The sequence below is a fragment of the Mycobacterium sp. IDR2000157661 genome (assembly GCF_022317005.1).
GTDB lineage: Bacteria > Actinomycetota > Actinomycetes > Mycobacteriales > Mycobacteriaceae > Mycobacterium.
Map to the genome: position 1 here is coordinate 4,779,165 of NZ_CP081006.1, position 113,434 is coordinate 4,892,598.

General features: G+C 68.6%; 116 protein-coding genes, 2 tRNA genes and 1 pseudogene (2 of these 119 only partly in view). 45 read left to right on the forward strand and 74 right to left on the reverse strand.

Going from position 1 to position 113,434, the window contains the following annotated elements:
- The 15 genes from ftsY to K3G64_RS24565 form a co-directional block, all read right to left on the reverse strand.
- Positions 1-1,056: the 5' portion of a signal recognition particle-docking protein FtsY gene (ftsY, locus tag K3G64_RS24495; protein WP_370647036.1), read on the reverse strand. The gene continues 318 nt to the left of window position 1, outside the view; only the first 1,056 of its 1,374 coding nucleotides appear in the window; its start codon is at positions 1,054-1,056; its stop codon lies off the left edge, out of view.
- A gap of 53 nt (positions 1,057-1,109) precedes the next feature.
- On the reverse strand, positions 1,110-4,700 hold the full coding sequence (smc, locus tag K3G64_RS24500) for a chromosome segregation protein SMC (RefSeq protein WP_238888121.1): 3,591 nt from the start codon (positions 4,698-4,700) through the stop codon (positions 1,110-1,112).
- Positions 4,701-4,726: 26 nt separating this feature from the next.
- Complete coding sequence (locus tag K3G64_RS24505) at positions 4,727-5,011, reverse strand: acylphosphatase (protein ID WP_238888123.1); 285 nt, start codon at positions 5,009-5,011, stop codon at positions 4,727-4,729.
- On the reverse strand, positions 4,995-5,411 hold the full coding sequence (locus K3G64_RS24510; protein WP_238888125.1) for an OsmC family protein: 417 nt from the start codon (positions 5,409-5,411) through the stop codon (positions 4,995-4,997). The genes K3G64_RS24505 and K3G64_RS24510 overlap by 17 nt, the downstream gene beginning before the upstream one ends.
- An 85-nt stretch (positions 5,412-5,496) precedes the next feature.
- On the reverse strand, positions 5,497-6,351 hold the full coding sequence (mutM, locus tag K3G64_RS24515; RefSeq protein ID WP_238888126.1) for a bifunctional DNA-formamidopyrimidine glycosylase/DNA-(apurinic or apyrimidinic site) lyase: 855 nt from the start codon (positions 6,349-6,351) through the stop codon (positions 5,497-5,499).
- The gene (gene rnc / locus K3G64_RS24520; protein WP_238950984.1) at positions 6,344-6,991 is read right to left on the reverse strand and encodes a ribonuclease III; all 648 of its coding nucleotides are present in this window, start codon (positions 6,989-6,991) and stop codon (positions 6,344-6,346) included. The genes mutM and rnc overlap by 8 nt, the downstream gene beginning before the upstream one ends.
- A 46-nt stretch (positions 6,992-7,037) precedes the next feature.
- The gene (locus K3G64_RS24525; protein WP_238888128.1) at positions 7,038-7,613 is read right to left on the reverse strand and encodes a YceD family protein; all 576 of its coding nucleotides are present in this window, start codon (positions 7,611-7,613) and stop codon (positions 7,038-7,040) included.
- A gap of 32 nt (positions 7,614-7,645) precedes the next feature.
- Entirely contained in the window at positions 7,646-8,383 is a 738-nt protein-coding gene (gene sepIVA / locus K3G64_RS24530) for a cell division protein SepIVA (RefSeq protein WP_238888136.1), read from the reverse strand.
- A 168-nt stretch (positions 8,384-8,551) separates the two neighbouring features.
- Positions 8,552-9,118 (reverse strand): hemerythrin domain-containing protein, encoded by a 567-nt coding sequence (locus K3G64_RS24535; protein WP_238888138.1) that lies wholly within the window; start codon positions 9,116-9,118, stop codon positions 8,552-8,554.
- An 84-nt stretch (positions 9,119-9,202) separates the two neighbouring features.
- Entirely contained in the window at positions 9,203-9,682 is a 480-nt protein-coding gene (gene coaD / locus K3G64_RS24540) for a pantetheine-phosphate adenylyltransferase (RefSeq protein WP_238888140.1), read from the reverse strand.
- A 14-nt stretch (positions 9,683-9,696) separates the two neighbouring features.
- Complete coding sequence (gene rsmD / locus K3G64_RS24545; protein ID WP_238950986.1) at positions 9,697-10,272, reverse strand: 16S rRNA (guanine(966)-N(2))-methyltransferase RsmD; 576 nt, start codon at positions 10,270-10,272, stop codon at positions 9,697-9,699.
- The gene (locus tag K3G64_RS24550) at positions 10,269-13,715 is read right to left on the reverse strand and encodes a pyruvate carboxylase (RefSeq protein ID WP_238888142.1); all 3,447 of its coding nucleotides are present in this window, start codon (positions 13,713-13,715) and stop codon (positions 10,269-10,271) included. The genes rsmD and K3G64_RS24550 overlap by 4 nt, the downstream gene beginning before the upstream one ends.
- Positions 13,716-13,758: 43 nt before the next feature.
- Complete coding sequence (locus K3G64_RS24555) at positions 13,759-14,391, reverse strand: vitamin K epoxide reductase family protein (RefSeq protein ID WP_238888143.1); 633 nt, start codon at positions 14,389-14,391, stop codon at positions 13,759-13,761.
- Positions 14,388-15,173, reverse strand: a complete 786-nt coding sequence (locus K3G64_RS24560; protein WP_238888144.1) for a DsbA family protein — start codon at positions 15,171-15,173, stop codon at positions 14,388-14,390. Before K3G64_RS24560 ends, K3G64_RS24555 begins: the two co-directional genes overlap by 4 nt.
- A 31-nt stretch (positions 15,174-15,204) precedes the next feature.
- Entirely contained in the window at positions 15,205-16,296 is a 1,092-nt protein-coding gene (locus K3G64_RS24565) for an alpha/beta hydrolase (RefSeq protein ID WP_238888145.1), read from the reverse strand.
- Between K3G64_RS24565 and K3G64_RS24570 the strand changes: the two genes are divergently transcribed.
- Positions 16,295-17,134: an aldo/keto reductase gene (locus tag K3G64_RS24570; protein ID WP_238888147.1), complete on the forward strand. Its 840-nt coding sequence runs from the start codon at positions 16,295-16,297 to the stop codon at positions 17,132-17,134. The two genes, K3G64_RS24565 and K3G64_RS24570, sit on opposite strands and share 2 nt — an antisense overlap.
- Before the next feature lie 5 nt (positions 17,135-17,139).
- Positions 17,140-17,979, forward strand: a complete 840-nt coding sequence (locus K3G64_RS24575; RefSeq protein ID WP_238888148.1) for an aldo/keto reductase — start codon at positions 17,140-17,142, stop codon at positions 17,977-17,979.
- Between the two features lie 84 nt (positions 17,980-18,063).
- Here K3G64_RS24575 and K3G64_RS24580 read toward each other — a convergent pair whose 3' ends face one another.
- From K3G64_RS24580 to K3G64_RS24590, 3 genes are read right to left on the reverse strand one after another with little or no spacing between them, the layout of a single operon-like run.
- The gene (locus tag K3G64_RS24580) at positions 18,064-18,771 is read right to left on the reverse strand and encodes an HNH endonuclease family protein (protein ID WP_238888150.1); all 708 of its coding nucleotides are present in this window, start codon (positions 18,769-18,771) and stop codon (positions 18,064-18,066) included.
- A complete protein-coding gene (recG, locus tag K3G64_RS24585) occupies positions 18,768-20,984 on the reverse strand; it encodes an ATP-dependent DNA helicase RecG (RefSeq protein ID WP_238888151.1) in 2,217 nt (738 codons plus the stop codon). Before recG ends, K3G64_RS24580 begins: the two co-directional genes overlap by 4 nt.
- Before the next feature lie 2 nt (positions 20,985-20,986).
- Positions 20,987-22,621, reverse strand: coding sequence for a DAK2 domain-containing protein (locus K3G64_RS24590; RefSeq protein ID WP_238888153.1), 1,635 nt, complete (start codon positions 22,619-22,621; stop codon positions 20,987-20,989).
- 230 nt (positions 22,622-22,851) lie between these two features.
- On the opposite strand from K3G64_RS24590, the gene rpmB reads away from it, so the two are divergent.
- The 3 genes from rpmB to K3G64_RS24605 all read left to right on the forward strand — a co-directional run bounded on the left by rpmB (position 22,852) and on the right by K3G64_RS24605 (position 23,778).
- Positions 22,852-23,046, forward strand: a complete 195-nt coding sequence (gene rpmB / locus K3G64_RS24595) for a 50S ribosomal protein L28 (protein ID WP_238888155.1) — start codon at positions 22,852-22,854, stop codon at positions 23,044-23,046.
- Positions 23,047-23,138: 92 nt separating this feature from the next.
- Positions 23,139-23,378: a hypothetical protein gene (locus K3G64_RS24600; protein ID WP_238888157.1), complete on the forward strand. Its 240-nt coding sequence runs from the start codon at positions 23,139-23,141 to the stop codon at positions 23,376-23,378.
- A gap of 91 nt (positions 23,379-23,469) precedes the next feature.
- Entirely contained in the window at positions 23,470-23,778 is a 309-nt protein-coding gene (locus K3G64_RS24605; RefSeq protein ID WP_238888166.1) for a hypothetical protein, read from the forward strand.
- Positions 23,779-23,788: 10 nt separating this feature from the next.
- Here K3G64_RS24605 and K3G64_RS24610 read toward each other — a convergent pair whose 3' ends face one another.
- Together K3G64_RS24610 and K3G64_RS24615 are read right to left on the reverse strand one after the other, a co-directional pair.
- Positions 23,789-24,472: a uracil-DNA glycosylase gene (locus K3G64_RS24610; protein WP_238888175.1), complete on the reverse strand. Its 684-nt coding sequence runs from the start codon at positions 24,470-24,472 to the stop codon at positions 23,789-23,791.
- Positions 24,473-24,487: 15 nt separating this feature from the next.
- Positions 24,488-25,447 carry a thiamine-phosphate kinase gene (locus K3G64_RS24615; RefSeq protein WP_238888176.1) on the reverse strand — a complete coding sequence of 320 codons (960 nt, stop codon included), beginning with the start codon at positions 25,445-25,447 and terminating at the stop codon, positions 24,488-24,490.
- A gap of 129 nt (positions 25,448-25,576) precedes the next feature.
- Between K3G64_RS24615 and K3G64_RS24620 the strand changes: the two genes are divergently transcribed.
- Together K3G64_RS24620 and K3G64_RS24625 are read left to right on the forward strand one after the other, a co-directional pair.
- The gene (locus tag K3G64_RS24620; RefSeq protein ID WP_238888178.1) at positions 25,577-25,819 is read left to right on the forward strand and encodes an Lrp/AsnC family transcriptional regulator; all 243 of its coding nucleotides are present in this window, start codon (positions 25,577-25,579) and stop codon (positions 25,817-25,819) included.
- Between the two features lie 9 nt (positions 25,820-25,828).
- Positions 25,829-26,368 carry a DUF3515 domain-containing protein gene (locus K3G64_RS24625; RefSeq protein ID WP_238888180.1) on the forward strand — a complete coding sequence of 180 codons (540 nt, stop codon included), beginning with the start codon at positions 25,829-25,831 and terminating at the stop codon, positions 26,366-26,368.
- A 9-nt stretch (positions 26,369-26,377) separates the two neighbouring features.
- Here K3G64_RS24625 and K3G64_RS24630 read toward each other — a convergent pair whose 3' ends face one another.
- The 3 genes from K3G64_RS24630 to K3G64_RS24640 are packed head-to-tail and all read right to left on the reverse strand — an operon-like array spanning position 26,378 to position 29,606.
- Positions 26,378-27,502, reverse strand: coding sequence for a D-alanine--D-alanine ligase family protein (locus K3G64_RS24630; protein WP_238888182.1), 1,125 nt, complete (start codon positions 27,500-27,502; stop codon positions 26,378-26,380).
- Positions 27,503-27,514: 12 nt separating this feature from the next.
- Positions 27,515-28,621: a cystathionine gamma-lyase gene (locus tag K3G64_RS24635; RefSeq protein ID WP_238888184.1), complete on the reverse strand. Its 1,107-nt coding sequence runs from the start codon at positions 28,619-28,621 to the stop codon at positions 27,515-27,517.
- A gap of 4 nt (positions 28,622-28,625) precedes the next feature.
- Positions 28,626-29,606: an NAD(P)H-dependent glycerol-3-phosphate dehydrogenase gene (locus K3G64_RS24640; RefSeq protein WP_238950988.1), complete on the reverse strand. Its 981-nt coding sequence runs from the start codon at positions 29,604-29,606 to the stop codon at positions 28,626-28,628.
- 85 nt (positions 29,607-29,691) lie between these two features.
- Between K3G64_RS24640 and cofC the strand changes: the two genes are divergently transcribed.
- Genes cofC through K3G64_RS24655 form a run of 3 tightly spaced genes read left to right on the forward strand, consistent with a single transcriptional unit; the run spans position 29,692 to position 33,542 of the window.
- Complete coding sequence (gene cofC, locus K3G64_RS24645) at positions 29,692-30,336, forward strand: 2-phospho-L-lactate guanylyltransferase (protein WP_238888185.1); 645 nt, start codon at positions 29,692-29,694, stop codon at positions 30,334-30,336.
- A 53-nt stretch (positions 30,337-30,389) separates the two neighbouring features.
- Positions 30,390-32,579: an RNA degradosome polyphosphate kinase gene (locus K3G64_RS24650; RefSeq protein WP_238888187.1), complete on the forward strand. Its 2,190-nt coding sequence runs from the start codon at positions 30,390-30,392 to the stop codon at positions 32,577-32,579.
- Positions 32,580-32,618: 39 nt separating this feature from the next.
- Positions 32,619-33,542 (forward strand): NUDIX hydrolase, encoded by a 924-nt coding sequence (locus tag K3G64_RS24655; protein WP_238888189.1) that lies wholly within the window; start codon positions 32,619-32,621, stop codon positions 33,540-33,542.
- A 224-nt stretch (positions 33,543-33,766) separates the two neighbouring features.
- Here the strand turns inward: K3G64_RS24655 and K3G64_RS24660 are convergent, their stop codons facing one another.
- The 3 genes from K3G64_RS24660 to leuC all read right to left on the reverse strand — a co-directional run bounded on the left by K3G64_RS24660 (position 33,767) and on the right by leuC (position 36,641).
- Positions 33,767-34,399: an HU family DNA-binding protein gene (locus K3G64_RS24660; RefSeq protein ID WP_238888190.1), complete on the reverse strand. Its 633-nt coding sequence runs from the start codon at positions 34,397-34,399 to the stop codon at positions 33,767-33,769.
- A 192-nt stretch (positions 34,400-34,591) separates the two neighbouring features.
- Positions 34,592-35,185, reverse strand: a complete 594-nt coding sequence (gene leuD / locus K3G64_RS24665; RefSeq protein WP_238888192.1) for a 3-isopropylmalate dehydratase small subunit — start codon at positions 35,183-35,185, stop codon at positions 34,592-34,594.
- Between the two features lie 10 nt (positions 35,186-35,195).
- Positions 35,196-36,641 (reverse strand): 3-isopropylmalate dehydratase large subunit, encoded by a 1,446-nt coding sequence (gene leuC / locus K3G64_RS24670; protein WP_238888193.1) that lies wholly within the window; start codon positions 36,639-36,641, stop codon positions 35,196-35,198.
- 38 nt (positions 36,642-36,679) lie between these two features.
- Between leuC and K3G64_RS24675 the strand changes: the two are divergent.
- Positions 36,680-37,369, forward strand: a pseudogene (locus K3G64_RS24675) (IclR family transcriptional regulator); the annotation flags it as partial.
- 23 nt (positions 37,370-37,392) lie between these two features.
- On the opposite strand, the gene K3G64_RS24680 reads toward K3G64_RS24675, so the two are convergent.
- From K3G64_RS24680 to K3G64_RS24695, 4 genes are all read right to left on the reverse strand, one after another.
- A tRNA-Glu gene (locus K3G64_RS24680) sits at positions 37,393-37,468 on the reverse strand.
- 62 nt (positions 37,469-37,530) lie between these two features.
- Positions 37,531-37,605: transfer RNA gene (locus K3G64_RS24685), tRNA-Gln, on the reverse strand.
- A gap of 114 nt (positions 37,606-37,719) precedes the next feature.
- A complete protein-coding gene (gene gltX / locus K3G64_RS24690; protein ID WP_238888194.1) occupies positions 37,720-39,198 on the reverse strand; it encodes a glutamate--tRNA ligase in 1,479 nt (492 codons plus the stop codon).
- Complete coding sequence (locus K3G64_RS24695) at positions 39,198-40,010, reverse strand: fumarylacetoacetate hydrolase family protein (RefSeq protein ID WP_238888196.1); 813 nt, start codon at positions 40,008-40,010, stop codon at positions 39,198-39,200. Before K3G64_RS24695 ends, gltX begins: the two co-directional genes overlap by 1 nt.
- Before the next feature lie 115 nt (positions 40,011-40,125).
- On the opposite strand from K3G64_RS24695, the gene K3G64_RS24700 reads away from it, so the two are divergent.
- Complete coding sequence (locus K3G64_RS24700; protein ID WP_238888197.1) at positions 40,126-41,307, forward strand: MFS transporter; 1,182 nt, start codon at positions 40,126-40,128, stop codon at positions 41,305-41,307.
- A gap of 21 nt (positions 41,308-41,328) precedes the next feature.
- Here K3G64_RS24700 and K3G64_RS24705 read toward each other — a convergent pair whose 3' ends face one another.
- Positions 41,329-42,339, reverse strand: coding sequence for a 3-isopropylmalate dehydrogenase (locus K3G64_RS24705; RefSeq protein WP_238888199.1), 1,011 nt, complete (start codon positions 42,337-42,339; stop codon positions 41,329-41,331).
- Positions 42,336-43,922 (reverse strand): phosphoglycerate dehydrogenase, encoded by a 1,587-nt coding sequence (serA, locus tag K3G64_RS24710; RefSeq protein WP_238888201.1) that lies wholly within the window; start codon positions 43,920-43,922, stop codon positions 42,336-42,338. Before serA ends, K3G64_RS24705 begins: the two co-directional genes overlap by 4 nt.
- A gap of 54 nt (positions 43,923-43,976) precedes the next feature.
- Between serA and K3G64_RS24715 the strand changes: the two genes are divergently transcribed.
- The 11 genes from K3G64_RS24715 (at position 43,977) to K3G64_RS24765 (ending at position 52,338) form a co-directional block, all read left to right on the forward strand.
- The gene (locus tag K3G64_RS24715) at positions 43,977-45,407 is read left to right on the forward strand and encodes a phytoene desaturase family protein (RefSeq protein WP_238950989.1); all 1,431 of its coding nucleotides are present in this window, start codon (positions 43,977-43,979) and stop codon (positions 45,405-45,407) included.
- Positions 45,408-45,532: 125 nt separating this feature from the next.
- Complete coding sequence (locus K3G64_RS24720) at positions 45,533-46,672, forward strand: polyprenyl synthetase family protein (RefSeq protein WP_370647037.1); 1,140 nt, start codon at positions 45,533-45,535, stop codon at positions 46,670-46,672.
- On the forward strand, positions 46,672-48,189 hold the full coding sequence (gene crtI, locus K3G64_RS24725; protein ID WP_238888203.1) for a phytoene desaturase family protein: 1,518 nt from the start codon (positions 46,672-46,674) through the stop codon (positions 48,187-48,189). Before K3G64_RS24720 ends, crtI begins: the two co-directional genes overlap by 1 nt.
- The gene (locus tag K3G64_RS24730; RefSeq protein WP_238888206.1) at positions 48,186-49,133 is read left to right on the forward strand and encodes a phytoene/squalene synthase family protein; all 948 of its coding nucleotides are present in this window, start codon (positions 48,186-48,188) and stop codon (positions 49,131-49,133) included. Before crtI ends, K3G64_RS24730 begins: the two co-directional genes overlap by 4 nt.
- A 2-nt stretch (positions 49,134-49,135) precedes the next feature.
- On the forward strand, positions 49,136-49,483 hold the full coding sequence (locus K3G64_RS24735) for a lycopene cyclase domain-containing protein (protein ID WP_238888207.1): 348 nt from the start codon (positions 49,136-49,138) through the stop codon (positions 49,481-49,483).
- Complete coding sequence (locus K3G64_RS24740; RefSeq protein WP_238888208.1) at positions 49,480-49,809, forward strand: lycopene cyclase domain-containing protein; 330 nt, start codon at positions 49,480-49,482, stop codon at positions 49,807-49,809. The genes K3G64_RS24735 and K3G64_RS24740 overlap by 4 nt, the downstream gene beginning before the upstream one ends.
- Entirely contained in the window at positions 49,806-50,537 is a 732-nt protein-coding gene (locus K3G64_RS24745; protein WP_238888209.1) for a class I SAM-dependent methyltransferase, read from the forward strand. The genes K3G64_RS24740 and K3G64_RS24745 overlap by 4 nt, the downstream gene beginning before the upstream one ends.
- Positions 50,534-50,743 (forward strand): hypothetical protein, encoded by a 210-nt coding sequence (locus K3G64_RS24750; RefSeq protein ID WP_238888210.1) that lies wholly within the window; start codon positions 50,534-50,536, stop codon positions 50,741-50,743. Before K3G64_RS24745 ends, K3G64_RS24750 begins: the two co-directional genes overlap by 4 nt.
- Positions 50,743-51,750: a DUF5914 domain-containing protein gene (locus tag K3G64_RS24755; protein ID WP_238888211.1), complete on the forward strand. Its 1,008-nt coding sequence runs from the start codon at positions 50,743-50,745 to the stop codon at positions 51,748-51,750. The genes K3G64_RS24750 and K3G64_RS24755 overlap by 1 nt, the downstream gene beginning before the upstream one ends.
- 38 nt (positions 51,751-51,788) lie before the next feature.
- Entirely contained in the window at positions 51,789-51,998 is a 210-nt protein-coding gene (locus tag K3G64_RS24760) for a DUF2945 domain-containing protein (RefSeq protein ID WP_238888212.1), read from the forward strand.
- Between the two features lie 4 nt (positions 51,999-52,002).
- Positions 52,003-52,338, forward strand: coding sequence for a DUF3140 domain-containing protein (locus K3G64_RS24765; RefSeq protein ID WP_238888213.1), 336 nt, complete (start codon positions 52,003-52,005; stop codon positions 52,336-52,338).
- Here K3G64_RS24765 and idi read toward each other — a convergent pair.
- Complete coding sequence (gene idi, locus K3G64_RS24770; protein WP_238888214.1) at positions 52,307-52,873, reverse strand: isopentenyl-diphosphate Delta-isomerase; 567 nt, start codon at positions 52,871-52,873, stop codon at positions 52,307-52,309. The genes K3G64_RS24765 and idi overlap by 32 nt on opposite strands.
- Before the next feature lie 78 nt (positions 52,874-52,951).
- The gene (locus K3G64_RS24775; RefSeq protein WP_238888215.1) at positions 52,952-53,812 is read right to left on the reverse strand and encodes a MerR family transcriptional regulator; all 861 of its coding nucleotides are present in this window, start codon (positions 53,810-53,812) and stop codon (positions 52,952-52,954) included.
- Between the two features lie 111 nt (positions 53,813-53,923).
- Here K3G64_RS24775 and K3G64_RS24780 point away from each other — a divergent pair, with 111 nt between their 5' ends.
- Positions 53,924-54,346, forward strand: coding sequence for a hypothetical protein (locus K3G64_RS24780; protein ID WP_238888216.1), 423 nt, complete (start codon positions 53,924-53,926; stop codon positions 54,344-54,346).
- 673 nt (positions 54,347-55,019) lie between these two features.
- Here the strand turns inward: K3G64_RS24780 and ilvC are convergent.
- The 3 genes from ilvC to K3G64_RS24795 are packed head-to-tail and all read right to left on the reverse strand — an operon-like array spanning position 55,020 to position 58,477.
- Positions 55,020-56,021 carry a ketol-acid reductoisomerase gene (ilvC, locus tag K3G64_RS24785; RefSeq protein WP_238950994.1) on the reverse strand — a complete coding sequence of 334 codons (1,002 nt, stop codon included), beginning with the start codon at positions 56,019-56,021 and terminating at the stop codon, positions 55,020-55,022.
- A 49-nt stretch (positions 56,022-56,070) separates the two neighbouring features.
- Entirely contained in the window at positions 56,071-56,577 is a 507-nt protein-coding gene (ilvN, locus tag K3G64_RS24790; protein ID WP_238888217.1) for an acetolactate synthase small subunit, read from the reverse strand.
- Positions 56,578-56,608: 31 nt separating this feature from the next.
- Positions 56,609-58,477 carry an acetolactate synthase large subunit gene (locus tag K3G64_RS24795; RefSeq protein ID WP_238888218.1) on the reverse strand — a complete coding sequence of 623 codons (1,869 nt, stop codon included), beginning with the start codon at positions 58,475-58,477 and terminating at the stop codon, positions 56,609-56,611.
- A 349-nt stretch (positions 58,478-58,826) separates the two neighbouring features.
- On the opposite strand from K3G64_RS24795, the gene K3G64_RS24800 reads away from it, so the two are divergent.
- A complete protein-coding gene (locus K3G64_RS24800) occupies positions 58,827-59,174 on the forward strand; it encodes a PH domain-containing protein (protein ID WP_238950996.1) in 348 nt (115 codons plus the stop codon).
- Here the strand turns inward: K3G64_RS24800 and K3G64_RS24805 are convergent.
- Positions 59,171-59,998, reverse strand: coding sequence for a DoxX family membrane protein (locus K3G64_RS24805; protein WP_238888219.1), 828 nt, complete (start codon positions 59,996-59,998; stop codon positions 59,171-59,173). The two genes, K3G64_RS24800 and K3G64_RS24805, sit on opposite strands and share 4 nt — an antisense overlap.
- A gap of 136 nt (positions 59,999-60,134) precedes the next feature.
- Here K3G64_RS24805 and K3G64_RS24810 point away from each other — a divergent pair, with 136 nt between their 5' ends.
- Positions 60,135-61,256, forward strand: a complete 1,122-nt coding sequence (locus K3G64_RS24810) for a PQQ-dependent sugar dehydrogenase (protein WP_238888220.1) — start codon at positions 60,135-60,137, stop codon at positions 61,254-61,256.
- Between the two features lie 19 nt (positions 61,257-61,275).
- Here the strand turns inward: K3G64_RS24810 and K3G64_RS24815 are convergent, their stop codons facing one another.
- Both K3G64_RS24815 and K3G64_RS24820 read right to left on the reverse strand, forming a co-directional pair.
- Entirely contained in the window at positions 61,276-61,593 is a 318-nt protein-coding gene (locus K3G64_RS24815; RefSeq protein ID WP_238888221.1) for a DMT family transporter, read from the reverse strand.
- Between the two features lie 2 nt (positions 61,594-61,595).
- The gene (locus K3G64_RS24820; protein WP_238888222.1) at positions 61,596-62,336 is read right to left on the reverse strand and encodes an SDR family oxidoreductase; all 741 of its coding nucleotides are present in this window, start codon (positions 62,334-62,336) and stop codon (positions 61,596-61,598) included.
- 97 nt (positions 62,337-62,433) lie between these two features.
- Between K3G64_RS24820 and K3G64_RS24825 the strand changes: the two genes are divergently transcribed.
- Positions 62,434-63,039, forward strand: a complete 606-nt coding sequence (locus tag K3G64_RS24825) for a TetR/AcrR family transcriptional regulator (RefSeq protein WP_238888223.1) — start codon at positions 62,434-62,436, stop codon at positions 63,037-63,039.
- Between the two features lie 2 nt (positions 63,040-63,041).
- Here the strand turns inward: K3G64_RS24825 and gatB are convergent, their stop codons facing one another.
- The 4 genes from gatB to gatC all read right to left on the reverse strand — a co-directional run bounded on the left by gatB (position 63,042) and on the right by gatC (position 67,530).
- Positions 63,042-64,553, reverse strand: a complete 1,512-nt coding sequence (gene gatB, locus K3G64_RS24830; RefSeq protein WP_238888224.1) for an Asp-tRNA(Asn)/Glu-tRNA(Gln) amidotransferase subunit GatB — start codon at positions 64,551-64,553, stop codon at positions 63,042-63,044.
- A gap of 86 nt (positions 64,554-64,639) precedes the next feature.
- Positions 64,640-65,671, reverse strand: coding sequence for an ATP-dependent 6-phosphofructokinase (locus K3G64_RS24835; protein WP_238888225.1), 1,032 nt, complete (start codon positions 65,669-65,671; stop codon positions 64,640-64,642).
- Positions 65,672-65,749: 78 nt separating this feature from the next.
- Positions 65,750-67,234, reverse strand: a complete 1,485-nt coding sequence (gatA, locus tag K3G64_RS24840) for an Asp-tRNA(Asn)/Glu-tRNA(Gln) amidotransferase subunit GatA (RefSeq protein WP_238888226.1) — start codon at positions 67,232-67,234, stop codon at positions 65,750-65,752.
- The gene (gene gatC / locus K3G64_RS24845) at positions 67,231-67,530 is read right to left on the reverse strand and encodes an Asp-tRNA(Asn)/Glu-tRNA(Gln) amidotransferase subunit GatC (RefSeq protein ID WP_238888227.1); all 300 of its coding nucleotides are present in this window, start codon (positions 67,528-67,530) and stop codon (positions 67,231-67,233) included. The genes gatA and gatC overlap by 4 nt, the downstream gene beginning before the upstream one ends.
- Before the next feature lie 70 nt (positions 67,531-67,600).
- Between gatC and K3G64_RS24850 the strand changes: the two genes are divergently transcribed.
- The 6 genes from K3G64_RS24850 (at position 67,601) to K3G64_RS24875 (ending at position 71,943) form a co-directional block, all read left to right on the forward strand.
- On the forward strand, positions 67,601-68,260 hold the full coding sequence (locus K3G64_RS24850) for an amino acid-binding protein (protein WP_238888228.1): 660 nt from the start codon (positions 67,601-67,603) through the stop codon (positions 68,258-68,260).
- A gap of 76 nt (positions 68,261-68,336) precedes the next feature.
- The gene (locus tag K3G64_RS24855; RefSeq protein WP_238888229.1) at positions 68,337-68,948 is read left to right on the forward strand and encodes a DUF4178 domain-containing protein; all 612 of its coding nucleotides are present in this window, start codon (positions 68,337-68,339) and stop codon (positions 68,946-68,948) included.
- A 10-nt stretch (positions 68,949-68,958) separates the two neighbouring features.
- Positions 68,959-69,453, forward strand: coding sequence for a DUF2617 family protein (locus K3G64_RS24860; protein WP_238888230.1), 495 nt, complete (start codon positions 68,959-68,961; stop codon positions 69,451-69,453).
- The gene (locus tag K3G64_RS24865; protein ID WP_238888231.1) at positions 69,450-69,881 is read left to right on the forward strand and encodes a DUF4247 domain-containing protein; all 432 of its coding nucleotides are present in this window, start codon (positions 69,450-69,452) and stop codon (positions 69,879-69,881) included. The genes K3G64_RS24860 and K3G64_RS24865 overlap by 4 nt, the downstream gene beginning before the upstream one ends.
- Before the next feature lie 26 nt (positions 69,882-69,907).
- Positions 69,908-70,366 carry a DUF350 domain-containing protein gene (locus K3G64_RS24870; RefSeq protein ID WP_238888232.1) on the forward strand — a complete coding sequence of 153 codons (459 nt, stop codon included), beginning with the start codon at positions 69,908-69,910 and terminating at the stop codon, positions 70,364-70,366.
- Positions 70,363-71,943: a polyamine aminopropyltransferase gene (locus K3G64_RS24875; protein ID WP_238888233.1), complete on the forward strand. Its 1,581-nt coding sequence runs from the start codon at positions 70,363-70,365 to the stop codon at positions 71,941-71,943. Before K3G64_RS24870 ends, K3G64_RS24875 begins: the two co-directional genes overlap by 4 nt.
- 1 nt (position 71,944) lies before the next feature.
- Here K3G64_RS24875 and K3G64_RS24880 read toward each other — a convergent pair whose 3' ends face one another.
- The gene (locus K3G64_RS24880) at positions 71,945-72,199 is read right to left on the reverse strand and encodes a hypothetical protein (protein ID WP_238888234.1); all 255 of its coding nucleotides are present in this window, start codon (positions 72,197-72,199) and stop codon (positions 71,945-71,947) included.
- A gap of 61 nt (positions 72,200-72,260) precedes the next feature.
- Positions 72,261-74,333, reverse strand: coding sequence for an NAD-dependent DNA ligase LigA (ligA, locus tag K3G64_RS24885; protein WP_238950998.1), 2,073 nt, complete (start codon positions 74,331-74,333; stop codon positions 72,261-72,263).
- Positions 74,334-74,421: 88 nt separating this feature from the next.
- On the opposite strand from ligA, the gene K3G64_RS24890 reads away from it, so the two are divergent.
- Positions 74,422-74,826, forward strand: a complete 405-nt coding sequence (locus tag K3G64_RS24890) for an MmcQ/YjbR family DNA-binding protein (protein ID WP_238888235.1) — start codon at positions 74,422-74,424, stop codon at positions 74,824-74,826.
- A gap of 38 nt (positions 74,827-74,864) precedes the next feature.
- Positions 74,865-76,484, forward strand: coding sequence for a 4-coumarate--CoA ligase family protein (locus K3G64_RS24895; RefSeq protein ID WP_238888236.1), 1,620 nt, complete (start codon positions 74,865-74,867; stop codon positions 76,482-76,484).
- Here K3G64_RS24895 and K3G64_RS24900 read toward each other — a convergent pair.
- The 4 genes from K3G64_RS24900 to K3G64_RS24915 all read right to left on the reverse strand — a co-directional run bounded on the left by K3G64_RS24900 (position 76,470) and on the right by K3G64_RS24915 (position 79,304).
- Positions 76,470-77,258, reverse strand: a complete 789-nt coding sequence (locus K3G64_RS24900; RefSeq protein WP_238888237.1) for a hypothetical protein — start codon at positions 77,256-77,258, stop codon at positions 76,470-76,472. The two genes, K3G64_RS24895 and K3G64_RS24900, sit on opposite strands and share 15 nt — an antisense overlap.
- Before the next feature lie 99 nt (positions 77,259-77,357).
- Positions 77,358-77,711: an ArsR/SmtB family transcription factor gene (locus K3G64_RS24905; RefSeq protein ID WP_238888238.1), complete on the reverse strand. Its 354-nt coding sequence runs from the start codon at positions 77,709-77,711 to the stop codon at positions 77,358-77,360.
- Positions 77,708-78,202 (reverse strand): SRPBCC family protein, encoded by a 495-nt coding sequence (locus K3G64_RS24910; protein WP_238888239.1) that lies wholly within the window; start codon positions 78,200-78,202, stop codon positions 77,708-77,710. The genes K3G64_RS24905 and K3G64_RS24910 overlap by 4 nt, the downstream gene beginning before the upstream one ends.
- Positions 78,203-78,293: 91 nt before the next feature.
- Positions 78,294-79,304, reverse strand: a complete 1,011-nt coding sequence (locus tag K3G64_RS24915; RefSeq protein WP_238888240.1) for a methionine synthase — start codon at positions 79,302-79,304, stop codon at positions 78,294-78,296.
- A 59-nt stretch (positions 79,305-79,363) separates the two neighbouring features.
- Here K3G64_RS24915 and K3G64_RS24920 point away from each other — a divergent pair, with 59 nt between their 5' ends.
- The gene (locus tag K3G64_RS24920) at positions 79,364-80,008 is read left to right on the forward strand and encodes a sensor domain-containing protein (RefSeq protein ID WP_238888241.1); all 645 of its coding nucleotides are present in this window, start codon (positions 79,364-79,366) and stop codon (positions 80,006-80,008) included.
- Here the strand turns inward: K3G64_RS24920 and mnmA are convergent.
- The 6 genes from mnmA to K3G64_RS24950 form a co-directional block, all read right to left on the reverse strand.
- Positions 80,005-81,072 carry a tRNA 2-thiouridine(34) synthase MnmA gene (gene mnmA / locus K3G64_RS24925; protein ID WP_238888242.1) on the reverse strand — a complete coding sequence of 356 codons (1,068 nt, stop codon included), beginning with the start codon at positions 81,070-81,072 and terminating at the stop codon, positions 80,005-80,007. The two genes, K3G64_RS24920 and mnmA, sit on opposite strands and share 4 nt — an antisense overlap.
- 25 nt (positions 81,073-81,097) lie before the next feature.
- A complete protein-coding gene (locus tag K3G64_RS24930) occupies positions 81,098-82,342 on the reverse strand; it encodes a cysteine desulfurase family protein (RefSeq protein ID WP_238888243.1) in 1,245 nt (414 codons plus the stop codon).
- Between the two features lie 44 nt (positions 82,343-82,386).
- A complete protein-coding gene (locus K3G64_RS24935) occupies positions 82,387-83,217 on the reverse strand; it encodes a lysophospholipid acyltransferase family protein (RefSeq protein ID WP_238888244.1) in 831 nt (276 codons plus the stop codon).
- Entirely contained in the window at positions 83,214-84,071 is an 858-nt protein-coding gene (locus K3G64_RS24940; RefSeq protein ID WP_238888245.1) for a GNAT family N-acetyltransferase, read from the reverse strand. Before K3G64_RS24940 ends, K3G64_RS24935 begins: the two co-directional genes overlap by 4 nt.
- Positions 84,072-84,210: 139 nt before the next feature.
- Positions 84,211-85,167 (reverse strand): electron transfer flavoprotein subunit alpha/FixB family protein, encoded by a 957-nt coding sequence (locus K3G64_RS24945; protein ID WP_238888246.1) that lies wholly within the window; start codon positions 85,165-85,167, stop codon positions 84,211-84,213.
- A 44-nt stretch (positions 85,168-85,211) separates the two neighbouring features.
- On the reverse strand, positions 85,212-86,003 hold the full coding sequence (locus K3G64_RS24950; protein WP_238888247.1) for an electron transfer flavoprotein subunit beta/FixA family protein: 792 nt from the start codon (positions 86,001-86,003) through the stop codon (positions 85,212-85,214).
- Between the two features lie 196 nt (positions 86,004-86,199).
- Here K3G64_RS24950 and K3G64_RS24955 point away from each other — a divergent pair, with 196 nt between their 5' ends.
- The 3 genes from K3G64_RS24955 (at position 86,200) to K3G64_RS24965 (ending at position 89,832) form a co-directional block, all read left to right on the forward strand.
- Positions 86,200-86,976: a class I SAM-dependent methyltransferase gene (locus K3G64_RS24955; protein ID WP_238888248.1), complete on the forward strand. Its 777-nt coding sequence runs from the start codon at positions 86,200-86,202 to the stop codon at positions 86,974-86,976.
- Positions 86,973-88,496 (forward strand): 1,4-alpha-glucan branching protein domain-containing protein, encoded by a 1,524-nt coding sequence (locus K3G64_RS24960; RefSeq protein WP_238888249.1) that lies wholly within the window; start codon positions 86,973-86,975, stop codon positions 88,494-88,496. Before K3G64_RS24955 ends, K3G64_RS24960 begins: the two co-directional genes overlap by 4 nt.
- A 94-nt stretch (positions 88,497-88,590) precedes the next feature.
- Complete coding sequence (locus tag K3G64_RS24965; RefSeq protein ID WP_238888250.1) at positions 88,591-89,832, forward strand: glycosyltransferase family 4 protein; 1,242 nt, start codon at positions 88,591-88,593, stop codon at positions 89,830-89,832.
- Positions 89,833-89,841: 9 nt separating this feature from the next.
- Here the strand turns inward: K3G64_RS24965 and K3G64_RS24970 are convergent, their stop codons facing one another.
- Positions 89,842-90,579, reverse strand: a complete 738-nt coding sequence (locus tag K3G64_RS24970; protein WP_238888251.1) for an acyltransferase — start codon at positions 90,577-90,579, stop codon at positions 89,842-89,844.
- A gap of 83 nt (positions 90,580-90,662) precedes the next feature.
- Here K3G64_RS24970 and K3G64_RS24975 point away from each other — a divergent pair, with 83 nt between their 5' ends.
- A complete protein-coding gene (locus K3G64_RS24975) occupies positions 90,663-91,958 on the forward strand; it encodes an outer membrane protein assembly factor BamB family protein (protein ID WP_238888252.1) in 1,296 nt (431 codons plus the stop codon).
- On the opposite strand, the gene K3G64_RS24980 is transcribed toward K3G64_RS24975, so the two are convergent.
- From K3G64_RS24980 to K3G64_RS25015, 8 genes are all read right to left on the reverse strand, one after another.
- A complete protein-coding gene (locus tag K3G64_RS24980) occupies positions 91,955-92,842 on the reverse strand; it encodes an NmrA family NAD(P)-binding protein (RefSeq protein ID WP_238888253.1) in 888 nt (295 codons plus the stop codon). The two genes, K3G64_RS24975 and K3G64_RS24980, sit on opposite strands and share 4 nt — an antisense overlap.
- 15 nt (positions 92,843-92,857) lie before the next feature.
- Positions 92,858-93,553, reverse strand: a complete 696-nt coding sequence (locus K3G64_RS24985) for an esterase (RefSeq protein ID WP_238888254.1) — start codon at positions 93,551-93,553, stop codon at positions 92,858-92,860.
- 98 nt (positions 93,554-93,651) lie between these two features.
- Positions 93,652-94,821 (reverse strand): class I SAM-dependent methyltransferase, encoded by a 1,170-nt coding sequence (locus K3G64_RS24990; protein WP_441338862.1) that lies wholly within the window; start codon positions 94,819-94,821, stop codon positions 93,652-93,654.
- Positions 94,818-95,819 carry a class I SAM-dependent methyltransferase gene (locus K3G64_RS24995; protein WP_238888255.1) on the reverse strand — a complete coding sequence of 334 codons (1,002 nt, stop codon included), beginning with the start codon at positions 95,817-95,819 and terminating at the stop codon, positions 94,818-94,820. The genes K3G64_RS24990 and K3G64_RS24995 overlap by 4 nt, the downstream gene beginning before the upstream one ends.
- Before the next feature lie 11 nt (positions 95,820-95,830).
- The gene (locus tag K3G64_RS25000; RefSeq protein ID WP_238888256.1) at positions 95,831-96,478 is read right to left on the reverse strand and encodes an enoyl-CoA hydratase; all 648 of its coding nucleotides are present in this window, start codon (positions 96,476-96,478) and stop codon (positions 95,831-95,833) included.
- Entirely contained in the window at positions 96,475-97,278 is an 804-nt protein-coding gene (locus tag K3G64_RS25005) for an NUDIX hydrolase (RefSeq protein ID WP_238951001.1), read from the reverse strand. Before K3G64_RS25005 ends, K3G64_RS25000 begins: the two co-directional genes overlap by 4 nt.
- Positions 97,279-97,328: 50 nt before the next feature.
- A complete protein-coding gene (locus K3G64_RS25010) occupies positions 97,329-98,195 on the reverse strand; it encodes an ABC transporter ATP-binding protein (RefSeq protein WP_238888257.1) in 867 nt (288 codons plus the stop codon).
- A 60-nt stretch (positions 98,196-98,255) separates the two neighbouring features.
- The gene (locus K3G64_RS25015; RefSeq protein WP_238888258.1) at positions 98,256-98,411 is read right to left on the reverse strand and encodes a hypothetical protein; all 156 of its coding nucleotides are present in this window, start codon (positions 98,409-98,411) and stop codon (positions 98,256-98,258) included.
- Positions 98,412-98,474: 63 nt separating this feature from the next.
- Here K3G64_RS25015 and yczR point away from each other — a divergent pair, with 63 nt between their 5' ends.
- A complete protein-coding gene (yczR, locus tag K3G64_RS25020) occupies positions 98,475-99,917 on the forward strand; it encodes a MocR-like transcription factor YczR (RefSeq protein ID WP_238888259.1) in 1,443 nt (480 codons plus the stop codon).
- 10 nt (positions 99,918-99,927) lie between these two features.
- Here yczR and serB read toward each other — a convergent pair whose 3' ends face one another.
- Complete coding sequence (gene serB, locus K3G64_RS25025; protein WP_238951003.1) at positions 99,928-101,166, reverse strand: phosphoserine phosphatase SerB; 1,239 nt, start codon at positions 101,164-101,166, stop codon at positions 99,928-99,930.
- A gap of 65 nt (positions 101,167-101,231) precedes the next feature.
- Complete coding sequence (gene ctaD, locus K3G64_RS25030; protein WP_238888260.1) at positions 101,232-102,983, reverse strand: aa3-type cytochrome oxidase subunit I; 1,752 nt, start codon at positions 102,981-102,983, stop codon at positions 101,232-101,234.
- A gap of 158 nt (positions 102,984-103,141) precedes the next feature.
- Between ctaD and K3G64_RS25035 the strand changes: the two genes are divergently transcribed.
- The 3 genes from K3G64_RS25035 (at position 103,142) to K3G64_RS25045 (ending at position 105,716) form a co-directional block, all read left to right on the forward strand.
- Positions 103,142-104,245, forward strand: coding sequence for an iron-siderophore ABC transporter substrate-binding protein (locus tag K3G64_RS25035; RefSeq protein WP_370647040.1), 1,104 nt, complete (start codon positions 103,142-103,144; stop codon positions 104,243-104,245).
- Positions 104,246-104,273: 28 nt separating this feature from the next.
- Entirely contained in the window at positions 104,274-104,549 is a 276-nt protein-coding gene (locus K3G64_RS25040; protein ID WP_238888261.1) for a YciI family protein, read from the forward strand.
- A 117-nt stretch (positions 104,550-104,666) separates the two neighbouring features.
- A complete protein-coding gene (locus tag K3G64_RS25045) occupies positions 104,667-105,716 on the forward strand; it encodes an NAD(P)-dependent alcohol dehydrogenase (RefSeq protein ID WP_238888262.1) in 1,050 nt (349 codons plus the stop codon).
- A 3-nt stretch (positions 105,717-105,719) separates the two neighbouring features.
- On the opposite strand, the gene K3G64_RS25050 is transcribed toward K3G64_RS25045, so the two are convergent.
- The 7 genes from K3G64_RS25050 to K3G64_RS25080 form a co-directional block, all read right to left on the reverse strand.
- On the reverse strand, positions 105,720-106,172 hold the full coding sequence (locus K3G64_RS25050; protein ID WP_238888263.1) for a hypothetical protein: 453 nt from the start codon (positions 106,170-106,172) through the stop codon (positions 105,720-105,722).
- Between the two features lie 42 nt (positions 106,173-106,214).
- Positions 106,215-107,177, reverse strand: a complete 963-nt coding sequence (locus tag K3G64_RS25055; RefSeq protein ID WP_238888264.1) for a DMT family transporter — start codon at positions 107,175-107,177, stop codon at positions 106,215-106,217.
- On the reverse strand, positions 107,174-108,142 hold the full coding sequence (locus K3G64_RS25060) for a tripartite tricarboxylate transporter substrate binding protein (protein ID WP_238888265.1): 969 nt from the start codon (positions 108,140-108,142) through the stop codon (positions 107,174-107,176). Before K3G64_RS25060 ends, K3G64_RS25055 begins: the two co-directional genes overlap by 4 nt.
- Before the next feature lie 16 nt (positions 108,143-108,158).
- Positions 108,159-109,001, reverse strand: coding sequence for an SDR family oxidoreductase (locus K3G64_RS25065; protein ID WP_238951006.1), 843 nt, complete (start codon positions 108,999-109,001; stop codon positions 108,159-108,161).
- Positions 109,002-109,165: 164 nt separating this feature from the next.
- The gene (gene nrdF, locus K3G64_RS25070; RefSeq protein WP_370647257.1) at positions 109,166-110,128 is read right to left on the reverse strand and encodes a class 1b ribonucleoside-diphosphate reductase subunit beta; all 963 of its coding nucleotides are present in this window, start codon (positions 110,126-110,128) and stop codon (positions 109,166-109,168) included.
- Between the two features lie 191 nt (positions 110,129-110,319).
- Positions 110,320-111,876 (reverse strand): flavin-containing monooxygenase, encoded by a 1,557-nt coding sequence (locus K3G64_RS25075; RefSeq protein ID WP_238888267.1) that lies wholly within the window; start codon positions 111,874-111,876, stop codon positions 110,320-110,322.
- 100 nt (positions 111,877-111,976) lie between these two features.
- Complete coding sequence (locus K3G64_RS25080; RefSeq protein WP_238888268.1) at positions 111,977-112,717, reverse strand: TetR/AcrR family transcriptional regulator; 741 nt, start codon at positions 112,715-112,717, stop codon at positions 111,977-111,979.
- Positions 112,718-112,869: 152 nt separating this feature from the next.
- Here K3G64_RS25080 and K3G64_RS25085 point away from each other — a divergent pair, with 152 nt between their 5' ends.
- Positions 112,870-113,434, forward strand: partial view of an NAD(P)/FAD-dependent oxidoreductase gene (locus tag K3G64_RS25085; RefSeq protein WP_238888269.1) — the beginning only. The gene runs 620 nt beyond the window's last position; 565 of the gene's 1,185 nt are visible here — the first part of the coding sequence; the start codon lies at positions 112,870-112,872; its stop codon lies off the right edge, out of view.

The window sequence follows — 113,434 nt, forward strand, 5'->3', positions numbered from 1 at the left end:
CAGGCGGCCGGCGGTGTCGATGCAGACGACGTCGGCGCCGTCCTCGATGCCCTTGTCGACGGCGTCGAACGCCACGGAGGCGGGGTCGGCGCCCTCGGCGCCGCGGACCACCTGCGCGCCGACGCGCGATGCCCAGGACTGCAACTGGTCGGCCGCGGCCGCGCGGAACGTGTCGGCCGCACCCAGCACGACGCGACGACCGTCGGCGACCAGCACACGGGCCAGCTTGCCGACGGTCGTGGTCTTTCCGGTGCCGTTGACGCCCACGACGAGCAGCACCGAGGGCTTGTCGGCGTGCGGCAGCGCTTTGATGGAACGGTCGAGTTCGGGGTGCAGTTCGGCGATGAGCACCTCGCGCAGGACCGCTCGGGCGTCGGCCTCCGAGCGCACGTTGCGGCTGGCCATGCGCTCACGCAGGGCCGCGATCACAGACGCGGTGACCACGGGACCCAGGTCGGCGATGAGCAGGGTGTCCTCGACCTCTTCCCAGGACGACTCGTCGAGGTCGCCGCCACCGAGTAGCCCCAGCATGCTGCGACCGAGCGTGGTCTGCGACTTGGCCAGCCGGCCCCGCAACCGCTCGAGCCTGCCTTCGGTCGGCGCGATCTCGTCGATCGCGAGTGCGGCCGGTTCCTCGACGGCCGGCTCCGCGGGCACGGGTGCTTCGGCGGGTGCCGGCGGCTGGACGACCGGCGGTTCCTCGACGACCGGCGGCTCCTCGACTACCGGCGGCTCCTGGACCGGCGGCTCCGGCAGGCGCACATCGGCGATCGGGCGCTTCGGCGCGTCGCGGGGCACGGTGGCGTCATCTCCGACCGCAGGCAGGCCGCTGGTGTCGATTCGGTCGGCAGGCGGGGCAGGCGCCGACTGCGTGAACGTGATGCCTGACGAGGCCGTATAGCCCCCCGACCGGTCGATGGGCTTGGTGGTGTCCGGCTTGGCCAGGCTGATGCGACGGCGGCGGTAGCGCAGCAGGCCGACGACAAGAGCGACTAACAGCAGAACGGCGATGACCGCGATCGCGATCCAGAGACCTAACGGGAGGGCTTCCAACACCGCGCCATTGTCTCAAGTTGGGTATGCGGCGACGCCCGCCCCCGTACGGGGCGCTAGTTCGCGGCGCTGCCGACGAGTTCCTGACCGCGCATGCGCTGGCTGATCACCGCCGTGATGCCGTCGTCGCGCATGGTCACGCCGTACAGCGCGTCGGCCACCTCCATCGTCGGCTTCTGATGGGTGATGACGATCAGCTGGGACCGCTCACGCAACTGCTCGAACAGGCTGATCAACCGGCGCAGGTTCACGTCGTCCAGCGCGGCCTCGACCTCGTCCATGACGTAGAACGGTGACGGGCGTGCCCGGAAGATCGCCACCAGCATCGCCACGGCGGTCAGCGACTTCTCGCCACCGGACAGCAGGGAGAGCCTCTTGATCTTCTTGCCCGGCGGCCGCGCCTCGACCTCGATGCCGGTGGTCAGCATGTCCTCGGGATTGGTCAGCAGCAGGCGGCCCTCGCCCCCGGGGAACAGCGTCGAAAACACTTGGGTGAACTCGCGTTCCACGTCGGTGTAGGCCTCGGTGAACACCTGAAGGATGCGGGCGTCGACATCGTCGATGACATCGAGTAGGTCCTTGCGCGCTGCCTTGACGTCCTCGAGCTGCGTCGACAGGAAGTTGTAGCGCTCCTCCAGCGCGGCGAACTCCTCGAGCGCCAGCGGATTGACCCGGCCCAGTTCGTTGAGCTCGCGCTCGGCCTTCTTGGCGCGGCGTTCCTGGGTAGGCCGGTCGAACGGCATCGGCACGGGCGCGGTGACCTGCTCGCCGCGTTCCCGCGCCTGGTCGTACTCGGCCATCTCGAGTTCCGTCGGCGGCAGCGGCACATCGGGGCCGTACTCGGCGACCAGGTCGGCGGTGGCCATGCCGAACTGTTCGAGGATGTGCTCTTCGAGTTGCTCGATGCGCAGCGCGGCCTGGGCTTTGGCGACCTCGTCCTTGTGCAGCGCATCGGTGAGGCCGTTGATCCTCGCGGTCAGCTCGTTGACCTCCTCGCGGGTCTCGGTCAGCGCTGCGGCGCGGTGCCGGCGTTCGGCTGCGAGCTGGTCGCCGATCCGGGATGCCACCGCGACTACGGCGCTCAACCGTTGCGCAACAACCCGTCCCGACTCCGCGACCGAGGCGGCGACAGCGGCGGCGAGCACGCGCGCCTCCCTGGCACGCTGAGCGCGCAGCCTCGCCTCACGCTCGGCGGTTGCCGCCCGGCGCAGTGAATCAGCCCGTCCGCGAACGGCATTCGCGCGCTCCTCAGCGGTGCGCACCGTCAACCGGGCCTCCACCTCGGCGGCCCGCGCCACCTCCGCGGCGGCAGTGGTTTCCTGCCGGTTGACCGGCTCGGCTTCGAAAGTCGGCTCCTGCTGCGCGTTGTGGAGCCGCTGCTCGAGCTCGGCCAGCTCGGTGACGGTGCGCGTGCGGTTGTCCTCCAGCTCGTCGCGCTGCCGGATCAACCGCTGCCACTCGTCGTCGGCGGCGCGCGCGTCCTGACCCAGGCGGCCCAGCTGCTCGTAGATCGCCGAGATCGCCGCGTCGGACTCGTTGAGCGCCGCGAGCGCCTGCTCGGCGGCGTCCTGACGGCTCGCCTGTTCAGCCTGCGCACCGGCCAGCGCGGCAGCCAGCTCGCTGACCTGCTTCTCGGCATCGACCAGCTCGGTGCGGGCCTTCTCGACCTCGGAAGCGATCTCCAGCGTGCTCGGCTTGCGGTCCGATCCGCCGCTGACCCACCCCGCGCCGACCAGGTCGCCGTCGGTGGTGACCGCGCGAAGCCGCGGTCGGGCGGCGACGAGATCCAGCGCGGCGTCCAGGTCCGGCACCACGACGACGTCGGCCAGCATCGCCGATACCGCTCCCTGCAGACGCGGCGGCGCATCCACCATGTCGACCGCCCAGGTCGCACCGGCCGGCAGCTGGGCCGACGGCGGCTGCGCTTCACCGGGCCAGTCGCTGAGCACGATCGCCGCTCGCCCGCCGTCGGACTCCTTCAAGGCAGCGACCGCGGCGCGGGCCGCCCCCGAGTTCTCCGCGGCGACGGCGTCGGCGGCGGCACCCAGCACCGCGGCGACCGCCACCTCGTAGCCGTCGCGCACCCTCAGCAGGTTCGCGACCGAGCCGAGAAGTCCTGCGCCGCTGTGGTTCTTCTGCAACCAGGAAGCGCCGTCCCTGCGGTCCAGGCCGACCGACAGCGCCTCGATGCGTGCGCGCAGCGACGCCACCTGGCGTTCGGCTCCGCGCTCGGCGGCCTGCAGTTCGGCGACCCGTTCGTCGGCCAACCGCAGGGCGGTGACGGTGCGGTCGTGGTGCTCGTCGAGGCCCACCTCACCGGCGTCGAGTTCACCGACCCGCCCCTGCACGGTCTCGAATTCGGCCTGGGTGTGCTGCGCCCGCGCGGCAGCCTCGTCGATACCGCCGGTGACCCGGGCGACGGTCTCGTCGATCGACTCGACCCGGGTGCGCATGGTGTCGACCTGTCCGGCGAGTCGGGCCAGGCCCTCGCGCCGATCTGCCTCCGCGCGCGCGGCGGCCAGGTGCGCCCGCTCGGCTTCGGCGGCGAGGCGCTCGCATTCGGTCAGCTCGGCGCGGGCAGCTTCCAGCTTGGTGCGGGAATCGGCCAGCTCGTCGAGCAGTTGACGTTCCTGCTCGGCGACCTCGCCGGCCTGCGCCTCCAGGGCATCGGGATCCGGACCGGTCGAGGCCTCGGGCTCGCCGTCGAGATGCTGGGCGCGCTCGCTGGCGATGCGCACGGTGGCACCTACGCGCTCGGCGAGCGCCGACAGCGCGAACCACCGTTGCTGGGCGGCATCGGCTCGTTCGCTCAACGTTTCGACGGCGGCCTCGTGCGCGGCCAACTCCACCGTCTTGGCCTCCAGCCGCGCCGCCACCTCGTCGTGCTCACGGCGCAGCGTCGTCTCGGCGTGGTTGGTGTTGTCGAATTCGGATCTGCGCCTTACCAAGTCGTCGGCGGCCAGCCGCAGCCGGGCATCGCGCAGATCGGCCTGGATGGTCTGGGCGCGCCGCGCCATCTCCGCCTGCCGGCCCAGCGGCTTGAGCTGGCGGCGCAACTCGGTGGTCAGATCGGTGAGCCGGGCCAGGTTGGCCGACATCGAATCGAGCTTGCGGACGGCCTTCTCTTTGCGCTTGCGGTGCTTGAGGACGCCTGCGGCCTCCTCGATGAACGCGCGCCGGTCCTCGGGCCGCGACTCGAGGATCTCCGACAGCTTGCCCTGTCCGACGATGACGTGCATCTCGCGGCCGATGCCGGAGTCGGAGAGGAGTTCCTGAATGTCCATCAATCGGCAACTGCTGCCGTTGATCTCGTACTCGCTGCCGCCGTCGCGGAACATCCGGCGGGTGATCGACACCTCGGAGTAGTCGATGGGCAACGAGCCGTCGGAGTTGTCGATGGTGACGGTGACCTCGGCGCGACCCAACGGCGGGCGCGATGACGTGCCTGCGAAGATGACGTCCTCCATCTTGCCGCCGCGCAGGCTCTTGGCACCCTGCTCGCCCATCACCCAGATGAGCGCGTCGACGACATTGGACTTACCGGAACCGTTGGGCCCGACCACGCAGGTGATGCCCGGCTCGAAGCGCAGCGTCGTCGGCGAAGCAAACGACTTGAAGCCCTTCAGGGTCAGGCTCTTGAGGTGCACGAGGTGCCACACTACCGTCGCGCAGGCTAACGCTCGGTGAACCCTTGTAGCGAGTCGCCGGGTTGGCTGAAGTCGGCGACGACCTTGTCGACGCGGCCGGGAGTGTCGCCGCTTTGCAGCAGGTCAAGCAGCTGCTGACAGCTTCGCCTCGGACCCTGTGCGACGACCTGCACACGCCCGTCGGCCTTGTTCGCGGCGTAGCCCGTCAGCCCCAGTTCGAGTGCGCGTGAGCGCGTCCACCAGCGGAAGCCGACGCCCTGGACGTGACCGTGCACCCAGGCCGTCAGTCGTACCTCAGCTAACTCCTGCATCAGAAACCTCAAACGTCACTTCTGCCCCGGACTTCAGTGTGCGTCCGACAGTGCACACCTTGTCCACTGCTCGTTCGACCACGGTCAGCACCCGCGCCGCCTCCTCCTCGGACAGCCCGGACAGGTCGAGGTGCATCCGCTCCTCGAGCAGCGGATAGCGCTCCTGTTCGCGGTCGGGCGGACCGGATACCCGGATCGTCGTCCGGTAATCCTCGCCGAGGCGCCGCTGCAGGGGTATGTCGCTGGCCATGCCGCTGCAGGCCGCGAGTGCGATCTTCATCAACTCGCCCGGCGTGAACACACCCTCGATGTCCTCGCTTCCGACGAGCACCTCGGCGCCCCGCGAGCTACGCCCCGTGTAGCGGCGCTGTGCGGTTCGCTCCACCCACAGTTCGGTCATGTCGTGGTCCCTTCCCGCCGAAATAGCATTCCTGGTCGTGATCTGCGCCGATCGGCAACCAGGAATGCTATTTCGCACCTAGCGCTCACCGCCGCACCCTCGGTCGGGCTTGACATCTGGGGCAGTAGAACGACGAGCGGTTCATGAATTTCTCCCGTCGCATCACCGCGCCGCAGCGCCGGCACGGCTCACCTTCGCGGCCGTAGGCGTCCAGCGACCGGTCGAAGTAGCCGGACTCGCCGTTGACGTTGACATACAACGAGTCGAATGAGGTGCCGCCCTGCCCGAGCGCCTCCGCCATCACCTCCGCAGCGGCGTCGAGTAACTCGGCCAGCTTCGACCGGGTCAGCGACGACGCCAGGCGGGCACCGTTGACACGAGCGCGCCACAGCGCCTCGTCGGCGTAGATGTTGCCGATGCCCGACACCACCGTCTGATCCAGCAACTGGCGTTTGATCTCGGAGTGCTTGCGCCGCAACACCATTACGACGCCATCGCGATTGAACAACGGGTCGAGCGGGTCGCGGGCAAGATGTGCGACCGGCAGCGGCACCTCGCTGCCGTCGGCGGTCACCAGGTCGGCGAGCATCCAGCCGCCGAAAGTGCGTTGGTCGACGAAGCTCAGCGCGGTTCCGTCGTCGAGCAGAGCGGCGATGCGCAGATGATCCTGCATCGGCAGTTCGCCCAGCAGCATCTGCCCGCTCATGCCGAGATGCACCACCACTGCGGAGCCGTCATCCAGGGTCAGCCACAGGTACTTCCCGCGGCGGCCGGTGCCGACGATGCGGGCGCCCAGCAACCGCGCGGTCAAATCGGCGGCGCCGGCTTCGTGCCTGCGCACCGCCCGCGGATGGTGCACCCGAACAGCGGTGATCGTCTTGTCGACGACGTGCGCGTGCAGTCCCCGGCGTACGACCTCGACCTCGGGAAGCTCAGGCATCTACCTCGGCTTCGGCCAGCGCGTTCCACGCCGCCGCGGCCGCCTTGAGTTCGGCTTCCTTCTTCGTCCGGCCGACACCGCGGCCGTATTGGACGTCGGTGACCAGGACCGTCGCGGTGAACTCCTTGTCATGGTCCGGTCCGGTCGAGGACACGATGTAGGACGGTGCGCCCAGCCCGCGCGACGCTGTCAGTTCCTGCAGGCTGCTCTTCCAGTCCAGCCCGGCGCCCAGCGTGGGTGCGGTGTCGAGCAGCCTGCCGAACAACCGTAGTATCACATCCCGCGCGACCGTGATGCCGTGCTCGATATAGATTGCGCCCAACAGGGATTCGACGCCGTCCGCCAGGATGCTGGCCTTGTCGGCGCCGCCGGAGTTCTCCTCGCCCTTGCCCAGCAACAGGTGCGCCCCGAGCCCGCCGTCGGACAATTGACGGCCGACGTCGGCCAGCGCCTGGGTGTTGACGATGCTGGCGCGCAGCTTGGCCAGATCACCCTCGGACCGGTCTGGATGGCGGTTGTACAGCTCCTCGGTGACCGTCAGCCCGAGCACCGCGTCGCCGAGGAACTCCAGCCGCTCGTTGGTGGGCAGGCCACCGTTCTCATACGAGTAGCTGCGGTGTGTCAGCGCCATCGTGAGCATGTCGTCGGACAGGTGCACGCCCAGCGCCGCCAGCAGCGCCGCCCGGTCACTCACTTGCGTCCTCGTCGAACACGTTCGCGAGCTTGGCCCACCTCGGGTCGATCTGCTCGTGGTGGTGGCCGGGTTCGGCGGTGGCCAACGCGACACCGCAGTGCGGACACAGGCCCGCGCAGTCCGGTCCGCACAGCGGGGCGAACGGCAGCGCCAGCCCGACCGCGTCGATGATGGGCTGTTCCAGGTTGACGGCGTCATCCTCGACGCGCCCCAACTCGTCGGCGTCGGTGGTCTCGTCGGTCGCGCTGTCCGGGTAGGCGAACAACTCGGTCAGCTCGATGTCGACCGCCCCGGTAACCGGGGTCAGGCAGCGCGCGCACTCTCCCGACGTCGGCGCCGAGACGGTGCCGGTGACCAGCACTCCCTCCGATACCGACTCGAGCCGCAGATCCAGCGCCAACGGCGCGCCCTCATCAATACCGATCAGATCAAGCCCGATGCGCGACGGGTTCGGCACGGACTCCGAGACGGTCATCATCGAACCGGGCCTGCGCCCGAGCCGGGCGATGTTGATCACGAGCGGCGATTGTGACGCGCGGTGGCCCGTCGTTTTCGCATGCGTCGCCATAGACGTCAATCCTACGGCGACGGCCCAGGTCGCTAGCGAGCCGCGTAGTCGTGCGTTCCCGCGGCGGTGCGCAACTGGTGACGGCCCCGTCCCACCGACCGCAGCGTGCCGTTGAGGAAGTCCTCGAACTCGGCCAGCTTGCTGTCGACGTAGATGTCGCATTCTCCGCGCAGCCGGTCGGCCTCGGCGTGGGCCGAATCGATCAGACGCGTGGCCTCGTTCGTCGCGGTCTGCACGATCTCGGTCTGCGACACCAGCCGCTGCTGTTCCTTGATGCCTTCCTGCACGGCCTTCTCGTAGGCGAGGTTGCCGCTCTCGATGAGCCGGTCGGCCTCGGTCTTGGCCCGTCCGGTGCTGGCTTCGTACTCGCGCTTGGCGGTCGCGGCGATCCGGCCGGCCTCCTCCCGGGCCTCGCCGACCATCCGCTCGCTGTGCTGACGCGCCTCGGCGACCATGCGGTCGGCCTGGGCCTTGGCGTCGGCGAGCAGGCGGTCGGCCTCAGCGCGGGCGTGGTTGAGCAGGGAGTCGGCTTCGGCGGTGGCCGTCGACACCATGGAATCGGAGTGTTCCTTGGCTTCCCGCAGCAACCCGTCGCGGGCGTCGAGGACGTCCTGGGCGTCGTCGAGGTCACCGGGAATGGCGTCCTTGATGTCGTCGACCAGCTCGAGCACATCGCCGCGAGGCACCACGCAGCCAGCCGTCATCGGCACGCCGCGGGCTTCTTCCACAATCGCGCTCAGTTCATCGAGCGCCTCAAAGACTCGGTACACGGCAACACCCTCCAGGCGTAGTTGGCGGTTACTAGTGTGCCTGGTGTTGCCTCTGTGACTCGGCTTCCGGCTCGGTGTGTCGCGACTCAGTGATCTTGCTGTGCCGCGGCTTCCCCAGGCTGCAACTCCGGTCTGAATTGCTCGCCGCACATTATGTCAGGCGCCTAGTTATCTGAGCGCCCCGCCGATAACGTCCCGTGCGCGGTCGAGCATCGATGCGAACGGGCCCACGGCGAAGTTGAGCTTGGCCGACTCGACACCGGGGTGCGGACGCGTCGGCGCGATGGCCTCGGCCGCCTGGACCGCCTTGGCCATCCGCCCGAGGTCGTCGGAGTCGAGCTTGGCCTGCAGCTTGTTGAACTCCTCGGCTTCCTCGGCCTCGGCGTGCTGGATCACCGCGTCGCGGAACGTGGTCAGCTCATCGATGAACTCCTTGGAGCCGACGTCCATGTTCTCCAGCTTCGACAACTGCTCCTTGGCGTCGTGCTCCTCCTTGAGGCGCGCGTCGACCACCTCGTCGCCGTCACCGATCTCGTTGCGGGCGCGCGGATGGACCACCATCTCCTCGGCGGTCTCGTGTACCGCAAGCAGTTGGCGAAGGTTGACGAACGCCTTCTCGCGGGCCTCGTCGCTCGACGCCGACAGCACCTCGTCGAACATGTCCTTGATCAGGTTGTGCTGGTCCTTGAGGAATCGGACGACGTCGTCGGTGGACTGGACGAATGTCTCGACCATGGCAGAAACCTCCTGCGAATTCCGGGTTGGTGGGGGCGCGAAGGGGCTGTGCGCCACCTACGGCCTACCCGGCACGCGGTGAAATTAACCTTGCCGCAGCTTGTTGCTGAGCCGCGCGTTGACGGCCGCGGGCAGTAGCTCGGACACGTCTCCGCCAAGCGTGGCGACTTCCTTGGCCAGCGACGAGGACACGAACGAATAGCGCGGCGTGGTCGCGACGAAGAAGGTGTCGACGCCGGCGATGTGCTTGTTCATCTGGGCCATCTGCAGTTCGTATTCGAAGTCGGTGCCCGTGCGCAGACCCTTGACGATCGCGGTCAGCCCCCGGGCCTTCGCGAAGTCGACGACCAGTCCCTGGCCGGACTCCACCCGAAGGTTCATCAGATGCGCGGTCGACTCCTCGATCATCGCGATGCGCTCGTCGGGATCGAACATGCCCTTCTTGCTCGGGTTGATCAGCACCGCGACGACCACCTCGTCGAACTGCGCAGCCGCGCGCTCGAACACGTCGATGTGGCCGAGAGTCACCGGGTCGAAGGATCCCGGGCATACCGCGCCGCTCATGAGCGACGAGGCTATCAGGACTGTTCGGACACCTCAGCCAGCTCCAGGCGGGTGTCGCCGTAGGTGCGCGACGGCCACACCCGCCAGCCCCGCGGCCACTCCAGCGCCGCGCCGGACGCCGGCCGTTCGACGACCACCAGCGTGCCCTCGGCGGTCCAGCCACCCGCCGCCAAAGCGTCCAGCATCACGGCGATCTCAGCGGATCGGACGTCATAGGGCGGGTCGGCGAACACCACGTCCACGGGGCGAGGGGCGCCACTCGACAGCACCGCGGCCACGGTTCCGCGCCGCACGGTCGCGCCGGCGGCACCCAGCGCAGCGATGTTGTCGGCGATGACGCTCGCCGCACGCGCGTCGGCCTCAACGAACTCCGCCGACTCCGCCCCCCGTGACAGCGCCTCCAGGCCCAGCGCGCCCGAACCCGCGTACAGGTCGAGCACCGCTGTTCCCGCGAAGTCGATCCGAGCGGCCAGCACGTTGAACAGCGACTCGCGAACCCGGTCGGTGGTAGGGCGGGTTCCACGGCCAGAGCGACTCTGCGGCACCGTGATTCGTCGGCCCCCGAAGGCGCCGGCGACGATGCGGGTCAGGTTGATCCCCCGGTCGTCGCCTGCGCTTCGCGCGTGGCCCCATCGCCCCTGCCCGCCGAACCGACCACCACCAGCAGGTCGCCGCCTTCGACCTGGGCCGTCTCCGAGACCGCCACCCTGACGACCTTGCCGGCCTTTGGCGCGGTGATGGCAGCCTCCATCTTCATCGCCTCGATGGTGGCGATGGTCTGGCCGGCCTCCACCGTCTCGTCGGCGGCGACGTTGACGGTGACCACGCCCGCGAACGGCGCGGCGACGTGATCGGGGTTGGCGCGATCGGCCTTCTCGGCGGTCGGGATGTCGGCGGCGACGCTGCGGTCACGCACCACCACCGGCCGAAGTTGTCCGTTGAGGATGCACATCACCGTGCGCATGCCCCGCTCGTCGGGGTCGGAGATCGCTTCCAGGCCGATGAGCAACTCGACGCCACGTTCCAACTGCACCTTGTGCTCCTCGCCGTGGCGAAGCCCGTAGAAGAACTGATTGGCCGACAGGCTCGACGTGTCGCCGAAGAGTTCGCGGTGCGCCTCGAAATCCTTTGTCGGGCCAGGGAACAGCAGACGGTTGAGGGCCGCCTGGCGTTTCGGGCCCGCCTGTGCCAACATCGCCTCGTCGTCGGCGCTGAGCTCCTGCTCCGGCTTGGCCGGGGCGCGGCCGGCCAGCGCCTTGGTGCGCAACGGCTCCGGCCAGCCGCCCGGCGGGTCGCCGAGTTCCCCGCGCAGGAACCCGATCACCGAGTCGGGGATGTCGAACCGCGAAGGGTCGGCGGCGAATTCGTCGGCGCTGACGCCGGCGCCGACGAGGGCGAGCGCGAGGTCGCCGACCACCTTGCTCGACGGTGTCACCTTCACCAGCCGGCCCAGCACGCGGTCCGCCGCGGCGTAGCTGGCCTCGATCTCCTCGAAGCGATCCCCGAGTCCGAGTGCGATGGCCTGCTGGCGCAGGTTAGACAACTGACCGCCGGGGATCTCATGGCGGTACACCCGGCCGGTGGGCGCGGGTAGTCCACTCTCGAAGGGCGCGTAGACCTTTCGCAGTGCCTCCCAGAACGGCTCGAGCTCGCACACCGCGTCCAGAGACAACCCCGTGTCGTACTCGGTGTGGGCGGTGGCCGCCACGATCGAGCTCAGCGCCGGCTGACTGGTGGTGCCCGCCAGCGGCGCGGAGGCCCCGTCCACGGCAGCAGCGCCCGCCTGCCAGGCGGCGAGGTACGTTGCCAGCTGCCCGCCGGGGGTGTCGTGGGTGTGCACGTGCACCGGCAGGTCGAAGCGGCTGCGTAGCGCGGTGATCAGCTGGTGCGCGGCCTGCGGGCGGAGCAACCCGGCCATGTCCTTGATCGCGAGTATGTGCGCCCCCGCCTCGACGATCTGATCGGCGAGCTTGAGGTAGTAGTCGAGTGTGTAGAGGTTCTCGGCGGGATCGGACAGGTCACCGGTGTAGCTCATCGCGACTTCGGCGATCGCCGTGCCGGTTTCGCGCACCGCGTCGATGGCCGGGCGCATGGACTCGACGTTGTTGAGCGCATCGAAGATGCGGTAGATATCAATTCCAGTTGCCGTGGCTTCCTGGACGAATGCCTGCGTCACCGTCTCGGGGTAGGGCGTGTAACCCACGGTGTTGCGACCCCGCAGCAGCATCTGCAGGCAGATGTTCGGTACCGCCTCGCGCAGTGCGGCCAGTCGCTCCCACGGGTCTTCCTTCAGGAAGCGAAGGGCCACATCGTAAGTCGCGCCGCCCCAGCACTCGATGGACAGCAACTGCGGCGTCATCCTCGCGATGTAGGGCGCGACCATGAGCAGCCCGGTGGTGCGCACCCTGGTGGCCAGCAGCGACTGGTGGGCGTCGCGGAACGTTGTGTCGGTCACGCCCACCGATCGGCTGTCGCGCAGCCAGCGCGCGAAGCCCTCGGGTCCCAGTTCGGCCAGGCGCTGCTTGCTGCCTGCCGGCGGCGCCGCCTCGATGTCGATCTGCGGCAGCTTGTCCTGCGGGTACACCGTCGACGTGCGCGGGCCGTGCGGTTGGTTGACGGTGACCTCGGCCAGGTAGTTGAGGATCTTGGTGCCGCGGTCGGCGGGCGTGCGCGCGGTCAGCAGGTAAGGCCGCTGGTCGATGAACGACGTGGTGACCCGCCCCGCGCGGAAGTCCGGGTCGTTGACCACCGCCTGCAGGAATGGGATGTTGGTCGACACCCCGCGGATGCGGAACTCCGCCAGCGCCCGGCGCGCCCTGGCCACCGCGGCGCTGAAGTCGCGTCCCCGACAGGTCAGCTTGACCAGCATCGAGTCGAAGTGGGCGCTGATCTCGGCGCCGAGCACGGTGCCGCCGTCCAACCGGATGCCCGCGCCGCCCGGCGACCGGTATCCGGTGATGCGGCCGGTGTCGGGCCGGAACCCGTTGGCGGGGTCCTCGGTGGTGATCCGGCACTGCATTGCAAAACCGCGCGGCGCCGACAAGCCGTCTTGGCTCAGCCCCAGGCTGTCCAGTGTCTCGCCGTCGGCGATGCGCAGTTGCGACGACACCAGGTCGACGTCGGTGATCTCCTCGGTGACGGTGTGCTCTACCTGGATGCGTGGGTTGCACTCGATGAACACGTGGTCGCCGCGTTCGTCGAGCAGGAACTCCACGGTGCCCGCATAGCTGTAGTCGATCTGGCGGGCGAAGGCAACGGCGTCGGCGCAGATCCGTTGGCGCAGTTCTTCGCTCAGATTCGGCGCGGGCGCGAGCTCGATGACCTTCTGATGGCGACGCTGCACGCTGCAGTCGCGTTCGAACAGGTGCATGACGTTGCCGCGGGTGTCGGCGAGGATCTGCACCTCGATGTGACGCGGGTTGACGACGGCCTGCTCGAGGTAGAGCGTCGCGTCGCCGAAGGCCGACTCCGCCTCGCGCGACGCGGCCTCGATGGCGTCGGGCAGCGCACCGACGTCGGCGACGTGCCGCATCCCGCGTCCGCCGCCGCCCGACACCGCCTTGACGAACAGCGGGAACTGCATGTTCTCGGCGGACGCCATCAACTCGTCGGCCGAGGCCGAGGGCGCCGACGAGTCCAGCACCGGCAGCCCCGCGGCGCGCGCCGCGGCGATCGCCCTCGCTTTGTTGCCGGTCAGCTCGAGTACGTCGGTACCGGGCCCGACGAAGGTGATTCCCGCATCAGCACAGGCCGCGGCCAAGGCGGGATTCTCGGACAGGAAGCCGTAGCCGGGGTACACCGCGTCGGCCCCGGCGTGCTGGGCGACGCGGATGATCTCGTCGACCGAGAGATACGCCCGCACGGGATGGCCCGTCTCCCCGATCTGATACGACTCGTCGGCCTTGAGTCGATGCAGCGAGTTGCGGTCCTCGTAGGCGTAGACCGCGACGGTGTCGATCCCCATTTCGTAGGCGGCACGAAATGCCCGGATCGCGATCTCGCCGCGGTTGGCGACCAGGACTTTAGAAATCACGGGCGATCACGCAGGTACTGTATCGCCCGCCGGATGGGTGTCCCTAGATCAGCGTTGACCAGTAGTTCCAGAACCGGACGAGGATCAACAGCAGCACCGCAGTGAACCAGAGCGCCACCAGCGACCACCGCCAGGCGTACAGCCCGCGAACGAGAGTGCCGCCGTGCTGGGGCTGCAACGCCACCGTCGCGGTGACCACGAGCAGCGGGACCGTCACGGCCCACACCACCATGCAGTAGGGGCACAGCGCGCCGATGTCGTAGAGGCTCTGGTAGATGAGCCAGTGCACGAACACCGTGCCGAGCAGGGTGCCCACGGCGAGACCGCCCCAGTACCACCGCGGCAGCTGCACCCGCGCCACCGCGAGCACGCCGGTGACCAGCACGACGGTGAAGGAGACGATGCCGATCAGCGAGTTGGGGAAGCCGAACACCGATGCCTGCGGGGTGACCATCACCGATCCGCACGACAACACCGGGTTGATGCTGCACGTCGGGACGTAGTCGGGATTGATCAGCAGTTCGATCTTCTCGACCGTCAGCATCGCGGCCGCGGCCAGGCCCAGTACGCCGGCGATCAGCACCCAGACCGCGCTGGGCCGCCCGACCGCCAGAGCCGTCGGCTCCTGGGCCGCGGGTTGGCTGGGCGCGGCGGCGCCGGGCGCGGTCACGGTCATGGCGCGGGCGCAGTGGGCGGCGGCGTCGGGTCGGGGTTGGCCGGCGGGGCACCCGCGTCGAGCGCGGGCACCTGGCCGACGATCTCCTCGACCTTGGCGATCAGTGCGTCGGGGGTGGAGGGGTCGTAGTCCTCGCCGTTGATGCGGACGGTCGGCGTCGAGTTCACATCGGTGGCCTTGGCCAGGCCCTTGACCATGTCGTCGTAGCGACCGTTGTTGATGCACTCCGGCACGTCGCCGGCCACGCCGGCCTGGCGCGCGATCTCGATGAGCCGCGCCTCGTCGGGGTACGGGCCGACGCCCTCCGCAGGCTGCTGCGCGTACAGCGCGGCATGGAAGCGCCGGAACGCCTCCTTGTCCGCCTCGGCGACGCAGTAGGCCGCGTTCGCGGCACGCGTCGAATACCCCTGTCCAGCGCGGTCGAGGATGGAGACCATGTAGTAGTCGGCGGCTACCGCACCGCTGTCGATGAGCTTGTTGATCGTGGGTCCGAACGTCTTCTCGAAGTTGCCGCACGCAGGACACAGGAAGTCCTCGTAGAGCGAGAGCACCGCCTTGGGCTCGGAGGAACCCTCCTCGGTGATGAGGTCACTCGACGTCACCCGGATCGCTTGGGCCTCGCCTTCGGCGGGCTTGTCCTCTTTGGTCACCAGGATGTACGACACCAAGGCGACAGCGAAGATCACCACGACTGCGGTCAAGCCGATGCGGATCGCAAGATTGCGCTTGCGGTCGGCGGCGTTGAGGTCGTAGCGCGGAGTCTTCTTTGGTTTCGATGCCACGGGTAAAGCGTACCGGCGACGTCCTGACCGGTTACGGACCGCCGCTGAGATGGGCGCGCATCGCCGAGATCACCTCGGCCATCGCGGTGGTGCTGTCCCCGCCGAACGGGAAGAAGTTCGCGAAACCATGGATCAGCGACCCGAACTCGCGGTGGTCGACCGCCACGCCCGCCGCCCGCATTGCGTCGGCGTACTCCCTGCCCTCGTCGCGCAGCGGGTCGAAGCCGGCGGTGACCACCAGCGCAGGCGGCAAGCCCGACAGGTCGTCGGACAGCAGCGGGGACACCCGTGGGTCGTCGGGCCCGATCTCTCCACTGAGGTACTTGCCGCGGAACCAGTCCAGGTCGTCGCGGGTCAGGAAGTAGCCGTCGGCGAACAGCGTCTGCGACCGCGTCTCGTCGCGGTAGTTGGTGACCGGGTACAGCAGCACTTGCAGCGCAGGCGCCGGCCCCCCGCTTCGCGCCCGGTGCGCGACGAGCGTCGCCTGGTTGCCGCCCGCGCTGTCACCGCCCACCGCTACCCGATCGGGGTCCGCGCCCAGTTCGGCGGCGTGCTCGTGGGCCCACCGGAAGGCGGCGTAGGCGTCGTCGGTGCCCGCGGGTGCCGGATGCTCGGGAGCCAGCCGGTAGTCGACCGACAACACGTGCATGCGCCCGCGCCGGCAGATCTCCCGGCACAGATCGTCGTGGGTCTCGATGCTGCCGATGACCTGGCCGCCACCGTGGAAGAAGACCAGCAGCGGGCCGTGGCCCACTACGGGCCGGTAGTGACGCGCGCGGATGTCGCCGGCGGGCCCGGGTATCGACAGATCGGTCACCGCATCGACCGGGATGTACTTCTTGAAACCGGCGGCGAGCGCCTCGAGCTGACCCCGCGCCGCGGCCACGTCGTCGCCGTTGACCAGGCCGTCGATCCCGGTCATGCGCTGGCCGGTGAGCATCAGCTGCAGGGTCGTGTCCAGTGTGTTGCCGTCGATGGTGACCGAGCGGCCGCCGGCCAGCAGCCGCTTGACGGGCTTGGGGATGTGGGGCAGCGCGCGCAGGGTGAGTCCCGCGGCGGCGTTGACGACGACGTCCCTGCGACTCGGGCTCCACGAGACCTGTGCTGGCAGACTCTGGGTCATGGCATCTCCCTCGATCACGCTCAACGACGACAATTCGATCCCCCAGGTGGGGCTCGGCGTCTGGCAGACGCCGCCCGAGGAGACCGAGCGCGCGGTGGCGACGGCCCTGAGCGCCGGTTACCGCCATATCGACACGGCCGCAGCGTACGGCAACGAGCGCGAGGTCGGCGCCGCGTTGAGGAACGCCGCCGACTCCAGCCTCGCCCGCGACGAGGTCTACATCACCACCAAGCTGTGGAACGCCGATCAGGGCTATGACAGCACGCTGACCGCGTTCGACAAGAGCATGCAGCGGTTGGGGCTGGAACGCCTCGACCTCTATCTCATTCACTGGCCGATGCCGGCGACCAACAAGTTCATCGAAACGTTCAAGGCCTTTGCACACCTACGCGACCAGGGCCGCATCCGCTCGATCGGCGTGAGCAACTTCGAGCCCGAGCACCTGCGGATGGTGGTCGACGCCACCGGCATCGTCCCGTCGGTCAACCAGATCGAGCTGCATCCACTGCTGCAACAGGAGGAACTGCGCGAGGTGCACGCTCAACTCGGCATCGCAACCGAGGCCTGGAGCCCGCTGGGTCAGGGTTCCCTGCTGTCGAACGACACAGTGACGTCGGTTGCCGATGCCCACGGCAAAACGCCCGCACAGGTGTTGATTAGGTGGCATATCCAACTCGGCAATATAGTCATCCCGAAGTCGGTGACCCCCGAACGAATTGTGAGCAACTTCGACGTGTTCGATTTCGAACTGAGCGAGCAGGACATGGCGTCCGTCTCGTCGCTCGGTGACGGCACGCGCATGGGACCCGACCCCCGGAAATTCGAGTTCACAGGGTAGGTGACATGACCTCCGCGGCTGGCATACCAACCGTCACGCTCAACGACGACCACTCCATCCCGGCGCTCGGGCTCGGGGTCGGCGAACTGTCGGACGCCGAGACCGAAGAGGCGGTGTCGGCCGCGTTGGCGGCCGGCTACCGGCTCATCGACACCGCCGCCGCCTATGGCAACGAGGAGGCTGTCGGCCGCGCCATCAAGGCCTCCGGCGTGCCGCGCGACGACATCTTCGTCACCACCAAGCTCAACATCCCGGATCTGGGTTTCCAGGCGTCACAAGACGCCCTCAAGGCCAGCCTGCAGCGGCTCGGCCTCGACTACGTCGACCTCTACCTCATCCACTGGCCCGGCGGCGACCACGGCAAGTACGTCGACAGCTGGGGCGGGTTGATGAAGCGCAAAGAGGTCGGCGAGACCAAGTCGATCGGCGTGTGCAACTTCAACGCCGAGCATCTGTCGAACGTCATCGACCTGTCGTTCTTCACACCCGCGGTGAACCAGATCGAGCTGCACCCGCTGCTCAACCAAGCCGAGTTGCGCGAAGTCAACGCCGGCTACGGCATCGTCACCCAGGCGTACGGCCCCCTGGGCGTCGGGCGACTGCTGGACAACCCGACCGTTACGGCGGTCGCCGAAGCCCATGGCAGAACGCCGGCGCAGGTGCTGATCCGGTGGAACCTGCAACTGGGCAACGCGGTGATCGCCCGTTCGAAGTCCCCCGAGCGACTCCAGTCCAATCTCCAGGTGTTCGACTTCGAGCTCTCCGACGACCAGATGGCCTCACTCAACGGACTCGATGAGGGCACCCGATTTCGCCCGGACCCCGAAACGTACACGGGCGGCTGAGCTTTCGTGGCCGACTGTGTGGGGGTCGTCGACGGTTTCCGGCCGGTTTGGCGACACAATCCCCCACACTCGGCGCCGTGAGCCCTACCCGGTCGGGCAGGTAGACGCGGCATTCCGCAAAGCCGGCACCGAGGGGGCGTCCACGGGCAGGCGGTAGCCCCGCAACACCTCGATGAACTGGATCGCGTACTGGCAATGGAACGCGGCGTTGGGCGGCATCCACACCGCGGGCTCCGCATCGCCCTTGTCCTGGTTGACCTCTCCCTGCACCGCCAGCAGGTTCGCGGGATCGTTGGCGAACCGCACCCGCATCTCGTCGGTCCAGTTTCGGGCGCCCTGGTCCCAGGCGTACGCCAGCGGCACGATGTGCTCGATCTGCACGGCCGCTCCGGTCTGGGCGCCGCGGGTGAACGGGATGGTGAGGTTGGTGTACGGATCGTGCAGGGTTCCGGTGGCCACCGCCCGCGGACACCGACTGATGGACACGTACGTCTTGTCGACGAGATCGCGGTCGAGGATGTCGTTTCGGGTGTCACAGCCGTTGTGTCCACCCGGCGCGGTGGTGTCATCGGTCCAGCTGTCTCCGAACGCAGCCCGCCGGTAGTCGTACCCTCGGATGCGCATCGGCACGACGGCGACGCCGGCGAGCACATCGACTCCGGGTGCGACGGTGGGGATGTCGGCGCCTGCGATGAACTCCGACCGCTCGCCCGCCGATGTGACGGTCTGGACGGCCACCACCACCGCGATGACGACGACCGCGGCCAGCCAGAGCAGATGCTTGCGGTTCATGCCTTGTCCAGGAACTCGACCCGGTCGGAGTCGACGAACGGCGCCGCCAACACTGCCATGCCCGCATTGATGGGATCGTGCTCGTAAAGCGATTCGCAGAGCTCTCGCGCGGCCAGGATGACGTCGAGATGCTCGGACAGCGACAGGAAGCGCAGCGTGAAGGCGCGACCAGACTGGTTGAGGCCCAACACATCCCCCTCCTGGCGCTCCTTGAGGTCGAGATCGGCGAGCTTGAACCCGTCGAGGGTCGACGCCACCGCGGTCAACCTCGCACCGGCCCTTGACTCCTGCGGCAGCCTGGTGACCAGCAGGCACAGGCTGGGATGCTGACCGCGGCCGATGCGACCGCGCAACTGATGCAGCTGACTGATACCGAACCGGTCGGCGTCCATCACCAGCATCACGGTCGCGTTGGGGACGTCGACGCCGACCTCGATCACCGTGGTGCATACCAGCACGTCGATTTCCCGCGCGCGGAAAGCCGCCATCACCGCGTCTTTCTCGTCAGCGGGCAGCCGACCGTGCATCAGACCCAGGCGCAGGCCCGACAGCGGACCCCGGCTGAGCCGGTCGAACAGCTCGACGACGGTGACCGGCGGAGGCCCACCCGTCTTCTTGTCGTCATCGGAAGCCTTGTCGTTCTCGTCGATGCGCGATGCGACGACATAGGCCTGCCGGCCTTCTCGCACTTCTTCGGTGATGCGCTGCCATGCCCGGTCCAACCACGACCGCTTCTCGTTGACGAAGACGGCGTTGGTGGCGATCGGCTGACGGCCGCGCGGCAGTTCGCGCAGCGTGGAGGTTTCCAGGTCGCCGTAGTATGTGAGCGCGACCGTGCGTGGTATCGGCGTGGCGGTCATCACCAACAGATGCGGTGTGACACCCTCGGGCGCCTTGCTGCGCAAGCGATCTCGTTGCTCCACGCCGAAGCGGTGTTGCTCGTCGACGACGACCATGCCGAGACGGTGGAACTCCACGGCATCCTGCAGCAGCGCGTGCGTGCCGATGACGATGCCGGCTTCTCCGCCGGCCACCTCGTCGCGCACCGCCCGTTTCTGCTGCGCCGACATCGATCCGGTCAGCAGGGCGACCCGGGTGGCTCCGTCGACCCCCTCCAGTTGACCGGCCATGGCCAACGGCCCGAGGACGTCGCGAATCGACCGGGCATGCTGGGCAGCCAGGACTTCGGTGGGCGCGAGCAGCGCGCACTGATACCCCGCGTCGACCATCTGCAGCATCGCGAACACCGAAACGATGGTCTTGCCCGAACCCACCTCACCCTGCAGCATGCGGTTCATCGGCCGCGGCGCGGACAGTTCGGCGGAGATGACATCGAGGACCTCGTGCTGACCCGAGGTCAACTCGAACGGCAACCGCTCGCGCAGCGCCCCCACCAGGCCGTCGTCGCGACGCTGTGCGATCGGTCCGGACTCGCTTAGCTCACTGTGCCGCCGACCCACCAACGCCCACTGCATTCCGATCGCTTCGTCGAAGGTCAGCCGGGCGATCGCCGCGTCTCGTTCGGCGGCCCGCTCGGCGGTGTGGACGGTTCGCAGCGCCGTGTCTTCGTCGATCAGGTGATGCTGCCGCAGAAAGGTTTCCGGTAGTGGCTCGGGAATCGGGTCGAGCACGTCGAGCACCTGGCGCACGCAGGCGTAGATGTCCCAGCTCTGCACCCTCTTGTTGGCGGCATAGATGGGAAAGAACTCCCGCTCGAACGCCGTGAGCAGGTCGGCCCCGGTCGCTCCGGATGCCTGCGCGATGGTCTTCAGCGACTTCGAGCCCTCGACCTTCCCGCTGTCGTGAAGGACCAGAAACGCCGGATGGGTCAGCTGCATCGTGCCCTTGAAGTAGCCGACCTCCCCGGAGAGCATCACCTTGACGCCCTCTCGCAGCGACTTCTTCAGATACTTCGGGTTGAAGAACGTCGCGGTGACCTTGGGCCGCCGGTCCCGCAGCGTGACGACCAGAAACTCGCGCGAGGGTTGGCGTTTCGTCCATCTGGCCTCCGCCTTGGCGATGGTGTCGATGAACGTGACGTGCTCGCCTTCGGCGAGGCGGTCGCCCTCGTCGGCGACGGTCATCTCGTCGCTGTATTTGCGGGGAAAATAGCGCAGCAGGTCGTTGACAGTGAGAATGCCGAAGTCTTCGGCCAGTGGGTCCGCGGCCTTCTTGCCGAGCACATAGTCGAGACGGTCGGTCAGCACTGCCACGTCTACTCCACCCCGATCAGCAGCGAGTCACCGCGGTGGCCGGTGTGATAGGTCACCAACTCCGTGGCCAGGTGCCGCCGGTGGACATGGTCCTGCAGCGCCGCCGCGACGCCGTCCTCGACCCCCTCGCCGGTCAGCACGGTCACCAGTTCGCCGCCTGCGGCCAGCAGCAGGTCGATCAAACCGGCGGCCGCAGCGACGATGTCGTCACCGACGATCAGCACCTCGTCACCCGAGATGCCGAGGCCGTCACCCGGTTTGCAGGTCCCGGCCCAGGTGAGCGCCTCTTCGGTGGCGACCCGCACCGAGCCGTGCCGGGCCGCGGCCGCGGCCCTGGCCATCGTGTACGCGTCGTCGACGGCCTGTCGCTCACCGTCGTGAACCGCCAGCGCCGCCAACCCCTGGACCATCGACGCAGCGGGCACCGGCACCACGTCGATGCCCCACGCGCCGGCGGCGGTGCATCCGGCCACCAGCTCCTCGGCGGCGACGTACCCGTTCGGCAGCACCATCACCTGCGCGGCTCCCGCGGTGACCAGTGCATGCAGCAGCTGTTTGGCGCTCACGGGAGCGTCCGGGCTGAGCCGCAGCACATGTGCGCCCTCGCCCGCGAACAGCTCGTCGGCACCAGCACCGTCGACCACAGCAAGCACTGCGCGATCGCGCGCCCATCCCCCGGCCGGCCGGTTCGCCGCGGTGCCCGTCAATGCGGTGACCTGGATCCGGCTCGGTGTGCCGAAGGCGAGCCCCACCTCCACCGCCGCGCCGGCGTCGTCGGCATGGACGTGAACCGAGTACTGCCCGGCCCCGTCCGCGGCCGCGGCGATCGCAACCGATTCGCCCAGCCGGTCGAGCTCGGTGCGCAGCGTCTCCACGCCGGCCGCGTCGCAGCCGGTCAACAGGTACATCACCTCGAACTGTGGCGCCGCCGCCGACGCGGCTCGCCCGCCCGTCTCGGGCAGGCGCGCCGGGGTGTACTCCGGCCGGCGCGGCGCGTGCCCGATCAGCGTGGTGCTCATCGCGTCCAGCAGTACCAGCAGCCCGCGGCCACCTGCGTCCACCACGCCGGCCTCGGCGAGCGCGTCGAGCTGATCGGTTGTCCGGTCGAGAGCGCAGGCCGCGGACTCGGCGCCTGCGTGCAGCACGTCGACCAGCTCGGCACCGTCGGCCGCGGCGTGCTCGGCGGCCGACGCCGCCTCCTGCAGCACGGTGACGATGGTGCCGGGAACGGCCTCGCCCATCGAGGTCACCACGAGGCCCACGGCGTGGCGGAGCGCGGCGGCGAACAGCGGACCGTCGACGTCGGCGAGCACTGTGCGGTCAGCGGCGACTTCGGCGGTGACGTCGGCCAGAGCCCGCAGGATCTGGGACAGGATGACCCCGGAGTTGCCGCGCGCGCCCTGCAGCGCCCCGCGGGCGAGCGCGGCGGCCACCGCCACGACGTCATCGCCGGCCGAGGCCGCATCGGCCTGCGCCCACGCCGAACGCATGGTGAACAGCATGTTGGTGCCGGTATCGGCGTCGGCGACCGGAAAGACGTTGAGGCGGTTGATCTCGTCGGTGTGGGTGATGAGGTCACCGACTGCGGTGTGCGCCCAGTCGCGCAACGCAGAGGCGTCCAGCCGTCGAGCCGACATGCCTGACCTCCAACAACTACGCGCTCGGCAAGCCGCCGTGCGCGCCAGCTTAGCCAGTGCAGCCGACAGCGACCCCCGGGACCATTGGCACTGTGGACAGCGTCTTGCGGCCACGTGTGCGTTTTTGGCGATCGTCGCCGCTGCCGGTATCCTGGTCAGGTTGTCGGTCGAGCCGCGCCCCCGTCGCTGCGGACGGCCCACCCCCGAACTGATCTGAGGAGTTGGAGCATATGGCTGCCGTGTGCGATATCTGCGGGAAGGCACCCGGCTTCGGTAAGTCGGTGTCGCACTCCCATCGCCGGACCAGCCGCCGGTGGGACCCCAACATCCAGAGCGTGCGCGCCGTGACCCGCCCCGGCGGCAACAAGCAGCGCATGAACGTCTGCACCTCGTGCATCAAGGCCGGCAAGGTCGGCCGCGGCTGATTGATCGCCCGTCGGTCGTATAGGCGCGCTGCGCGCGGGTACCTCGTCCCGCGACCGGGCAATTGTCCCGGCGGAGAGGACAGGTTGTATTCATGAGGTATTCCGCATTGCTGCGTCCGGTGTTGATCGGGGTGTCCGGGGTTCTGGCCACCGGGTTCCTGGTCGCTTGCGGCGACGATGAAGCCGGCACCACTGAGACAACCACGACAGAGACGACGCAAACCACCGACAACGAGGGCACCATCACGGTTCCGTCGCCCGACGTCGACATCCCGGAGCCGACTGTTCCCGATGTCGAGGTGCCCGAGGTGACGGTCAGTCCCGCACCCTGATCTTGCAGCGGCCGGTCGGCGCGTCGTTTCGCAGCAGGCGCGGTCGGGTAACGCACGGGTCACGACGACATGCGCCGCTTCCCGATCCACCGTGCTCGCGCTGTCGACCGGCCTGGCCGCGGGTTGGGTTCTCGTCGGCTGCGGCAATGACGACGCGGCCGACGAGGACACCACCACGACGACGACAGTGACCACGACCGAGGTGACCACGTCGGTGGAGACGACGGTCGAGACCAGCGCGCCGGCCGCCACCGCACCACCGCCGGGCACGACCGAGGGTGAGGCCACCGTTGAGGTCCCGGCGCCCGACGTGCCGTCGCCGCCGCCAATCCCCTCACCCCCGCCGATTCCGTCGCCGCCGCCGATACCGTCTCCGCCACCGATCCCCGGCGTGGGATAGCTTGCTACGACTACGGGAGACGCCAGTCGATCGGCTCGGCGCCCATCTTCTCGAGCAGCCCGTTCGCCCGGCTGAACGGCCGTGATCCGAAGAACCCGCGAGACGCCGACAGCGGCGACGGGTGCGGCGACTCGATCGCCACGCACTCCCCGCCGTCGAGCATGGGTTTGAGCGTCGAGGCGTCGCGCCCCCACAGCACCGCGACCAACGGCTGCCGCCTGGCGACCAGCGCCCGGATCGCGCACTCGGTGACGGCTTCCCAACCCTTGCCGCGATGCGACGCCGGATTGCCGGGGCGCACGGTGAGCACCCTGTTGAGCAGCATCACGCCGCGCTCGGCCCACGGGGTGAGGTCACCGGTCGTCGGCACCGGATGCCCCAGATCGGACCCGTACTCCTTGAAGATGTTCTCCAGGCTCCGCGGCAAGGGGCGCACCTCGGGCGCCACCGAAAAGCTCAGACCGACGGCGTGACCCGGCGTCGGATAGGGATCCTGACCGACAATGAGCACACGTACCCGATCCAATGGAAATGTGAAGGCGCGCAAGACGTTCTGACCGGCGGGCAGGTAGCCGTTGCCGGCGGCGAGTTCCCCGCGCAGGAACTCCCCCATCTGGGCGACCTGATCGGCCACCGGCTGCAGCGCACGTGCCCAACCCTCGTCGACAAGTTCGTGCAACGGCCGTGCAGTCATGGTTGGCCACCCTAGCTAGTCGAACGACTGCCAGCCGGGATCGCCCTGCCAAACCGCGCCGTCGAACAGCACTTCCGGCGCCCCGTCGAGGATCCGCCCGATCGCACGCCAGCCGACGGGCAGCCGACCGGGGAAGGTGGCGACCAGCGAGTGGTCCTCACCACCGCCGAGCACCCAGTCCCACGGGTCGGCGCCGAGGGTGGCCGCCGCGTCGGCGACGGCGTCGCGGTCGCCGGTGAGCGCCGCACCCGACAGGTCGATGCGGACACCGGACGCCTCGGCGATGTGGCCGAGGTCGGCGAGCAGACCGTCGGACACATCGGTCATCGCCGTAGCGCCGGCGTCGGCGGCGACGAGGCCCTGACCGTACGGGGGCTCAGGCACGAGATGACGGCGACGCAGTCCGTCGAAACCGCCGATGCCCTTGCACCACAACGCATATCCGGCGGCGGATCGGCCCGGCTCCCCTACCATGGCGACGGTGTCACCCGGCCGTGCGCCGTTGCGCCGCACCGGATCACGGCCGCCCAGGTCGCCGAGCGCGGTCACCGAGATCACCCATTGTGGCGCGCTGACCAGATCGCCGCCGACGATTCCCGCACCGACGGTTTCGGCTTCGTGCCACATGCCGTCGGCCAATTCGGTGGCCTGCGCTGCGGCCGTATTCGCAGGCGCACCGAAGGCGACGACGAAGGCGGTGGTGCGTGCGCCCATCGCCTCGATGTCGGCGGCATTCTGCGCAATCGCCTTGCGGCCCACGTCGAATGGTGTCGACCAGTCCAACCGGAAATGCCGATCTGCGACCAGCATGTCGGTCGACACCACGGTCCTGCCGTCGGCGGCGTACACCACGGCGGCATCGTCCCCCGGCCCCAACGCGACGGCGGCCGGCTGGCTGCGGCGCGCGACCAGGCGGTCGATCACCCCGAATTCGCCCACCTGCGCCAGGGTCTCGAGCTCGTCGTCGGTCGCCATCGTCACCTCCTGTCGCACGCGTCGGCAGGCGCAGTGCCGCGCGCACGAGTGGCCTGAACACCGGCCGGACCTGCGGTACGTTAACCCCCTACGGCGAGGAGTCTATGCACCGGTAGGGAGGATCAACGCGTGGTCGAGGCTTTCATGCTGATCCAGACGGAAGTGGGCCGGGCCGAGGTCATCGCCGCACAACTCGCCGCACTGCCGGGGGTGCTGTCGGCGGATTACGTGACGGGACCCTACGACGTGGTGGTTCGCATCGGCGCTGACTCGATCGAGGATCTGACCGCCGCGGTCGTCCCGACCGTGCAACAGGTGACCGGCATCACCCGTACGCTGACCTGCCCGATCGCCAACGGAGCGCATCCCTAGAGTTGTCCCGTGCAGACCGACTCCGGCGACAGCCCGCCGCGGGCGGTGCTCATCGCCGCGGTCGTGGTGGCGGTCGGCGCGCTCGTCGGGGTCCTGGCGTTCGCGGTGCTGCGCCAACCGGGTCCGTCGGCGGTGCCACTCACCGCGGTGCCGGCCCCGCAAGCCGAGAGTGCCGAGTGCGACGCCCTGGTCGCCGCCCTGCCCGAGGATGTCGGTGATGCGACACGTGTGCCGATCCTCGACCCCGCCCCACCGGGTACGGCGGCGTGGCGGGCCGACGACGGCGGCGAACCCATCGTGCTGCGCTGCGGGCTGGACCGGCCTGCCGAGTTCGTCGTGGGGGCTGCACTGCAATCGGTGGACCGTGTGCAGTGGTTCCGGATCGCCGAACCCGGTGGCTCCCGCAGCACCTGGTACGCGGTCGATCGCCCGGTATACGTTGCGCTGACCCTGCCGCCGAACTCCGGACCCACTCCTATCCAGAAGGTTTCCGCCGCGATCGAGGAGGTCTTGCCCGGCGAGCCGATCGACCCGGCGCCGGTCGGATGAGCCGCCTCGCTACCGCAGGCCGGTGCCTCGCTGCAGGGCGGTCTCGACCATCGTGGCCAGCAGGGTCGGGTAGTCCAGGCCGCTGGCCGCCCACATCCGTGGGTACATCGAGATCGTGGTGAAGCCGGGCATGGTGTTGATCTCGTTGATCACCGGACCGTCGTCGGTGAGGAAGAAGTCGACGCGGGCCAGGCCCTGGCAGTCGATGGCGGTGAAGGCGCGGATCGCCAGGCTCCGCACTGCATCGGCGATGTCGTCGTCCACCTTGGCGGGCACATCGAGTTCGGCGGCGTCCTCGAGATACTTCGTCGCGAAGTCATAGAACCCGTCTTCGCGGCCGCGGATCCCGGCCACGCGGATCTCGCCGACCGTGCTGGCTTCGATCCTGCCGTCGGGAAACTCCAGGACACCGCACTCGAGTTCCCGGCCCGGGACTGCGGCCTCGACGATCACCTTCGGGTCGTGCCTGCGCGCCTGCTCGATGGCCATCGGCAGCTGGTCCCACGCGGTGACCCTGCTGACCCCGATCGAGGAGCCGCCCCGCGCGGGTTTGACGAACACCGGTAGTCCCAGGCGCTCGCGGGCCGCAGGATCCAGGGTGTCCTGGCGCGGCCGCAACACCGCATGCGCACCGATCGGCAACCCGGCGGCGGCGAGCAGCTTCTTGGTGAACTCCTTGTCCATGCCGGCAGCGCTGGCCAGCACCCCGGCCCCGACGTAGGGCACGCCGGCCAGTTCAAGCAGGCCCTGGATGGTGCCGTCCTCGCCGTACGGTCCGTGCAGCACGGGAAAAACCACGTCCACCGACGCGAGCAGATCACCGGCGCCCCGGTCGAGCGACAGGAGCTGGCCGCGGCGGGTCGGGTCGGCGGCCAGGGCGAGTTCGGTGCCCGAAGCCGAGGTCACCTCCGGCAACCGGCCGTCGGTGATCGCCAGCGTTTCGGGCTGTGCGTTGGTCAGCATCCAGGACCCGTCGGGTGTGATGCCCACCGCGACGACATCGAACCGCTGCGGATCGAGGTTGCGCAGAATGCTGCCTGCCGAAACACAGGAGATCGCGTGTTCGGAGCTGCGTCCGCCGTATACGACGGCGACCCGGACGCGATCCGGGCCTGGGCCATGGCGGACGGTCACAGTCTGGAGAGGCTACCGTCCGAGCGCCTGCTCGACGTCGGCGATCAGGTCATCGGTGTCCTCGATGCCCAGCGAGATGCGTGCGAAGCCGTCGCCGACCGGGTCGCCCCAGCGGGCGCGGCGGTCCACTGAGCTGTGGATACCCCCGAAACTCGTCGATGCGATGAGCAGTGCGCTGCGCTCGACCAGCGCATGTACGGCGGCCGCGTCCTCGAACTCGACGGCGACCAACCCGCCGAAGCGCTTCATCTGCGCGCACGCGACGGGATACGACGGGTCGTCGGGTAGGCCGGGATACCGCACGGTCTGCACCGAGGAGTGGGACTGCAGGGCCACCGCGAGCGCGGCGGCGTTGTGGCATTGCCGTTCGAACCGCAGTCCCGCGGTGCCGAGGCTGCGCAGCACCAGCCAGGCTTCGAAGGCGCCGAGTATCGCGCCGGCCAACAGCCGCTCGCGGGCCACCGCCGCCATCAGCTCGGGATGACTGCCTGCCGCATAGCCGGCGATCACGTCGCTGTGCCCCGACAGCGCCTTGGTGGCGCTCGCGACCACCACGTCGGCACCCAACGACAGGGGCTGCTGACCCAAGGGAGTGGCGGTGGTGTTGTCCACGACCAGCGTCGCGCCCCGGCTGCGGCACTGCATCGCCAGCCGGTGGACATCGACGACGTCGAGGCCCGGGTTGGCCGGGCTTTCGGCGAGCACAACATCTGCGTCGGCCGAGACGGCGATCATGTCCTCGGTGTTCGCCGTGACAACCGTCACCCCTTGCGGCGCAAGGTATTCCGTCGCGTAGCACCGGATCTGGTAGTAGCCGTCGGCCGGCACCACCAACTTGACGCCGGGCTTGGCCAGCACGCGCAGGACCGACGTGACGGCGGCCATGCCCGACCCGAACACCAAGGCTGTCGCTGCGCCCTCGAGTTCGGCCAGCGCCGCCTCGAGGCGGCGCCACGTCGGATTGGAACTACGGCCGTAACTGTCCAGCGGGTCCGCCTCGTCGGATGACAGATGGTAGGTGGCCGCGGGGACCGGCGGGGAGGCCACCGGCTCTCCCGGAACCGGTTCGGCGCCAACGGCGTTGACGCTACGCGTGGAATCGCCGTACTGACCGTTCACGGTTTCACTCCGGCTTGGTGGTGCGCCCGAGCAACAGCGCGACCGCCTCGTCGACCGAGAGCCCCTTGTGGCACACCCGTACCACAGCGTCGGTGAGCGGCATCTCCACGTCGTAACTGTCGGCCAGTGCCAGCACCGCCTCACACGACTCCACACCCTCGGCCACGTGTCCGCCCGCCGCCTGCATCGCCGATTCCATGGTGCCGCCCTTGCCGAGCCGTTCGCCGAACGCGCGGTTGCGCGAATGCGGCGAGGTGCACGTCGCGATCAGGTCACCGACTCCTGCCAGCCCGGCGAGCGTGGCGGGCTTGGCACCCAGCGCGATTCCCAGCCGCATGACCTCGGCCAGTCCCCTGGTGATGATGGCGGCGGCGGTGTTCTCACCCAGGCCGACGCCCGCCGCCATCCCCGACGCCAGAGCGATGACGTTCTTGCATGCGCCACCGACCTCGGCTCCGATCACATCGGCGTTGGTGTACGGCCGGAAGTAGCCCGTCGACAATGCGCGCTGCAGTGCCACGGCCCGGCCCGAGTCGCTGCAGGCCACCACCGTCGCCGCCGGTTGTTCCTTCACGATCTCACTGGCCAGGTTCGGACCTGTCACCACCGCAACGCGCGCCGGATCAACACCGGTGACCTGGACGATCACCTGACTCATCCGCATCAGGGTGTCGAGCTCGATGCCCTTGGCCAGGCTCACGAGCGTCACGTCGTCGCCGAAATACGGTGACCACTGTTGCAGGTTGGTGCGCAGCGTCTGCGCCGGCACAGCCAACAGCACGGTGCACGCACCGGCCAGCGCCTTGCCGGCATCGCTGGTGGCGTGAATGGACTCGGGCAGTTCGATGTCGCCGAGGTACCCGGAGTTGCGGCGGGTGTCGTTGATCTCGTCGGCCAGTTCGGGGCGGCGAGTCCACAGGGTCACCTCGTTGCCCGCATCGGCAAGGACCTTGGCCAGCGCCGTACCCCATGCACCGGCTCCCATCACCGCCGCCTCGACCACGCCTCAACCCTAGCGTGAGGGTGCCGGGCAGACTGCGCACGTGAGAGCGAATGACAGGATGACGCTCATGAGCAGGTCAGGCGGAGCCGACATCGGCCTGGTGATCGCCGTCAAACGACTGGCCGCCGCCAAGACCAGGCTGGCGCCCGTCTTCTCGTCAACGGACCGCGTGAAGGTGGTGCTGGCGATGCTCGTCGACACCATCGCCGCCGCCGCCGCAGTACAGTCCCTGCACACGATCACCGTCGTCACCCCCGACGGCGCCGCCGCCGATGCCGCAGCCGAGCTCGGCGCCCGGATACTCACCGACCCGACTCCCGACGGCCACCGTGACCCGCTGAACAACGCGATCGCCGTCGCAGAGGCCGATATCCGGTCCGAAACCGCGAATATCGTTGTGCTGCAAGGTGATCTGCCCGCGCTTAGACCGGTTGAGCTCGCGGCGGCCATCGACGCCGCGCGGGCGTACCCACGCAGCTTCGTCAGTGACCGGCACGGCACGGGGACCTCGGCGCTGCTGGCGTTCGGGGTGCCGCTGGACCCTCGATTCGGCGCTGATTCCGCCAGGCGTCATCGCAACTCCGGAGCCGTCGAGTTGACCGGTGAGTGGCCCGGCCTGCGCTGTGACATCGACACGCCTGCGGATCTGTCGGTAGCTCAAGGGCTGGGCGTGGGGACGGCGACGGCACAGGCGATCGCGGGTACCGGATGAACAGTCGGTCGTGCGCTGGCCCCAGCACCGGCCGATAGGGAATCATCGGGAGAATGACGGAAGCCGAAACGCAGATTCGTGACAGCGACACCGAGTCGGCGGCGGTGACCGTCCGGCCGGTCGCGCCGGAGTCGGGTGATTCGGCGCCGGAGGCGCCGCCGGCGGCCACCGCACCGGAGGTCGAGAATGCGCTGCCCGATGACCGCTACCTCAACCGAGAGCTGAGTTGGCTCGACTTCAACGCACGCGTGCTCGCGCTGGCCGCCGATCCGTCACTGCCCCTGCTGGAGCGGGCGAAGTTCCTCGCGATCTTCGCCTCGAACCTCGACGAGTTCTACATGGTGCGGGTCGCGGGTTTGAAGCGGCGCGACGAGATGGGGTTGTCGGTGCGTTCCGCCGACGGGCTCTCGCCGCGTGAACAGCTGCGCCGTATCAACGAGCGCACCCAGCAGATCGCCCACCGGCACGCCCACGAGTTCCTGGACTCGGTGCGCCCGGCGCTGGCCGATGAGGGCATCGTGATCGTCACGTGGGCCGAGCTCGACGACATCGAACGCACCCGGCTGTCGACGTACTTTCACGAGCAGGTGTTCCCGGTGCTGACGCCGCTGGCCGTCGATCCGGCACACCCGTTCCCGTTCGTCAGTGGTCTGAGCTTGAACCTGGCCATCACCGTCAAACATCCCGACGACGGCGGCCAGCATTTCGCGCGGATCAAGGTGCCCGACAACGTCGAGCGGTTCGTCGAACTCGCTGCCCGCGACGGCGACTCGAACACCGTGCGGTTCCTGCCGATGGAGGAACTGATCGCCGCCTTCCTGCCGGTGCTGTTCCCCGGTCTCGAGATCGTCGAGCATCATGCGTTCCGAATCACGCGCAACGCCGACTTCGAGGTCGAGGAAGACCGAGACGAGGATCTGCTGCAGGCGCTGGAGCGGGAACTGGCCCGGCGCCGATTCGGTTCGCCGGTGCGCCTCGAGGTCTCCGACGACATGACCGACAGCATGCTGGAGTTGCTGCTGCGCGAACTCGACGTCGCCCCCGGCGACGTCATCGAAGTGCCGGGCCTGCTGGATCTATCGTCGTTGTGGCAGATCTACGCCCTGGACCGCCCGGCGCTCAAGGACCGTCCGTTCGTGCCCGCGACACCGCAGGCGTTTGGGGAACGGGAGACGCCGAAGAGCATCTTCTCCACCCTGCGAGACGGGGACGTGCTGGTCCACCACCCCTACGACTCGTTCTCCACGACGGTCCAGCGCTTCATCGAGCAGGCGGCCGCCGACCCCAACGTCTTGGCGATAAAGCAGACGCTGTACCGCACGTCGGGCGACTCGCCGATCGTCAATGCCCTCATCGACGCCGCGGCCGCGGGCAAGCAGGTGGTGGCGCTGGTCGAGATCAAGGCGCGCTTCGACGAACAGGCCAACATCCAATGGGCGCGGGCACTGGAGCGGGCGGGCGTCCACGTGGTGTACGGACTCATCGGCCTCAAGACCCACTGCAAGACGTGCCTGGTGGTGCGCCGCGAAGGCTCGCTCATCCGGCGGTACTGCCACATCGGAACGGGCAACTACAACCCGAAGACCGCACGGTTGTACGAAGACATCGGCCTACTGACGGCCGCTCCGGACATCGGCGCGGACCTGACGGATCTGTTCAACTCGCTGACGGGCTATTCGCGCAAGGATTCCTATCGCAACCTGTTGGTCGCCCCGCACGGTGTGCGCAGAGGCATCATCGAGCGCATCGAGCGCGAGATCGCGGCCACCCACGACGGTGCCGAGGGCCGGATCCGATTGAAGGCCAACGCCTTGGTCGACGAACAGGTCATCGATGCGCTGTACCGCGCGTCGCAGGCCGGGGTACGAGTGGAGGTGGTGGTGCGCGGGATCTGCGCCCTGCGACCCCAGGCCCCCGGCTTCTCCGACAACGTCGTGGTGCGCTCGATCCTGGGCCGGTTCCTGGAGCACTCGCGCATTATTCACTTCCGCGCCATCGACGAGTTCTGGATCGGCAGCGCCGACATGATGCATCGTAATCTCGACCGACGGGTCGAAGTCATGGCCGAAGTGAAGGATTCGAGGCTGAAGTCGCAACTGCATGAAATGTTCGAGTCCGCGATGGATCCCGCCACCCGATGCTGGGAGTTGGGTGTGGACGGCAAGTGGATCGCCTCCCCGCAGGAAGGCCACACGGTGTGCGATCACCAGGTTTCGATGATGGATCGACACCGGCAACCGTGACGACGGGGCGGCCCCGGCGAATCATCTGCAGGAGTGAAGGTGCCGAGTAGTTCCAAGTCGCGTTCGGCGAAGGGCGCCGTTCTCGCCGCCGGCGCCGTGCTGTGGCGGCCGAACGGGGATCCGGATGATCCGCAGATCGCCCTGATTCACCGGCCACGCTACGACGACTGGTCGCTGCCCAAGGGCAAGGTCGACCCCGGCGAGACCGAGCCCGTCGCGGCCGTGCGAGAAGTGCGCGAGGAGACCGGCTACACCGCCCATCTCGGTCGGCGACTGACATCCGTGAGCTACCCGGTCGAGCAGGGCATCAAGACAGTCCGCTACTGGGCGGCGCGCCGGGTGCGCGGCGAGTTCACACCCAACGACGAGGTCGACGAACTGAAGTGGTTGCCGGTCAGTGAGGCGATGAACCAGCTCGGGTACAAGGACGATCGAAAGATTCTGCGCCGCTTCATGAAGAACCCTATCGACACCAAGACGGTGCTGATCGTCCGGCACGGAACGGCAGGCAGCAAGTCCCGGTACAAGGGCGACGACCGGCTGCGCCCCCTGGACAAGAAGGGACGCGCACAGGCCGAATCGTTGGTCGCGGTGTTGCTCGCTTACGGCGCCGACACTCTCTACTCCGCCGACCGGGTCCGCTGCGTCTCGACACTCGAGCCGTTGGCCGAGGAACTCGGGACCACCATTCAGCAGGAGCCGCTGCTGACCGAGGAGGGCTACGCCGACAACCGTAAGGCGGCCCGGCAGCGGTTCCTGGAAATCGCGGCCTGCTCGGGCACACCCGTGATCTCCACGCAGGGCAAGGTGATTCCCGACCTCATCGAGTGGTGGTGTGAACGCGACGGCGTGCGCCCGGACAAGTCCCGCAACCGCAAGGGCAGCACCTGGGTGATGTCACTGCACGATGGGCGGCTGGTGGCCGCCGACCACATCGGCAGTCCGCTGGCCACCAAGAAGTGACACGGCGGGGGACCGCCGGCCGGTCGCAGGACGCGCGACGAGGTGCCGTGACCCCCGACAAGTAGAGCACCAGGATCCGCACGCGGCGATCTGAGTCCCCGGTGATGTGCACCGGAAGCCGCAGGAGTCAACCCGTCTCGACTGACGGACGCCGACGCGAGCGCCCCGGAGACAGACGGATACGCCGCGGGTCACGATGACCCACGGCGTGTCCGTGGTGGAGACTACTTGCGGCCGCGCTTGGCGGGCGACTTGCGCGCCGGCGCCTTCTTGGCGGTCTTCTTCGCCGCCGTGCGCTTGGTCGCGGCCTTCTTGGCCGGGGCCTTCTTCGCGGCGGCCTTCTTGGCCGGGGCCTTCTTCGCCGCCGTCTTCTTGGCGGCGGCCTTCTTGGCCGGGGCCTTCTTCGCCGCGCTCTTCTTGGCGGCTGACTTCTTGGCCGGGGACTTCTTGGCCGCGGCCTTCTTGGCCGGGGACTTCTTGGCCGCGCTCTTCTTGGCCGGGGACTTCTTCGCAGCCTTGCGGGCGGTGCCGCCCGCGGTCGCGCCTCGTTTCACTGCTGGTCCTTCCGCCGGGAGGCGCTGTGCGCCTGAGACAACCGCTTTGAATTGTGCGCCGGGCCGGAAGGCCGGCACAGAGGTGGGCTTGACTCGTACGGTCTCGCCGGTGCGCGGGTTACGCGCGACGCGGGCGGCGCGGCGGCGCTGTTCGAAAACGCCGAAGCCGGTGATGGTGACGCTGTCACCCTTGTGGACCGCGCGCACGATGGTGTCGACGACGTTCTCCACCGCGTCGGTAGCCGTCCGACGATCCGTCTTGAGCTTCGTCGTGAGTACGTCGATCAGCTCTGCTTTGTTCATGCAAAACCTCCGGATACCAGTGGTCCGCTTTGGACCGACTAGAGGACACGGTAAACCCATTCCCCATTGATTTCCAAGAGCCACGCGCAATTTCAAGCGGTGCTGGCGAACTTTCTTGCCCCCCTTAGCCTCCTGAGGGTGCCCCGGAGAACCGGGTTCAGTGGCGGTGATTTCGGCTCGCCGGGCCGTTTGTCACGCCGGCAGAGTACGCGGCTTCCAGCTCGGCCGAGTCGCCTCATAGGCCTTGATCTCATCGCATTTCCGCAGCGTAAGACCTATATCGTCGAGGCCCTCGAGCAGTCGCCAGGCCGTGTAGTCGTCAATTCTGAACGGCACCATGACCGTTCCGGCGGTGACCGTGCGATCTTGAAGATTCACAGTGATTTCCAGACCCGGCTGCTGCTCGATGAGCTTCCATAAAATTTCGACATCATCTTGAGAGATTTCTGCCGCCAGTAGTCCCGCCTTGCCCGCGTTGCCGCGGAAGATGTCGGCGAAGCGGGAAGAGATGACGACCCGAAACCCGTAATCCATGAGCGCCCACACAGCGTGCTCGCGTGAGGACCCGGTGCCGAAATCGGGACCGGCCACCAACACCGATCCCCTGTCGTATGGCGAAAGGTTCAATACGAAAGACGGATCCGCCCGCCACGCGGCGAACAAGCCGTCTTCGAAACCCGTTCGGGTGACCCGCTTCAGATACACCGCGGGAATGATCTGGTCGGTGTCGACATTGGAGCGCCTCAGCGGAACCCCGACGCCGGTGTGCGAATGGAAGGCCTGCATGCTTCTCCTTCTAGTCAGCTAGGTCTGCCGGTGAGGACAGCGTGCCCAGGATTGCCGTGGCGGCGGCGACTGCGGGCGACACCAGATGTGTGCGCCCACCCTTGCCCTGCCTGCCCTCGAAATTGCGGTTCGACGTCGAAGCGCAGCGTTGACCCGGCGACAGCTGATCGGGGTTCATGCCAAGACACATCGAGCAACCAGCCTGTCGCCACTCCGCTCCGGCCGCGGTGAAGATCTCACCGAGACCCTCGGATTCGGCCTGCGCCCGCACCCGCATCGAGCCGGGCACGATGAGCATGCGCACACCGTCGGCGACCGTGCGCCCGCGCAGGACGTCGGCCACCACTCGCAGGTCCTCGATCCGGCCGTTGGTGCACGAGCCGACGAACACCGTATCGACGGCAACGTCACGCATCGCGGTACCCGGCCGAAGGTCCATATACGCCAACGCCTTTTCGGCGGCCTGACGCTCAGCGTCGTCGAACATCAACTCCGGATCCGGCACCGACTCCGACAGCGGCACCCCCTGCCCCGGGTTCGTACCCCAAGTGACGAAGGGGCTCAACGTCGCGGCATCGAGGTAAACCTCGGTGTCGAATTCGGCGCCCTCATCGGTGCGCAAGCTGCGCCACGCCGCCACCGCCTGATCCCACTGGTCCCCCTTCGGCGCATGCGGACGGCCCCGCAGATATTCGAATGTGGTGTCGTCGGGCGCCACCATCCCGGCCCGCGCCCCCGCCTCGATGCTCATGTTGCAGATCGTCATGCGACCCTCCATCGACAGCGATTCGATGGCGCTACCGCGATATTCGATGACGTGTCCCTGTCCGCCACCGGTGCCGATCTTCGCGATCACCGCGAGGATGATGTCCTTTGCACTGACACCGGGCGGGAGCTCGCCGTCGACGTTGACCGCCATCGTCTTGAACGGAGAAAGCGGCAGCGTCTGGGTGGCCAGCACGTGCTCGACCTCCGACGTGCCGATGCCCATGGCCAGCGCACCGAACGCGCCGTGCGTGGAGGTGTGGCTGTCGCCGCACACCACCGTCATTCCGGGCTGCGTCAGCCCCAGCTGCGGCCCGATGATGTGCACGATGCCCTGTTCTGCGTCGCCCATCGGATGCAACCGGATCCCGAACTCCTCGCAGTTGCGCCGCAGGGTCTCCACCTGAGTGCGCGACACCGGGTCGGCGATCGGCTTGTCGATGTCGACCGTCGGCACGTTGTGGTCCTCGGTGGCGATCGTCAGATCGGGCCTGCGCACCGGGCGCTCCGCCAGGCGCAGACCGTCGAACGCCTGCGGACTGGTGACCTCGTGTACGAGGTGCAGATCGATGTAGATGAGGTCCGGCCCGCGCGCGGCGCCCTCCCCGGCGCCGAGGACGACGACGTGGTCGGCCCACACCTTCTCGGCCATGGTGCGCGGCTTGTCGACGCGGTCAGGATCGGTGGACATCGTGGCTATCTCACAATCTGGGACGCTAGTATCTCCTTGTGAGACAGGATAGCGGCATCGGCGTTCTCGACAAAGCCGTGTGTGTGCTGCACGCGGTCGGCGAGGCCCCATGTGGCCTCGCCGAACTGTGCGAGCGCACCGGCCTACCGCGCGCCACCGCGCATCGCCTCGCCGCGGGACTGGAGACGCACCGGCTGCTCAGCCGCGACGGCGACGGTCGCTGGCGACTGGGACCGGCACTGACCGAATTGGCCGGACAGGTCAACGATCCGCTCCTGGCCGCCGGCGCGGCGGTGCTGCCCCGACTGCGCGAGATCACCGGTGAAAGCGTTCAGCTATACCGCAGGGAGGGCACCTGGCGGATCTGCGTGGCCGCGCTGGAACCCCCTGCCGGGCTTCGCGATACGGTGCCCGTCGGGGCGCGGCTGCCCATGACGGCCGGATCGGGGGCCAAGGTGCTGCTCGCCTACGCCGACGCGGCTACCCAGCAGGCGGTGCTGCCCGCGGCGAAGTTCACCGACCGGACACTGGCCGAGGTGCGCAAGCGGGGGTGGGCGCAGAGCGCGGGCGAACGAGAGCCCGGGGTGGCCAGCGTGTCGGCTCCGGTGCGCGACGGCCGAGGGTCGGTGACCGCCGCGGTGTCGGTGTCGGGACCGATCGACCGGATGGGCCGCAGGCCGGGCGCGCGGTGGGCGGCTGATCTGCTGGCTGCCGCAGAGGCGCTGACCCCGTCGGCTGTGAGATGTCGGTGTGGTACCCCCGATGGGATTCGAACCCACGCTACCGCCGTGAGAGGGCGGCGTCCTAGGCCGCTAGACGACGGGGGCTAGAACATTTTCCGGATCGCCAGCATAGCTCAGCGGCCAATGTCGGCCTAATCACGCTGGATTGGCTGGGGTACCAGGACTCGAACCTAGAATGGCTGAACCAGAATCAGCTGTGTTGCCAATTACACCATACCCCATTGGCTGCCTATAACCGCTGGTCATAGGCGTTTTCGGCGATTTCCCACGGTCCGGGGCGTCCGTCGCGTGTGGAATCGGGCCGACGTGCAGACTACCAAAGATTCGCGGGCGGCTTATCGCGCCTCCAGTGCTGCCGCGGCGTGCTCGCGGCCGGCGCGCAGGCGGTGAAGGCTACGGTCGCGCCCCAGCAGCTCGAGCGACTCGAACAACGGCGGGCTGACCGTCGCCCCGGTCGCGGCGACGCGGATGGGCCCGAAAGCCTTGCGGGGTTTGAGCCCCAGATCCTCCAGCAGCGCGGGTTTCAGCGCGGCCTCGATCGCCTCGGTCGTCCACTCCCCGACCGACTGCAGAGCACTCAGCGCCGCGTCGAGCACCGCGACGGCCTCGGTGCGCAATTCCTTGGCCGCCGACTTCTCGTCGAGGGCGAACTCGTCGTCGTTGAGGAACTTCAGCAGGTCCCACGCGTCACCGAGCACCACGATGCGGGTCTGCACCAGTCGAGCCGCCTCGGCGAACCGCGAGTCGTCCAGGCCGGTTTCGTGTCCACGGGTCGCGAAGTAGTCCCTCAGCCGGGCGGCGAAGTCCTGCTCGCTCAGTAGTCGGATGTGCTCGGCGTTGAGCGCATCGGCCTTCTTCTGGTCGAACCGCGCCGGGTTGGAATTGACATCGACGACGTCGAAGGCGGCGACCATCTCCTCGATGCTGAACACATCGCGGTCCTCGGCGATACCCCAACCGAGCAGTGCCAGATAGTTCAGCAGTCCTTCGGGGATGAAGCCGCGATCGCGGTGGACGAAGAGGTTCGACTGCGGATCGCGCTTGGACAGCTTCTTGTTGCCTTCGCCGAGAACGCTCGGTAGATGGGCGAACTGAGGCACACGCTCGGCCACGCCGATGCGGATCAGAGCCTGATACAGCGCGATCTGGCGCGGGGTCGACGAGAGCAGGTCCTCACCGCGCAGCACGTGGGTGATGTTCATCAGCGAGTCGTCGACGGGGTTGACCAAGGTGTACAACGGTTCACCGTTGCCACGCGTCAACGCGAAGTCGGGCACCGTTCCGGCGGGGAACGTCGTATCCCCGCGCACCAGGTCCCGCCAGCCGATCTCGGTGTCGGGCATCTTGAGCCGGACGACGGCGTTCCTGCCCTCGGCGCGCAAGGCCGCCCGCTGCTCGTCGGTCAGACTGCGGTCGAAGTTGTCGTAACCCAGTTTGGGGTTGCGACCCGCGGCCAAGTGCCGGGCCTCGACTTCCTCGGGGGTGGAGAAGGATTCGTAGGCATCGCCGGATTCGAGCAGTTGGGCGATCGCGTCGCGGTACCGCTCGAGCCGCTGCGATTGTCGGTACGGCCCATAGGGGCCACCGACCTCCGGCCCCTCATCCCAGTCGAGTCCCAGCCAGCGCAGTGCGTCGAGCAGGGCCAGGTAGCTTTCCTCCGAGTCGCGCGCCGAGTCGGTGTCCTCGATGCGGAACACGAATGTGCCCCCGGTGTGGCGGGCGTAGGCCCAGTTGAACAGCGCGGTGCGGATCAGCCCGACGTGCGGGGTTCCGGTCGGCGACGGGCAGAACCGGACCCGAACGGGTGGTGTCATCACTTCCCCTTGCGCACAACGGGATTGGTCAGCGTACCGATACCCTCGACGGTGATGCTGACGATGTCGGAGTCCTCGATCGGGCCGACGCCCTCGGGCGTACCAGTCAGGATCAGATCGCCAGGTAGCAGCGTCATCACCCGCGAGATCCACTCCACGATCGCGCCGACATCGTGGATCATCATCGAGGTGCGGCTGTTCTGCTTGACCGAACCGTTGACCTCCGTGCGAATCTCGAGGTCCGACGGGTCGACGTCGGTGACGATCCACGGCCCGATCGGACAGAACGTGTCATGGCCCTTGGCGCGGGTCCACTGCCCGTCCTTCCTCTGCTGGTCGCGTGCGGACACGTCGTTGCCGATGGTGTAACCGAGGATGTTCTCCGCGGCACGCGCCGCAGGCACGTCCTTGCAGGGCCGACCGATCACGACCGCCAGCTCGCCCTCGAAGTGCACCGGGTCGGCGTCGGCGGGCAGCTGGATCGGCACCTGCGGACCGACGATCGCGGTGTTGGGCTTCATGAAGATGATCGGGTCGTCGAACGTCCCGCTGACGGTCTCATCGCTCCTCGCGTGCGGGGCCATCTCCTGAATGTGGGCCGCATAGTTCTTGCCGACACACACCACCTTGCTGGCCAGGATCGGCGCGAGCAGGCGCACATCGGCCAGCGGCCACTGGCGGCCGGTGAACTGCGGGTTGCCGAACGGGTGCTCGGCGATCTCGCGGGCGACTGCGTCGGTCGGCGCGTCGACGGGACCCTCGATGCCGACGAACGCGACCCCGTCGGGACTGGCGATTCGGCCAAGGCGCATGCCGCCAGCCTAGTGGGCACCACCGCCGAGGCCACGGGCCGCTCCCCGCGTGCATCCGTCTCATATCGTGGAATCAATATTCAGCATGCTGAGATGTCTGTGTCACCATCGTCGGGTGAGCGTGGAAACGGTCAGCACCGCGCGGCGCTGGTCACTGCTCGGCATCGCCCTGGCCGCGACCACGAGCGCGAACGTGTTCATCAGCGGGGTGGCGTTTCTCATCCCCACTCTGCAGACCGAACGCGGTCTGGATCTCGCAGCGGCCGGCCTGCTGTCGTCGATGCCGAGCTTCGGCCTGGTCATCACGCTGATCGCCTGGGGATATGTGGTGGACCGAGTCGGCGAGCGCTTCGTGCTGGCAATCGGCTCGGCGCTGATCGCCGCGGCGGCCTTCGGGGCTGCGGTGGTCGACTCGCTGGTCGAGGTGGGCGCGTTTCTCCTGCTGGGTGGAATGGCGGCCGCCAGCAGCAATTCGGCGAGCGGCCGTCTGGTCGTCGGGTGGTTCCCGCCCGCCAAGCGCGGGCTGGTGATGGGTATCCGGCAGACCGCCACACCGTTGGGAGTTGCGTTCGGGGCGTTGGTGATTCCACGGCTGGCCGAAAGCCACGGCGTGTCGGCGGCCTTGCTGTTCCCCGCGGTGGTCTGCGCGCTGTCGGCGTTGGTGTGCGCCGTTGCGGTCATCGATCCGCCACGTGTCCCGCGCGCGCGGGCATCGGCCGCGCACCTGGCCAATCCGTATCGAGGATCGGCCGTACTGAGCCGAATTCACGCCGTGTCGGTGCTGCTGGTGGTGCCGCAGGCGGTGGTGTGGACGTTCACCCTGGTGTGGTTGATGACCGAGCACCGATGGTCCGCGGCGTCGGCGGGCATCCTGGTCACCGTCGCCCAGCTGCTCGGCGCCGGCGGCCGCATCGCTGCCGGATACTGGTCCGACCGGCTCGGGCAGCGACTGCGGCCCATCCGCCACATCGCACTGGCCGCCGCCGCCTCGATGGCACTGCTGGCGTTGACGGACTGGCTGGACACACCGGCCAGCGTCGCGTTGATGGTGATCGCGTCGGTGATCACGGTGTCCGACAACGGCTTGGCCTTCACCGCGATCGCCGAGATCGCCGGGCCCTACTGGAGCGGACGCGCGCTGGGCACCCAGAACACCAGCCAGCACCTGGCCGCCGCCCTCAGCGCACCGCTGTTCGGCGCGTTGATCGGCGTCGGCGGATATCCCGTGGCATTCGCGGTATGCGCGCTGTTCCCTTTGCTGGCCGTGCCGGTCGTGCCCACCGACAGGTCCGGCTGACACTCGGCGGGCAGGACCGGGCTACAGACAGTTCGCGATCCGGTCGCCGACCTCGGTGGTCGACCGCTTCTCGACACCGGCGGTGGCCAGATGCTGCTCGACGGCCTTGTCGACGCGCACGGCCGCTTCCGTTTCGCCGACGTGGGACAGCAGCAGCGCCACGGACATGATCGCCGCGGTCGGGTCGGCGATGCCCTGCCCCGCGATGTCGGGTGCGCTGCCGTGCACGGGTTCGAACATCGACGGGTTGGTCCGCGTCGCGTCGATGTTGCCGCTCGCCGCCAGTCCGATCCCGCCGCACACAGCGGCCGCCAGGTCGGTCACGATGTCGCCGAACAGGTTGTCGGTCACTATCACATCGAACCGGCCCGGGTCGGTGACGAGATGGATGGTGGCCGCGTCGACGTGTTGGTAGGCGACCTCGACGTCGGGGTAGTCGGTGGCCACATCCTGCACTGTGCGCCACCACAGCCCGCCCGCGAACGTCAGCACGTTGTTCTTGTGCACCAGTGTCAGATGCCTACGACGCTGCTGCGCACGCGCGAACGCGTCCTCGACGACGCGACGCACACCGAAGGCGGTATTGACACTGACCTCGGTGGCGATTTCGTGTGGCGTGCCGACCCGAATGGCGCCGCCGGTGCCGGTGTAGGGGCCCTCGGTGCCTTCGCGGACGACGACGAAGTCGATGTCGGGATCGCCGGCCAGTGGGCTGTGCACACCCGGGTAGAGGCGGGCGGGCCGCAGGTTGATGTGGTGGTCGAGCTCGAACCGGGTCCGCAGCAGCAGACCGCGCTCGAGCACGCCGCTGGGCACCGACGGGTCGCCGATAGCACCGAGCAGGATCGCATCGTGGGCACGCAGTTCATCGAGCACCGAGTCGGGCAAGACCTCGCCGGTCGCGTGGTAGCGGCGGGCGCCGAGGTCGTAGGGCGTCTTCTCGACGCCTGGCAGTACCGCATCGAGCACCTTGACGGCTTCGCCGACGACCTCCGGGCCGATGCCGTCGCCGGCGATGATCGCCAGTCTCACGACAGGTCCACCACCTCGAGCAGCTTGGCCCCGACGGCGTCGGCGATCGCGACGCGCACGTCGGCCGGCACGTCACGGTCGATCCGCATCATGATCGTGGCGCCCGGTCCCTCAGCGTCCTCGCTGAGCTGAGCGGCGTGGATGTTGATGTCCGCAGACCCGAGCAACGTACCGATCTTGCCCAGCGTGCCCGGCGCGTCGACGTAGCTGATGATCAGGTAGACGCCCTCGGCGCGCAGATCGAAATTGCGCCCGTTGATCTGGACCACCTTCTCGACTTGCTGCGGCCCGGACAGCGTGCCCGCGACATTGGTCACCGAGCCGTCCTCGGCAACCGCGCGCACGTCGACGACGCTGCGGTGGTTCGGGCTCTCCGACGCGGTGGTGATCTCGGCGGCCAGGCCGCGCTCGGCGGCCAGCGTCGGCGCGTTGACGAAGGTCACCTGTTGGTCGGTCATGGTCGAGAACAGACCGCGCAGCGCTGAGAGTTCAAGGATCCCAACGTCTTCGGAAGCCAGTTCGCCACAGACCCGAACCGTCAGCGATGCGGTGGGCTCGGTCGCCAGCACGCCGACGAGCAGGCCGAGCTTGCGCACCAGGTCCAACCACGGTGCGACCTCCTCGCCGACGACCCCGCCGCCGACGTTGACGGCGTCGGGAACGAACTCGCCGGCCAGCGCGAGCCGCACGCTCGCCGCGACGTCGGTGCCCGCCCTGTCCTGCGCCTCGCCGGTCGACGCACCGAGGTGCGGCGTCACCACGACCTGGGGAAGGTCGAACAGTGGGCTCTCGGTCGTCGGCTCGGTGGCGAACACGTCGATGCCCGCGGCGCGGACGTGGCCGGAGTGGACGGCTTCGGCGAGCGCCTCCTCGTCGATCAGCCCGCCGCGGGCGGCGTTGACGATGATGACGCCGGGCCTGGTCTTGGCCAACGCCTCCTTGCCGATCAGCCCGGCGGTCTCGGGCGTCTTGGGCAGGTGCACGGAGATGAAGTCGGCCCGGCCCAGCAGCTCGTCGAGGGTCAGCAGCTCGATGCCCAACTGGGCGGCGCGGGCGTGCGACACGTAGGGGTCGTAAGCCACCACATGGGTACCGAACGCGGCGAGCCGCTGGGCGACCAGCTGGCCGATGCGGCCCAGTCCGACCACACCGACGGTTTTGCCGTAGATCTCGGTGCCCGAGAACGACGAGCGCTTCCAGGTGCGCGCCCGCAGCGAGGCGTCGGCGGCCGGAATCTCACGGGCGGCGGCCAGCAGCAGAGCCAGCGCGTGCTCGGCGGCACTGTGGATGTTGGACGTGGGGGCGTTGACCACCAGCACCCCGCGCGCGGTGGCTGCGTCCACATCGACGTTGTCGAGCCCAACCCCGGCGCGCGCCACGATCTTGAGCTTGGGCGCCGCGGCCAGCACTTCGGCGTCGACGGTCGTGGCCGAGCGCACCAGCAATGCGTCGGCCTCGCCGACGGCGGCCAGCAGCTTTTGCCGGTCGGGTCCCTCTACCCAGCGGACTTCCACCTGGTCACCCAGGGCGGCGACGGTCGACTCGGCCAGTTTGTCGGCGATCAGAACAACGGGCAGGCTCACGCGGTCAGCCTAATGGGCTTGTAACTAGGGTTGGCGGGTGGGAGAAACGTGAGCGTGGATGTCACCGTGGTCGGCAGCGGACCCAATGGTCTGGCGGCCGCCGTCATCTGCGCCCGCGCCGGTTTGTCGGTCCAGGTCTTCGAGGCTCAGCCCACCCTTGGTGGCGGCGCCAGGACGCTACCGGACCCCGAATACGCCGACATCTCCCACGACGTGTGTTCGGCGGTGCACCCGCTCGCCCTGGCCTCCCCGTTCCTCGCGCAGTTCGACCTGCCCGCCCGGGGTGTGACGCTCGCCGTTCCGGAGGTGTCCTATGCCAACCCGTTGCCGGGTGGGCGCGCCGCGGTCGGCTATCACGACATCGAGCGCACAGCCGCCGAACTGCAACCCGGAGATTCCTGGCGGCGCCTGCTCGGTCCGCTGGTGGACAACGACGACGCGGTGCTCGGCCTGCTGCTCGGCGACAAGCGGTCGGTGCCCACGAATCCGATCGCCGCCGTCCAGGTGGGCCTCCGACTGCTCGAGCAGGGCACGCCCGCGTGGCGCGCGCTGGCCGGGGACGATGCCCGCGCCTTGTTCACCGGCGTTGCCGCACATGTGATTTCGCAGATGCCGTCGCTGGTGTCCGCCGGAGCCGGACTGATGCTGAGCACACTGGCCCACACCGTCGGCTGGCCCATCCCGGTCGGCGGCAGCCAGTCCATCGCCGATGCGCTGGCCGCCGACCTTCGCGCACACGGCGGCACCATCACCACCGGTCACGAAGTCACCGAACCGCCGACGGGTGTCGTGTTCTTCGACACGGCGCCGACCGCATTGCTGAAGATCTACCGCGATGCGGTGCCGTCGGGGTATGCCAGGGCACTGCGGCGCTACCGGTTCGGCCCTGGCGTGGCGAAGGTCGACTTCGTTCTCTCCGAGGAGATTCCGTGGTCGGATGACCGACTGGCGCAGGCGCCGACCCTGCACATGGGCGGCACGCGAGAGCAGATGGCGCATGCCGAACGGGAAGCCGCCGCCGGCAGGCATCCCGAATGGCCGATGGTTCTCGCGGCGCTGCCACACCTGGTCGATCCGAGCCGCATCGACACCGCGGGCCGGCGCCCGCTGTGGACCTACGCACACGTGCCGTCCGGCTCGACCGTCGACCAGACCGAGCAGGTGGCGACGATCTTCGAACGGTTCGCTCCCGGTTTCCGCGACATCGTCGTGGCGGCGCGGTCGGTGCCCGCGTCGCGGCTCGCCAAGCACAACTCCAACCTCGTCGGCGGGGACATCGGCGTCGGCGGGAACACGCTGCTGCACGCGCTGGCCGGACCGACCCCGCGGCTCAACCCGTGGAGCACACCGATCCCCAGGGCGTATCTGTGCTCGTCAGCGACGCCGCCGGGCGGCGGCGTGCACGGGATGTCGGGATACTTCGCCGCCCGAACGGCCCTGCGCCGCGAGTTCGGCATCACGGAGCTGCCCGCCCTCGGACCGTGATCGTCACCGGCCCGTCACATTTCGATGCATTTTCGATGCGTTGATGCGGTAGAACTGGGATATGGCCCGGTTGGCCCACGTCCGATCGGGGTACTTCGTGGTCGCAGAGTTAAAGGGGGCGCGTGTTGAGCGGAATCAATGGACACGCGCGCGTCTCCACGCTGGCGGTGTCGTCGCTCGCCGCCCCGCACAAGGGCCTGCTCACGACGTCTTTCCCGACCTGGCGCGGTTCCCTTCGACGGGCCGTGCTGAGCTCCCTCGGCGAGTTCGTCAGCACGCGCTGCGCCGACGACCTCAGCGCAGCCGGCGTCGACGTCGCCGGTGACGTGCTGATGGCGTTCGTCGACGGCGGCAAGTGCGTGCGCTCGACCTTCGCCTACCTCGGCTGGTTGTGCGGGGCCGACGACGACCATGGCGCGCTGCGGGCGGCGGCGAGTTTCGAACTGTTGCACGCGTTCGCCTTGCTGCAAGATGACGTAATGGATGGGTCGGTGTTACGCCGAGGCCGCCCCGCGGCCCACGTCATATTCGCCCAGTGGCACCGCGACCGCGTGATGTCGGGCTCGGCGGACCGCTTCGGCGAGGCGGCTGCGGTGCTCCTCGGCGACCTCTGCCTGGTGTGGGCACAGCAGATGATGCGGGAAAGCGGCCTCGACAACCCGGCACTGTCGAGGGCGTGGCCGCGTTACGACGCGATGCGGACCGAACTCGCGGTCGGCCAGTTCGCCGACCTGGTCAACGACGCCGCCGGGTTCCCCAAGTGGGACCAGGTCCTCGATGTGCTGCGGCGCAAGTCGGGCAACTACACCGTGCGCAGGCCGCTGGAGATAGGGGCGGCCATGTCCGGATGCGCGCCGGGTGTGTTGGCGCCGCTGAGCCGGTACGGCGAGGCGGTCGGTGAGGCGTTCCAGCTGCGCGACGACGTGCTGGGGATCTTCGGTGCACCGGAGGTCACCGGCAAGCCGACCGGCAGCGACCTGTCCGAGCACAAGGCGACGAGCGTCGTGGTGGCGGCCTACCGGCTCGCCAACGCCACGCTGCGCCGACAGCTGACCCAACTGATGAGCACACCGGACCTCGATTCGGCCGACATCGCCCAGTGGCGGTCGCTGATCGTGGCCACCGGTGCCGTGGAATGGATCGAGGAACTGATCGAGTCACGCCTTAACCAAGCACTCGAGTCCATCGACAGTGCAGCACTGGACTCGCCGATTCGCACCGCACTGGCCGACATGGCCGCCGCCTGCACGGAGCGGGCGGCCTGATGCGCACAGTCGGGGGCAACACCGACCACGTGGTCGTGGTGGGCGCCGGGCTCGCCGGACTGTCGGCGGCTCTGCAACTCGCCGGCCGCGGCCGTGCGGTCACCGTCGTCGAACGGGGCGAACACCCCGGTGGGCGCGTGGGCCGCGCCGACATCGGCGGTTATCGCCTGGATACCGGTCCCACCGTGCTCACGATGCCCGACATCATCGACGACGCATTCGCCGCCGTCGGCGAGACCACCGCGGACCGGCTGGAACTCATCAACGTCGAACCGGCGTATCGGGCATCGTTCGCCGACGGCAGCGGCCTGCACGTGCACAGTGACCCCGACGCGATGGCCGCCGAGATCGAGCGCTTCGCCGGCGCCGGACAGGCCGACGGTTATCGGCGCCTTCGCAACTGGCTGACCAAGCTGTACCAGGTCGAGTTCGACGGGTTCATCGCGTCGAACTTCGACTCGCCGCTGGCGCTGGTGACCCCACAACTGGCCCGCCTGACCGCCATCGGCGGGTTCCGGCGGTGGGACCGGATGGTGCGCCGCTTCATCACTGACGAACGCCTACAGCGGGTGTTCACCTTCCAGGCGCTCTACGCCGGTGTCCCGCCACACCGCGCGCTGGCCGTCTACGCCGTCATCGCCTACATGGACACCATCGCCGGCGTGTACTTCCCGCGCGGCGGTATGCGCGCCCTGCCGGATGGGCTCGCGGCGGCGGCAGCTGACGCGGGAGTCGAATTCCGTTACAACTCAGCGGTTTCCACACTCGAGCGCTCCGGCGACCGGGTGACGGCCGTGTGCACCGAGGCCGGTGACCGGATACCGGCCGATGCGGTTGTGCTGACGACAGAACTGCCCGACACCTACCGGTTGCTCGAACGCACACCGCGGCGACTCCTTCGGCTACGGCCCGCACCGTCGGCGGTGGTTGCGCACGTAGGCTGCCGCGCTGTCGAGTCCGGCGACGCGGGCAGCGACCATCACACCATCGTCTTCGGCGACTCTTGGCGGCAGACGTTCACCGACATCATCGACGACGGCCGGTTGATGACCGACCCGTCACTGTTGGTGACACGACCCACCGCCGGTGATCGGAGCCTGGCGCCTGCCGGCCGCGATCTGCTCTACGTGCTGGCACCGGCACCCAATCTCGATGTCGGCCACGTGGATTGGGCATCCATGCGGAACACCTACGTGAAACAGATGATCGATACCGTGACGGCCAGGCTGCCGCAACTGGGCCGGGACGCCGAGGTGCTGCACGTGGTGGACCCTGCGGAGTGGGCGCGTCAGGGCATGGCCGCGGGCACGCCGTTCGCGTTGGCGCACACCTTCGGCCAGACCGGGCCGTTCCGTCCCGCCAACACGGTGCGCGGCGTCGCCAACGTCGTACTGGCGGGCTCGTCGACCGTTCCCGGAGTCGGCGTGCCCACCGCGATCCTCTCCGGACGGCTGGCCGCCGACCGGATCACCGGCTCGCCGGCCAGGCGGGCCCGGACCCAGGTGGTGCCAACATGATCGGTTCTGAGCTCGATGCCGCGGGCGTCCACGACCCGACCCTGCGCGAGGCGTACCGGCGGTGTCGCTCCATCAACGCCGAGCACGGCAAGACCTTCTTTCTGGCCACCCGGCTGCTCGCGCCCGAGCAGCGGCCCGCCGTGCACGCCTTGTACGGCTTCGCCAGGCGCGCCGACGACATTCTCGACGACTTCGATCCGGTCATCCCGATGAGCGAGCGTGCGGACCGGCTGCAGCGGCTCGCGACCCAACTGTTCAACCGCCTGGTGCAGGGCACCCCCGACGACGACGACCCGTCACTGACGGCCGTCGTGCACTGCGCCCGCCGATACGGGATTCCCTGGGAGCTGTTCGACGATTTCCTCGGCTCCATGCGGATGGACCTGTCGGTCACCGACTACCCCGACCGCGCCGCGCTGGACCGGTACATGTACGGCTCGGCCGAGGTGATCGGGTTGCAGCTGCTGCCCGTGCTGGGCACCGTCGGACCTCGTGAGGAGGCCGCGCCGTATGCCGCGGCGCTGGGAAAGGCGTTCCAGCTCACCAACTTCCTGCGCGACATCGACGAGGACCTGCAGCGCGGACGGGTCTATCTACCTGCCGACGAGTTGGCCGCGCACGGCGTCGACCGCGAACTGCTGATGTGGTGCCATGAGAACCATCGCACCGACGCCAAGGTCCGGCGCGCGCTCGTCGAGCAGCACGCCGTCAACAGGCGTGTGTACGACTACGCCCGAGACGGGATCTCGCTGCTGCGCCCGCGGTCCCGGCCGTGTGTCGCGGCGGCCCTGACCCTCTACTCGGAGATCCTGGACCGCATCGAGGAGATCGATTTCGCGGTGTTCGGCCAACGCGCCACCGTCGGCACCGGCCGTCGTATCCGGGTCGGTGGCGCGGGACTGGTGAAGGGTTGGCGAGCGCGACTGAGTGACCGCGGGGTGTGAGCGTGGATCGCTGGCAGTACCTGTTCGTGCTTGCAGCCTGCCTGGCGATCACCGCACCGCTCGAACTCGCCGGCGCCGGCGTGTACCGGCAAGTCCGCCGGACCGCTGCCGCGGTGCTGCCGGTGGCGGCGTTCTTCGCGGTGTGGGACGTTGTCGCGATCGCCGCCGAGGTGTGGACCTACAACCCGGCCTACGTCATCGGCATCGACGTCCCCGGCGTGATGCCGGTCGAGGAACTGCTGTTCTTCATCGTGATCCCACTGTGCGGCCTGCTGACCTACAACGCCGTCGACACGATTCTGACCTGGCTGCGCAAGCGCATGAGCTCTCGGGCGGAGCACGTCCGGTGACCGGATTCGGCTACACGATTCCCGCCGTGCTCGCAGTGGTCGGCGTCTGCGTGCTGGAGTTCGCGGTGCTGCGTACCGGCCTGTTCCGCCGGGCGTCGTACTGGATCTCGATGGCGATCGTGCTCAGTTTCCAGATCCCCGTCGACGGTTGGCTCACCAAGCTCAGCGCGCCGATCGTCATCTACGACGACAAGCACACCAGCGGCATCCGGTTCCCGTGGGACATCCCCGTCGAGGACTTCTTCTTCGGCTGGGCGATGGTCACGGCCGTGCTGCTGCTGTGGGAGCGACAACGACTGCGCGCACGCAGGAAGGAGACGCCGTGAAAGCGAGCGCCAGCAAGAACCCCGACGATCCCGCCGACGTCCCCGCCGCGTTCGACGACGGCGCCTCCACCTATGACACGTTGGTGGACTCGAACCCCGGATACCATGCGCACCTTCGTATCTCGGCGCAACGGATGGGTCTACCAGGGGCAGGACGCGGCCTTCGCCTGCTCGACGCCGGCTGCGGAACCGGCGCTTCGACCGCGGCGCTGCTGAGCGTGGCGCCACACGCCGAGATCATCGGCGTGGACGGTTCGGCGGGCATGCTGGAGCAGGCGCGGGCCAAGCGCTGGCCGGACACCGTGCGCTTCGTGCACAGCCGCATCGAGGACCTCGCCGACGTCGGAGTCACCGGGCCGTTCGACGGCATCTTCGCCGCCTACCTCGTGCGCAACCTGCCCGATCCGGACAGCCAACTGCGCGAGTTCCGTTCGCTGTTGCGGCCGGGTGCCACACTGGCGGTGCACGAGTACTCGGTCCGCGACTCCCGACTGGCCACCGTCGTCTGGAACTTCGTCTGTGCCGCGATCATCATCCCGAGCGGCCGGCTACGTAGCGGCGACGCGTCGCTGTACCGCTATCTGCGGCGCAGCGTCAACCACTTCGATGGTGCCGAGCGGTTTCGTAAACGACTGCAGGACAACGGATTCACCGGTGTGCGTAGTGAAACGATGCCGGGCTGGCAGCGCGACATCGTGCACACGTTCCTCGCCGAGGCGCCTCGATGACCGGTGTGCCCGACACCGCCGCCCTGCCCGACCGACCAGCAGCGGTGGTGGTCGGTGCGGGCATCGCGGGCCGTGCGGCGTTTCCGGAGACGGGCGGGCGCCCGCCGCTGGACAATGTCAGTGTGCTCGACCATCAGTTGCAGACCCTGCCCACCCGGGGCCGCTCGGCGCCGCTGCGACGACTCGCCGAAAGGCAGCACAGGTAATGGGAATGCTCTCCGACTTCACCGCCAAACTGGCGAAAACCTCGCCGTTCGAGGTGCTTCCGCGGATTCCGTGGTCCAGGCAACTGCCCACCTACACCGAGGCTGAGCCGGCGCTGATCGATTCCGCGCTGCGCCGATCGCAGGCCAGGCCCAGCGGCAACTGGTATGTGTTCGCCGCCAGTGACCGGATCGGGAAACGTCCCGTCGGGGCGACGGTGGCAGGTGTCGAGCTGGTGGCGTGGCGGACGCAAGACGGCAACCTGGCCGTCGGCCCCGCCGCGTGCCCGCACCTCGGGGCGGACCTGTCCACCGGCACCGTCGACGGCGGCACCCTGATCTGCCCGTGGCACGGGTTGCACTTCGACGGCCGCCGTACCTGGGGCTGGCGGCCGTGGCCGGCCTACGACGACGGAGTGCTGGCCTGGGTGCGGCTGGATCACATTGGCGGCGAGACACCAACGGAGACACCGATTCTGCCGCCCCGTCCCGACGGTGCCGGGATCTCGGCCGTGACCCGGCTGGTGGGTACCTGTGAGCCGCGCGACGTCATCGCCAACCGGCTCGACCCGTGGCACGGCGCCTGGTTCCATCCGTACTCGTTCACCCGCCTCGAAGTGCTGTCCGCTCCCGCGCCGGACGATGACCTGCCCGAATCGGCGGACCGGTTCCTGCTGGCTGTCACGTTCCGCATCGGCCGTCTCGGTGTCCCGGTGATCGCCGAGTTCACCACACCCGAACCCCGCACGATCACGATGCGCATCGTCGACGGCGAAGGGGCGGGCAGCGTGGTCGAGACGCACGCCACTCCCCTGGGGGCCGGCCCGGACGGCAAGCCGCGCACCGCGGTGATCGAGGCGGTCATCGCCCATTCCGACCGGCCCGGCTTCGCTCACGCGCTGCCCGGCGCACCGGCGATCCGCCCGCTGATGCGTCTCGCCGCCACCCGGTTGTGGCGTGACGACCTGGCCTACGCCGAACGGCTGTACCACCTGCGGGCCCAGTCCTGAATCTGTTTTGCATCGATGTCGCCGGGTATCCGGCACGTATGAGCAAGGACATCAGCAAGGGCGACAAGGTCCAGTGGAAAAGCCACGGCAGCACGGTCACCGGAACCGTCGAGGAGAAGATCACCGCGGACAAGAAGGCCGCCGGCCGCCAGGTCCGCGCCGACTCGGACAGCCCGCAGTACCGGGTGCGCAGCGACAAGAGCGGCCGCGACGCGGTGCACAAGCCAGACGCGCTGAAGAAGAAGTAACGAGATGGCCGGGTCGTCCGACCACGAGACCACCTACCGGCAGTTCAAGGACACCGTCAACATGACGGCGAACGAACTCGAGAAGTGGCTCGACACCGACGAATCCAACGAAGTCGGGCAGAAGTCCGGCAACAGTGAGTCGACCGGACACGCCAGCGGCAGGCGCATCGTGAAGCTGCTGCAGACCAAGAAGTCAGACTTGGGCGACGATGACTATGCCCACATGCGCACGGTGGTCGGCTACGCGCACCGTCATCTCGCCCAGCGGCCGAACGGCGACGTGAGCGACTCGGCGTGGCGCTACTCGCTCATGAACTGGGGTCACGACCCCTGCAAGTAGTCGGGTCAGCAGCCCGGTCCAGCAGCGGGATCTGCTCCATCGCCCACGGGCTGATCGACCACGGCAGTGCGACGGCCGAGCGGAGCTGCTCCCACGACACCCACATCCAGTCCATGACCTCGTCGGGGTCGGGCGAGACGTGACCATCACAGCGGGCGATGAAGACCGGGCAGATCTCGTTCTCGACGGTTCCGTCGGACGCCACCGCGCGATACCGGAAGTCCGGCAGCGCACACCATAGGGAGTCGATGGCCACACCCAACTCCTGCTGCGCGCGGCGGCGCACCGCGTCCTCGATCTGTTCGCCGGGAGCCGGATGTCCGCAGAACGAGTTGGACCACACCCCCGGCCACGTCAACTTGCCCAGCGCTCGGCGAGACAGCAGCACGCGCCCGTCCCCGGCGAACAGGTAACAGGAGAAGCCCAGATGAAGGGGTGTTTCGGCGTGGTGCACGGTGACCTTTGCTGCCGTGCCGATGTGCCGTCCATCCTCGTCGAGCAGGACCACGGATTCGTCGGTGGTAGCCGTCGTCACGCCAGACACCTCAATGGACACCTCTCATACATACCCACTTACTCATACCGCAATGATGCAAAACCGATGCGGTAGTGCTCACGGCGGGGGCACGCAGTGCTCGACCGCCTCGCGCAGAGTGTGCACCCGGACGGCAGGCGCCACGTCCGTGACCGCCTCCCAGCCGGGGCCGGCGAGAATGACCTGCGCGTCGGCGCCCACCGCGTGAAGGGCTTCCATGTCAGAAGTATCGGGGGTCTGCGACCAGAGCACCACCGTGACTGGCTTCTGCAGCCGGCCGACGGCGTCGGTCAGCGCCGATGGGGGCACATCGGCACCGAGCATCAGCACACCGTGCCCGGCTTCGCCGAGCGCTGCCCGCAGCGCCTCGATCGGCAGCACGTGCGTTTCCCCCGAGGTGCAGGCGAGCACCGTCGACGCCGCGGCGTCCAGCGGGGCGACGGGCAGTCGGTGCAGCGCCCGCGACACCGACCACGACAGCGCGTGTTCGACGTCGACACAGCCGTCGCACTCGGCCTGCTGTTGCACGATGGCGGCGAACGCCGGCCGCACCACCAAGTCCCAGGTGTCGGACACGCCGAAGTGGCGCAGATGCGATTCGAGCAGCTTGCCCAGCGAGACGAGGTCGAGCGCCATGGCGGCCGAAACCACCGAGTCGACGTCGCCGCGCGGCGGCTTGACCGACTCGACAGCCAGGCGCGCGGCGCTGCGAGGGCTGGCGCCCTCGGCGATCAACTCGTGCATCTCCCGAACGATCGTGATGTCGTTCTCGCTGTAGAGCCGATGGCGTCCCGGGCTGTGTTCAGAGGGGCCGACCCCGTAGCGCTGATTCCAACTGCGCAGCGTGGCCGTAGGGACGCCGACGCGTTCGGCCACGACGCGGACGGTGAATTTCGGTGTGTCAGCGTCGTCGGTCACGGCTACCTGCAGATCTCTCAATTTCGTAAGAATATCCTTCAGGGACGCGAACCAACCCCTTCAACGCAAAACCGATGCATTCGTTCGTGAAGTGGATGTACCGGTCCGCCGGAAGCGGGTATGAGTAGCGGCATGGCCGATGAGGACAAGGACAGGCGCCCCGACGGCGTGGACGACGCTACGGTCGAGGCCGTCGGCGCCGTCTCGGAGGCGTTGGAGTGGGTGGAACGTGCGCGCGGTGAGTTGTACTCGTTTCATCAGCTGATGGGTCGCGCGGACCTCCTGCTCGGCGAGGCTTGCGACAAGCTGCGCGACGCCGGCCACCAAGCCGTCGCCGACCGGCTGGAGTCCGAACTCGTGGGCCGCAACGTGCTCTACGGCCGCTGGACGTTCCAGATCGTCGAGGACTTCGACGACAGCTACTGGTCGGTGTTCCGCGACCACGAGCGCCGGGTCCGCGACCAATTACAGGGCGGCGTGCGGCACGTCTTCGAGTCGGAGATGAAGGAGCGGCGCCGGACCCACGGTCGAGAAGGCCACGAGCGCCGGCCCTAGTTGGCCGGTATCTGCGTATACCCCGGCCACCAGATCATGCCTTCTTGCGGCGGGGGCGGCGGTTGCGTGGCCAAGGTCGCTTGCGGGCCGATGACTCCCGGCGGCGGAGGAGGCTGTGTCGCCGCGGTCGCCGGTGGGCCAACTACGCCGCCCCCTGGCGGCGGTGGTGGCGGCGACGGTTGCGGCGGCTCCTGGGTGCTGTTCACGGTCGTGTTGGTGTAGGTCCCGTCGACGTAATTATCGCAGTGTTTGACACCTTTGATATCCAGGTAGCAGCACTTGGAGTACCTTTTGCCTGCGCTGACGGTCGTCGTGTAAGTGCCGCCATTCGCGTTGTCGCATTCGCTGATGATCTGAGATTCAGGGATCGCGTTGCTCACGGGCGCGGTCAACATAATCCCCCCACTGCGATGGCGCCCGCTGCGGCGAGGCCGGCGATGTGTATGAAGCGGCGCAAGATCGTGGACGTACTGGGTGCCATGAGCGCTCCCTGCGTTCGGCGTAAGTGGCCTAGACGCAAAGGTCGAACTTGACGGAAGGTCACGACGACTCGAGTTGGTCGAAGCTAACTATCCGCCTATCGGCTGCTTACGTCCTGCGTATGGATGCCGCTCGTCAGAGTTCTTGACTAAGCAAGTATCGCCCTGCGCACGTCATGCGCCGTTCGATCCTCTTACGCGGTGTCGGTGAGGGGACGGTCGACCCAGCTCATCAGGTCGCGCAGCTTCTTGCCGGTGACCTCGATCGGGTGCTCGGCATTGCGCTTGCGCAGATCCTCCAGCTCCTTGTTGCCGCCCTCGACGTTGGCGACCAGCCGCTTGACGAAGGTGCCGTCCTGGATCTCGGCGAGGATCTGCTTCATGCGGTCCTTGGTGCCGGAATCGATGACGCGCGGACCGGACAGGTACCCGCCGAACTCCGCGGTGTCGGACACCGAGTAGTTCATCCGCGCGATGCCGCCCTCGTACATCAGGTCGACGATCAGCTTCAGCTCGTGCAGCACCTCGAAGTACGCCAGTTCGGGCGCGTAACCCGCCTCGACCATGACGTCGAAGCCGGTCTTGACCAGTTCCTCGGTGCCGCCGCACAACACGGCCTGCTCGCCGAAGAGGTCGGTCTCCGTCTCGTCCTTGAAGGTCGTCTTGATGACGCCGGCGCGGGTGCCGCCGATGCCCTTGGCGTACGAGAGCGCCAGGGCCTCGCCTTCACCCTTGGGATCCTGGTCGATCGCGATCAGGCAGGGCACGCCCTTGCCGTCGACGAACTGGCGACGGACCAGATGCCCGGGCCCCTTCGGTGCGACCATGCCGATGGTGACGTTGGCGGGCGGCTTGATGAGGTTGAAGTGGATGTTCAGCCCGTGGCCGAAGAACAGTGCGTTGCCGTCCTCGAGATTCGGCTCGATGTCATTGGCGAAGATCTCGGCCTGGGCGGTGTCGGGTGCCAGCAGCATGATGACGTCGGCCCACTTGGCCACCTCGGCGGGCGTGTCGACCTCCAGACCCTGCTCGGTGACCTTATCGCGCGACTTGGACCCTTCCTTGAGGCCGACCTTCACCTGCACGCCGGAGTCGCGCAGGCTCAGTGAGTGCGCATGGCCCTGGCTGCCGTAGCCGATGACGCCGACCTTGCGGCCCTGGATGACCGACAGGTCCGCGTCGTCGTCATAGAACATCTCTGGGGTTGATGCCACGTTGTTTCCTTATCTGTCAACTGGTTTGGGCTTACTTGGCTGTGCCGATGCCGCGCGGACCGCGGGCCAGCGACACCACTCCGGACTGCACGAGCTCGCGGATACCGTACGGCTCCAGCACCCGAAGCAGCGCCTCGAGCTTGCCGGGGGTGCCGGTCGCCTCGATCGTCAGTGACTCGGTCGACACGTCGACGACCTTGGCGCGGAACAGGTTCACCGCCTCGATGACCTGGCCTCGGGTCGAGGCGTCGGTGCGCACCTTGATCAGCGCGAGCTCGCGTGCGACGGAGTTGTCGTCCTCCTGCTCGACGATCTTGATCACGTTCACCAGCTTGTTGAGCTGCTTGGTGATTTGCTCGAGCGGCGCGTCCTCGACGCTGACGACGATGGTCATCCGCGACATGTCCTTCTGCTCGGTCGCACCGACCGCCAACGACTCGATGTTGAACCCACGCCGCGAGAACAGCGATGCGACGCGCGCCAGGACACCCGGCTTGTCCTCGACGAGCACCGAAAGCGTGTGCGTGCTGGTACCCATCAGCGCTCTCTCTTCTTCGCGCAAGCGCTCATCAGGCGTGCCCCTCTTCCGGATCGTCGAACAGCGGACGGATTCCCCGCGCGGCCTGGATCTCGTCGTTGCTGGTGCCTGCGGCGACCATCGGCCACACCTGGGCGTCGGCGCCGACGATGAAGTCGATCACCACCGGACGGTCGTTGATCTCGCGGGCCTGGCGGATGATGTCCTCGACGTCTTCGGGGCGCTCACAACGCAACCCGACACAGCCGAGCGCTTCGGCCAGCTTGACGAAGTCGGGAATGCGATGTGAGTGGGTGGCCAGATCGGTTTGGCTGTACCGCTCCCCGTAGAACAGGGTCTGCCACTGGCGCACCATACCGAGGTTGCCGTTGTTGATGATGGCGACCTTGATCGGCGCGCCCTCCACCGCGCAGGTGGCCAACTCCTGGTTGGTCATCTGGAAGCATCCGTCACCGTCGATAGCCCACACCTCGGCCTCGGGACGGCCGAACTTGGCGCCCATCGCCGCGGGCACCGCATAACCCATGGTGCCCAGGCCGCCGGAGTTCAACCAGGTCTTCGGCTTCTCGTAGGAGATGAACTGCGCGGCCCACATCTGGTGCTGGCCGACGCCGGCGACGTATACGGCCTCGGGTCCGGCCATCCTGCCCAGCGTCTCGATCACATACTCCGGTGAGAGGCTGCCGTCGCTCTGCGGGCCGTAGCTCAACGGGTACGTCGACTGCACCCCGCGCAGGTACTCCAGCCAGTTGTCGATCCTGAGGTCACCGGCCGTTCCATCCCGGCGCAGCGCGGCGACCAGGTCGGTGATGACGTTGCGGACGTCACCGACGATCGGCACGTCGGCGTGGCGGTTCTTGCCGATCTCGGCGGGATCGATGTCGGCGTGGATCACCTTGGCCTCGGGCGCGAAGGAATCCAGCTTGCCGGTCACCCGGTCGTCGAAGCGGGTGCCCAGCGCGATCAACAGGTCGCTGCGCTGGAGGGCGGCCACCGCGGCCACCGTGCCGTGCATCCCGGGCATGCCCATGTTCAGCGCGTGGCTGTCCGGGAACGCGCCACGAGCCATCAACGTGGTGACCACCGGAATGCCCGTCAGCTCCGCCAGCTCGAGCAGTTCGTCGGTGGCTTCCCCGCGGATCACGCCGCCGCCGACGTACAGCACCGGCTTGCGGGCGGTCGCCATGAGCTTGGCCGCCTCGCGGATCTGGCGGTTGTGCGGCTTGGTGTTCGGCTTGTAGCCGGGCAGGTCGAACCGCGGGGGCCAGGTGAACGCGCACGGGCCCTGCAGGATGTCCTTCGGGATGTCCACCAACACCGGCCCGGGTCGGCCGGTCGCGGCGATGTGGAACGCCTCGGCGATCACCCGTGGGATGTCGTCGCCGTTGCGCACCAGGAAGTTGTGCTTGGTGATCGGCATGGTGATGCCGGAGATGTCGGCCTCCTGGAACGCGTCGGTGCCGATGAGGCCGCGTCCGACCTGGCCTGTGATCGCCACCACCGGAATGGAGTCCATGTGGGCGTCGGCCAGCGGCGTCACCAGGTTGGTCGCACCCGGACCGGAGGTGGCCATCATGACGCCCACCTTGCCCGTGGCGTGCGCGTACCCGCTGGCGGCGTGACCGGCGCCCTGTTCATGGCGGACCAGCACGTGGCGCAGCTTCTGCGAGTCGAACAGCGGGTCGTAGACCGGCAGCACTGCGCCACCGGGGATACCGAAGATCGTGTCGACGTCGAGTTCCTCCAGCGAGCGGATCACGGCCTGGGCGCCCGTGAGTTGCTGTGGCGCAACGTGATTCGATTGGGTGGAAGCCGGTCGCGGGGTCGGCTGCGGGGCGTGTCCGTCATCGGGGACGGTAGCCGCCTCCTGCTCCAGCGGTCGGGTGGTGGGGGCGCTCACGGTGTTCGTTCTCCTAAATCCTGTTCCGGATCCGTCTTCCAGGGTCTCAAATCGGTGGTCGGGCAAGAAAAAACCCCCGCCAGCGGGCTGCTGTACGAGGGTCGCGCGTCGATGCGGGTGGCTATGCCCGAGTGCAGGCAAGCGCGGCATCAACGCGCTTCCCAATTACTACGAGCCGGGTCTGCATAACCGTCGACGGTAGCCTCCGCACTGGTCACTGGTCAAATTCCCGGCCCCGCCGGGGTGGTCAAATTCCCGGCCCCGCCGGGCTCAGTCGGCTTCCCGCCACCCGTGGGAAGATGGTCCGGTGAGCTCCGACCCCGGCCGCGTCGTCCTCAAGATCTCGCCGATGGCCCATTTCGCGGTCGCCTTCCTGGCGCTGAGCCTGCTCGCGCTGGTGCTCGCAAGCCCCGCCTGGGTCGCCGTCCTGCTGGTCATCCCGATCGTCGCGTCGGCCTACATCGTGCGCAACCAGACGGTCGCCGACCAGGAGACGCTGACCGCGCGCACCCTGCTGGGCAGCGAGACGGTCACCTGGGACGACATCGACGGGCTGCGGTTCGGCAAGCGCTCGTCGGCCTACGCCCACCTCAAGGACGGACGCGACCTGCGACTGCCCGCGGTGACTTTTGCCACGCTGCCGCAGTTGACCGAGGCCAGCGGCGGGCGCGTGCCCAACCCCTACGCGCGCGATTAGCCAAACGGGTTGCCGCCGTTGAGCAGCACCCAGATCGCGACGCCTGCGCCCGCGCCGAGCAGCAACGCCGCCACCGAGCCGATGAACGGCCGTCGCGCCCAGCCACGGCCGGCGTCGAACCCGTAGCGGCCGGGACCGGTCAGGATGAGCGCGGCGACGGCGCCGAGGACGAACACCTGGTACTCGTGACCGTCGGTGAGGAACTCCGACAGCCGGGCGGCCTCGTGGGCGGCCATCGCCTCGGCCAGCACGCCCGTCGTCAGGTAGGCCAGCGCCCCGGCGGCGGCCAGCGGGGTGAACAGCCCGAGCAACAGCAGCAGACCCGCGGCGATCTGGCCGAACGTCGCGACATAAGTGAGGATGTCGGCGTAGCGGAAGCCCATGTCGGCCAGGCTGGCTTCCCAGCCGCCCAGGCCCGGCCCGCCCCATAGGCCGAAAGCCTTCTGCAGACCGTGCGCAAGGAACAGCGTGCCGACCAGCAGGCGCAGGAGCAGCAGGCCGAGATCGAGGGTGCCGCGCTTGTCGGCGGCCCGGTGCTGGTCGGGTTCGATCTCGGTCGGCTCGGCCCCGAAGGCGGGCAGCGCCTGCCTGCCGCCCGGCTGCACGTAGGGCAGCGGTTCGGGATCGTTGAGCAATCCGAAGGCGGGATTGGCCGGTGCGGACTGCTGGGCGTCATAGTGCGGGATCGCGGTGGTCTCGAAGTCGCCCGCGTAGTGGGCGGAGGGCAGATCGTCCTCGGGATCGACCAGGCTCGCCGACACCGGCCGCCCAGCCGCATCGTCGGGCCGCTGCCAGGCGCGTGGGTCATGGGGGTGACTGGTCACACAGCCAGCGTAAGTGCAAGTCACCCGGTAGCCGCGGATTGGCGCGGCGCTTCAGGCCACTATTCGCCGCCCGGTCGCGCCGTGCGGTCTTGGTGTGCGTGGCGCGCACCGCCGACTGATCCGTAACCTGGCTCGCATGAGACAGCGCCGGCCGATGCGGGGTGTGCTCGCCGTGTTGTGCGCGGCGTTGCTCGCCGGGTCCGGGTGTGCCCGGTTCGACGACGCCCAGTCGCAGCCGTTCACCACCGAACCGGAGCTGGCGCCCCCGGAACAGTCCACGCCGCCACCCCCGCCGCCGTTGCCGCCGACGCCGTTCCCGAAGGAGTGCCCCGCGCCGGGCGTCATGCAGGGCTGCCTGGAGAGCACCAGCGGTCTGATCATGCTGCCCGACAGCCAGTCCGCTCTGGTCGCCGAGCGGAACACCGGCGCGGTGAAGGAAGTCTCGGTCCGGGCCGAACCCAAGGTCAAGACCACGATCCCGGTCGACCCGTCCGGCGACGGCGGGCTGATGGACATCGTGCTCTCACCGACCTATCAGCAGGACCGGCTGATGTACGCCTACATCAGCACCCCCACCGACAACCGGGTGGTCCGCATCGCCGACGGCGACATCCCCAAGCCGATTCTCACCGGTATCCCGAAGGGCGCCAGCGGCAACATGGGCTCGTTGATCTTCACCAGCCCGACCACCCTGCTCGTGCAGACCGGTGATGCGGGCAACCCTGCCGACGCCGCCAATCCCGCCTCGCTGGCGGGCAAAGCGCTGCGCATCGAGCAGCCCACCACGGTCGACCAGGCGCCGACCACCACCGCACTGTCGGGCCTCGGCCCAGCGGGCGGCACGTGTGTCGATCCCTCCGACGGCTCGCTCTACATCACCGACCGCACCCCGACCGGCGACCGGTTGCAGCGCATCACCGAGGACTCGACCATCTCCACCGTGTGGACGTGGCCGGACCGACCCGGGGTGGCCGGCTGCGCGGCCCTCGACGGCACCGTGCTGGTCAACCTCGTGGACACCAAGCAGACCGTCGCGGTGCGGTTGGCGCCGGACACCGGGGCCGTCACCGGCGACCCCGAGGTGGTGCGCCAGGACCAGCACGGACACGCCTGGGCGCTGGCGCTTTCACCCGACGGCAACGTCTGGGGCGCCACGGTCAACAAGACCGCCGGTGACGCCGAGCGCCTCGACGACGTGGTCTTCCCGCTCTTCCCGCAGGGCGGCGGCTTCCCACGGCAGAACGCGGACAATACGTAACCGGTTTCGCTGCCGGCGATCAGCCATCGACGATCCGCAAACCGACGATCCCGGCGACGATCACCGCCAGGAACACCATTCGTGCCACGCTGACCGTCTCACCCAGCAGCACGATGCCGGCGATCGCGACGCCGACCGCGCCGATGCCGACCCAGACCGCATAGCCGGTGCTCGCGGGCAGCTGCCGCAGTGCCACGGCCAGCAGCAGAAAGCTGAGCACTGCCGCACCGACGCCGACCATGCCGGGCCCCAGCCGGGTGAAGCCGTCGGACAGTTTCAGCGCGATGGCCCAGACGACTTCGAGCAACCCCGCGACGGCGAGGATGATCCACGCCATCGTCAGGCGTTCGTTCCGCCGTCAACGGTCAGCACCGCGCCGGTGATGTTGGCCGCACCGGCCCCCGCCAGGAACGCAACGGCATCGGCGATGTCCCCCGCAGCGGCGTATCTGCCCAGCGCGCTCAGCGCCCGCTGACCGTCGGCATCGGGTGCGTCGGCGGGGTTCATATCGGTGTCGGTGCTGCCCGGTTGAACGAGGTTGACGGTGATGTCCCGGTCGCCGAGATCGCGGGCCAGGCCCTTGGTGAAGCCGATGAGCGCCGACTTGCTCATCGCGTAGAGGGTGACCCCCGGAAAGGGCACGCGCTCAGCCAGATTGCTGCCGATGCTGACGATGCGCCCGCCCGGCGGCAGGTGCCCCACTGCGGCCTGACTCGCCAGAAACGCTGCCCGGGCGTGGACTGCGAGCGCGCGATCGATCTCCTCGATCGACACCTCCTCGACAGGACCGAACGGGAAGATGCCGGCGTTGTTGACCAGGATGTCGAGCCTGCCGAACGTCGCGACGGTCTGCTCCACCGCGGCCAGCACCTCGTCGGCGGCCCCGCTGTCGGCCCTGATCGCCGAAGCGCGCCTGCCCTTGGCGGCGATCCGCTCGGCCACCTCGTCGGCGCGCTCCCTGGATCGGGCGTAGGTCACGGCCACATCGGCCCCGAGATCGGCGAGCCGTTCGGCGATCGCGGCCCCGATCCCCCGGCTGCCGCCGGTCACCAACGCCGCCTTTCCCGTCAGATCATGCATCGCACACTCCTTTTTGTATCGTTTGATACACAAGTATCGACGCAGGCTAGACTTGTCAACGGTTTTCTTGTCGTTCGTTACAGAAAGAGGCTGGGAGATGGCCCAACGCGGCAGGCCCCGCGCCTTCGACCGCGGCACCGCGCTGCACCAGGCCATGGAGGTGTTCTGGGAGCACGGCTACGAGGGCGCCTCCATCAGCGACCTGACGTCGGCGATGGGCATCAACTCGCCGAGCCTGTATGCGGCGTTCGGCTCAAAGGAAGAGCTCTTCCGCGAGGCGACGGCCCACTACAACGAGACGTTGGGCGCCACCGCAGCGCACGAACTGCGGGAACAGCCCACCGCGCGGCAGGCCATCGCGGCGGTACTACGCCACCACGCCGTCGTCTTCTGCGACTCCGACAACCCCCGCGGTTGCATGATCGTGCTCTCCGCGACGACGTGTACCGAGCGCACCCGATCAGTGCACGAGCACCTCGCGGGCCTGCGCATGGAATTGGAGAAGGACTTCGCCGATCGCATCGCCCGCGGGGTCGCCGACGGCGACGTGCCCCCCGGCGCCGATGTGGCGGCGATCGCCGCGTTCTACAACACGATCAACCACGGCATGGCGATCCAGGCCCGCGACGGCGCGGACAGCGCCAAGCTGTCCGCGATCGCCGAGGCCGCGATCGCGGCGTGGGACGGCCTGGTCGGCGCCTGACCTCAGTTACAGGCGGCCAGCACCAACTCGCGGACCCGCGCCGCGTCGGCCTGTCCCTTGGTGGCCTTCATCACCGCGCCGACGATCGCGCCCGCGGCCTGCACCTTGCCGCCGCGGATCTTCTCGACCACGTCGGGGTTGGCGGCCAGCGCCTCGTCGACGGCGGCCTGCAGCGCCGAGTCGTCACGCACCAGCTCGAGCCCGCGGTCCCTCATCACCTGCTCGGGCTCACCTTCTCCGGCCAGCACCCCCTCGACCACCTGGCGCGCCAGCTTGTTGGACAGCTTGCCGTCGTCGACGAGCTTGACCACCGCCGCAACCTGCGCCGGCGTGATCGGCAAGTCCGACAACGACACCCCGTCTACTCCGGTTTCCTTGGCCTTTTGCACCAAAAAGTTTCCCCACCAGGCGCGCGCGGCCTCACTGGAGGCACCGTGGCCGACCGTGGCCGCGATCAAATCCAGGGCGCCGATGTTGATGAGGTCGCGCATCACCTCGTCGGAGACGCCCCAGTCGTCCTGGATTCGCTTGCGCAACACCCACGGCAGTTCCGGGATCGTCCCGCGGAGCTTCTCGACCAGTTCGGCGTCGGCGGCCACGGGCTCGAGGTCCGGCTCGGGGAAGTACCGGTAATCCTGGGCAGTCTCCTTGCTGCGGCCCGGCGAGGTATAGCCGTCCTCGTGAAAGTGCCGAGTCTCCTGAATGACTCGGCCGCCGGAGTCGAGAACCGCTGCCTGACGGCGCATCTCGTAGCGCACTGCGATCTCGACGCTTTTCAGCGAGTTGACGTTCTTGGTCTCGGTGCGGGTGCCGAACTCGGCCTGCCCGATCGGCTTCAACGATACGTTCGAATCGCAGCGCATCGACCCCTGATCCATCCGGACGTCGGAAACGCCTAAGCCGCGCAACAGATCTCGCAACGCCGTCACATAGGCGCGGGCGATCTCGGGTGCGCGCTCGCCGGTGCCCTCGATGGGCTTGGTGACGATCTCGATCAGCGGCACGCCGGAGCGGTTGTAGTCGATCAGCGAGGTCGTCGCACCCTCGATGCGGCCGGTCTCGCTGCCGAGGTGGGTCAGCTTGCCGGTGTCCTCCTCCATGTGGGCGCGCTCGATCTCCACCCGCCAGGTGGAGCCGTCGTCGAGCGGCACGTCGAGGTAGCCGTTGATCGCGATGGGCTCGTCGTACTGGCTGATCTGGTAGTTCTTCGGCATGTCCGGATAGAAGTAGTTCTTCCTGGCGAACCGGCACCACGGCACGATCTCGCAGTTGAGCGCCAGCCCGATGCGGATCGCCGACTCGACGGCGGTCTGGTTGAGCACCGGCAGCGAGCCAGGCAGGCCGAGGCAGACCGGACAGACCTGGGTGTTGGGTTCGGCGCCGAACCTGTTGGCGCAGCCGCAGAACATCTTGGTCGCCGTGGACAGCTCGACGTGCACTTCAAGGCCCAATACCGGCTCGTAGCGTGCGACGACGTCGTCATAGTCCAGCAGTTCGGCGGTCGCAGCAGTCATGCGACCGATCCTAGTGCCGTTGATTCTGCGCTCAGGGCGGTGGCCACTCGCACTTGCGCACCGTAGGCGCAGAGTCAACGCGGCATTCAGCCGAAGAACTCGGCCGCGTCGTCGTAACGGCTCTGCGGCACGAGCTTGAGCTGCCGGGTGGCGTCGGCCAGTGGCACCCGGCCGATCTCCTGGCCGCGCAGCGACACCATCATCCCGTACTCCCCCGCGTGGGCGGCGTCGGCGGCGTTCACCCCGAAGCGGGTCGCCAGTACCCGGTCGTAGGGGGTGGGTGTACCGCCGCGCTGGACGTGGCCGAGCACCGTCACCCGCACCTCTTTGTTGATGCGCTTCTCCACCTCGAGCGCGAGCTGCTGGGCGACGCCGGTGAACCGCTCGTGGCCGAATTCGTCGAGACCGCCTTCCCGTAACTGCATCGACCCCTCGGCGGGCTTGGCGCCCTCGGCCACCACGCAGATGAAATGCGCATCACCGCGAACGAAGCGGCTCTTGATCAACCGGCAGACTTCTTCGATGTCGAAGGGCTGCTCGGGAATCAACGTCATGTGCGCGCCCGAAGCGAGCCCGGCATTGAGCGCGATCCAGCCCGCGTGCCTGCCCATCACCTCGACGAGCATCACCCGCTGATGCGATTCGGCCGTGCTGTGCAGCCGGTCGATGGCCTCGCTGGCCACCCCCAGCGCCGTGTCGTGACCGAACGTCACATCGGTGCAGTCGATGTCGTTGTCGATGGTCTTGGGCACCCCGACCACCGGGACGTTTTCCTCGGAAAGCCAGTGCGCCGCGGTGAGCGTGCCCTCCCCGCCGATCGGGATGAGCACGTCGATGCCGTTGTCGTCGAGGGTCTGCTTGATCTGGTCCAGACCGGCACGCAGCTTCTCCGGATGCACGCGTGCCGTGCCGAGCATGGTGCCGCCCTTGGCCAGCAGCCGGTCATTGCGATCGTCGTTCTTCAGCTGCACGCGCCGGTTCTCCAGCAGCCCGCGCCAACCGTCTTGGAAGCCCACCACCGACGAGCCGTAGCGCACGTCGCAGGTCCGGACCACCGCCCGGATCACCGCGTTCAGTCCAGGACAGTCACCACCGCCGGTCAGCACTCCGATACGCATGTCCCCATCCTCCCCGAGCGCACGGATATTTGCGCCCCCTGTCGATGTTTGGGTACGACAACCGCGCGCTCGGGCGGGTCACAGCGCCGTCGGTAGTTCTCCCCTCGCCGCCTCGTACGCCGCGCCGACGCGGTAGAGCCGGTCGTCGGCGAGTGCGGGCGCCATGATCTGCAGGCCGACGGGCAGGTTGTCCTCGGGTGAGAGCCCCGACGGCACCGACATACCGCAGTGACCCGCCAGGTTGAGCGGCAGCGTGCAGAGGTCGAACAGGTACATCGCCAGCGGGTCGTCGACCTTCTCGCCCAACGGGAACGCCGTGGTCGGTGTGGCCGGCGAGATCAGGACGTCGACCTTCTGATAGGCCTCCTCCAAATCCCGCGCGATCAGCGTGCGCACCTTCTGCGCCTGGTTGTAGTAGGCGTCATAGTAGCCCGCCGACAACGCGTAGGTGCCAATCATGATGCGGCGCTTGACTTCCGGGCCGAAGCCGGCGGCCCGCGTCAACGCCATCACCTCTTCGGCGCTGTGCGTGCCGTCGTCACCGATCCGCAGGCCGTACCGCATCGCGTCGAACCGCGCCAGGTTCGACGACACCTCCGACGGCAGGATCAGGTAGTACGCGGGCAGCGAGTAGTCGAAGTGGGGGCAGTCGACCTCGCTGACCTCCGCACCCAACGCGGTCAGCTGCTCGACCGCGCCGTTGAACGACTCCAGGACCCCGGCCTGGTAGCCGTCGCCACGCAGCTGCTTGACCACGCCGATCCGCACCCCCGTCAGATCCCCGGCGGCGCCCGCCCGGGCCGCCCCGACGACGTCGGGCACCGCGGCGTCCAACGAGGTGGAGTCCTTGGCGTCGTGACCGGCGATCACCTGGTGCAACAGCGCGGTGTCGAGCACGGTGCGCGCGCACGGCCCGCCCTGGTCCAGCGACGACGCGCACGCAATCAACCCGTAGCGCGACACCGTGCCGTACGTCGGCTTGACGCCGACGGTCGAGGTGAGCGCCGCCGGCTGGCGGATGGATCCACCCGTGTCGGTCCCGATGGCCAGCGGCGCCTGGAACGCGGCCAGGGCCGCCGCGCTTCCCCCTCCCGAGCCGCCGGGCACCCGCTCGACGTCCCAGGGGTTGCGAGTCGGACCGTACGCCGAGTTCTCGGTCGACGAGCCCATCGCGAACTCGTCCATGTTGGTCTTGCCCAATATCGGCATCCCCGCGGCGCGCAGCCGCACCGTCACGGTGGCGTCATACGGCGAGCGCCAACCCTCGAGGATCCTCGAGCCGCAGGTCGTCGGCATGTCGGTGGTGGTGAACACGTCCTTGAGGGCGACCGGCACGCCGGCCAGCGGCGAGGGCAGCGCCTCTCCGGCGGCGACCGCGGCGTCCACCCGCGCCGCCGCGGCCAGCGCACGGTTCTCCGCCACGTGCAGGAATGCGTGGAAGCGGTCGTCGGTGGCGGCGATCTGATCCAGGCACGCCTGCGTGACCTCGACCGACGACACCTCGCCTGCGGCGATCTTCTCCCCCAGAGTCGCGGCGTCGAGCCGAGTCAGCGCGGAGCTCATTCGGGCTCCCCGAGGATGCGCGGCACGGCGAACCGGCCCTCCGCCGCCTTGGGCGCCTGGTCGAGCGCCTCGTGCTGGGTCAGGGACGGCTCGACGGCGTCCGGACGGAAGACGTTGACGTCGGTGAGCGGGTTGCCGGTCGGCTCGACGCCGGCGACGTCGACGGCCTGAATGCGGCTGACGTGGCCGAGGATCACATCCAGCTGTCCGGCATAGCTGTCGAGCTCGTCGTCGGTCAGGGACAGGCGGGCGAGGCGGGCCAGGTGGGCCACCTCGTCTCGGGTGATCTGCGACACGACACGCAAGCCTAGTCACCTCCCCCGCAGCCGGAATGCCGAGCCTGACCGGCTGTGCGACAGTGTGCGCGTGCCTTCGTATCTGCTCCGGGTCCAACTCGAGGACCGACCGGGCAGCCTCGGCTCGCTGGCCGTGGCGCTGGGATCCGTCGGCGCCGACATCCTGTCGCTGGACGTGGTGGAGCGCTCGTCGGGCTACGCGATCGACGACCTGGTCGTCGAACTGCCCGCTGGCGCGATGCCCGACATGCTCATCACGGCCGCCGAGAAGCTCAAGGGTGTCTACGTCGACGCCGTACGCCCCCACACCGGGCTGCTCGAGGCGCACCGCGAGCTCGAACTCATCGACCACATCGCCGCGGCGGGCGGAAGAGAAAAGAAGTTACAGGTGCTCGCCGACGAGGCGCCGCGGGTGCTGCGCGTCGGGTGGACCACAGTGGTGCGGCTGAGCGAATCGGGGCCCGAGCGCGTCGTCGGCAGCGCCGGTGCACCCGAGACCCAGGCCGCCAAGACGCCGTGGCTGCCGCTCGAGCGGGCCCAGGACCTCGATGGCGACGCCGACTGGGTGCCGCAGTTGTGGCGCGACATGAGCACGACGCTGGCCGCGGCCCCCCTCGGCGACCCGCACACCGCCGTCGTGCTGGGCCGCCCGGGCGGTCCACATTTCCGGCCCTCGGAGGTCGCCCGGCTCGGTTACCTGGCGGGTATCGTCGCGACGATCGTGCGCTGAGCCCGCGCACGGCGGGCTGTTACGGTGGCATCCGACCGCTCGACCGCACAGCTCGACGCCGTCCGGAAGGCCTCCCGTGGACCTGGTACTGATCCTGCTCGCCGCCATCCTGTTCTTTGCGGCGGTCATCGTGTTGGTCAAGGCGTTGCAGCGGCCCAAGCAACCCAAAGCTGCTGCCGGGCGCGAAGATCCGCTGAAATTCGCAGCGTCGATGCCCCAGTTCGGTCCACGCCAGCTCGGTCCCGGCGCGATCGTCGCACACGGCGGCATCGACTACGTCGTCCGCGGATCGGTGACCCTGCGGCAGGGGCCCTTCGTCTGGTGGGAGCATCTGCTCGAAGGCGGCGCGGAACCGCTGTGGCTGGGCGTCGAGGAAGACGAGGGCCGCCTGGAACTGGCGATGTGGGTGCGCCGCAACGACCTGGCCCTGCAACCGGACGGCGAGCTGGTGGTCGACGGGGTCTCCTTTCGCGAGACCGAACGCGGCCGCGCCTCATACACCACCGAGGGCACGACGGGGCTGCCCGCCGGCGGCGACATGGACTTCGTCGACTACGCCGACGCCGGCCAGAGCGCCTTCCTCGGCTTCGAGCGGTGGGCGCCGGACATGCCGTGGGAGATATCGGTGGGCAAGCCGGTGCTGCCCGGCGAGCTCACGGTCTACCCGGCCCCGCCACCGCAGGCTTAGGACCCCCGAATTGCCCCTGCATCACCTGGCCGTGCAACCGGTCGACGTGTCCGGCTCCGGATTACGACTGGCGCTCAACGCGCCCACACCGGTGACGCTGGCGAGTTGCCGGCTGGCCCATCCGCTCGGCGGCGCACTTACGCTCGGCGTGCTGGGTGCATCCCATGTCATCACCGTGGATAAAGCCTTCTCCGAAGAGGTTTCGTGCACCGCTCGCACCGAGACAGTCTTGCCCGCCCGCGCCGAAGCACCCGGCTACCGCCTCGAGTCCCGGACCGAGACACACGGCCCTGCCGGCTTCGAGCGGCTGGCCCGTGAGTTGCGCAACCGGTGTCAGCACGAGGCACACTGGCTAGGTGGCGCCTTTCCCGGCAACGACGCCGCGCTGACCGTGCTGGCCGCCGAACCCGACGGCGCCGGATGGCGTTGGCAGACGTGGCATCTGTATCCCGCGACGGCCACCGGCGGTGCGGTCGTCCACACCAGCAGCCGGTGGCGGCCGTGACCCGCACCGGACTTTTTTGGCTGGCGGGCGGCCTGGCCGTTGCGGCGACCGTCTTTCTGCTGCTGGGAATCTCGTTGCAGAGCCGAAACATCAAGTCCCACATCGCCAATACCTACCGCCAGTACAGCGCCGACGCCGACGGGGCGCGCTACGCGTGCGACGGGTCGCCGAGTTCGGTCGCCGACCAGATCGCCGCCTACCGGCCACCGGAGGCACGGGCCACCGACCGCGGCAGCGAATACCTGCGCTATGACGACGACATCGTGATCGTCGGCCCGGACCAGGGCCGGCCGTGCAGTGTGCGCGTCGAGGACACCGACGCCCGGTACAGCTCCGGCGGCTTCATCTTCCTCGGGCCAGGATTCTTTCCAGGGTCTCCGGCGGGTGGTTCAGGCGGCAGCCCCGGCGGTCCAGGCGGCACGAAATGACGTCCGCACCACGAGAAGGAGATTTGATGTATCTGGCCCTTGTCGAATTCGGCACCGTCAGCGGTGAGAGCCTCGCCCAGAACGTGATCGCGGCAATCCTGTACTTCATCGTGGGCGCCGTGGTGCTGGCGATCGGCTTCGCGCTTGCCGACCTGCTCACCCCGGGCAGCCTGCGCCGGTTGGTGTTCGTCGAGCGGCGGCCCAACGCCGTCGCGGTCGCGTCGGGGATGTATGCCGCGCTTGCGCTCGTGGTGGCCACTGCGATCGTGGCCAGTTCCAGTGAGCTCGGTCAGGGGCTCGTCGACGCCGCCGTGTACGGCCTGGTCGGCGTCGTGCTGCAAGGACTGGCGCTGGTGGTGCTCGAGATCGCGGTGCCCGGTCGCTTCCGCGATCTGATCAGCGAGGAACGCCTACATCCCGCGGCCATCGCCACCGCTGTGACGCTGCTCGCCGTGGGAGGGGTGAACGCCGCCGCGTTGTCATGACCGCGACCGAGCATGAGGTAACGGCACCGCGGCTGGCCGGATCCGTGACGCGGTGGAGGGCCGTGCTGTTCGCGGCGGTGGCGGCGTGCGCGGCGTGCGGCCTGGTCTACGAGTTGGCGCTGCTGACGCTGTCGGCGAGCCTGCACGGCGGCGGCGTCGTGGCGATGTCGCTGATCGTGGCGGGCTACGTCGCTGCGCTCGGGGTGGGCGCGCTGCTGGTCAAGCCGCTGCTACACCGGGCGCCGATCGTGTTCATCGCCGTAGAGACCGCGCTGGCGATCATCGGCGGCCTGTCGGCGGCCGCACTCTATGTCGCGTTCGCCTTCGTCGGTGGATCGCTGTGGGTGCTGGCGGTGGGCACCGCGCTGATCGGTGGTCTGGTAGGCGCCGAGGTGCCGCTGCTGATGACGCTGCTGCAGCGCGGGCGCACCGCAGACGCCACCGACGCCGGCCGCGTGCTGGCCAACCTCAACGCCGCGGACTACCTCGGCGCGTTGGTCGGCGGCCTGGTGTGGCCGTTCCTGCTGCTGCCCCAGCTCGGAATGATTCGCGGCGCCGCGGCGACCGGCATCGTCAACCTGACCGCGGCGGCCGTCGTCGCGGTGTTCCTGATGCGGCAGGTGGTTACGGCGCGGCAACTGGCCGCCTCGCTGACCGTGTTGGCCACCGCGCTGGCGGTGCTGGTCGCACTGCTGGTGCGCGCCGACGATGTCCAGGCCTCGACCCGCCAGCGGCTATACGCCGATCCGATCGTCGCGTTCGAGCGGTCTGCCTACCAGGAGATCGTGGTCACTCGCCGCGGCACCGACACCCGGCTCTATCTCGATGGCGGACTGCAGTTCTCGACGCGCGACGAGTACCGCTACACCGAGAGCCTGGTGTACCCGGCACTCGGTGACGACGCCCGGACGGTGCTCGTTCTCGGTGGTGGTGACGGCTTGGCTGCCCGAGAATTGTTGCGCCAGCCCGATGTCGAGTCCATCGTTCAGGTCGAATTGGACCCTGCGGTGGTCGAGATTGCACGCACGATGCTGCGCGAGGCCAACGTCGGCGCCCTGGACGACCCGCGGGTGCGGGTAGTCATCGATGATGCTTTGACGTGGTTGCGCGAGGCGCCGGCCGACTCGGTGCCGCGCGGCGGGTTCGACGCAGTGGTCGTCGACCTGCCGGACCCCGACACTCCCGTGCTGGGCCGGCTGTACTCGGTGGAGTTCTACGCACTGCTGACCCGTGTGCTGTCGCCCGACGCGCTGGTGGCGGTCCAGGCCGGCAGCCCGTTCTCCACGCCGACGGCGTACTGGCGCACGGTCTCGACGATCCGGGCGGCCGGCTATGCCGTGACGCCCTACCACGTGCACGTGCCGACGTTCGGCGACTGGGGGTTCGCGCTGGCACGGACGGGCCCGGTGGCCCCGACTCCGCGGGTGCCCGACGATGCGCCGCCGCTGCGCTACCTCGACCAGCGGGCGCTAGACGCGGCCACCGTGTTCGGCGCCGACGTCGGGCCCCGATCGTTGCCGCCGTCGACCCTGGATCACCCGCGCGTCGTCGACGACATCCGCGCCGGCTACCGCTGAGTCAGGCCCCCGCGGGCACCGGCCAGCGGTCGTTGACGTCGGCGTTGGTGTCCTTCCGCGCGCAATGGGCGCAGCAGAACATCCCCTCGTCGGTTTCGATTCCGTGGCCCAGGATTCGGCAGCCGCAGTGCGCACAGTCGGGCGCCAACTGCATGGCCGCGCACTCGACACTGTCGAATGTGGCGTTGCGGCCGTCGGGCCACGTCACAGTGAACGCCTTGTCGTAGTCGTTGCCACAGGTATCGCAGATCGCCATCAGCACTCCTTTTCCGTCGTGCAGACGGGTGCCCGGTGAACGGTGCCGACAAACGCCGGGCTCACACGCCGTCGGGTCCGCGCTCCAGCAACCGGCCGAAGCCGTCCTCGTCGAGGACCGGCACACCGAGTTCGACGGCCTTGTCGTACTTGGAGCCCGGGGAATCGCCCGCGACCACGTAGGCCGTCTTCTTCGACACCGAACTGGCGGCCTTGCCGCCGCGTGCGACGATCGCTTCCTTGGCATCGTCGCGCGAGAACCCGCTCAGCGACCCGGTGACCACGATCGACAGTCCCTCCAGGGTGCGCTCGATGCTGGTGTCGCGTTCGTCGGCCATCCGCACACCCGCGGCGCGCCACTTGTCGATGATCGAACGGTGCCAGTCGACGGTGAACCACTCGGTCACCGCCGCGGCGATCGTCGGGCCGACGCCTTCCACCACTGCCAGCTGCTCCTCCGAGGCCGCCATGATCGCGTCGAGGTCGCCGTACTCGGTGGCCAGCGCACGCGCCGCCGTGGGACCGACGTGCCGGATCGACAATGCCACCAGCACCCGCCACAGCGGTTTGGACTTCGCGTCGTGCAGATTCACCAGCAGCCGCTTGCCGTTGGCCGACAAGTTGCCGTCCTTGGTCCGGAACAGCTCGGTACGCAACAGATCCTCGCTGCCGAGCGTGAACAGGTCTCCCTCATCGGCGATGACACCGCCCTGCAGCAGCGCGGTGGCCGCCTCGTACCCGAGCCCCTCGATGTCGAACGCGCCGCGGCCCGCCACGTGGAACACGCGCTCGCGCAACTGCGCCGGGCACGAGCGCGTGTTCGGACAGCGGATGTCGGCGTCCCCCTCCTTGGCAGGCGCCAGCAAAGTCCCGCACTCCGGACAGTGCGTCGGCATCACGAACTCGCGTTCGGAGCCGTCACGCAGATCGACCACCGGACCCAATACCTCCGGAATTACGTCGCCGGCCTTGCGAATCACCACGGTGTCACCGATCAGGACGCCCTTGCGCTTGACCTCCGACGCGTTGTGCAGGGTGGCCTGGCTGACCGTCGAGCCCGCCACTTTGACCGGTTCCATCCAGGCGAACGGGGTGACGCGGCCGGTGCGCCCGACGTTGACCCGGATCTCGAGCAGCCTGGTCTGCGCCTCTTCCGGTGGGTATTTGTAGGCGATCGCCCAGCGGGGTGCGCGCGAGGTGGACCCGAGCCGACGCTGCAGCGCCACGTCGTCGACTTTGACCACCACACCGTCGATTTCATGCTCGACGTCGTGGCGGTGCTCGCCCCAGTAGGTGATGCGCTCGGTCACCGCGTCCAGGCCGCTGACCGCGGCGGTGTGCTCGGAGACCGGCAGTCCCCACGCCTTGAGCGCGCGGTAGGCGTCGTGCAATGTCTTGGGCCGGAAACCCTCGGCGTGGCCGAGGCCGTGGCAGATCATCCGCAGTTTGCGGCGCGCGGTGACCGCGGGGTTCTTCTGCCGCAACGAGCCCGCGGCGCTGTTGCGCGGGTTGGCGAACGGTGGTTTGCCCTCGGCGACCAGGCCTGCGTTGAGGTCCTCGAAGTCGGTGACCCGGAAGAACACCTCGCCGCGCACTTCGAGCACCTTCGGTAAGGCGAATTCTTCCGATGGCGAAAGCCTTTCGGGCACATCGTCGATGGTGCGGGCATTGAGCGTGACGTCTTCGCCGGTGCGTCCGTCGCCGCGGGTGGCGGCACGCTCCAACCGGCCGTCGCGGTAGACCAGCGACAGCGCGACGCCGTCGATCTTGAGCTCGCACAGGAAGTCGGCGTCCTCACCGATCTCGCCCTTGAGCCGACCGGCCCACGCGGCGAGCTCCTCGGGCGTGAAGGCGTTGTCCAGGCTCAGCATCCGCTCGAGATGGTCGGCGGGGTTGAAATCGGTGGCGAAGCCCGCGCCGCCGACCAGCTGGGTGGGCGAATCGGGAGCGCGCAGCTCGGGATGCTGGTCTTCGAGGGTCTGCAGATCGCGCAGCAGCTTGTCGAACTCGGCGTCGGTGATGATCGGGGCATCGCGCACGTAGTAACGGAACTGGTGGCTTCGAACCTCGTCGGCGAGCTCCTGCCAGCGGCGGCGCAGATCCGCCTCGGCGGCGTCGTCGGACTGTTCGGCCAGCGCAGCCTGCGATTCCGGAGTTGCCTTGGAGCTCACTCACGCAGGCTAACCGAGCCGTCGGACACACCGGCTTCGCTACCCTGGCCCCATGCCGCACCCGATCATGTTTCGCGATGACGATCCGGTGCTGGCGCGGGTGCGCCAGATCGCCCTGGCGTTCCCGCAGGCGTTCGAGAAGGTCTCGCACGGCAGGCCGGTGTTCTGCGCGCCGAAGGTCTTCGTCCACTACAGCGCAAGCGTGAAGCCGTCGGCGAAGGGCGAGCACACTCAGTATCCGCAGTCGATTCTTGTGAAGGCCGACCCAAGTGACCGGCCCGCGCTCGAAGCCGACCCCCGCTTCTTCTATCCGGCCTATCTCGGTCCGTCGGGCTGGCTCGGTCTGGACCTGACGGTCACCAAGCAGGTCGACTGGGACGAAGTCGGTGAACTGATCGACGCGTCGTTCCGGCTGACCGCCCCCAAGAAGCTGGTCAAGCAGCTGGACCAAGCCTGACCCGACAAGCGACAGAACATGATTCGATCGGAGGCGCCATGAGTTTCGCGAGCCCGTTCCCCGAAGTCGACATCCCGTCCACCAGCGTCTACGACTACCTCTTCGCTCACATCGCCGAAGACGACCTCGACCGGGTCGCGCTGGTCGACGCGAAGTCCGGCCGACAGACCACCTACCGGGAGATGATCGCGCGCGTCGACGCGTTCGCCGGTGCGCTGACTAGACGCGGAATCGGCGTCGGCGACGTCGTCGGGCTGCTGTCTCCCAACAGCTCCGGGTTCGCGGTCGCCTTCCACGGCATCCTGCGCGCGGGTGCGACGGCCACCACCGTCAACGCGCTGTTCACCGCCAAGGACATCGCCAAGCAGCTGACCGACTCGGGCGCCAAGATGCTGGTGACGGTCACCCCGCTGCTGACCCAGGCCAAGGAGGGGGCCGCCGCCGCAGGCCTGCCCGACGACGCCCTGGTGGTGCTCGACGGCGCCGGCAGCGAGGCCGACGGCCATCCCAACGCCGACGAGCTGCTGGGCTCGGCCGCGAGCGCGCCCGAGGTGAGTTTCGCCCCGTCGTCACATCTGGCGGTGCTGCCCTACAGTTCCGGAACCACCGGCAACCCGAAGGGCGTGATGCTCACGCACCGCAACCTGGTCGCCAACGTCGCGCAGATCCGCCCGCTGCACGGGATGGTGGCCGATGACGCCGTGTTGGCGGTGCTGCCCTTCTTCCACATCTACGGGATGACGGTGCTGCTCAACGCCGCCTTGCACGCGCGGGCCCGGCTGATCATCATGCCGAGCTTCGACCTCGGCGACTTCCTGGGCAACATCCAGGACCACCAGTGCACCATCGCGTTCATCGCGCCGCCGGTCGCCGTCGCGCTGGCCAAGCATCCGCTGATCGACGAGTACGACCTGTCCTCGCTCAACGTCGTCATGTCAGGCGCAGCTCCCCTGGACGCCGACCTCGGCCACGCCGTCGCGAAGCGGCTGGGCTGCCGCGTCGTGCAGGGATACGGCATGAGCGAGTTGAGCCCGGTCAGCCACATCACCCCGTTCGACGCCGGCGCCCACGACATGAAGGCGAACGCGCCGCTCAGTTCCGTGGGTTGGACGGTGTCCAACGCCGCCTCCAAGATCGTCGACCCCGAGACCGGCGAGGTGATCCACCCGCCCGCCGAGGGTCTCAGCGCGACGGGCGAGCTGTGGTTCAAGGGCCCCAACGTGATGGCGGGCTACCTCAACAACGAGAGCGCCACCCGGGAGACCATCGACGACGACGGATGGCTGCACACCGGCGATCTCGCGCAAGTCGACGCCCACGGCTGCGTGTACATCGTCGATCGGCTCAAGGAGCTGATCAAGTACAAGGGTTACCAGGTGCCGCCCGCCGAACTGGAAGCCGTTCTGCTCAGCCACCCCGACATCGCCGACGCCGCCGTGGTCGGCGTGACCGACGCCGAGGGTGAAGAGGTGCCGAAGGCGTTCGTGGTCAAGCAATCCGGCTCGGAGCTGACCGAGGACGCCGTCATCGCGTTCGTCGCCGAACAGGTCGCGCCCTACAAGAAGGTCCGCCAGGTCGAGTTCATCGAGGCGGTGCCCAAATCGGCGTCGGGCAAGATACTGCGCAAGGATCTGCGCGGTGCGTCAGGACGGGTGTAGCCGCTCGGCGGACTGCGCCGCACGGGCCTGGCGGTAGCCGAGCGCCGCCCCGGCGACCGGGATGAGCAACAGACCCGCGACGGCCCACAGCGGGTCGGTGAGTCCGGTCGCCGGCGCGACGACGAACTGCCGTACGACGGCAGGCGGTGTGACGATGCGCTCCTCCAGGGACGGCACCGGCGCCGCTTGCGGCGGGGGCGGCGGGGGCGGCGGGGGCAGAGGTGGCGCGGCCGGTGGCGGCGCCGAGGGCGCCCGCCACTGCGGTTGTGGGTCGTCGCCGCCGGCGGCCGGCATCGCACTGTCTCCGAACGTCACGACGTGTGGTTGGGACGTCGACGTCGCCGGAGGCGAGTCCGAGCCGCCGCCGGAGCCCGAATCGGAGGCGCCGTCGGAGACCGAATCGGAGCCGCCCGGGCTCGGCCGGGCGGTGACCTCCCGGCCCGAGCCGACCCGGGTCTGTGGGCTACCGCCGCTCCAGCCGGTCGGGGCCTCGTCGACGGCCGACGCGCCGGCGCTTAAAGGGCCGTCACCGTCTCGACCAGTCGCCTGCCCGCGGTCACCGCCCTTGCCGCCACCTCCGGGCTCGTCGCGACCACCATTCCCACGATCGGAGCCGGCGCCGCGCTCAGAGCTGTTGCCGCGATCCGAGCCTCCGGAGCCACCGGGATCGCCACCGGGATCGGCGAATGCGACTTCGGCGCCCGGGCCACCGAGCAACAGGAACACCGAAACCACTCCGACACCTGCTGCCAGGCGCGAGTTGGTACGAGCCACTGTTCCTCTCCCCGGACCGGCGTGGACGAAGCGACGGGATTTGCCAAGCATTGTCGCACGCCGCCGCCGCGAATTTGAGAGCTCTGCGCCAATCGGGGCTCAACCGTTGGATTCGACCTCCTCGACGAACGTGCGCAGTCGGTCGATCGCGCGGTCCCATCGCTGCGACAGCGCGGTGAGGTATTCGCTGGCATCTGCCAGCGGCCGAGGCTGCATCCGCCAGATCCGCTCGCGGCCGGCGCGGCGGCTGCTCACGAGACCAGCCGACTCGAGCAGCTGCAGGTGCTTGGTCGTCGCCTGCCTGCTGACGGGCACCACCTGCGCGATGTCGGTCGTCGAGCACGGCCCGCCGTCGCACAACCGGATGACGATCCGCAGCCGATTCGGGTCACCGAGTGCATCGAAGTACGACGAGAACGCCCGCACCGGCGCCTCGGCCGCAGTCGGAATCACACCCGCTGGTCCAGCGCCAGGTACTTTTTGACCAGCCTGGTCTGGGCTGCCCAGCCCTCGCTGTTGCCCTCGTAGGCCGATGCGCGGCGGGCGGCGGGCAGCGCGTCGAACCCGGATTCGACGATGCGTAGCAACACCCCGCCGTCGATTTGCTCCAGCGTGAATTCCACCAGCGTGGTGGGTTCGCTGTCGGGATCGGCGCCGTCCTCGACGCCGTAGGGATGCCACCGGTACGCCAGCCGGCGCGGTGGCTCCACCGCGACGATGTGCCAGGTGTCGGCCTGGCCGGCGTGGGGCTCCTGCGCTTTCGCGACGTCGGCGTCGACGGCCGTCGGGGTCATCACACCGGTGACCGATGTGCCCGCGACGAACGGTCCGTCGAACCGCACGCCGAACCACTGGCCGAACTCGTCGGCGTCGCTGATCGCCCGCCAGACGCGCTCCAGCGGCGCATTGAGGGTGACGACTTTCTCGATCCGATCTGGACTCATATGCAACCTCCTAGTTGCTTCTCACGGTAGCGGTAGCCCCAGCGGGAAGCAACCTTTTGGTTGCACTTTCTGTCTTCGACTGCGACGGAAGCTAGATGGCGTCGGGATCTTCGGTGAAGGCGTCGGCCGCCTTCTGGGCGAGCCCGACAGCCGTGCGTGCCCATTCGGCGGTCGCCGACGCCAGCCCGCACGCCGGGGTGATGCCGATGCGCTGTCGCACGAGCGTTCGGGCGAAGCCCAGCCGGTCGGTGACGGCCACCGCCGCCCTGGCCATCTCCTCCGACGACGGCCGTACGGGCGGAGCGACCGACGGCACCACGCCGAGCAGCACCGTGCGCCCGCTCTCGACGAATTCGCCGATGCCGTCGAGGTCCTCGGCGACCAGTGTCGACGCGTCGAGCGCGACGGCGTGTATCGCGCTGCGCTGCAACACCTTCCAAGGCAGTGCCGAGGCGCAGCTGTGCACCAGCACATCGGCGCCCACGGTGGCCACGCACTCGTCGAGCAGGCCGATCACCTCGGACTCGTCGACCGGATGCACCGGCGTGAGGCTGGTGACCCCGGTCAGCCGGCCGCGCAACGCAGCGGTGAGCAGCGGCTCGTCGAACTGCACCGCGACGGAGATGTCCAACCGTCGCGCCACCGCGGCACGGTGTCGGGCCATCCCCTCGGCCAGCGAGGCGGCCAGGTCCCGGACGGCGCCGGAATCGGTGATCGCTCGATGCCCGGTGGACAGTTCCAGCTGCGCGGCCAGCGTGATCGGCCCGGGCGCCTGCACCTTGACCGTGCGGCCCCCGCCGCGTAAGCCGGCCTTCTCCCACGCCTCCTCCAGCGCGTCGAGGTCCTCGTCGAGCAGGCTCACCGCCCGTCGTGTCACGGCGCTGCGGCCGGCGGCGATGCGGTAGCCACGGGGCACGGTGTCGATCGCGATGTCCACAAGCAGCGCCCCGGCACGTCCGATCATGTCGGCGCCGACGCCACGGCCCGGCAACTCGACCAGGTGCGGCAGCGTGTGCAGTTCCCCGACCACCACCTCGGCGGCCTCGCGCGCCGACGTGCCCGGCCACGATCCGATGCCGGTCGCTGCGGCGAAAACACTCACTCGGCCGACAGTATTCGATTCCGGATAGGGTCGACCCCAAGGGTTGGGAAGGGACGCGCATGCCCGTATCGCCAGGACGGATGATCCTGTGGTGCGCGGCGGCCGTGGTGATCGCGGGATGCACGCAGACCGTCGGTGGCGCTGCGATCCGCGCTGTGCCAGGCATCGACGAAGATTCTCGCTCGCCGATCGACGTCGACACGATCATGCTCGATCAATCGCAGATGCGCGCGATCACCGGGGCCGGTGACGACCTCACCATCATCCCGACGATGGACGGCAAGGTGCCCGTCGACATCGACCCGCTGGCCGAATCCGCTCCGCCGCAATGCCGCTGGGTGTTCGCCGAGACCGAGACCTTCGGGCGCGCCGTCGAGGAGTTCCACAAGACGACGTTCCAGTATCCGCCGCAGGGCGGACTGATCTCCGAAGGCGCCGCGGCCTACCGTGATCCCCCGACCGCACGACGCGCGTTCGACGACCTCCTTGCGCGCGTCGAGGATTGCGACGCAACGCCTTTGGGCGCGATGTTCGTCGGGGACTGGACCGCCGGCCCCGACATCCTGCAACTGCGCCTGCGCAGCGGCTGCGGTCGCGACTACCGGGTGAAGTCGGTGGTGCTCGTCGAGGTGACCGCGTGCCGGTTCCCCGACTCGGTACCCGAGATCGTGATGATCAACATCTTGGCCAACGTGCCGGGCTAGCGAGTGATCGTCGCGCTGCCCAACACCTCGTCGCCGTCGGGGTCGGGCCGGTAGAGCACCATGGTCTGACCCGACGCCACTCCCCGTAGCGGCGATCGCAGCTCGACGACGAGCCGGCCGCCGCGCAGTTCGGCCACCCCGTCGCCGAGCCCGCCGTGCGCGCGCACCTGCACCTGGCATTCCACCGGTCCGGCGGGTGCGACACCGCAGGTGAAGACGGGCCGCTCACCGGTCAGCGTCCACACGTCGAGGTCTGCCGCGCCGCCGACGCGCACAGTAGCGGTGTCGGCGTCGATGCCGGTGACGTAGCGTGGCCGCCCGTCGGGTCCGGGTCCGGCGATTCCGAGGCCCTTGCGCTGCCCCACGGTGAACCCGTGCACGCCCTCGTGTTCGGCCAGTACCGTCCCGCCGGAATCGACGACGGCGCCGCGGCGCACACCGATGCGGGCGCCCAGGAAGGCACGCGTGTCGCCGGATGGGATGAAGCAGATGTCGTGGCTGTCGGGCTTGTCGGCGACGGCAAGCCCGCGCCGCGCGGCCTCCTCGCGAATCTGCGACTTGGGGGTGTCACCGATCGGGAACACCGCGTGGCGCAGCTGCTCGGCGGTCAGGACGGCGAGCACATACGACTGGTCCTTGTCGGCGTCGACGGCGCGGCGCAGCCTGCCGTCGGCCAGCCGCGCATAGTGCCCGGTGGCCACCGCGTCGAACCCCAGCGCCAGGGCGCGAGCAGCCAAGGCCGAGAACTTGATCCGTTCGTTGCACCGCACGCAGGGGTTCGGTGTCTCGCCGCGCGCATAGGCCGAGACGAAGTCGTCGATGACGTCCTCTTTGAAGCGGTCGGCGAAATCCCAGACGTAGAAAGGGATATCGAGCACGTCGGCGACCCGGCGGGCGTCACCGGCATCCTCCTTCGAGCAGCACCCGCGCGACCCCGTGCGCAGCGTCCCGGGTGCGGCCGACAACGCCAGATGCACACCGACGACGTCGTGGCCCGCGTCGACCATCCGGGCGGCGGCGACCGAGGAGTCCACGCCACCGCTCATCGCCACCAGCACACGCATCAGCGACGCCTCTTCGCGCAAGCGCTCATCGGAAATCCACCGCTCCCGAACTGGCCAGCGCCGCCTGCCGCGCGCGTTCGACCGCGGCGGGTAACACTGCAAGTACGGCGTCCACGTCGGCGTCGGTGCTGGTGTGGCCGAACGACAGCCGCAGCGACCCGCGTGCGCTCACCGGATCGGTGCCCATCGCGATCAGCACGTGCGAGGGCTGTGCCACGCCGGCGGTGCATGCCGAGCCCGTCGAGCACTCGATGCCCTTGGCGTCCAACAACATCAGCAGCGAGTCTCCCTCGCAGCCGCGAAACGTGAAGTGCGAGTTACCGGGCAGCCGCGCGGAGCCGGCGGCGCCGTTGACGTCGACGTCATCGATCGTCGACAAGACCCCGTCGACCAACCGGTCGCGCAGTGCCTGCAGCCGGGCGCTGTTGGCGGCCAGGTTCTCCACCGCGACCTTCGCCGCAGCGGCCATCGCGACGGCTCCGGCGACATCGGGTGTGCCGGAACGGACGTCGCGTTCCTGACCGCCCCCGTGCAGCAGCGGCACGCAAGCCGTGTCGCGTCGCAGCAGCAACGCGCCCACCCCCTTGGGGCCGCCGAACTTGTGCGCGGTGATGCTCATCGCCGACAGGCCGCTGGCGGCGAAACCGACAGGGATCTGGCCGACCGCCTGGACCGCGTCGCTGTGCATCGGCACCTCGAACTCGGCCGCGACGGCGGCCAATTCATCGATCGGCATGATCGTGCCGACCTCGTTGTTGGCCCACATGATCGAGACAAGGGCGACGTCGCCGGCGCCGTCGCGGTCCTGCAACGCTTCCCGCAGTGCCGCCGGCGACACCGAGCCGTCCGTGCGCACCGGCAGCCAGGTCACCTCGGCGCCCTCGTGCGCCACCAGCCACTCGACCGCGTCGAGCACCGCGTGGTGCTCGACCGGTGTGGTGACGATGCGCCTGCGACGCGGGTCGGCATCGCGGCGGGCCCAGTAGATGCCCTTTACGGCCAGGTTGTCGCTCTCGGTGCCCCCCGCGGTGAAGACCACCTCCGAGGGCCGGGCACCGAGCAGGTGCGCCAGCGTCTCGCGCGACTCCTCCATGTGGCGGCGCGCCAATCGACCACTGCCGTGCAGCGAGGACGCATTACCGGCCGTCGCCAGCGCGGCCGTCATCGCCTCGATGGCGATGGGGTGCATCGGAGTGCTGGCGGCGTGATCGAGGTAGACCTGCGGTGAGCCGCTTGCGCGAAGAGCATCTGGCGCAGTTTTCGAGGTCATAACCAGTCCAGAATAGCCGCCGAGCGGCGGGCCCCGATTCTCGCTCAGGCCGCGAGCGCGTGCCCGGGCGACGGCCGGACAGTCTGCCCGCGAACTGCGACCGCGCAGCGGGCGGCGAGCTCGCGCCGGTCGGTGCCCGGAAGCTGCAGCGACTCCACATGCACGCGAGCCACCGTGCGTCTGGCCGTGATGAGCCGTCGGATGGACGCCAACAGCGTGTCGTCCCCGACGTAGGCGGCCACCGTCGACGGCCGCCCGTCGCGGTGGTGGTAGGTCAGCCGCAGCGGCTGCACCGGCCGGCCGGAGTCCACGGCGGCCTGGAACATCGCGGGCCGGAACTGCCCGTACGCCAACCCGCAGTAGGTGGTGCCCTCGGGGAATGCGACGACGGTCTGGCCGATACTCAACCGCTCCGCGACCGTGCGTACCACCTCGGGAAGCCGCCGCAGGTTGTCCCGCTCGATCGGAATCACCTTCATCAGCCGGGCGAGCAGCTCCAGCCCGGGCCAGCTGATCAGCTCCGCCTTGGCGACGAACCGCCCTGGCATCACCGCACCGATCGTGAAGATGTCGACCCAGGACACGTGATGACTGACCACGAGGACCCCCTGCAGGTTGCGAATCGGTCTACCGGACAAGGTGATTCGCACGCCCAGGCATCGGAGCATCAGCCGGCAGTACCGGCGCTGGACGTGCGAGCGACCGGGGGCAGGCAGCGCCAGCAGCGGTGCGGCCGCCAACAGCAGCACCGCGAACGTGGCGCGGGCGGTCACGCGCAGCGCGACGACCACACGATGTCCGGCGTCGGCAGCTCCTGCGGTGACGCAGCCGACGTCGCAGGACGCCTTGGGCACCCAGGAGTAGGCGGCGCTCACAGTGCCGTCCCGTCAGCCATCCCGTCGCCCATCGCGGTGGCCGCTCCGACCGATCTGAGCCTGCGCAGGTACCGGGTGTCGGCCCGGCGCTTGTCGAGCAGCGCCGGGAAGTCGCCGACCCCGAAGTCGGGGTCGTGTGCAGGCTCGCCGCAGACCTGGGCGCCGAGTCGCAGATATCCGCGCATGAGCGGCGGCACCGTGACCCTGGCCGGCGGCTCGATGTCGTCGAGATCCTTGCCGTCGACCGTCACGGGCCGGTAGGGGTGGACGGTGAACTGCGCGGGGGCGCCGTGGCGGCGGCGCACGAAGTCACGGACGCCGCGGATCTGGGCGCCGGGCGCCTCGTCGGCCGTCCCCAGCACCGGGACCGAGACGCAACCGGTCACGTAGTCGTAGCCGCAGCGGTCCAGGTAGGCCAGGATGCCGGCCCACATCAGGAGCACCACCGAGCCGTTGCGGTGATCGGCCCGTACCACCGCGCGGCCCATCTCGACCAGCGACGGACGCAGTGCGTCGAGACCGCGCACGTCGAACTCCGTTGCGGTGTACAGCCCACCGGCCGCGATCGCGCCCGCAGGCGGCAGCATCCGGTAACAGCCCACCAGTTCCCCCGAGGTGTCCTCGCGGACCAGCAGGTGATCGCAGTGCTCGTCGAACCGGTCGGCGTCACGGCCTACCTCGAAGCCCGGGCTGGCGCCCGAGACCGCGAACCCGGGCTCGGAGGTGAACACATCGTGACGGAGCCGCTGCCCGGCTTCGACGAGCGCAGCATCGGTGGACAGCAACAAGGTGTAGCGCGGCGCTGGTCCGCGGTCGACGTCGTCGGGGGCGATGAGTACAGAAGCAGTGCTCATGGCTGCACCGTCGCCCAGCCGCATCTCGTGACGGCGTCGAACAAGTGACGTGTCCGTGAACGGCACGAGAAGACGCAAAAACCCCCGACGCGCCAAAGGCGGATTGCGTGCGGGGGTCTCGCGACTGCTGTCGGGGAGGTCAGCCCTTGCGGGCCTTAATGGCCTCCGTCAGCTGTGGTGCGACCTTGAACAGGTCGCCGACGACGCCGAGGTCGGCGATCTCGAAGATCGGCGCCTCCTCGTCCTTGTTCACCGCGATGATCGTCTTGGACGTCTGCATACCGGCACGGTGCTGGATCGCCCCCGAGATGCCCAGGGCGATGTAGAGCTGCGGCGACACCGTCTTGCCGGTCTGGCCCACCTGGAACTGGCCCGGGTAGTAGCCGGAGTCGACCGCAGCGCGCGAGGCGCCAACGGCGCCGCTGAGCGAGTCAGCCAGTTCCTCGACCACCGAGAAGTTCTCGGCACTGCCGACACCGCGGCCACCGGAGACGACGACGGTCGCTTCGGTCAGCTCCGGACGGTCACCCTGGACTGCGGGCTCGCGCTTGGTGATCTTCGTCGCATTCTCGGCCTGTGCGGGCACCTCGACGGTGACGACCTCGCCGGCGCCGTCGGAGGGTTCGGCGTCCACCGATCCGGCGCGCAAGGTGATCACGGGCAGCTCGCCGGTCGCCTCGGCCTCGACGGTGAACGCACCACCGAAGATCGAGTGGACGGCCTTGCCGCCTTCCTGGACGTCGACGACGTCGGAGAGCACACCGGAACCGGTGCGCGCCGCCAAACGGCCGGCGATCTCCTTGCCGTCGGCGTTGGCCGACAACAGGACCGCGGCCGGCGATGCCGACTCGACCAGCGACGCCAGCACATCGACGTAGGGAGTGATGAGGTAGTTCTCGGCGTCCTCGGACTCCGCGACGTAGATCTTGGCGGCGCCGGCGGCCTTGAGACCGTCGATGAGCGGTTCGGCGGTGCCCGGCGCGCCGACGACGACGGCCGACGGCTCGCCCAGCTTGCGGGCAGCGGTGATCAGTTCCGAGGTGACCTTCTTCAACGCGCCTTCGGCGTGCTCGGCGAGCACGAGTACTTCAGCCATGAGTGTTCTTTCGTCCGTTGTGTGAGTACTGGAGCAATGCTCTGCTAGATGATCTTCTGCGCCACGAGGTACTCGGCGACCTTCGTGCCGCCCTCGCCCTCGTCGGTGACCTTCTCGCCCGCTGTCTTCGGCGGCTTCGGGGTCGAGGACAGCACCTTGGTGCCGGCGTTGGCGCCGCCGACCTCGTCGCCCTCCACGCCGATCTCGGCGAGCGTGAGCTTGGTCACTTCCTTCTTCTTGGCGGCCATGATGCCCTTGAAGGACGGGAAGCGCGGCTCGTTGATCTTCTCGTTCACGCTCACCACGGCCGGCAGTGAGGCCTCCAGCGTGAACAGGCCATCGTCGGTCTCGCGCTCGCCGATGACCTTGCCGTTCTCGACGCTCAGCTTGCGGACGTGGGTCAGCTGCGGCAAGCCGAGGTACTCGGCGATGATCGCCGGGACCGCGCCGCCCGTGCCGTCGGTGGCCTCGTTGCCGGCGATGACGAGCTCAGTGCCCTCGATGGTCCCCAGAGCGCGGGCGAGCGCCCAGCCGGTCTGCACCATGTCGGAGCCGTGCATGCCCTCGTCGACCAGATGCACGGCCTTGTCGGCGCCCATCGACAGTGCCTTGCGGATGGCCTCGGTGGCGCGCTCGGGACCCGCCGTCAGGACCGTCACGGTGCTGTCGCCGCCTTCGCGCTCCTTGATCAGCAGCGCTTCCTCGACGGCGCGCTCGTTGATCTCGTCGAGCACCGCATCGGCGGCCTCTCGGTCGAGCGTGTAGTCGCCGTCGGACAGCTTGCGCTCCGACCAGGTGTCAGGGACCTGTTTGATCAGGACCACGATGTTCGTCATGAGTTCGGTTCGTCCTCCTCGAAGAGGCCGGCCGGCCGGCCTGCTTTACCACGTTTGAAGCAACTACCACCATGTTACTCGCGGGTAACTTCTGGTGGCTCGCAGGAACACCATAGCTGGTCGAAGTTTGCGTTCTTGCAGCCCGTAGGCGGTGAACCGTTCGCCTTCGGGCCGATCCGCGTTAGCCTGCCTTTCAATGAGCGCCTCATTCCTCACCGACGGTTCGGACCTGCCTCTCACCGGCGAGCGCACGGTTCCGGGGTTGGCGGAGGAGAACTACTGGTTCCGCCGCCACGAGGTCGTCTACGCGCGACTGGCGGACCGTTGCGCCGGCCGCGACGTGCTCGAGGCGGGCTGCGGCGAGGGCTACGGCGCCGACCTCATCGCCTCCGTGGCCCGCCACGTCACCGGGTTGGACTACGACGAGGCCACCGTCAACCATGTGCGGGCCCGCTACCCACGGGTCGAGATGCGGCACGGGAACCTGGCGTCTCTGCCGCTCGGCGACGGCACCGTCGATGTCGTCGTCAACTTCCAGGTGATCGAGCACCTCTGGGACCAGGGTGGGTTCGTCGCCGAATGCCTGCGCGTGCTGCGGCCCGGCGGCGTGCTGCTGATGTCGACACCGAACCGCATCACCTTCTCCCCCGGTCGTGACACCCCGGTCAACCCGTTCCACACCCGCGAACTCGACGCCGCCGAATTGACGGAACTGCTGACCGCACAGGGGTTTTCACTGGAGGCGATGCTCGGCGTGTACCACGGGCCGCGACTGGCCGAGCTGGACGCCCGCCACGGCGGGTCGCTGATCGACGCCCAGATCGCCCGGGCGCTGGCCGACGCGCCGTGGCCCGCGGACCTGCTCGCCGACGTCGCGTCGGTCACGATCGACGACTTCGACCTGGTCGAGTCGGGGGACGGCCGCCACATTGATGACAGCCTCGACCTGGTGGCGATCGCGGTGCGCCCGTGACCACGAGCGAGCCCGTCCCGGGCGTCTTCACCCTCGTCCTGCACACCCACCTGCCGTGGTTGGCCCATCACGGCCGCTGGCCGGTCGGCGAAGAGTGGCTCTACCAGTCGTGGGCGGCGTCGTACCTGCCGTTGATGCGGGTGTTGCGCAGGCTGGCCGCCGAGGACCGCCGCCATCTGGTGACGCTCGGCATGACGCCGGTGGTGACGGCTCAGCTCGACGACCCGTACTGCCTGTCGGGTATGCACCACTGGCTGGCCAACTGGCAGCTTCGTGCCCTGGAGTCGACCACGTTGGCGGAGCCGTTGCGCCGGTTCGGTATTCGCGAACACGCCGAGGCCGGTCAGGCGCTCGACGACTTCGCCACCCTGTGGGCACACGGCGCCAGCCCGTTGCTGCGTTCCCTGATCGACGCCGGGACCATCGAACTGCTCGGCGGGCCGCTGGCGCATCCGTTCCAGCCGCTGCTGCATCCGCGGCTGCGGGAATTCGCACTGCGCGAGGGACTGGCCGACGCACGACAGCGGTTCGCCCACACCCCGGTAGGCATCTGGGCGCCCGAGTGCGCTTATGCGCCGGGGATGGAATCCGACTACGCCGCAGCGGGTATCGCGCATTTCATGGTCGACGGCCCGTCGTTGCACGGCGACACCGCGCTGGGCCGGCCGGTCGGGTCCTCCGACGTCGTCGCGTTCGGCCGCGACCTGCAGGTCAGCTACCGGGTGTGGTCGCCGAAGTCGGGCTACCCCGGCCACGCGGCCTATCGCGACTTCCACACCTACGACCACACGACCGGCCTCAAGCCGGCGCGCGTCACCGGCCGCAATGTGCCATCCGAGGGCAAGGCGCCGTACGACCCCGATCGCGCCGACCGCGCGATCGACGCCCACGTCGACGACTTCGTCGCGCTGGTGCGCCAGCGACTGCTCGACGAGAGCGAGCGCATCGGCAGGCCCGCACACGTCATCGCGGCGTTCGACACCGAACTGTTCGGACACTGGTGGTACGAGGGACCCGTGTGGCTCGAGCGGGTGCTGCGGGCGTTGCCGCGGGCGGGCGTGCGGATCGGTACGCTATCCGACGCCAAGGCCGACGGGTTCGTCGGCTCGCCGGTAGAATTACCCCCCAGCTCATGGGGTTCGGGCAAGGACTGGCAGGTGTGGGCCGGTGAGCAGGTGGCCGATCTGGTGCAGTTGAACGGCGAGGTCGTCGACACCGCGCTGACCGCCGTCGACAAGGCGCTCGGCCAGACCGACACCCCGCCTGCACGCAACTTCGTCGCCGACCAGATCCTGCGCGAGACGCTGCTCACGGTCTCGAGCGACTGGCCGTTCATGGTGAGCAAGGATTCGGCGGCCGACTACGCCCGCTACCGTGCGCATCTGCATGCGCACGCGACCCGTGAGATCGCCGACGCTCTCGCCTCCGGTCGTGGCGAGCAGGCGCAGCGACTCGCCGAAGGCTGGCACCGCGCCGACGGACTGTTCGGCGCCCTCGACGCCCGGCGGCTGCCGCGGTGACGCCCACCGACTTTTCCGCGAGCGTGCGTGTTTGCACTCGACACGCCGCGAAAATGCGTCACTACACGCACGCTCGGCAAGCGGTGAGCGTGCGATGAAGGTCCTGATGGTGTCGTGGGAGTACCCGCCGGTGGTCGTCGGCGGGTTGGGCCGACACGTCCACCACCTGGCCACCGCACTGGCCGAGGCGGATCACGAGGTCGTCGTGCTGAGCCGTCGTCCCACCGACACCGACCCGAGCACACATCCGTCCACCGACGAGATGGCCGAAGGCGTACGGGTGATCGCGGCGGCACAGGATCCGCACGAATTCGACTTCGCCGGCGACCTGATGGCATGGACGCTGGCGATGGGCCACGCGATGGTCCGCGCCGGTCTGGCCATCCGCGGGCCACGCGGCCGGCCGTGGTGCCCCGACGTGGTGCACGCCCACGACTGGCTGGTCGCCCACCCCGCCGTCGCACTCGCCCAGAGCTTCGATGTGCCACTGGTTTCCACCATCCACGCCACCGAAGCCGGCAGGCACTCGGGGTGGGTATCGGGCCGCATCAGCCGACAGGTGCACGCGATTGAGTCGTGGCTCGTGCACGAATCCGACTCGCTGATCACGTGTTCCCGGTCGATGAGCGACGAGATCAGCGAGCTGTTCGGCCCCGGGATCGCCGAGACTCGCGTCATTCGCAACGGAATCGACGTCGCGCGTTGGCCCTTCGCCGAACGCACACCTCGCACGGGCCCTGCGCAGCTGCTCTATCTCGGCCGTCTCGAGTACGAGAAGGGCATTCACGACGCCATCGCGGCCCTGCCCCGGATCCGGCGTACGCACCCCGGAACAACGTTGACCGTCGCAGGCGAGGGTACCCAGTTGGACTGGCTGATCGAGCAGGCGCGAAAGCACAAGGTGCTCAAGGCCGTGTCGTTCGTGGGCCAGCTCGGCCACGATGCGTTGGTGCGTGCGCTGCACACCGCCGACGCCGCCGTGCTGCCGAGCCGTTACGAGCCGTTCGGCATCGTCGCGCTCGAGGCGGCGGCGACAGGTGTTCCGCTGGTGGTCTCCGATGTCGGCGGTCTCGGTGAGGCGGTGCTCGACGGCGAGACCGGTGTGTCGTATCCGCCGCGCGATGTGGCCGCGCTGGCCGCCGCCGTTCGCACCGTGCTCGACGACCCGCAGACCGCTCAGCGGCGCGCCGTGGCCGCGCGCCAGCGGCTGACTTCGGAATTCGAATGGCATTGCATCGCAGGCGAAACCGCACAGGTGTATCTGGCGGCCAAGCGCCGCGAACGCGAACCGCACCGGCGGCGGATCATCGTCGAGCACGCCCTGCCGGGACGGTAGGGCTGCCGATCAGCGGGTGGCTTTCTTCCGCTCGATGTCGGCAAGGGCCGCGGCCAACTCGGCGCGCTGGGCCGCCGAGGTCTCCCATGCCAACTGGCGGTTCTTGACGATCTTCGCCGGTGCCCCGACCGCGATCGAGAAGTCCGGGATGTCCCCGCGCACCACCGCGTGCGAGCCGAGCACACACCCTCGTCCGATCATCGTGTTGCGCAACACGGTCACCTTGACGCCGACCCAGGTGTCCGGTCCGATCCGCACCGGGCCCTTGACGATGCCCTGGTCCTTGATCGGCACGTTGACGTCGTCCATGCGGTGGTCGAAGTCGCAGATGTAGCACCAGTCGGCCATCAGCACCGAGTCACCCAACTCGATGTCGAGGTAGGTGTTGATGACGTTGTCGCGGCCGAGCACCACCTTGTCGCCGAACCGCAGCGAGCCTTCGTGACAGCGGATCGTGTTCTTGTCGCCGATGTGCACCCACCGGCCGATCTCCATCGTCGACAGCTCCGGTGTCGCCTCGATCTCGACGCCCTTGCCGAGGAACACCATGCCGCGGGTGATGATGTGCGGGTTACGCAGTTTGAACTTCAGCAGCCGCCAGTAACGCACCAGGTACCACGGCGTGTAGGCGTGGTTGGCCAGCACCCATTTCAGCGAGGCCAGGGTGAGGAACTTGGCCTGCCGCGGGTCACGCAACCGCGAGCCACGCCAGCGCTTGTGCAGCGGCGCACCCCACATCGTCGTCATGGCCGGAAAGCCTACGCGAGGCCGCCCCACTCAAGCGGTTACCCTCACGTGGACTCATGTACGAGGACAGGAGAAAGGATCGAGTGTTCCGGCGATTGACCGTGCTGGCTGTGCTGGTCCTGACAGTGCTGTTCACGGCGACGGTGACAGGGTGCGGGAACACCGATTCGTGGGTCGAGGCCCGCGCCGCCGACGGCTGGCCAGCTCAGTACGGCGACGCCGCCAACCGCAGCTACGAGTCCACCGCGGGTGCCGACACACTGCGCCTCGAGTGGATCCGATCGGTCAAGGGCCAGCTCGCCGCCGCGGTGGCGCTGGGGTCCGGCAACTACCTGGCCGCCAATGCGCAGAGCGAGGCCGGGTGTTCGCTGATGGTCTGGGAGGCCGACAACGACGCCCGCCAGCGCTGGTGCACCCGGCTGGTGCAGGGCGGCGGCGCGTCGTCACCGTTGTTCGACGGCTTCGACAACCTGTACATCGGGCAGCCCGGCTCCATGCTCTCGTTCCCCTCGACGCAGTGGATTCGCTGGCGACGGCCCGTGATCGGGATGCCGACCACCGCGCGCATCCTCGACCCCGGCCACCTGCTCGTCGTCACCCACCTGGGCCAGGTGCTGGTGTTCGACGCCCACCGCGGCAACGTTGTCGGATCCCCGCTGGACCTGGTGGCCGGCCTCGATCCGACGGATTCCGAGCGCGGCCTGGCCGACTGCCGAACTGCCAGGGCGCGCTGCCCGGTGGCCGCAGCGCCGGCATTCTCGGCGGCGGGCAACACGATCGTGCTCAGCCTCTGGGAGCCGAACGCCGACGCGCCCATCCTGGTCGGGCTCCGCTATCAACCCGGGGATCCGCCGCAGGTCACCCAGGAGTGGACCAGCGACGCGGTCGGCGGCGGGCCGTTGGCCAGTCCCGTGCTGTCGGCCGACGGCGAAACCGTGTACGTCAACGGCCGCGACGAGAGGCTCTGGGCGCTCAACGCCGCCGACGGCTCGGCGAAGTGGTCGGTGCCGCTGGACTACCTCGCGCAGACCCCGCCGTCGGTCTCACCGGACGGGTTGGTGGTGGCCGGCGGTGGGCCCGGCGCGCAACTCGTCGGCATCAAGGACAACGGCGACGATGGTGAGGTGCTGTGGACCCGCGAGGACGTCACCCCGTTGTCGACCTCCAGCCGGGCGGGTGCCGACGTGGCGTACACCGTCGCTCGCGACGGCGAGCAGGGGCAGACGCTGCTGGTTTTCGACCCGGCCGACGGACGCACGCTCAACTCCTATCCGCTGCCGCGCGCGACCGGATGGCCGGTCGGCGTCTCCGTCGGTCAGGACCGCCGGGTCGTCACGGCGACCAGCGACGGGCAGGTCTACGGGTTCGCACCCGCCTAGGTCCACGCCCGCTCCCGCCACCGCCATGCGCTGTCGCGCAGGAACTCGGCCAATGTGCGCGGCGGCCGGCCGAGCAGGCGACACACCTCGTCGGTGATCGGCTGGTTGCGGCCCAGTCGGGTGAGCGTGTAGACCGCGCTCATGAATCCGATCGTGTCCCACCCCACGCCGCGAGCGCGCAGCCGACGGGCGAATCGCAGCAATCCCGGATCGGTGTAGGACACCCGGTGACCCAACTCGGCCGACAGCGCTGACGCGACCTCCGCCATCGTCAACGCGGCGGGACCGGTCAAATGGTGCACCACGTTTCGGTGGCTCTGCGGTTCGTTGAGCGCCGACACCGCGACAGCGGCCGCGTCGCGGGCGTCGAGGAAGGTGGTGCGGCCGTTCCCGGCGGGAATGAACAGCTCCCGGTGCTCGACGATGTCGACGCCGTGGGTGGAGATCTGCCGGTGCAGGTTCTGCATGAAGAAGCTGCAGCGCAGCACGGTCCATGTCATGGGGCCGTCGCGCAACGCCGACTCCACCGTGTGGTGCGGGATGAACCGCGCCCGGTCCGCGCCGAACACCGACACGTAGACCACATGCCTGCAGCCCGCGCGCAGCGCCGCCTCGATGAACGGAACGATGGCCCGCCGCGCCGCCCGGTTACCGGGCAGTGGGAACAGCAGGAACAACACCTCGACGCCGTCGAGGGCGCCCGGCCAGGTGGATTGGTCGAAGAAGTCCAGGGCCGCCACCTCGGCGGACGTGTCGGCGAGGCGGGTGCGCAGCGCGTCGGGATGGCGGCTGGCGACCCGCCACCCGGTAGCCGTCCCCGGCGCGGCCAGCAGGTCGACCAACTCCGCGCCCACGTGGCCGGAGGGCCCGGTGACCAACAGCACCGTCGAGGCGTCCGCTCAGAGCGCCAGCAGGGGCGCGACCGCCGCACGCGGCACCGTCGCCTGCACCGGTCCCGCGCCGTCGGCCAACAGCTCACCCTCGCTGAAGAAGAACGTCAATGAGTCATCGGTCAACGCGAAGTTCTGATAGTTGGCCGGGTCCAGTCCGGTCCCCTCCGGCACCGGGTCGACGATCCCCTGCTGGTTCTGCAGGTACCTGTTGATCTCGGGGTAGATGACGTCCAGCGGCTTGGACCCCGGCCGGAACAGCGTGTCGAACGTGATCGGCGCCTTCTTGCCGACGTTCCAGTTGAAGGCCTGGTAGTACGTCTGCGGGCGCTGCCCCCCGACGTTCTGCCAGACGGTGAACACCACGCTGCGGGTGCCGGCGGTGGGCGGACCCGAGCGGTACCCGACGCCCTCAGCGTCCAGTTCGTAGGGCCGGTTGTAGGTGTCGGGATCCTGGGCGACGTTGACGAAGCCGTCGCGGGCCTGGGTGAGGTAGGCGACGACCGGCCGCGCGTCCGGGTAGTCGTCGGGAAAGCTCATGTCGAGGGTGTACATCGGGTTCTGCACCTGAACGCGGCACATGCCATCCGCGTCGACGGCCCCCTGCAGGTCCAGGCATGCCGTCTGCGCCGCGGCCACCGGCACGCCGGTCGAGCCGGCGACAACAGCGGCTGCCAGCACGGCAGCCCACCTGGAAAAGCGCATCGTCTCAGAAGTCCTTCAGGTCGGCGCCGGTTCGGATACCGGCGCGTCACCGCCCAGGGTACGTGGCCGTCGAGCGCACATCGGGAAGAGCGGGAAATCTACCGCGACGGACGGCAGACGAATGCCGTTGCCTTGCTTGCCGCCCCGGTCCCGAGGCGCACGATGACGACCGACGCCCGCTGCGACCCGCGCAGCCGCAGCCGCGGCCGCAGCGCGTCCGGGTCCACCGCGACGCCGCGCACCAGGATCTCGACCGCGCCGACGTCGTGGGCCGAAAGCGCCTGGCGCAGCCGCCGTTCGCTGTAGGCGAGCGCGTCGATCACCTCGAAACCGCGTACGCCGTCGGGTAGACGGTCCCCGGAAAGGTAGGCGATGTCACGGTCGAGCTGCCACAGGCCGTGCCGGGCGGCGTACTGGCGCACCAGCCCCGCGCGCACGACGGCGCCGTCGGGCTCGACGATCCACCGGCCCGCGGGCGCGACCGCGCACTCGTCGGGCTCGGCGTCGGTGATGTCCTCCCCGGTGTCGAGAACCGTGGCCCGGCGGCGCACACCGGGCTGCGCCAGACCTGCCGACCACAGACACGCCTCCCGGACGCTGCCGCCCAGCGACGTGATCTCGATCTCACCGGCGAAGCCCAGTGCCACCACGGCGTCGAAGTCGACTCCGGGAGCACACTTCACGACCGTCTCGCGGGCGCGGTACACCTCGAGCAGGGCGTCCAGCGCGGGCGTGTAGGCGCGCGGGTCGAATCGGCGCCGCCCGGCGCTGCGCCGCGCCGGATCCAGCACGACGACCGAGTCGCGGGTGATCGGACGCAACGCGTCGGCCCGGCAGAGCGCCACCCCCGCGACATTGTGCCGGGCCATCGCCAGCCGGACGGGGTCGATGTCGCTGCCGACAAGGAGCTCAGCCGAGTCCCGAAGGTGCGCAAGCTCGGTGCCGATCGAGCAGGTCGCATCGTGCACGCGCGCGCCGGCCAGCCGGCGGGCCCGGTGCCGGGAGACCGGCTCGGCGGTGGCCTGCTGCAGCGCCTCGTCGGTGAACAGCCAACCGTGGGCGTGCGGCAGTTTGGCGGCGGCTCGCCGGCGCAGCACCGTCGTCTCCACCAGTGCCGCAGCACGCCGGCCGAACTGCGAACGCACCCAGTCGATGTCGCTGACCAAGCTGGCGTCGGTCAGTTCCAGCGCGGCGACCGCCGCCAACGCCTGCGAACCGGCCTCGCTGCGCAGATAGCCGACGTCCTCGACCGAGAACGCGACGGTCATTCCGCGGCTGGCTTGACCCCGGTCACCATCACGTTGTAGAACCAGCCCTTCGGCACGACCTGCCGCCAGATGGTGTGATCCACCCACGACAACGCGATCCAGCTGTTGAAGGCGAACTTGGCCCAGCCCCAGCCCAGTCGACCCGGGGGCACCGCAGCCTCGAAGGTGCGCAGCGGCCAGCCGAGCATCGCGGCGGTGAACTCGGTGGTGGCGGTCGAGACGTCGACGGCGCCTGCGTTGCCCGCCATGCGCTCCAGGTCGGCGGGCGAAAACGTGTGCAGGTCGACGATCGCCTCCAACGCCGCCGCCCGCGACGACTCGTCGAGTTCGGCCCGCGGCCGGCGCCATCCCGACAGGCCCGGCAGTCTCGTCACGTTGGTGACGGCTCGCCAGGTCAGCGTCGACAACGGCCGGGCGTAGTTCTCCCCGGCGTTCGTCGGCTCGCCGGCGAAGATGAACCGTCCGCCGGGCTTGAGCACTCGGACCACTTCGCGCAGTGACTGTACGACATCGGGGATGTGGTGCAGCACGGCGTGTCCGACCACGAGGTCGAAGCTGTCGTCGTCGTACGGGATGCCCTCGGCGTCAGCGACCCGGCCGTCCACATCCAGTCCGAGGTTCTCGCCGTTGCGCACGGCCACCTTCACCATGCCCGGCGACAGATCGGTGACCGAACCGCGCCGCGCGACCCCGGCCTGGATCAGGTTGAGCAGAAAGAAGCCGCTGCCGCAGCCCAACTCCAGCGCGTTGTCGTAGGGCAGTTCGCGCTGCTCGGAGTAGGGCACCGTCGCGTCGAACAGGTCGCGCGCATAGTCCACGCAGCGCTTGTCGTAGGAGATCGACCACTTCTCGTCGTAGCTCTCGGCCTCCCAGTCGTGGTAGAGCACCTGCGCGAGCTTGGAGTCGTGGCGGGCGGCCTCCACCTGTTCCGCGGTGGCGTGCGGGTTCGGCGCCGGAGCCGCTTCGGCGACATCGGATCGGCGATCGGTGGTCGTCATAACAGGGCAGCCTAGAGGCCGAACGTGGCCTTGGCGGCAGCCAGTACCCGCGGCGGATGCTCGACGAACCGCCGCGCCCAGGCCACCGCCGCGTCGTAGACCGCGTCCGGCGCGCTCAGCTCGTCGATCAGGCCGAGCGCCAGCGCCTCCTTGGCATCGACGAAGCGGCCGCTGTAGACCAGGTCCTTGGCCTTGCTCAGGCCGACGGCCCCGGCCAGCCGGGAAGTGCCGCCGGCGGGCACCAGCCCGGCGAGGATCTCGGTCACGCCGAATTTGGCGTTGTCACCGGACACTCGCCAGTCGGCCGCCAGCGCCAGCGTCAGGCCGCCGCCCAGCGCGTAGCCGGTGATGGCGGCGACGGTGGGTCTTGGGATGGCGGTGACGGCGTCGATCGCCAGTCGGCAGTCGCGCGCGGCCAGCGCGGACTCGTCGGCGTTCAGTGTCCGCAGTTCGGGGACGTCGTCGCCGGCGGAGAAGATCTCGTGCCCGCCGAAGAGGATCACCGCGTGGATGTCCTCACGACCGCCCAGGGAGGTTGCGGCGCCCACCAGCTCCCGGTACACCTGCCGGGTCAGCGCGTTGGTCGGCGGCCGCGAGAGCAGCAGCGTGGCGACGCCGGGCTGGCTGTCGCTGGTGTGGACGGAGACGAACTCGCTCATGTCGGCCGCGCGCCGCGTCCGTAACCCTCGGGTGCGCGGCGGTTACGCGCGGCGTTGTACCGGTCGCTGTTGAAGAACTCGATCTCCCAGTTGCCGGTGTCCTCGTTCGCCGCCAGGTGCGGCTCCACCGCGAAGATCTGGCGTTCGACGGCCAGCACCTCGGCGACGGTGCGGCCGTTGAGCGAGTCCAGCTGCGTCCAGGTGGGCGGCAGCAGGAAGGTGCGCCCGTCGGCGAAGTCGTCGAGTCCCTGCTGCGGGGTGATCCAGTCGGCCCTGTCGGTCTCGGTGTTGTCGCCGTCGGCCAGCTGGCCGTCCGGGATGGCGCCGACGAAGAAGTAGGTGTCGTAGCGGCGGGTGCGCTCCTCCTTCGGCGTCACCCAGTTCGCCCACGGCCGCAGCAGGTCCGCGCGCAGCATGAGGTTCTCGGCTCGCAGGAAGTCGGCGAAGGACAACGACCGGTCCACCAGCGCCGCCCGCTGCCTGCCGTAGACCGAGGCGTCGTCGACGAGCTTGTCGGGATCGTCGGCCGCGCCGGCGAACAGCACGCCCGACTCCTCGAAGGTCTCGCGCGCCGCGGCGCACACCAGCGCCTGGGCCAGGTCGGTCTCGATACCGAACCGCTCGGCCCACCAGGCGGGTTCGGGTCCGAACCAGGCGATGTCGGCGTTGCGGTCCCGGTCGTCGACGCCACCGCCGGGGAAAACCATCACCCCCGCGACGAAGTCCATCGCCGAGTGTCGACGCATCAAGAACACCTCGAGTCGCCCGGCATCGCCGGCGCGGCTGTCCCGGATCAGCATGACGGTCGCGGCCGGCCGCGGGGTCAGCGGTTGTTCGGCTGCTTCTTCTGTCACGCCCGTCTCCTGTGCGCCGCCCGGGTCCTGGCGCGCCGCGCGAAGTACCTGCCGTCGGACACCTCGAGCGCGATCGCCTGGCCGAACGCCTTGGACAGGTTGTCGGCGGTCAGCACGTCGGGCAGCAGACCGGAGGCCACGGTCTTGCCCTCGGACAGGATCAGCCCGTGCGAGAAGCCGCGTGGGATCTCCTCGACATGGTGGGTCACCAGCACCATCGCGGGCGAGTCCGCGTCGGCGGCCAGGTCTTCGAGCCGCGCCAGCAGTTCCTCGCGCCCGCCGAGATCCAGGCCCGCGGCAGGCTCGTCGAGCAGGAGCAGTTCGGGGTCGGTCATCATCGACCGCGCGATCAACACCCGCTTGCGCTCGCCTTCGGACAGTGTGCCGTACATCCGCTCGGCCAGGTGCTCGGCGCCGACGCTTTCCAGCATGTCGACCGCCTGCTCGTAGTCCCTGTCGTCGTACTGCTCGCGCCAGCGGCCCATGACCGCGTAGCCGGCGGACACCACCAGGTCGCGGACCACTTCGCCGTCGGGCACCCGCTGCGACAGCGCCGAACTGCTGAGCCCGACCCGCGCCCGCAGCTCGGACATGTCGGTCCGGCCCAACCGCTCGCCCAGCACGAACGCGGTTCCCGACGACGGATGCTCGAGCGCGGCGGCGATGCGCAACAGCGACGTCTTGCCCGCTCCGTTGGGCCCGATGACCACCCAGCGTTCGTCGAGTTCCACCGACCAGGTGATCGGACCGACGAGGGTCTGACCGCCACGCCGCAAAGTCACCTTCGCGAAGTCGATCAGCAGGTCGGGGTCGACTGCATCTCCTTCGGCGACAGGCACCCGACCATCGTAGTGAAGCGCCATCGGCGTGATTGCGTGCGCCCAGCGCTCGTTTTCATACCCACTTCGCCCACCGGCGCGCCGCTACGCGTGGTGCGGGAAGCGCATCCGAATGAGGTCCAGTTCCCGGGCCGTGCGTTCGGCGTCGCGGTCCAGGCAGTCCACGTAGGAGTCGGGCGCCTGCCAGCTGAGCAGATCGGTCAGCCGATGCCCCAAACGAGGTATCCAGTTCATGCTCATGGCCTCGATAGTCGCCGTCCAGTGGCTTGCTTATCAATAGCCAGTTGACCCATACTGGCCTCAATGACTCTCGATATCACCGCCCGCGCCCTCGATGTGGACCTGTTGGCTCGCGAGCTGGGCAACTGGCGGACGTCCAGTCGATCCGGTCCGGCCTACCAGGGGTTGGCCGACGCGATCCGGCTGTTGATCATCGACGGCCGACTGCCCGTCGCGGCCCGCCTGCCCAGCGAGCGCGCACTCGCCGACACACTGCGGGTGTCGCGGACCACCGTCACCGCGGCCTACACCCAACTGCGCGAAGACGGCTACCTCAACGCTCGCCGTGGCGCCCGCAGCACCACCGCGCTGCCGGTGGCACCCGCGCTGAGCCCCGACTCCGCCCCCGCCTCGGTGAGCCTGGCCGCCGCGGCGCTGTCCGCTCCGGCGGCCGCGGTGCTGGAGGCTTTCGGCGAGGCGACCCAGGACCTGGCGCCCTATCTGCACGCCCCGGGCCACGAGCTGGTGGGCGTACCCGCCCTCCGCCAGGCCATCGCCGAAAGGTATTGCGAGCGAGGGCTTCCCACTGAAGCCGACGAAGTCATGGTGACCACCGGAGCGCTGCATGCCATCGGCCTGATCCTGGCCACCTATGCTCAGGCGGGCGATCGGGTGCTGGTCGAGCAGCCCACGTACCACGGTGCGCTGTCGGCGATGACGACCTCGGGCGTGCGACCGGTGCCCGTGGCGATGACCGACGACGGCTGGGATCTCGACGCGCTGCGGGCCGTTGTCCATCAACTATCACCGAGCCTGGCCTACCTGATCCCCGACAATCAGAACCCGACCGGCATGACGATGTCCGCCGCCGACCGAAAACGGTTGGCCCGCATCATCTCCGAGACCCGCACCCGCACCGTCATCGACGAGACCATTCTCGACATGTGGCTCGACGAGCCGACACCGGGACCCGTCGCCGCTGAAGTGACGTCGCGGCGCGACCTCGTCTTGACGGTGGGATCGATGTCGAAGTCGTTTTGGGGCGGCCTGCGGGTCGGATGGATCCGCGCCGAACGTGCCACCATCGCTACCATCGCCGCGTTGCGCCCCTCCATCGACATGGGCACAGCCGTTCTCGAACAGTACGCCGCAGCAAGGCTTCTCGCGCGCCGCGAGGAGGTGCTGCCCGAACGCCGGCAGATCCTGCGCGAGCGTCGCGCCCACCTGCAGTCGCTGTTGAGCGAGCACCTGCCCGACTGGCAGCCCGGTCCTGGCGTCGGCGGCATGTCGCTGTGGGTGCGGCTGCCCGCGCCGATGAGCACCGCGCTGTCGGCGGCGGCGTCGCGGCTGGGGCTGGACCTGCCCGCGGGGCCGCGATTCGGCGTCGACGGCACCCTCGAGCGATTCGTCCGGGTGCCCTACGCCCTGCCCGAGGACCAGTTGACCGAGGCGGTGGAGCTGCTCGCCAGGGCCTGGCACAGTGTCACCGGTTCTTCGGCGCCGGAGCCGACGACCGTGGTGGTCTGAATCCGGGGCGTCAGTCCGGGATGTCGACGCGGCGCACCACACCGTCGATGGCGTCGGCCGCCTCGATCTCGCCGCGGGTGACGCCCAACAGGAACAGCACGGTGTCCAGATAGGGATGGCTCAGCGACGCGTCGGCGACCTCGCGCAGCGCCGGCTTGGCGTTGAAGGCCACGCCCAGTCCGGCGGCGGCGAGCATATCCATGTCGTTGGCGCCGTCGCCGACCGCGACGGTCTGCTCCATCGGCACCCCGGCCTGTTGGGCGAAGTCGCGCAGCGCCTTGGCCTTTCCGGGTCGGTCGATGACGTCGCCGACCACCCGGCCGGTGAGCTTGCCGTCGACGATCTCCAGCTCGTTGGCCGCGACGAAGTCCATCATCAACTCGTTGGCCAGTGGCTCGATCACCTGGCGGAAACCGCCCGAGACGATGCCGCAGTGATAGCCCAGCCGCCGCAGCGTGCGCAGTGTGGTGCGGGCACCGGGGGTGAGCTCGATCTGCTCGGCGACATCGTCGAGCACCGATGCCGGCAACCCCGCGAGCGTGGCCACCCGGCGGTGCAGCGACTCGGCGAAATCGAGTTCACCGCGCATCGCCGCCTCGGTCACCTCCGCGACCGCGGCTTCGGCTCCCACCCGCGCGGCCAGCATCTCGATCACCTCGCCCTGGATCAGCGTCGAGTCGACGTCGAAGACGATCAGCCGCTTGGCCCGCCGCGAGAGGCTGTAGTCCTCGAGCGCGATGTCGATCTCCTCGGCAACCGCGACCCGGGCCAGCGTCTTCTGCAGCTGCTCGTAGTCGGCACCGGCGGGCACCGACACCCTCAGCTCCAATCCCGTTACCGGATAGTCCGATACGCCCCGGATGGTGTCGATGTTGACGCCCAGTTCGGCGACCTCGCGGGCCACCACCCCGAACGCCTCTGCGGTGATCGGACGGCCGAGGACGACGATGGTGTGCGTGGACGGCTCGCGCAGCACCGGCATGCTGTCGCTGGGCTCGATCGTGACGTCGAGGCCGACGCCGTTGATCGCCGAGGTCACCTCGTCGCGCAGCTCAGCACCAGCGGCGACCTCCGCCGGGCCGGCGACCAGGACACCCAGTGTCAACCTGCCCCGGACCACGACCTGCTCGACGTTGAGCAGGTCGACCTTGTGCCGCGACAGCACCTCGAACAGCGCCGAGGTGACGCCCGGCTGATCGCGTCCGGTGACGGTGATCAGCAGCGACGACCGGTCTCGCGACGAGGCGATCACAGTCTCGAGCGCCGATACGAGGAGCGAACCACCTTCGGCATCTCCACCCCAGGGCCGCGGGCCTAGCTGCTGCGGTCGGGCTCGGTACGGGGTCCGAAGCCCTCCGCCGATTCACCCACCGTCGCATGCTTGCCGATGTGCGCCTCGGCGCGCATCCGGTCGATCATGTGCGGGTAGTGCAGCTCGAACGCCGGGCGCTCCGAACGGATCCGGGGCAGCTCGGTGAAGTTGTGCCGCGGCGGCGGGCAGGAGGTCGCCCACTCCAGCGAGTTGCCGTAGCCCCACGGGTCGTCGACGGTGACCGGCTCGCCGTAGCGCCAACTCTTGAACACGTTCCACACGAACGGGATCGTCGAGATGCCCAGGATGAACGCGCCGATGGTCGAGACGACGTTGAGCGTGGTGAAGCCGTCGCTGGGCAGGTAGTCAGCGTAGCGGCGCGGCATGCCCTCGTCGCCCACCCAGTGCTGCACCAGGAAGGTTGTGTGGAAGCCGATGAACGTCAACCAGAAGTGCAGTTTGCCCAACCGCTCGTCGAGCAGGCGGCCGGTCATCTTGGGGAACCAGAAGTAGATGCCGGCGTAGGTGGCGAACACGATGGTGCCGAAGAGCACGTAGTGGAAGTGCGCGACGACGAAGTAGCTGTCGGTGACGTGGAAGTCCAGCGGCGGGCTGGCCAGCAGCACGCCCGACAGGCCACCCAACAGGAAGGTCAGCAGGAAGCCCACCGAGAACAACATCGGTGTCTCGAATGTCAACTGCCCCTTCCACATCGTGCCTATCCAGTTGAAGAACTTGATCCCGGTGGGCACCGCGATCAGGAACGTCATGAAGGAGAAGAAGGGCAGCAGGACGGCGCCGGTCGCATACATGTGGTGCGCCCACACCGCCACCGAGAGCGCGGCGATCGCCAACGTCGCGTAGATCAGCGTGGTGTAGCCGAAGATCGGCTTGCGCGAGAACACCGGGAAGATCTCGGTGACGATGCCGAAGAACGGCAACGCGATGATGTAGACCTCGGGGTGTCCGAAGAACCAGAACAGGTGTTGCCACAGCAGCACCCCACCGTTGGCGGGGTCGTAGATGTGCGCGCCGAGGTGGCGGTCGGCGGCCAGGCCGAACAGCGCGGCGGTCAGCAGCGGGAAGGCCATCAGCACCAGGATCGACGTCACCAGGATGTTCCAGGTGAAGATCGGCATCCGGAACATCGTCATCCCGGGAGCCCGCATACACACCACGGTGGTGACCATGTTGACGCCACCGAGGATGGTGCCCAGACCACCCACCGCCAGACCCATGATCCACAGGTCACCGCCGGTGCCTGGTGAGTGAATGGCGCTGCTCAGCGGCGTGTACGCGGTCCAGCCGAAGTCCGCGGCGCCGGCGGGGGTGATGAATCCGGCGATCGCGATCAGCGCGCCGAACAGGAACAGCCAGAAGGAGAACGCGTTCAGCCGCGGGAACGCGACGTCGGGGGCGCCGATCTGCAGGGGCAGCACCAGGTTGGCGAAGCCGAACACGATCGGGGTGGCGTAGAACAGCAGCATCACCGTGCCGTGCATGGTGAACAGCTGGTTGTACTGCTCATTGCTCAGGAACTGCAGCCCCGGCATGGCCAGCTCGGTCCGCATGAACAGCGCCATCAGCCCGCCGATGAAGAAGAAGATGAAGCAGGCGACGCAGTACATGATGCCGATCATCTTGTGATCGGTCGTCGTGATGAGCTTGTAGATCAGGTTGCCCTTGGGGCCAAGCCGGGCCGGGAACGGACGCCGTGCCTCGAGTTCTCCGATCGGGGGCGCTTCGGCTACCAACAGGTCCTCCAAATAATCCGGTCGGCCACGCAACTTTCTGACTCCGAATCCTAGCCCCCCGACCACCCGTGGGTCGTGGCGGTCCTACAAACGGTCGTATTTGCGTCGCCGACGCGGGCTGACGGGCTCGGAGCTGCCCGGATGTTACCGTCGGCGACGTGCTGACCAGCGGACGACGGATGCGCCATGTCGCCGCCTCGGTCGCTGTCCTCACGGCGGTCGTGGTGACCCTGCTCAGCGGGTGCGGATTCCCCGGCGGAGACCCGCCCACGCCGGCCGACGCCCAGACCGTCGTCACCAGTACGACGCGGATCGCCGGGGCGGGTGTGCTGGGCAACGAACGCCGCCCCGACGAGTCTTGTGCACCGGAGCCGGCTGCCGTCGACCCGGGGCCGCCGGACCGCGTCGTCGGCCACGCGGCGGGCGAGACGCGGGTGCAGGCGGACCCGCAGCGCATCGTCGTCCTCTCCGGCGACCAACTCGACGCGCTGTGCGCGCTTGGCCTGCAATCGCGGATCGTGGCGGCCGCGCTGCCCGATGGCTCGGACTCCCAGCCCTCGTACCTCGGCCAAGTCATCCATGACGTGCCCGCGGTCGGCACCCGCAGCGATCCCGACCTCGAGGCCATCAGGGCAGCCGATCCAGACCTGATCCTAGGTTCACAGGCGCTGACTCCCGAGGCGTTCGCGCCGCTCTCGGACATCGCACCCACGGTGTTCACCGGACCGTCCGGGCCACAGTGGCAGGACAATCTGCGCACCGCAGGCGAGGCGACCGGACGGTCCGGCGCCGCCAACGGGTTGATCGACGGCTTCCGGCGCGCCGCCGACAGAACGGGCGCGGAGAACGACGCCACCCATTTCCAGGCCTCCGTCGTACAGTTCACCGACACCACCATGCGGGTCTTCGGCGTCGACACGTTCCCCGGCAGCGTGCTCGCCGAGGTGGGCGTCGATCGCCCTGCGGCACAACGATTCACCGACAAGCCGTACCTAGAGGTGGGTATCACCGAGGACGATCTGGCCGAGTCTGCCGACCTGTCCGCGGCCGACGGCGACATCGTCTACCTGTCGTTCGCATCCCCAGAAGCCAGGGAGCGCGCCACCGCGGTGCTGGAAAGCGACGCCTGGAGGAAATTGAGCGCAACCCGCGACGGCCGCGTCTTCGCGGTCAACAACGAGGTGTGGCAGGCCGGAGAGGGCATCGTCGCCGCCCGCGGGATCCTGGCCGACCTGCAGTGGCTCAACGCGCCGATCAACTAGTTCGACCAGTCCGACTACATTGAGCCGGGTGTTCCACGTCCTCAGGTCGACATACCTGCAATCCGCCGACGTCGTGAACCGGACCCGGCCCGCGCATCTGGAGTGGCTGCGGGGCGAGGTCGCGGCCGGACGCATCGTGCTGGCCGGCCGCCTCGACGACGAATCCGGGGCGGTGCTGCTCACCGGCGACATGGACGCCGAGGAGGTGCAGGACATCGTGGACCGCGATCCCTACACCGCGGCCGGTGTGGCCCGCTACGAGCGACTCTCCTTCAACGGCGCCTTCCGCGCGCCCGGCCTCTAGGACTCACGTCACACCCGGACCCGGGATGAAGCGGACCCGGGTTCGGGGTTGACTGCCGGAGGGCCGCACCGTCGCGGCGATCCGAAGATGTTCCCCGATGTGAAGCAGAAGGCTGCCATGAGCACCGTCACCGCATACGCCGCGCCGTCGGCGACCGAACCACTGATCAAGACCACCATCACCCGCCGCGACGTCGGACCGCACGACGTCGCGTTCGACATCCACTTCGCCGGCATCTGTCACTCCGACATCCACACCGTGCGCGACGAGTGGGGCCGAGCGAATTATCCGGTGGTGCCCGGGCACGAGATCGCGGGCGTCGTGACCGAGGTCGGTTCGGAGGTGACGAGGTACCGGGTCGGTGACCGCGTGGGCGTCGGCTGTTTCGTCGATTCGTGCCGTGAGTGTCCGCAGTGCCGCGCCGGTGAAGAGCAGTACTGCACCAACCCCGGGATGGTCGGCACCTACAACTCCGTCGGTCGCGACGGGCAACCGACGCAGGGCGGCTACAGCGGCGCGATCGTGGTCGACGAGAACTACGTCCTGAGCATTCCCGACAGCCTGCCGTTGGACGCCGCCGCGCCGCTGCTGTGCGCGGGCATCACGCTCTATTCGCCGCTGCGTCACTGGAAGGCCGGTCCGGGCACGCGTGTCGCTGTGATCGGGCTCGGCGGGCTGGGCCACATGGGCGTCAAGCTCGCACACGCGATGGGCGCGCACGTGACTGTGCTGAGCCAATCGCTGAAGAAGATGGAAGACGGCCTGCGACTCGGCGCCGACGAGTACTACGCGACCTCGGATCGCGACACGTTCACCAAGCTGGCCGGCTCGTTCGACCTGATTCTCAACACCGTTTCGGCCAACCTGAACCTCGGCAGCTACCTGCAGCTGCTCAAGCTCGACGGCACGCTCGTCGAACTCGGGATGCCCGAGAACCCGATGTCGGTGCCTGCCGGCGCGCTGATCTTCGGCCGCCGCAGCATCGCGGGATCGCTGATCGGCGGCATCGCCGAGACACAGGAAATGCTCGACTTCTGCGCCGAGCACGGCGTGCTGCCCGAGATCGAGGTCGTCGCACCCGACTACATCAACGAGGCTTACGAGCGGGTGCTGGCCAGCGATGTGCGCTACCGGTTCGTGATCGACACCGCGCCATTGCGGGGCTGACCGTCAGAACTGGCGGACTTCCTGGGCGTCGACTGTGATTCCGTGGTTGGTGGCGTCATAGGTGAACCGGGTCTTCAAACCCTCGTCCTGAACGGTCCAGCCGTTGGTGCGGTACGTCTCCCCGGGGCCGATGACGACACTGCCTGCCGTGGGGTCCTGAGGGGAGGGGACAGTTCCCTTCTCCCAATACAGTTCGCCGGTGCCGCGGACCACCGGGACGTTCAGCAGGTTGTTGAATTTGGACGTCTCCCACGGTGACTGGCCCCACGGCTGCCCATCGGATCGCTGGCATGTGGCGATCGGTCCACCTCCACGTTCCAGGTCGTTCGCGCTCACCAGGCATCGGACCGCGCCGTCGTCGATCAGGACGACCTGGCCGGCGTCGGCGCCGGCCTGTGGTGCCAGCGGCAGAGCGACGAAGAGCGCTGCCGAGGCGGTGATCATCAGCCGAGTCATGTCCGTCCTCATTCGTGCCACATCGTTTCGTGAGGGATGGTCTCACGGCGCTGGACCCGAGTCGCCGGGTTCGGGGGAAACTGGTCGAGACGGGGATGGGCGTCGGGCTCGCACAGCGACCAGACCGCCGCCGACGACGAGCGCCATGCCCAGGCAGGCCGATAGCGTCGGTCGCTGCTGCCAGACGATCCAGTCGATGAGCGCGGTGAACACGATGACCGAGTAGATGAACGGGCCCACCTTCTCGGCGGAGGCGTAGCGGTAGGCCACGACGATGAGGACTTGCGACGCAAGCTGAGCGAACCCGAGCGCCAACAGCCACGGCCACACCGTGGCCGGGATGGGTTGCCAGTCGGCCACGGCGATGGGAATCGACATCGCGCTGGAGAGCAGGAAGTAGTAGAAGAGAATCCTGATCATGGGTTCGGTCGACCCGAGCCACCGGACCGACATCATGGCGACTGCCAGGAACCCGGCACCGGCGAGCGCGGACAACTCACCGAGGCTGAAGCCCGGGCCTTGGGGGCGCAGTACGAGCGCCACCCCGACAAAGCCGATGCCTGCGCCGATCCAGGTCGCTCCCGCCACCCGCTGCCGCGTTACGGCCCAGGCGATGAACGGCATCCACAGCGGCGCGCTGTAGGTCAGCAGCGATGCGTTGGCCAGCGGAACCTGGGTGATGGCGAAGAACAGTGCGTACCAGCACGCGGTGCCCGTCGCCGCCCGCAAGATGTGCAGACCGAACCTACGCGTCCTCAGCGACGAGCACCCGCCGCGCAGCGCCACCGGGATGACGTAGAGAAGGCCGATCGCGTTCTGGAAGAGCAGCAGCACCCCCGTCGACGTGTACTGTCCGGACACCTTCGCCAGAACGCCCACCAGAGCGACGCAGAAGAAGGCTGCGACAGTCAGTCCTGCGCCCAGGACCAGGTTCTCGGCCCGGTGACCCGCGCCGGTGCCGGGCCTCGGACGAGCCGACGGTGAGGCTGCGCCGGTGTCCGTCACCGGTGGGCCGCAGCTTCGAGCGCGGTCTTGACGTCCTCCTGCGTCGTGGCCAGAAAGGTCTGGAACTGGTCACCGGTCATGAAGGTGGTCGTGAAATGGCCGCGCTCCGAAATGTGTTGCCACGTCGGCGACTCCACCATCCTCGCGAGCGCCGTCTGCCAGTACTCGACGGCGTACGGCGGCATGTCGGGTGGTCCGTAGAGGCCGCGCCAGTTGGACAGGGTGACGTCGAGTCCTTGTTCTCTTGCGGTGGGTACGTCGAGACCGGGCAACCGGTTCTCGGCCAGCAAACCCAGTGCCATGAGGTCTCCGGACCCGATTTGGTCGATGAACTCGCTGACACCGCCGATGGCCACGTCGACGTGCTCCCTGCGCAGCGCGGCGTTCTGGTCACCGCCGCCTTCGTGGGTTACGTAGTGAATGGTGGACGGGTCGCCACCGGCCGCCGACACGAGTAGGTCGAACGGAGCCTCATCGTCATGAGCGGCACCAACGACGACGCCTGCCGGGTCGGACGTGATTGCCGACATGACGTCATTGAGGTTGGTGAACGCAGAGCCGGGAAGGGTGACGACGGCGTAGTACTCGGTCATCAGCCGGGCGATCATGGTGACGTCGCGGTATCCGTAGCTGGACTTGCCGCTCAACTGATTCACCATCATCGACAAGGATGTGACTGCGACTTGGTTGTCCGCACCGCGGTTGTGCTGCACCATCGTCGCCAGGAAGTCGGCACCGCTTCCGCCGGGGCGATTGTGCACCGGCAGCGGCACATTGACGATGTGCTCTTTCTGCAGGGCATCGACGACCGAGCGGATGGTGAGGTCGAACCCGCTGCCCGGATTGGCTCCCGCCGTCATCGTGACGGGTCCGGTGGGGTAGGGCGCTGCCTCGGCGACGGACGGACAGTACAGACAAGCGGTCAGCAGGAAAGCGATCATTGTGCTGAAGGCGGACTTGATCATCGGGCGGTGGGCGCTTCTAGCTCGCGGTGATCGGGCTGGGCAGGGGTGCGCGGTCCCTTGCGTTCATCCGATCGGTTTCGCGTTCCAGGATGTTGTTGACCGTTCGGGGAGCGACGACGTCGAGCGCCCGCAGCGCGAGTGCCTTGCGCGGTGCGATGCGTATCGGTCGGGTCTTCGCAGCGGTCACGATCCAGGTAGCGGCCTCGTCTGCGGTGAGTGCCGGGATGCCGTCGTAGGCGCGGGTGGGGGCGATCATCGGCGTGGCGACCAAGGGGTAATAGATTGTGGTCGAATGCACGCCTGCAGTCCCCCACTCGGTGTCGATGACGCGGCTGACCGCGCTCAGCGCAGCCTTGGATGCGTTGTAGGCGGCGAACATCGGCGAGGATTCGGGGAGCACGCGCCAACTGGCGATATTGATCACGTGCCCGTCGCCGCGTTCGATCATCCCCGGGGCCAGTCCCCGTATGAGCCGCAGCGGCGCGTAGTAGTTCAGCGTCATCACCCGCTCCACGTCGTGCCAGCGCTGAAGCGATTCGGAGAGCGGCCTGCGGATCGACCTGGCCGCGTTGTTGACCAGAACGTCGATGGAGCCGGCACGGTCTACCACCGCGTCGACCTGGTCGAGATCGGACAAGTCGGCCCTTATCGCGATGGCACTGCCGCCGGCTGCCGTGATTCGGTCGACGAGCTCGGCCAGGAGGCCATCCCTGCGCGCGACCGCGATCACGGTTGCGCCTTCGGCCGCGAGTTTCTCTGCGGCAACGGCACCGATCCCCGAGGACGCGCCGGTCAGCAGTATCCGCTTACCGCACAGGTCCGACTGCCTACGAGCGGGCCAGCGCGGAACTGGACGCATTCCGGCCAGGCGCAGAGCCTTCTTGATGTTCGGAATCACAGCTGTACCCCTGACCGGTGGGCACAGTGGTCGCCGCATCCGGTGACAACCGTATGCCGCTACGCTCGACACCCGCAGCAAATTTCACGTTTCCGTCAAGGCCCGCTGCCGGATGACCGGATCGACTAAAAGTCCCAGTCCTCGTCTTCGGTGTTGACGGCCTTGCCGATCACGTAGCTCGAACCCGAACCGGAGAAGAAGTCGTGGTTCTCGTCGGCGTTGGGGCTCAGCGCCGAGAGGATCGCCGGGTTGACGTCGGTCTCGTCGCGCGGGAACAGCGCCTCGTAGCCGAGATTCATCAGCGCCTTGTTGGCGTTGTAGCGCAGGAACTTCTTGACGTCCTCGGTCAGCCCGACGCCGTCGTAGAGGTCCTGGGTGTACTCGACCTCGTTGTCGTAGAGCTCGAAGAGCAGCTCGTAGGTGTAGTCCTTGAGCTCGGCCTGCTTGGCGGGATCCTCCATCGCCAGACCCCGCTGGTACTTGTAGCCGATGTAGTAGCCGTGCACGGCCTCGTCCCGGATGATCAGCCGGATCATGTCGGCGGTGTTGGTCAGCTTGGCCCGGCTCGACCAGTACATCGGCAGGTAGAAGCCGGAGTAGAACAGGAAGCTCTCCAGCAGCGTGGAGGCCACCTTGCGCTTGAGCGGCTCGTCGCCCTTGTAGTACCGCATGACGATCTCGGCCTTGCGCTGCAGGTTCGGGTTCTCCTCCGACCAGCGGAAGGCGTCGTCGATCTCGGCGGTCGAGCACAACGTGGAGAAGATGTTGCTGTAGCTGCGCGCGTGTACCGACTCCATGAACGCGATGTTGGTGTAGACCGCTTCCTCGTGCGGGGTCAGCGCATCGGGAATCAGGCTGACCGCACCGACGGTGCCCTGAATGGTGTCCAGCAGCGTCAGGCCGGTGAAGACCCGCATCGTCAACTGTTTCTCGTGGTCGTTGAGCGTGCCCCATGACGGGATGTCGTTGGACACCGGCACCTTCTCCGGCAACCAGAAATTGCCGGTGAGCCGGTCCCAGACCTCGGCGTCCTTCTCGTCCTGGAGACGATTCCAGTTGATGGCCGATACGCGGTCGATCAGCTTCACGCCATCACCCACGAGAGGAACCCCATTTCACCTGGTCGTTTAGGTTCTAGCTACAGGACTGCTGTAGCGACTCCAACACTACAACTGGGGTCCGACTTTCGACTGCAACACAACATCATGTGTCGGAACGTGTCGCCGCCGGGTGTGCGTTCAGATCGCGAATACGCCCGATATCGAGCGATTCTTCGATCTCAGCGCACACCAGCGACGGCGTGTCGTGCTTTTCCGTTGAGGAACCGGTACTCCGAGGCGTCGAAGCGCCGGGTCGCCAGCCAGTACTGCCACGTCATGCCGCTCCACAACGTCCGGTTCACCCCGTGCTCGTCGAGATACCAGCTACTGCAGCCCCCGGTGCTCCACACCGTGCCGGCCAGCTCGTCCTGCAACTCGTCGTTGTAGCGGTCCTGCGCCTCCCGCGTCGGGGCCAGCGCCTGCGCGCCCTTCTTGTCGACGGCGGCGATCGCGTTGGCGGCGTAGCGGATCTGCGATTCGATCATGAACACCACGGAGTTGTGGCCCAGCGCCGTGTTGGGTCCCAGCAGGAAGAACAGGTTCGGCATATCGGCGATGGTGATGCCGCGCAGCGCCGCGATGCCTTCACGGTTCCACCGGTCCACCAGGTCCTCACCGCCCGGGCCTTTGATGTGGACGTAGGTGTAGGAGTCGGTGACGTGGAAGCCGGTCGCGAACACGACCACGTCGGTCTCTCGTTCGGTCTCGCGGCCGGCCTCGTCGGTGGTCACGATGCCGGTCGGGGTGAACCGCGCTACGCGGTCGGTGACCACGTCGGCCTTCGGGTCGGCGATCCCCCGATAGTAGGTGTCGGAGTTGAGGATCCGCTTGCAGCCGGCGCGGTAGTCGGGGGTGAGCTTTCGCCGCAGCTCCGGGTCCTTGATCGACCGGCGGATGTTCCACTTGCCCAGCAGCTCACCGATTTTCAGCAGCCGCGGCTGACGCGTCATCGCGAACCCGACGCCTTCGTGGACCCAGTAGATCCCCGCACGCATCAGCGCCCTGGTGCCCGGCACGGTGGCGAACAGGTTACGCATCCACTCCGGGATGGGGTTGTTCGGCCGCGGCATCACCCACGCCGGTGTGCGCTGGTAAAGGTGCAGCGCCGCGACGTCCTTGACGATCTCGGGCACGATCTGGATCGCGCTGGCGCCGGTTCCGATCACCGCGACCCGCTTGCCGGTCAGGTCGACGCTGTGGTCCCACTCGGCGGAGTGGAACGCCGCGCCCGCGTATTCGTCGAGGCCGGGGAATTCCGGCACCAGCGGGATGTGCAGACCACCGGCCCCGGAGATCACGAACTGTGCGACGAACTCGCGGCCGTCCTTGGTGAACACATGCCAGCGGTTCTCGGTGTCGTCCCAGTGCGCCCGGTCCACGTGCGAGCCGAACCGGATGTAGCGGCGCAGGCCGTACTTCTCCGTGACACCGAGCAGGTAGTCCTGGATCTCGGGCTGAAACGACCACATGTGCGTCCAGTCCGCCTTCGGTTCGAAGGAGAACGAGTACATGTGCGACGGGATGTCGCAGGCGCACCCCGGGTAGGTGTTGTCGCGCCAGGTGCCGCCGATCTCGTCGGCCTTCTCCAGCATCAGGAACTCGACATTCTGGCGCTGCAGCGCGATCGCCATGCCCAGGCCGGAGAACCCGGTGCCGATGATCAGCGCGCGGGTGTGCACCGGCCGGGTGGCCGGGGAATCGGGTGTGGTGTCGGGAGCCTGCTCGGCAACCGTCATGGGGTTCTCCCCTACTTCGTCGTGGGCCGATCCTGGGAACGCCGGTACCGGATACTTGGGCTCCAGTGTCCGGTCCCGGACCGGGGGTGTCAACGCGGCCTCAGGCGACGGGCTGCTGCTTGCGTACCGCCGTGCTGATCGGCTGGTCGGCGTCGATCTCGATACCGAGTAATTCGGCGGTGCCGTTGATGGCGCCCACCATGATGGTCGTCATGTGTGCGATGAACCGGTCGGCGGCCATCCGGCGGGGACGGTCCACGTCGCCGCCGAGCCACCAGTCAGTCGCCGAGGCGGCGGTCCCGAAGATCGCGTACGCCGCCAGTTCGAACGCCGCCGGTTCGGGTGCCAGGTCCTTGAGTTCGGCGCTGATCATGTCGGCGACGGCCAGGGTGATCTCGCTGCCCTTGTTGACGGCAGTCATCGCGGCGGCGGATTGATCGGCGAACCGGCCCTGGAGCAGGAAGCGCACCACATTGGGGTGCTGGTCGACCAGTTCGACGTAATGCTCGACGCCGCGGCTCACGATCTGGCGAGCGGAGTCGTTCTCGACATCGATCGACGGAATGATGGCGGCCCACAACATGTCCCGCATCCGCTGCCCGATCTCGGAGAACATGTCGGACTTGTCGGTGAAGTGGCGGTAGATCTTGGGTTTGGCGGTGCCTGCCTCCTCGGCGATCTCCCGCACGCTGACGTTGGGCCCCAGCCGGTCGATGGCACGGAACGCGGCGTCGACGATCTCGGCGCGCACCTTCTTGCGGTGCTCGCGCCAGCGCTCGCTGCGGGCGTCCACCTTGACACCCGGCTCGCCACCAGAGCGTGGCCTGGACCCTCGTCGCACCCGGATCACTCTACCGCTCAGACACTTCTGACCTGCTCAGACCGCGCCGAGTGGTGTTTCACCGAGCGTGGGCCAGGCAACTCTGTGGCGAGAACCGTGGTCGCGGCACGGGTACTATCGCTGCGACATCGCCCATTGACGAGACGAGTTTCATGACGCAGCGATACGACCTGGTCATCGCGGGTGGCGGGCCTTCCGGTTCGGCCGCGGCGTGGCAGGCCGCACAGACCGGCGCGAAGGTAGTGGTGCTGGACAAGGCCGAGTTCCCCAGGGCCAAGCCCTGCGGCGACGGGCTCACCGCCCGCGCGGTGAGCTACCTGCAGAAGATGGGGCTGGCCGACGAGGTCGCCACCTACCACCGGGTGAACCGCGTGACGGTGTTCAGCCCGAGCGAGTGGGAGCTCTCGTTCCCCAAGCGCCCCGGCATGCCCGACCACGGCCACACCGTCAGCCGCGAGCACCTCGACACCACCCTGCTCAAGCACGCCGAGTCCGCAGGCGCCGAGGTGCGCCAGGGCGCCGAGGTGAGCGGCCCTGTCGTCGAGAACGGCCGGGTGGCCGGCGTGACGCTCAAGGGCGGCGAGAAGGTCTACGGCGACGCGGTCATCGCCGCCGACGGTGCCTACTCCCCGATCAAGCGCGCGCTGAAGATCGACTCCGAGTACAACGGTTACTCGGCGATCGCGATCCGCTCGGAGATGCCCGCGAACCGCCCGG

Coding starts and splice junctions, on each gene's coding strand:
- K3G64_RS24505 (WP_238888123.1), bottom strand. CDS start 5,011: ATGCAGGAGTTAGCTGAGGTACGACTGACGGCCTGGGTGCACGGTCAC.
- K3G64_RS24510 (WP_238888125.1), bottom strand. CDS start 5,411: ATGACCGAACTGTGGGTGGAGCGAACCGCACAGCGCCGCTACACGGGG.
- mutM (WP_238888126.1), bottom strand. CDS start 6,351: ATGCCTGAGCTTCCCGAGGTCGAGGTCGTACGCCGGGGACTGCACGCG.
- rnc (WP_238950984.1), bottom strand. CDS start 6,991: ATGCTCACGATGGCGCTGACACACCGCAGCTACTCGTATGAGAACGGT.
- K3G64_RS24525 (WP_238888128.1), bottom strand. CDS start 7,613: ATGGCGACGCATGCGAAAACGACGGGCCACCGCGCGTCACAATCGCCG.
- K3G64_RS24535 (WP_238888138.1), bottom strand. CDS start 9,118: ATGGTCGAGACATTCGTCCAGTCCACCGACGACGTCGTCCGATTCCTC.
- coaD (WP_238888140.1), bottom strand. CDS start 9,682: ATGAGCGGCGCGGTATGCCCGGGATCCTTCGACCCGGTGACTCTCGGC.
- K3G64_RS24555 (WP_238888143.1), bottom strand. CDS start 14,391: ATGACCGTGACCGCGCCCGGCGCCGCCGCGCCCAGCCAACCCGCGGCC.
- K3G64_RS24570 (WP_238888147.1), top strand. CDS start 16,295: ATGGCATCTCCCTCGATCACGCTCAACGACGACAATTCGATCCCCCAG.
- K3G64_RS24565 (WP_238888145.1), bottom strand. CDS start 16,296: ATGACCCAGAGTCTGCCAGCACAGGTCTCGTGGAGCCCGAGTCGCAGG.
- K3G64_RS24575 (WP_238888148.1), top strand. CDS start 17,140: ATGACCTCCGCGGCTGGCATACCAACCGTCACGCTCAACGACGACCAC.
- K3G64_RS24580 (WP_238888150.1), bottom strand. CDS start 18,771: ATGAACCGCAAGCATCTGCTCTGGCTGGCCGCGGTCGTCGTCATCGCG.
- K3G64_RS24590 (WP_238888153.1), bottom strand. CDS start 22,621: ATGTCGGCTCGACGGCTGGACGCCTCTGCGTTGCGCGACTGGGCGCAC.
- rpmB (WP_238888155.1), top strand. CDS start 22,852: ATGGCTGCCGTGTGCGATATCTGCGGGAAGGCACCCGGCTTCGGTAAG.
- K3G64_RS24600 (WP_238888157.1), top strand. CDS start 23,139: ATGAGGTATTCCGCATTGCTGCGTCCGGTGTTGATCGGGGTGTCCGGG.
- K3G64_RS24610 (WP_238888175.1), bottom strand. CDS start 24,472: ATGACTGCACGGCCGTTGCACGAACTTGTCGACGAGGGTTGGGCACGT.
- K3G64_RS24615 (WP_238888176.1), bottom strand. CDS start 25,447: ATGGCGACCGACGACGAGCTCGAGACCCTGGCGCAGGTGGGCGAATTC.
- K3G64_RS24640 (WP_238950988.1), bottom strand. CDS start 29,606: ATGGGAGCCGGTGCATGGGGTACGGCGCTGGCCAAGGTCCTTGCCGAT.
- cofC (WP_238888185.1), top strand. CDS start 29,692: ATGAGCAGGTCAGGCGGAGCCGACATCGGCCTGGTGATCGCCGTCAAA.
- K3G64_RS24650 (WP_238888187.1), top strand. CDS start 30,390: ATGACGGAAGCCGAAACGCAGATTCGTGACAGCGACACCGAGTCGGCG.
- K3G64_RS24660 (WP_238888190.1), bottom strand. CDS start 34,399: ATGAACAAAGCAGAGCTGATCGACGTACTCACGACGAAGCTCAAGACG.
- leuD (WP_238888192.1), bottom strand. CDS start 35,185: ATGCAGGCCTTCCATTCGCACACCGGCGTCGGGGTTCCGCTGAGGCGC.
- leuC (WP_238888193.1), bottom strand. CDS start 36,641: ATGTCCACCGATCCTGACCGCGTCGACAAGCCGCGCACCATGGCCGAG.
- gltX (WP_238888194.1), bottom strand. CDS start 39,198: ATGACACCACCCGTTCGGGTCCGGTTCTGCCCGTCGCCGACCGGAACC.
- K3G64_RS24695 (WP_238888196.1), bottom strand. CDS start 40,010: ATGCGCCTTGGCCGAATCGCCAGTCCCGACGGGGTCGCGTTCGTCGGC.
- crtI (WP_238888203.1), top strand. CDS start 46,672: ATGCGCACAGTCGGGGGCAACACCGACCACGTGGTCGTGGTGGGCGCC.
- K3G64_RS24730 (WP_238888206.1), top strand. CDS start 48,186: ATGATCGGTTCTGAGCTCGATGCCGCGGGCGTCCACGACCCGACCCTG.
- K3G64_RS24750 (WP_238888210.1), top strand. CDS start 50,534: ATGACCGGTGTGCCCGACACCGCCGCCCTGCCCGACCGACCAGCAGCG.
- K3G64_RS24755 (WP_238888211.1), top strand. CDS start 50,743: ATGGGAATGCTCTCCGACTTCACCGCCAAACTGGCGAAAACCTCGCCG.
- K3G64_RS24760 (WP_238888212.1), top strand. CDS start 51,789: ATGAGCAAGGACATCAGCAAGGGCGACAAGGTCCAGTGGAAAAGCCAC.
- K3G64_RS24765 (WP_238888213.1), top strand. CDS start 52,003: ATGGCCGGGTCGTCCGACCACGAGACCACCTACCGGCAGTTCAAGGAC.
- K3G64_RS24780 (WP_238888216.1), top strand. CDS start 53,924: ATGGCCGATGAGGACAAGGACAGGCGCCCCGACGGCGTGGACGACGCT.
- ilvC (WP_238950994.1), bottom strand. CDS start 56,021: ATGTTCTATGACGACGACGCGGACCTGTCGGTCATCCAGGGCCGCAAG.
- ilvN (WP_238888217.1), bottom strand. CDS start 56,577: ATGGGTACCAGCACGCACACGCTTTCGGTGCTCGTCGAGGACAAGCCG.
- K3G64_RS24800 (WP_238950996.1), top strand. CDS start 58,827: ATGGCCCATTTCGCGGTCGCCTTCCTGGCGCTGAGCCTGCTCGCGCTG.
- K3G64_RS24810 (WP_238888220.1), top strand. CDS start 60,135: ATGAGACAGCGCCGGCCGATGCGGGGTGTGCTCGCCGTGTTGTGCGCG.
- K3G64_RS24815 (WP_238888221.1), bottom strand. CDS start 61,593: ATGGCGTGGATCATCCTCGCCGTCGCGGGGTTGCTCGAAGTCGTCTGG.
- K3G64_RS24820 (WP_238888222.1), bottom strand. CDS start 62,336: ATGCATGATCTGACGGGAAAGGCGGCGTTGGTGACCGGCGGCAGCCGG.
- K3G64_RS24825 (WP_238888223.1), top strand. CDS start 62,434: ATGGCCCAACGCGGCAGGCCCCGCGCCTTCGACCGCGGCACCGCGCTG.
- gatB (WP_238888224.1), bottom strand. CDS start 64,553: ATGACTGCTGCGACCGCCGAACTGCTGGACTATGACGACGTCGTCGCA.
- K3G64_RS24835 (WP_238888225.1), bottom strand. CDS start 65,671: ATGCGTATCGGAGTGCTGACCGGCGGTGGTGACTGTCCTGGACTGAAC.
- gatA (WP_238888226.1), bottom strand. CDS start 67,234: ATGAGCTCCGCGCTGACTCGGCTCGACGCCGCGACTCTGGGGGAGAAG.
- K3G64_RS24870 (WP_238888232.1), top strand. CDS start 69,908: ATGTATCTGGCCCTTGTCGAATTCGGCACCGTCAGCGGTGAGAGCCTC.
- K3G64_RS24875 (WP_238888233.1), top strand. CDS start 70,363: ATGACCGCGACCGAGCATGAGGTAACGGCACCGCGGCTGGCCGGATCC.
- K3G64_RS24880 (WP_238888234.1), bottom strand. CDS start 72,199: ATGGCGATCTGCGATACCTGTGGCAACGACTACGACAAGGCGTTCACT.
- K3G64_RS24890 (WP_238888235.1), top strand. CDS start 74,422: ATGCCGCACCCGATCATGTTTCGCGATGACGATCCGGTGCTGGCGCGG.
- K3G64_RS24895 (WP_238888236.1), top strand. CDS start 74,865: ATGAGTTTCGCGAGCCCGTTCCCCGAAGTCGACATCCCGTCCACCAGC.
- K3G64_RS24910 (WP_238888239.1), bottom strand. CDS start 78,202: ATGAGTCCAGATCGGATCGAGAAAGTCGTCACCCTCAATGCGCCGCTG.
- K3G64_RS24920 (WP_238888241.1), top strand. CDS start 79,364: ATGCCCGTATCGCCAGGACGGATGATCCTGTGGTGCGCGGCGGCCGTG.
- mnmA (WP_238888242.1), bottom strand. CDS start 81,072: ATGCGTGTGCTGGTGGCGATGAGCGGTGGCGTGGACTCCTCGGTCGCC.
- K3G64_RS24930 (WP_238888243.1), bottom strand. CDS start 82,342: ATGACCTCGAAAACTGCGCCAGATGCTCTTCGCGCAAGCGGCTCACCG.
- K3G64_RS24940 (WP_238888245.1), bottom strand. CDS start 84,071: ATGAGCACTGCTTCTGTACTCATCGCCCCCGACGACGTCGACCGCGGA.
- K3G64_RS24945 (WP_238888246.1), bottom strand. CDS start 85,167: ATGGCTGAAGTACTCGTGCTCGCCGAGCACGCCGAAGGCGCGTTGAAG.
- K3G64_RS24950 (WP_238888247.1), bottom strand. CDS start 86,003: ATGACGAACATCGTGGTCCTGATCAAACAGGTCCCTGACACCTGGTCG.
- K3G64_RS24955 (WP_238888248.1), top strand. CDS start 86,200: ATGAGCGCCTCATTCCTCACCGACGGTTCGGACCTGCCTCTCACCGGC.
- K3G64_RS24965 (WP_238888250.1), top strand. CDS start 88,591: ATGAAGGTCCTGATGGTGTCGTGGGAGTACCCGCCGGTGGTCGTCGGC.
- K3G64_RS24970 (WP_238888251.1), bottom strand. CDS start 90,579: ATGACGACGATGTGGGGTGCGCCGCTGCACAAGCGCTGGCGTGGCTCG.
- K3G64_RS24985 (WP_238888254.1), bottom strand. CDS start 93,553: ATGCGCTTTTCCAGGTGGGCTGCCGTGCTGGCAGCCGCTGTTGTCGCC.
- K3G64_RS24990 (WP_441338862.1), bottom strand. CDS start 94,821: ATGACCGTCGCGTTCTCGGTCGAGGACGTCGGCTATCTGCGCAGCGAG.
- K3G64_RS24995 (WP_238888255.1), bottom strand. CDS start 95,819: ATGACGACCACCGATCGCCGATCCGATGTCGCCGAAGCGGCTCCGGCG.
- K3G64_RS25000 (WP_238888256.1), bottom strand. CDS start 96,478: ATGAGCGAGTTCGTCTCCGTCCACACCAGCGACAGCCAGCCCGGCGTC.
- K3G64_RS25005 (WP_238951001.1), bottom strand. CDS start 97,278: ATGCTGATCCGGGACAGCCGCGCCGGCGATGCCGGGCGACTCGAGGTG.
- K3G64_RS25010 (WP_238888257.1), bottom strand. CDS start 98,195: ATGGCGCTTCACTACGATGGTCGGGTGCCTGTCGCCGAAGGAGATGCA.
- K3G64_RS25015 (WP_238888258.1), bottom strand. CDS start 98,411: ATGAGCATGAACTGGATACCTCGTTTGGGGCATCGGCTGACCGATCTG.
- yczR (WP_238888259.1), top strand. CDS start 98,475: ATGACTCTCGATATCACCGCCCGCGCCCTCGATGTGGACCTGTTGGCT.
- K3G64_RS25045 (WP_238888262.1), top strand. CDS start 104,667: ATGAGCACCGTCACCGCATACGCCGCGCCGTCGGCGACCGAACCACTG.
- K3G64_RS25050 (WP_238888263.1), bottom strand. CDS start 106,172: ATGACTCGGCTGATGATCACCGCCTCGGCAGCGCTCTTCGTCGCTCTG.
- K3G64_RS25060 (WP_238888265.1), bottom strand. CDS start 108,142: ATGATCAAGTCCGCCTTCAGCACAATGATCGCTTTCCTGCTGACCGCT.
- K3G64_RS25065 (WP_238951006.1), bottom strand. CDS start 109,001: ATGCGTCCAGTTCCGCGCTGGCCCGCTCGTAGGCAGTCGGACCTGTGC.
- K3G64_RS25075 (WP_238888267.1), bottom strand. CDS start 111,876: ATGACGGTTGCCGAGCAGGCTCCCGACACCACACCCGATTCCCCGGCC.